The following is a 114204-nucleotide window of genomic DNA, read 5'->3' on the forward strand; positions in this document are numbered from 1 at the left end:
CCACGCAACAGCACACAAACGACCTGCGGTTCCCGAGCCCAGGCATCGAGGCGATCACGCAAGGCGTTGATCATCGGCAGTGACAGGGCGTTCAGGGATTTTTCGGCATCCAGGGTGGCGATGCCGATGCGGGCACCGTCGATGCCGGTGAGCTCTTCGAAGTGCAGATTCATCGTGACCTCGATCAGAAATTTGAATGTTCAGTATGACCGCTATGTAGGAAAGTGCCGGTTCTGCGTCAGATCAATTGACAAGCCCTGTAGGCTTTCCTAGGGTGCGCCCATTGTTTTTACCGGATGCAACCATGACTGCTGACGACCGTATCAAACTCGAACCGAGCTGGAAGCAGGCACTGCGTGCCGAGTTCGACCAGCCCTACATGGCGGAGTTGCGTGAGTTCCTACGCAGTGAATACGCCGCTGGCAAGGAGATCTATCCGCCGGCTTCGCTGATTTTCAACGCCCTCAATTCCACGCCGCTGGATAAGGTCAAGGTGGTGATTCTCGGCCAGGATCCTTACCACGGTCCAGGCCAGGCCCATGGCTTGTGCTTCTCGGTACAGCCGGGCGTGCCGACACCGCCGTCCCTGGTGAACATCTACAAGGAATTGAAGCGCGACCTGAACATCGACCTCCCCAGTCACGGCTACCTGCAAAGTTGGGCCGACCAGGGCGTGTTGCTGCTCAACACGACCCTGACCGTGGAGCGCGCCAATGCCAACGCCCACGCCAAAAAAGGTTGGCAGTACTTTACCGACAGGATCATTGAAGTCGTCAGTGAACACCAGCCGCACTTGGTGTTCCTGTTGTGGGGCGCCCATGCCCAGAGCAAGCAGAAGCTGATCGATGCGACCAAGCATTTGGTGCTGACTTCGGTCCACCCGTCACCGCTGTCGGCCCACCGAGGTTTCATCGGCTGCGGGCATTTCAGCCGGACCAACAAGTTTCTCCAGCAGCAGGGCGAGACGCCGATCGATTGGCGGTTGCCGCCGCTTTAAGTGGGCGGCAGTCAGGGCCCCATCGCGAGCAAGCTCGCTCCCACAGGGTTCAGGGCAACACAACCCCCTGTGGGAGCGAGCTTGCTCGCGATGAAGGCGCCGCGGACGATCAGGCCGAATTCGGCTGGCGCGTCCAATACCTGAACAACGGCTCCGCCAGAAACAGCACGAACAGCAACCTCATCACCTGCAACGCCGTCACCAATGGCACCGACAGTTGCAGCGTCTCCGCCGTCAGGCTCATTTCCGCGATGCCGCCGGGCATCATGCCCAGCGTCAACGAACGCAGATCCAGATGGGTCAAGGTGCTCAAGCCTAGGGCGGCAAGCGTGGCGATCAGCATCGTCAACACCGTGCCAACCAACGTGCGGCCCATGAACGACGGTGCCCGACGAAAGAACTGCCGGTTGAAATGGCAGCCCAGCCCACTGCCGATCAGCCACTGGCCGATCTGGCTGGCGCCGTTGGGCAGGCCGATGTGCAGGTCCCAACCGACGCTCACCGCCGCGCTCACCAGCAACGGCCCGAACAACCACGGGTTGGGTTGGCGCAAGCGTTCCCAAACCCAGGCGAGCAGGGCGCCCGCCGGAAACAGGAGCGCCAGCCACAGCCAGTCCACCGTCGTGGCGTGCTGCGCCGGGGTGCCTTCGCCCAGCAGGTACTTGAAGGCCGCCGGCACGCACAGCACCACCACCAGCACCCGCAGGCTCTGGCCCGCTGCGACACGGCTCAGGTCCGCGCCGTTGCGGGCACCGAGGTTGACCATTTCGCCGGAACCGCCGGGCATGCTCGAGAAAAACGCGGTAGCACGGTCCTCGCCGGTGCGACGCATCAGCCAGACACTTACCACGCTGGACACGCTGGTGATCAGCGCGCCAAAAAAAATCAAGCCGAAGTGGCTCAGGACTTGTTCCATCACCACGGGGGTGAAGTGCAGGCCGATGCCGATACCCACCACCCATTGGCCGCATTTACGGCCACCGGGGATTTCCATCAGTTGCCACGGCGTCAGGCAGCGCACCAGGATGATCGCCAGCAACGAGCCGACCATCCAGGGCAAAGGCCAGCCGATCAGGCTGGCCAGGTAACCGCCGGCCAGACCGACCAGCGGTGTTCCCCACCATTGTTTGAAAGTCGCTTCAGACATTGGCCAGGGCGCGACGTTGTGCGACGCGGCGACGCCAGATCCGTAGCAATGGCAACAACAGCATGACCGTCGTCAGCGCCCAGCAACCCAAGGTGATCGGGCTCGACCAGAGGATGTCCAGCGCACCGTTGGAAATCGACAGCGCACGACGCAGGTTCTGCTCCATCAGGCCGCCAAGGATGAAACCCAGCAGGATCGGCGACAACGGGAAGTCGAGCTTGCGCAGGATGTAGCCGAAGATGCCGATGCCGACCATCAGGAACAGGTCGAACGTGGTGGCGTGCACGGCGAAGACACCGATCCCGGTAATGATGGCGATGAAAGGCACCAGCGCCCAGTTCGGCACCGACAGGATGCGGGTGAAGATGCGGATCATCGGGATGTTGAGGATCACCAGCATGATGTTGGCGATGAACAACGAGGCGATCAGGCCCCAGACGATGTCCGGCTGTTGCTGGAACAGCAGCGGACCCGGGGTGATGTTGTACAGCGACAATGCGCCGATCATCACCGCCGTGGTGCCCGAGCCGGGAACCCCGAGCGTCAGCATCGGCACCAGCGCGCCGCAGGCTTCGCCACCGATGGCGGTTTCCGGGGCGGCAAGGCCGCGCTTGTCGCCCTGGCCGAACGTGCCACTGGCACCGGCAATGCGTTTTTCAGTCATGTAGGCCACGGCACTGGCCAGGGTCGCGCCGGCACCCGGCAACACGCCCATGAAGAACCCGAGCACGCCGCACCGCAGGTTGACGGCAAACACGGATGCCGCCTCCTTGAAGTTGAACATCATCCGCCCGGTGGCTTTCACCGCTTCCTGGCCGCGGTGGGTCTTCTCCAACAGCAACAGGATTTCGCTGACGGAAAACAGGCCCAGCACCAGTACGACGAATTGAATACCGTCAGCCAGATGGACGTTATCGCCAGTGAAACGGTACACACCACTGTTGGCGTCGATCCCGACGGCGGACAGGAACAATCCGATCAATGCCGCGATGAACGTCTTGAGCGGTCGATCGCCGGCCATGCCACCGAGGCAGACAATGGCGAACACCATCAGTCCGAAGTATTCCGCCGGCCCGAAGGCTACCGCCCATTTGGCTAGAATCGGGGCAAAAAGCACCATGCCACAGGTGGCGATGAACGCGCCGATGAACGAGCTCCATGCCGACAGCGACAGCGCCACCCCGGCCAGGCCCTGACGGGCCATGGGGTAACCGTCGAGGGCGGTCATCACTGTGGAGGCTTCGCCCGGAATATTGAGCAGGATCGAACTGATGCGTCCGCCGTATTCGCAACCCAGGTACACCGCCGCCAGCAGGATCAGTGCGGATTCCGGCGGCAAGCCCAGGGCGAACGCAATCGGGATCAGCAATGCGACTCCGTTGATTGGCCCCAGGCCCGGGAGCAGGCCAACGACGGTGCCAATCAAGGTGCCGCACAGTGCGGTGAACAGGTTGTAGGGGGTCAGTGCAACGCCGAAACCCTGGCTGAGGTAACTTAGGGTATCCATATCAATTCTCCAGGATGCCGAGCAGGCCCAGGGGCAGTGGCACGTCCATCACTTTGTCGAACAACAGATAAAGACCGATGGCCATCAGGGTGCTGACCACGATGCTGGGCACCCAGCGGCCGCCATACAGACGTGCCATCGGCACGCCGATCAGCGTGCCGGCGAGAATGAATCCCAGGGGCTCGAAGGTGCCGGCAAATACCAGCAACAGCCCCACGCAGATGGCGATTTTCTGCAGCGTTGCGCGGTCCAGTTGCGGCTCGTCGTCGCTGTGTACGATCGGCGTGGGACGCAGCAGCATGTACAGCAGCGCCAGGCCCATCAGTCCCAGGATCAGCAGGGGAAAGGCGCGCGGGCCGACTGGCTCGTAGGAAAAAGCTGCCTGATACGGCCAGGCCATCAGCGCGAGGCCGATGCAAACCAGCAGCAGCATCGCAGCAAAGATACGTTGGATGGTGAGCATGACTAACTCCTGGGCGGCGCCGGTGATGCCAGCGCCGCCACGCGAACAGAGACGGTTACTGGATCAGGCCGAACTCTTTGGCCAGCACCTTGTAATCAGCTACTTGTTTCTTCACGTAGGTGTCCAGCTCCGGGCCGGTCATGGCAAATGGGAACAGCTCGCGCTGGTCACGCAGTTTGGCGAACTCCTCCGAAGCCAGCAGCTTGTCGAACGCGTCTTTCCACCAGGCGTAGTCTTCATCGCTGACTTTTGGCCCGAGGTAGAAGCCGCGGACCACCGGCCAGACGATGTCATAGCCTTGCTCGCGGGCGGTGGGGATGTTTTTCATCTCTGGCTCGTCGATGCGCTTCTCGGCAAACACTGCCAGCAGGCGCATGTCGCCGCTCTGGATGTGGGGCATGGAGTCGGAAATGTCGGTACTGCCGACCTGGATGTGGCCGCCGAGCAGCGCCGTGGCGATCTCGCCGCCGCCTTCGAGGGCGACATAGCGCAGGTCGCGAGGGTTGATGCCGGCGGCCTTGGCGATCAGGGCGGTCTGCATCCAGTCCTGGCTGCCGACGGTGCCGCCGGAACCGATCACCACCGAACCCGGGTCTTTCTTCAGGGCCTGTACGAGATCGTCGAGGGTCTTGTAGGGCGAATCGCTTTTCACCGCGATGGCGCCATAGCTGGTACCAACGGCGGCCAGCCAGCGCACGGCACTTTCATCGAAACGACCGAACTTGCCTTGGGCCAGGTTCAGCAGTGAGCCGCTGGACCAGGCTACCAGCGTGCCGGCGTCGGCCGGGCGCTGGGCGACCACTGCGTTATAAGCCACCGCGCCGACACCACCTGGCATGTAGGTGACGCGCATCGGCTTGGTCAATAGCTTCTGGTTGACCAGCGCGCTTTGCGCTAGTTTGCACGTCAGGTCGAAACCGCCGCCGGGGGAGGCTGGGGCGATACATTCCGGGCGTTTCGGTTCGGCGAGCAACTGTCCGGCGAACATCAGGCATCCGGCGGCCAAGGCTACTTTACGCAGTGATAGGTTCATCATCGTCTCCACAGGAGTTGTTGTTGTGTGTGGTGCAAATTTGGTGTCGATGGGTTCCCGGCCTGGTCGTCGCTGATAGCGGACGCAGTTTGTTGCCAGGGAGTTCGGGATTGAAGGCGTAGGAAGACGCTGGACCGAGGAGCGGCGGCATCGGCCACGCGGGTCTGATTGAAGCGGGAAAGGCGGGCAGGCATTGGGGCCTGGAGCTGTAGGGACAGCATGTGATTACTCCGCTTTTATTGTTTTTATTCGGCGAAAACGCTTCGAGGCGTTTTTCGTTCGCGATGTGCGTCGCGACGGGCAGTCGAAACCGTCCGTTGGAGGACTCTAGCGGCCCAACCTTTCGCTAACCTTTCAAAAGCTTTCAACGTCTTTTTTGGCTTCACAGTGACGGACTCGGCTGTAAACTCCGCGCCAAAGAATGGCGTCGACCATCCCTGAATCGAGGAATAACCCATGCGTGTTCTGCTCGTCGAAGACCATCTGCAGCTCGCCGAAAGCGTTGCCCAGGCGCTCAAGAGCACCGGTTTGACCGTGGACGTGCTACACGACGGCGTCGCGGCCGACCTGGCCTTGAGCAGCGAGGAATATGCCGTGGCGGTGCTCGATGTCGGGCTGCCGCGCATGGACGGTTTCGAGGTGCTGGCGCGCCTGCGGGCTCGCGGCAAGACTTTGCCAGTGCTGATGTTGACCGCCCGCAGCGACGTCAAGGACCGCGTCCATGGCCTCAATCTCGGTGCCGACGACTACCTGGCCAAGCCATTCGAGCTCACTGAGCTGGAGGCCCGGGTCAAGGCCCTGTTGCGGCGCAGCGTACTGGGTGGCGAACGCCAGCAGCGCTGCGGCGGGCTGGTCTATGACCTGGACACCCGCCGTTTTACCCTCGACGATGAATTGCTGACCCTGACCTCCCGCGAGCAAGCCGTGCTCGAAGCGTTGATTGCCCGACCGGGGCGGGTGATGAGCAAGGAACAACTGGCGGCCCAGGTGTTCGGCCTGGACGAAGAAGCCAGCCCGGACGCCATCGAAATCTACGTCCATCGCCTGCGCAAGAAACTCGACGGCCATGCGGTCGCGATCGTGACGTTCCGCGGCTTGGGCTACCTGCTGGAAAACCGCAATGCATAAGCCCGACAGCCTACGCTGGCGGCTGCTCTGGAACCTGGCGTTGCTGCTGGTGGTGCTGATGCTCGCCAGCGGCCTGAGCGCCTACTGGAACGGCCGCGAAGCGGCGGACACCGCCTATGACCGGACCCTGCTGGCCTCGGCCCGGACCATCGCCGCGGGCCTGTCCCAGCGCGACGGCAGCCTCAGCGCGGATGTGCCCTACGTGGCCCTGGACACCTTTGCCTACGACAGTGCCGGGCGCATTTATTACCAGGTCAATGACATCGACAAGAAGTTGATTTCCGGCTATGAAAACCTTCCCGGCCCGCCGCCCGGGACGCCCCGCACGGACGATTATCCGGCCTTGGCGCGCTTCTATAACGCCCAATACCAGGGGCAGAGCGTGCGGGTGGTGAGCCTGCTCAAAGCGGTGAGCGAGCCGAACATGAATGGCATGGCGGAAATTCGCGTGGCCGAGACCGAAGAGGCGCGGGTCAGCATGGCCCGTGGCCTGATGGCCGACACCCTGTTGCGCCTGGGCATGCTGGCCGTGGGCGCGCTGCTGTTGGTGTGGTTTGCGGTCAGTGCGGCGTTGCGCCCGTTGGAGCGCTTGCGCACGGCGGTGGAGGAGCGCCAGCCGGACGATCTGCGGCCGTTGCCGCTGGTGGAGGTGCAGCACGAATTATGGCCGCTGGTGCGGGCCCTCAACCATTTCACCGAACGCCTGCGCGGGCAGTTCGAGCGACAGGCTCAGTTCATCGCTGATGCCGCCCATGAACTGCGTACGCCGCTGGCCGCGCTCAAGGCGCGCCTGGAGCTGGGTTTGCGCGCCAGCGAGCCGGCGACCTGGCGTGAAACCCTGGAAACCGCGGCTCAGGGGACCGATCGATTGACCCACCTGGCCAACCAGTTGCTGTCCCTGGCGCGGGTGGAAAATGGCGCCCGGGCCATTGCCGAAGGCGGTGCTCAGTTGCTCGATCTCAGCCAGTTGGCCCGTGAGCTGGGCATGGCCATGGCCCCGCTGGCCCATGCCCGAGGCGTGGCGCTGGCCCTGGAAGCCGACGAGCCGGTATGGCTGCGGGGCGAGCCGACCTTGTTGAACGAGCTGTTGAGCAACCTGGTGGACAACGCCCTGGCCCACACACCGTCGGGCGGCAACGTGATCCTGCGGGTCACCCCACCGGCGGTCCTGGAAGTCGAGGACGACGGGCCAGGCATTCCGCTGCATGAGCGGGACCGGGTGTTCGAGCGCTTCTATCGACGTAACCAGCAAGTGGCCGGTTCCGGGCTGGGGTTGGCGATCGTCGGCGAAATCTGCCGCGCACATCTGGCGCAGATCACCTTGCATGACGGGCAGGAGCGCGGGCTGAAGGTGCGGGTGAGCTTTATTCCTGGATCAGACTGAGCCAGAGCAGAACGCCGTTGTGGCGAGGGAGCTTGCTCCCGCTGGGTTGCGCGCGGCGCTAAAAGCCTTGCGCCTGCTGCGCAGTCGAGCGGGAGCAAGCTCCCTCGCCACAAAAGCATCTGCTGACCACAGCATGCTCGGAGACGTCTCTAATAAAACATCGACCGCGCTTCTTCGATATCCGCGCACCGGGCCTTGTTCTCCGGGTCGATGCCCAGTTTCTTGAAGGCTGGGACGCCGAATACATCAATCTTGCTCAGAGGATGGTCGGTGTCCTTGTAGCAATACAGCGCAGCGACCTGCACCAGGTCGACATAGTCGATTTGCTTGGAGTCGCGGTTGAAATCCAGATACAACCCCGGCAGCTTCACCAGCCGCTCCGGAAATTCCCAGACACTGAGTAACTTGTCCCCCAGCACCGGGTGAATCGTTTCGATGACATGGTTGAGGCTGACCGGATCCGACAGTAACTCATTATTGTCCTGTGCATACGTGAGGATCGGCAGCACGCCGATCTGATGCACCAGCCCACCCAACGCAGCCTGGTCGGGCTTGAGTTGGGTGTAGCCGCGACACAACGCATAGCTGACGCCGGCGATCTCCAGGCTTTTGCGCCAGACTTCGCGCATCTTCAGTTCCACCACCTCGGAGCGGGCATGGAAAATCTGCTCCATCACCAGGCCAATGGCCAAGTTGCTGCTGTAGTTGACCCCCAGTCGAGTGATGGCCGTGTGCAGGTCAGTGACTTCCTGGGTGGCGCGCAACAGCGGGCTGTTGACCACTTTTATCAGGCGTGCCGAAAGGGCCGTATCGCGGCCGATCACTTTGCTCAGGTTGCTGACGCTGATTTCCGGGTCTTCGGCGGCCCGGCGAATCTGCATGGCCACTTCCGGTAATGTTGGCAGAACCAGGTCATCGTTATCGATGGCCTGCACCAAATCCCGTTGGACCTTATCCGCCAAATCGCTCATTTTGGTTCTCTAGGGTATTGCGACACAAATGCTGCGATCAGCGCTGGATTTCGCGGTCGCGGTCCAGTTCGTAAGGCAGGTCCAACAATTGAAGGCGAGGGCCTTCCAAGGCACCGAGGTGCAGATTGTCATCTTCTGCAGCTTCGGCCTGTAATACCGCCAGCAGTTCAATGTTTCCTTCGCCACGGGCGGCAATCACCACTTCGCCGATGGAACTGCCGTGAGTGGGGGAGAACAGCGCCGTGCCGGGTTCCGGCAGTTCGCTGGCGTCCAGTTGCAGGCGATACAGGCGCCGCTTGAGCTTGCCCAGGTATTGCATGCGGGCGACGATTTCCTGGCCGGTGTAGCAGCCTTTCTTGAAGCTGACGCCGCCGACGGCTTGCAGGTTGAGCATCTGTGGAATGAACAGTTCGCGGGTGGTCGGCATGACCTGGCCGATCCCGGCACGGACCTGGCCCAGCAGCCAGGGATTCAGGTCCGCCTCGGCCAGTTCGGCGCCCAGGCGGCTTCGCAGTGCCTGTGCCTGTTCGGCGGGGGCCCACAGCTCGGCGCGGCCGGGAGAAACGCGGATGGCGATCAAGGCTTCATGGCGCGCCACGCTGTCGGTGTCGCTCGGCAGTTCGAGGCCCAGGCCAGCCAGGGCATCGTCGGCATTTTCCAGGCCGAAGCGAACCCAGGCGGCGCTTTCGTCGGTGAGCTTGGATTTGGAGAACACGGCGTATTTTTTCAGGTCCGCCAATTGCGGTTCGAGCAGTTCGGTGGCCATGGCCATCAACACACCGTCACCTTCGAGCAGGATGCGGAAGCTCGATTGCATCCGGCCTTTCTGCGTGCAGCGGGCGCCGAGGCTGGCCCGGCTGTCGCTCAGGTAGTCGAGGTTGCAGGTCAATTGGCCTTGCAGGAATTTGCTGGCATCCACGCCGCGGACCGCGAGGACGCCTTCGTGGGACAGGGTGCAGAAAAAAGCGAAATCAGCCATGGGTCATCGCAGGGTAAAAAGTCTGGTAGACATCATAAGGGGACGCCCTTGAAATGGGTAGTTCACAAAGGATCGGTGGTGCCAGACCAAAGCCGTCTGTTGCGCTGTGGCGAGGCCTGTATACTTGCGCTCTATTTGAGGAGCGCTCCATGGTCGAAGATGTTGAACTGAATCGCCTCTACTGGCACAGCCGCCGCGGCATGCTTGAGCTGGACGTGTTGCTGGTGCCGTTCGTGAAAGAGGTTTACCCCCATCTCAATGAAGTGGACCGTGCGTGCTACGTCCGCCTGCTCGAATGCGAGGATCAGGACATGTTCGGCTGGTTCATGGAGCGCAGCGAATCCGAAGACCCCGAGTTGCAGCGCATGGTCCGGATGATCCTGGACCGTGTCCAACCCAAGTAATCGCTTCGAATGCCGCTGGCAGGCCTCTGGGCAACTGCTGGCGGCCTATCTGCTGGCCCAGGTGTTCGCCCTGGGTTCGTTGTTGCTGTTGTCCATCGCGTCCTGGTGCGCCGCGCTTGGCATTATTGTGTGCCTGGCCCATGGCGCCTGGGTGATCCCCCGACATGTCGTGCTGACCCATCGCCGGGCCTTTTGCGGGTTGCGTCACAATGCCGCGGGCTGGCAGCTCTGGAGCCGGGCCGATGGCTGGCGGGCTGTGCAGTTGCGCCCCGATAGCCTGGCGCTGCCGCTGATCATCGTGCTGCGTTTCCGATTGCAGGGTGAGCGGCGGGTCCGATCGCTGTGCGTGCTCCGCGACGCGCTGGCGCCGGATGTCCATCGGCGCCTGCGGGTGCGGCTCAGGTTCAGTCGGCGTAGGTGGGCGGCACCAGGATAGTGTCCAGTGCCTCGGGCAGCAGGTTAGGGTAGTCGAGGGTGTAATGCAGCCCCCGGCTTTCCTTGCGTTCCATGGCCGAGCGAATCATCAGTTCCGCCACCTGGGCCAGGTTGCGCAGTTCGATCAGGTCGCGGCTGACTTTGTAGTTGCTGTAGAACTCGTCGATCTCATCCAGCAGCAAGCGCACCCGGTGCTGTGCCCGCTGCAGGCGCTTGTTGGTGCGCACGATGCCCACGTAGTCCCACATGAAGCGCCGCAGTTCATCCCAGTTGTGCGCAATGATCACGTCTTCGTCCGAGTCGGTGACCTGGCTGGCGTCCCACGAGGGCAGGGTGGCCGGAATGGCGATCTGCGGCAATTGCTCGAGGATGTCTGCCGCCGCCGAGCGGGCGTAGACGAAACATTCCAGCAGCGAATTGCTGGCCATGCGATTGGCGCCGTGCAGGCCGGTGAAGCTGGTTTCGCCAATGGCATACAGGCCAGGCACGTCGGTGCGGCCGTGTTGGTCGACCATCACGCCACCGCAGGTGTAGTGCGCCGCCGGCACCACCGGGATCGGTTGCTTGGTGATGTCGATGGAAAACTCCAGGCAGCGCTCGTACACCGTCGGGAAGTGGCTCTTGATGAAGGCTTCAGGCTTGTGGCTGATGTCCAGGTAGACGCAATCGATACCCAGGCGCTTCATTTCGTGGTCGATGGCCCGGGCGACGATGTCACGCGGCGCCAGTTCGGCGCGCGGATCGAAGCGTTGCATGAAGCGTTCGCCGTTGGGGAGCTTCAAATGGGCCCCTTCGCCACGCAGGGCCTCGGTCACCAGGAAGCTCTTGGCCAGCGGGTGATAGAGGCAGGTGGGGTGGAACTGGTTGAACTCCAGGTTCGCCACCCGGCAACCCGAACGCCAGGCCATGGCGATGCCGTCGCCGCAGGCGCCATCGGGGTTGCTGGTATACAGGTAGACTTTCGCCGCGCCACCGGAGGCCAGGACGACGAAGCGCGCGCCATAGGTGTCGACTTCGCCGGTGCCGCGATTGAGCACGTAGGCGCCGAGGCAGCGGTCACCGTCCAGGCCCAGGCGTTTTTCGGTGATCAGGTCGACCGCGACGCGCTGTTCCAGCAGTTCGATGTTCGGCCGTAATCGCGCCTGGGCGAGCAGGGTCTTGAAGATCGCCGCGCCCGTGGCGTCGGCCGCGTGGATGATGCGCCGATGGCTGTGGCCGCCTTCGCGGGTCAGATGGAACTCGAAACCGCCGTCTTCGGTGCCCGATTGTTCGTCACGGGTAAACGGCACGCCCTGGTCGATCAGCCACTGGATGGCTTCCCGGCTGTGCTCGACGGTGAAGCGCACCGCTTGCGGATCGCAAAGGCCACCGCCGGCGTTGAGGGTGTCGTCGACATGGGATTCAATGGTGTCGGTATCGTCCAGCACGGCGGCGACACCGCCCTGGGCCCAGAAGGTCGAACCGTTGGCCAGGTCGCCCTTGCTCAGCACTGCGATGCGCAAATGCGCAGGCAAGGTCAGCGCCAGGCTCAATCCGGCGGCTCCGCTGCCGATTACCAGAACATCGTGTTGAAACTGTTGGCTCATTCGAATGGTTTCCGCTCAAGGCGACCCGGGTCGGGGTTGGCGCCAGACACCGCTTCAACGGGTCGGGCAGCCACGCAGCCCACTAGTATATAGAGGGGGGGATCGGCACAATAGCCGGGCCTTCATGGCAATGTGAAACCAGCGTGACAGAAAAGCGACACGCTTCGTCGGATCATCCGTTTGGCTTTGAGTCGACAAAGGCGGCCGTTTCGAGGACAGATCGCTGTTTATCACGTCATGGTTGCCTGATATTCAGTTCATGGCGATGTAAATAGCGGGAACTTTTGCCAAGCGCCTACGTTCAATAGACGGTTGTCTGCAAAAGGGAGCAGCGTCGGGTTGGTGCAAGATTTCGATTGAAATCTCTGCCGACAGACCCGATGACAGATTATTCGCGCAGCCGGGGAATCTCCTGCTGCGTTTTTCGTGCGTGCCGAGATCAGAGCGCGCCGGAAACTTGCTTGGAAGGGGGAGAACTTTTGCGAAAAGCCCGAGTCTATGTTTGCAAGCCCGGTCAATTAGTAATGCAAGCCTCCTTCGAGCTTATCGAGGAGTGTTCATGCTAACCCAGGAAGAGGATCAGCAGCTGGTCGAGCGGGTCCAACGCGGCGACAAGCGAGCTTTCGATCTGCTGGTGCTGAAATACCAGCACAAAATTCTCGGGTTGATCGTGCGTTTTGTGCACGACACCCATGAAGCGCAGGATGTCGCTCAGGAGGCCTTCATCAAGGCCTACCGCGCACTTGGTAATTTTCGCGGGGACAGCGCGTTTTATACGTGGCTTTACCGCATCGCCATCAACACGGCGAAAAACTATCTGGTTTCACGCGGCCGCCGGCCGCCGGATAGCGATGTAAGTTCTGAAGATGCCGAGTTCTATGATGGCGATCATGGCCTCAAGGATCTCGAATCACCAGAACGTGCGTTGCTGCGGGATGAGATCGAAGGCACCGTCCATCGAACCATCCAGCAATTGCCTGAAGATTTGCGTACGGCTTTAACTTTACGTGAGTTCGACGGTCTGAGTTACGAAGACATTGCGAGCGTCATGCAATGTCCTGTGGGCACCGTGCGCTCCCGGATTTTCCGCGCTCGGGAGGCCATCGATAAAGCCCTGCAACCCTTGTTGCAGGAAAACTAGAGACAGCGGCGACAGCCAAGAGAGGAACGCCATGAGTCGTGAAGCCCTGCAGGAATCGCTGTCCGCAGTTATGGACAACGAAGCGGACGAACTTGAATTGCGTCGGGTACTTAATGCCTTCGACGATGTTGAAACACGTGAGACCTGGGCTCGTTACCAGATCGCCCGGGCTGTCATGCACAAGGATTTGCTGCTTCCACGCCTGGACATCGCCTCTGCCGTTTCTGCTGCATTGGCTGACGAAGCCGTACCGGCAAAAGCTTCACGCGGACCATGGCGTAGCCTGGGTCGTCTGGCGGTAGCCGCGTCGGTCACCGTTGCCGTATTGGCCGGTGTGCGCCTGTACAACCAGGATGAGATTGCCGGCGTGCAAATGGCGCAGCAGTCCAACCAGCCTGGCTTGGCCGCTCCACAGGTCAAGGGCCCAGCGGTATTGGCCGGTTACAGCGAAGGTTCGGAAGCCGCAGGCCCGATGGTCAACGGTGTTCTGCAGGGCCAGCCTGGCTGGCATGATCAGCGTCTGCCCAACTACCTGCGTCAGCATGCCCAGCAAGCTGCCCTGAAAGGTACCGAAAGCGCGCTGCCTTACGCCCGTGCCGCCAGCCTGGAAAACCGTTAAGTAAGGAAAACCATTGCGCGCCATACCTCTATTCACGCTTATGCTTGGTGGCTGGTGTGCGATTCCAGCCCATGCCGATGAGGCTCAGGACTGGTTGAGCCGCCTGAGTCAAGCCGAGCAACAGCAGAGCTTCCAGGGCACTTTCGTTTACGAGCGCAACGGTAGTTTTTCTACGCATAACATCTGGCATCGCGTCCAGGATGGCAAGGTCCGCGAGCGGTTACTCCAGCTCGACGGTTCGGCACAGGAAGTCCTGCGCATTGATGGGCATACTCAATGCGTCAGTGGCTCCTTGATCGCGGGGCTGGGCAATACGCCGGACGGCGCTTCACGTGCGCTCGATCCGCAAAAACTCAAGAATTGGTATGACCTTGCCGTCATAGGCAAGTCGCGCGTGGCCGGGCGTCAAGCGGTCATCGTGGCGTTGACGCCCAAGGACCAGCATCGTTATGGCTTTGAGCTGCACCTGGACAAAGAGACCGGCCTGCCGCTCAAGTCCTTGTTGCTCAATGACAAGGGCCAGTTGCTCGAACGTTTCCAGTTCACTCGCATGAACGTCGCCGCGCCCACGGACGGTGACCTGCAAGCCAGCGCCGAATGCAAGGCTGTCGCGCAGGATCCCGGCAAGGCCGTTGCGGTGAAAGCCGCCTGGCACTCGGACTGGGTGCCGCCCGGCTTTGAGCTGACCGGCAGTGCCGTGCGCAAGGATCCGGACACTCAGGTCCAGGTCAGCAGCTTGATGTACGACGATGGTTTGGCGCGCTTCTCGGTGTTCCTGGAGCCGTTGAACGGTGCCAACGCCACCGATACCCGTACTCAACTCGGCCCGACGGCTGCCGTCTCCCGCAGGCTCACAACGCCCCAGGGCGAAATGATGGTCACGGTGGTCGGTGAGATTCCTATCGGTACGGCGGAACGGATCGCGCTTTCCATGCGCTCCGACGTCACCGCGACTCAATAGTCGGCTGACAGCTTGGGTGGTTCGATTGCGCGAGAGGCTGATGACGCCAGGGCTTGATCGAAATGCCGAAACTTCCTGTCAGCATTTTCATTTGCAAAACCTCAGCTTTTTTTCTATAGGTCAGAGCCGCTCGGCTCTGGCCTTGTCTGTTCCCGGAACAAAAATACCGGCGTATCTTTCCCTGGTATTCCTTGCTCCATATCGCTTAACCATGCTCGTCGTAACGGGAGCCGTATGTCGATACCACGCTTGAAAACCTATCTCTCCATTTTTGCCACCGTGCTTGTGCTCGGCCAGGCCGTTCCTGCCGTGGCGGTCGAATTGCCTGACTTCACACAACTGGTCGAGCAGGCTTCACCCGCCGTGGTGAACATCAGTACGACCCAGAAGCTGCCGGATCGCCGTGTATCGGACCAGCAGATGCCGGACCTGGAAGGCCTGCCGCCGATGCTGCGGGAGTTCTTCGAGCGTGGCATGCCACAACAGCCCCGTTCTCCCGGCGGTGGCCGTCAGCGCGAAGCGCAATCCCTGGGGTCGGGCTTCATCATTTCACCTGATGGCTACATCCTGACCAACAACCATGTGATCGCCGATGCCGACGAAATCCTGGTACGCCTGGCCGACCGCAGCGAACTCAAGGCCAAGCTGATCGGCACCGACCCACGTTCCGACGTGGCGCTGTTGAAAATCGAGGGCAAGGACCTGCCAGTGCTTAAACTGGGCAAATCCCAGGACCTGAAAGCCGGCCAATGGGTCGTGGCTATCGGTTCGCCGTTCGGCTTCGACCACACCGTGACCCAGGGTATTGTCAGCGCCATCGGTCGCAGCCTGCCGAACGAAAACTATGTGCCGTTCATCCAGACCGACGTACCGATCAACCCGGGTAACTCCGGTGGCCCGCTGTTCAACCTTGCCGGTGAAGTGGTCGGCATCAACTCCCAGATCTACACCCGTTCGGGCGGCTTCATGGGCGTGTCCTTCGCGATTCCGATCGACGTTGCCATGGACGTGTCCAACCAGCTGAAAAGCGAAGGCAAGGTCAGCCGTGGCTGGTTGGGTGTGGTGATCCAGGAAGTGAACAAGGACCTGGCCGAGTCGTTCGGGCTGGATAAACCCGCCGGTGCGCTGGTGGCGCAGATCCAGGAAGGTGGCCCGGCTGCCAAGGGCGGTCTGCAAGTGGGGGACGTGATCCTGAGCATGAATGGTCAGCCGATCGTCATGTCCGCCGACCTGCCGCACCTGGTGGGGGCCCTCAAGGCTGGCGCCAAGGCCAATCTGGAAGTGATTCGCGAGGGTAAGCGCAAGAACGTCGAGTTGACCGTCGGGGCCATTCCTGAAGAGGGCAAGGAGCTGGATTCGCTGCCCAAGTCCGGCGTCGAGCGCAGCAGCAACCGCCTGGGCGTGGCGGTGGCCGAGCTGACCGAAGAGCAGAAACGCACCCTGGAGCTCCAGGGCGGAGTGGTGATCAAGGAAGTGCAGGACGGTCCTGCCGCGTTGATCGGTCTCCAGCCGGGCGACATCATCACGCACCTGAACAACCAGGCCATCGGTTCGGCCAAGGAATTCACCGACATTGCCAAGGCATTGCCGAAGAATCGTTCAGTGTCGATGCGAGTCCTGCGCCAGGGGCGTGCGAGCTTCATCACCTTCAAGCTGGCCGAATGATCGGTTAGCCGCTGAAAAAAAACCGCCTCGAAAGAGGCGGTTTTTTTATGCCTGGCGAATGCTCAGCCCATCATGTCCTTGACCATGCGTTCCTGCTCCATGAGTTCCCGCTGGCGGGCATCGATGCGCGACGACAGGGGGAAATTGGTGCCGGCGCGCCGTTTGGCGAAGTCCAGTTGCTGGATGGCCTGACGGTAGTCGCCCACCAGGGCGAAGTACTCTGCACGGGCCTGATGCAGGCCAATGATGTTGCCTGACAGCCCGCGGGTCTCGGCCACCATGTACCAGACGTCCGGATCGTCCGGGCGCGACTTGAGCAAGGTTTCCAGGGCTTTCTCGGCATCGGCGGGGCGGTTCTGCTTGAGCAGCAGGTCGACGCGTACCTGGTTCAGCGGATAGTTGCCCGGGTACTGGCTCAGCATCCGGTCGACGCGGGATTGAGCGTCGGCCAGTTTGTTGCTGGTGATGTCCAGGTCCACCTGGGCGAGGTTGTAGATGATCTCGTTGGGCGATTTGGCCAGCAGCGGCTTGAGATTCTCCCGTGCGTCATTCAACTGGCCGCCCTTGATCTGCGCGATCGCCAGGCCATAGCGAGCCACGTCGTTCTTCGGGTTCTCATCCAGCTGTGCCCGGAAGCGCTTGGCGCCCAGGCCCGGGGTTTCTTCGTAGGTCAGTTGGACCCGCGCGCGAATCAGTTGATAGCGCACACTGTCTTCGATGCCGCCCGGTTTGGCCTGTTCGGCGCGGTTGCGGGTGTCGGCGATCCGCGATTCGGTCACCGGGTGAGTCAGCAGGAATTCCGGCGGCTTGGCGTCGAACCGGTACTGGCGCATCAGGCGCTCGAACATGGTTGGCATGGACCGCGGGTCGTACCCGGCCTTCTCGAGGTTCTGGATGCCGATGCGGTCGGCTTCCTGTTCGTTCTGGCGCGAGAAGCGCCGTTGTTCCTGGATGGCGGCGGCCTGGGTTCCGGCGATGGCCGCGATCCCGGCGTCACCACCACCGGCGGCGGCAATCACGATGCCAGCCAGCAGCGCCGCCATCATCGGCACCTGCATGCGTTGCTGGGCTTCGACGCCGCGGGCGAAGTGGCGTTGTGACAAGTGCGCCAGTTCGTGGGCCATGACCGAAGCGTATTCGCCTTCGGTCTGTGCGTTGAGGAACAGGCCGCCGTTGACCCCGACGATACCGCCCGGTGCGGCGAAGGCGTTGAGCTGCGGGCTGTTGATCAAGATGAATTCCAGGCGCCGGTCGTTGACCTGGCTGGTTTCCACCAGCTTGTAGACGCTGGTTTCGACGTAGTCCTTGAGCTGTGGATCGTTGAGCTGTGAAACCTGGCTGCGCAGCAGGGCCAGCCAGGCGCGGCCCAGTTGGTGCTCCTGTTCTGGCGAGACGATGGCAGAACTGGCATCGCCAAGTGACGGCAAGTCGTCGGCGAAGCCCGGTGAGGCAAGCAGGCAAGCGAGCGTCAGCAGGGTGGGGCGCAGAAATGTCATGCACGAAGCCTTAGTTGACAAAGACCCTACTGTAGCCGGACACCGGGCCCGGGACCAGATATTCTAGGCCGCTCAACGACCTGCCGCGGAGCGAACCCATGACTGATGCTGTAGCCCACGATGCCGAACTGGACGCCAGCGGCCTGAATTGTCCGTTGCCGTTGCTCAAGGCCAAACTGGAGCTCAACCGCCTGGCCAGCGGCAGTGTGCTCAAGGTCATCGCCACGGATGCGGGCTCGCAACGTGACTTTCGCACCTTCGCCCGATTGGCCGGTCATACGCTGCTGCGTGAAGAAGACGAAAACGGCGTCTACCGTTACTGGCTGAAAAAGGCCTGAAAAAAACCGATAGCGTCTCTTAAGGATTTTTAATGTTCAAAGTGTTACGCGATTGGATTCAGCGCTACTTCTCCGATGAGGAGGCGGTGGTTCTGGCAGTGCTGCTATTCCTGGCGTTTACCGCCGTGCTTACCCTGGGCGGCATGCTGGCGCCGGTGCTGGCGGGAATGGTGCTGGCGTATCTCATGCAGGGGCTGGTCACGACGCTGGAGCGTTTGCGGCTGCCCGGCACTGCGGCAGTCGGGCTGGTATTTGCCTTGTTCATGGGCGTGCTGGTGGTGTTTATCGTGGTGATCGTGCCGTTGCTCTGGCACCAGTTGGTGACCTTGTTCAACGAGTTGCCGGGGATGCTCGCCAAGTGGCAATCCCTGCTATTGCTGCTGCCTGAGCGTTATCCGCACCTGGTGTCCGATGAGCAGGTGTTGCAGACCATCGAAGTGGTGCGCGGCGAGATTGGCAAGTTCGGCCAATGGGCGCTGACGTTCTCGCTGTCCAGCCTGCCGCTTCTGGTCAACATCATGATCTACCTGGTGCTGGTACCGATCCTGGTGTTCTTCTTCCTCAAGGACCGGGAAATGATCGGGCGTTGGGTGCGTGGCTACCTGCCTCGCGAGCGGGCGCTGATCACCCGAGTGGCCCAGGAGATGAATAGGCAGATCGCCAATTACATTCGCGGAAAAGTCATCGAGATTTTCATCTGCGGCGGCGTGACCTATATCGGTTTCGTGACCATGGGGCTCAATTACGCCGCCCTGCTGGCGCTGCTGGTGGGCATTTCAGTGGTGGTGCCTTACGTCGGCACCGTGGTGGTGACCGTGCCGGTGGCCTTGATTGCGCTGTTCCAGTGGGGCTGGAGCGATCAGTTCATCTACCTGATGGCGGTCTACGGGATCATCCAGACCCTGGACGGCAACGTGCTGGTCCCGCTGCTGTTCTCCGAGGCGGTGAACCTGCATCCGGTGGCGATCATCTGTGCGGTGTTGCTGTTTGGCGGGCTGTGGGGATTCTGGGGGGTGTTCTTTGCGATTCCCCTGGCGACGCTGTTCAAGGCGGTGCTGGATGCGTGGCCGAGCAAGGAGCCGGTTGTAGCGCCGTTGTTGTAGCTTTGACTGATGGGGTGAGGCGGATGGCCTCATCGCGAGCAAGCTCGCTCCCACACTGGATTGAGTAACACCACCGATCCCGTGTGGGAGCGAGCTTGCTCGCGATAGCGCCAGTAAAGGCAGCGAAAGTTTCAGCCCTTGTTGAGCGCCTGGGCCGCCGCCAACACCGCATCCACATGCCCCGGCACCTTCACGCCACGCCATTCCTGGCGCAGCACGCCGTTCTTGTCGATCAGGAAGGTGCTGCGGTCAACGCCCAGGTATTCCTTGCCGTAGAGCTTTTTCAGCTTGATCACGTCGAACAGCTGGCAGACCGCCTCGTCCTTGTCGCTGATCAGTTCGAACGGGAACTCCTGCTTGCATTTGAAGTTCTCGTGGGACTTGAGGCTGTCCCGGGAGACGCCGAACACTTCGGTGTTGGCAGCCTGGAATTGTGCGTACTGATCGCGAAAGCCCTGGCCTTCGGTGGTGCAACCGGGAGTGCTGTCCTTGGGGTAGAAATAGATCACCACCTGCTTGCCCTTGAGGGCGGCGAGGCTGATGGTCTGCCCGCTGGTGGCGGGCGCCTGGAAATCGGTAACCGGCTGGTCGACGGCAACGGCCATGAACGTTTCCTTACATTGGGTTTTGTGGGCGCCACGGTTCGATCAGCGCATCCAGGTTCATCGCATCGGCGAAGTCCAGGAACTGATCGCGCAGCCAACTGATCTGGGTGCCGGCGGGCAGGGTCACGGTGAACGTGGCGTTGAGCATGGTGCCGCCGGTCTGTGGGGCCTGATAGGTGTCGCAGGTCAGGTTCTCCAGCTCGACGTGGTGGTCCATGAAGAACTGGCACAGCTCGTTGATGATGTCCGGACGGTAGGCCGAGCTCACGTAGGCCACATAGGGCAGGGCCTGGGGACGGTTCTCCAGGGCGGCGCTGCGCACGACGTTGACGGTAAAGGCATGCTTCTTGGCCAGCACCGGCAGGCTGCCTTCCAGGCGCGCCAGGGCGTCCCAGCTGCCGGAGATCTCGAGCACGAGTGCACTGCATTCGCCATGACGGGTCAGGCGTGAGGTCACGACGGCGCAGCGATTTTCATGGCTGGCGCGGCACAGGACGTTAGTCAGCTCCATGGGGTTGGCGCCAAGGGCACTGATAACAAGGAATTGTTCGCGGACTGTGGGGGTGGACATGCAGCATTCCTAAAGCGATGAGCGGTCGGTACCTTTGCCGCTCGACACAGCGCCCGGCCCGGGAAAACGAACGGTTCAAGCCTTTTGTCCGGGGTTGCGCTGCATTCCGCGACAGCAGGAATGCACCAGGACAAACCCGGGATCGGGGCTTGTGGCGTCGAAAACGGAGGCTGGAAACCGGCGTATGAGCTTGTCGGTACCGATCAAAGCCTGAAGGGTAGCGAAAACCATCGCCCAGGGGAATGGTAGTTCGCTTGTACAAGCATCTTGGCGCCAGTACCATTACCGCTCTCTTTTTCCGGCAGGAGCGGTTTCATGATTGCGGGCAGTATGGTGGCACTGGTCACACCCATGGATGCACAAGGGCATCTTGACTGGGCCAGCCTCAGCAAACTCGTGGACTTCCACCTTGAGAACGGCACCCATGCCATTGTCGCCGTCGGTACCACCGGCGAGTCGGCAACCCTCGACGTCAATGAGCACATCGAAGTCATCCGTGCCGTGGTCAAGCAGGTCAACGGTCGCATCCCCGTCATCGCCGGTACTGGCGCCAACTCGACTCGCGAAGCCGTCGAGCTGACCCGCAACGCCAAGGAAGCCGGTGCCGACGCCTGCCTGCTGGTCGTCCCGTACTACAACAAGCCGACCCAGGAAGGCCTGTACCAGCACTTCAAGCACATCGCCGAAGCCGTCGACATCCCGCAGATTCTCTATAACGTTCCCGGCCGCACCTCCTGCGACATGCAGGCCGAGACCGTGATCCGCCTGTCCACCGTGCCGAACATCATCGGCATCAAGGAAGCCACCGGCGACATGAAGCGCGCCAAGGCCATCCTCGATGGCGTGAGCAAGGACTTCATCGTGCTGTCCGGGGATGATCCGACAGCGGTCGAGCTGATCCTGCTGGGTGGCAAGGGCAACATCTCCGTCACCGCCAACGTTGCCCCGCGCGAAATGGCCGACCTGTGCGAGGCCGCGCTCAAGGGCGACGCCGAGACCGCACGGGCCATCAACGAAAAACTGATGCCGTTGCACAAGGACCTGTTCATCGAGGCCAACCCGATTCCGGTGAAGTGGGCCTTGGTCGAAATGGGCCTGATGCACGAAGGCATCCGCTTGCCACTGACCTGGCTGAGCACCCCCTGTCACGAACCGCTGCGGCAGGCCCTGCGCCAGTCCGGCGTCCTGGTTTAATTGAGGAAGTACAACGCATGAAGCGAATGGCCGGACTTTCCGCACTTGCCTTGATTATCTCCAGCACCAGCGGCTGCGGATGGATCTGGGGGCCGGAAGGTTACTTCCGCGACCGTGGTAGCGATTACCTGCAAGCGCAACAGACTGCACCGATGCAACTGCCGCAAGACGTCAACATCGCCAAGCGCCTGGATCCGCTGCTGCCGATTCCGCGCAACGTCGCGGACGACAGCGTCAAGGGCGAATACATCGTTCCACGTCCGCAGCCGCTGTCGGCCGTGGCCGACGCCAGCGACTACACCCTGCAGAAGAGTGGCGATTCCAGCTGGGTCATGGGCCAGCATCCGCCGGCCGAAGTCTGGCCGGTGGCGATTCAGTTCTTCCAGGACAATGGTTTCCGCCTGGACGAACAGCGTCCGCAAACCGGCGAGTTCACCACCACCTGGCAGCGCTCCGATGAACTGTCCGCCGCCATGGCCAAGCGCCTGAGCGCCGCCGGTGTCGCGGCCGACAGCGAAACCCGCGTGCGGGTGCGTATCGAGCCGGGCGTGCAGCGCAACACCAGTGAAATCTACGTGGTCAGCGCCGAGCGTCCTGCCGGCAGCACCGCCGACGTGGCCTTCACCAACCGTTCGGTCAATACCGGCCTCGACGCTGCCCTGGTGGACGACATGCTTGCCAGCATGAGTCGTACCGCGGAGCAGGGCGGTTCGGTCTCGATGCTGGCGTCCAAGGAATTCGATGCGCCGAGCCGCGTCAGCCTGAGCGAAGACGGCAGCGGCAACCCGGTGCTCAACGTCGGCTCCGACCTGGACCGTGCCTGGTCGAGCGTTGGCCGTGCGCTGGAACAGGGTGAGTGGCGCGTTGAGGACATCAACCGCAGCCTGGGCCTGTACTACATCAACCTCGCTGAGAAGGCCGAGAAGAAAGACGACAAGCCTGGCTTCTTCAGCGGCCTGTTCGGCAGCAAGCCGGACAAGGAAGAGATCGAAGCCCGCGCCGAGCGTTACCAGGTTCGCCTGAGCAAGGTCGGCGAAAGTGTCCAGGTCACTGTCGAGAAGAACATCAACACCGTGGCGCCGGCCGATGTGGCCCGCAAGGTATTGAGCGTGATTCAGGATAACCTGGGCTGATCCGATGCGTTTCGCCGTTCTCGGCAGCGGTAGCCAGGGCAACGGCACGCTGGTCGCCAGTGCTGGCACGTACGTGTTGGTCGATTGTGGTTTCTCCCTGCGGGAAACCGAGAAACGCCTGTTGCGCCTGGGTGTGCACCCAGCGCAACTGAGCGCGATACTCGTGACCCACGAACATGCCGACCACGTGCATGGCGTGGGTTTGCTGTCTCGGCGCTACAATCTGCCGGTGTACCTGAGCCGTGGGACACTGGCAGGCCTGCGCAAACCCATCGAGCCAGCCGGTTTCGTGGCAGGTGGCGAGCAGTTGCGCATTGGCGCCCTGGATATCAGCGTGGTCAGCGTCGCCCATGATGCCCGGGAACCGACGCAATATGTGTTCAGCGATGGTGAACGACGTTTCGGGTTGTTGACCGACCTGGGGTCGTACTGCAACAGGGTGATGGACAGTTACCGGGACCTCGATGCGTTGATGATCGAGTCCAACCACTGCCGTGACATGCTGGCCCGTGGTTACTACCCCTACTTCCTCAAGCAGCGGGTCGGCGGGGAACACGGACATTTGAACAACCACCAGGCCGCGTTCCTGGTGGCCGAGTTGGGCTGGCAAGGCCTGCAACACCTGGTCCTGGCCCATCTGAGCAGCAAGAACAACCTGCCGCAGCTGGCCCGGCAATGTTTTGTCGACACCCTTGGGTGCGACCCGGACTGGCTGCAACTGGCCGATCAAGATTCAGGGCTCGACTGGCGACATATCGCCTAGCCCACTACTTAGCAAGCGGAGCCCATCATGGAAAAACGTGAAGAACTCTACCGCGGCAAAGCCAAGTCGGTTTACAAGACCGACGACGCTGACCGCTTGATCCTGCTGTTTCGCAACGACACCTCGGCGTTCGACGGCAAGCGCATCGAACAGCTGGACCGCAAGGGCATGGTGAACAACAAGTTCAACGCCTTCATCATGCAAAAACTCGAAGCCGCCGGCGTGCCGACCCAGTTCGACAAGCTGCTGGGCGACAACGAATGCCTGGTCAAGAAGCTGGACATGATCCCGGTCGAATGCGTCGTGCGTAACTACGCCGCCGGCAGCCTGGTCAAGCGCCTGGGCGTGGAAGAGGGCATGAAGCTCAACCCCTACACCTTCGAGCTGTTCCTGAAGGACGACGCCAAGGGCGACCCGTTCATCAACGAATCCCACGTCGTGGCATTCGGTTGGGGCACCACCGAGCAACTGGCCCGAATGAAGGAATTGTCCCTCAAGGTCAATGAAGTGCTGACCAAGCTGTTCGACGACGCCGGCCTGCTGCTGGTGGACTTCAAGCTTGAATTCGGCGTGTTCAGCGATGGTTCCATCGTCCTGGGCGACGAATTCAGCCCGGACGGCTGCCGCCTGTGGGACAAGGACACCAAGAAGAAGATGGACAAGGACCGCTTCCGCCAGGGCCTCGGTGACGTCATCGAAGCCTACGAAGAAGTCGCCCAGCGCCTGGGTGTACCGCTGTAATCGACGCAAGCATCTGATAGCACGGAAAAAATTTCGCTCGGGGGTTCGCTTCCGACGAATGTGCTGGTATGATGCGCGCCACTGGAGAGATGCCGGAGTGGCCGAACGGGACGGATTCGAAATCCGTTGTACTGGCGACAGTACCTAGGGTTCAAATCCCTATCTCTCCGCCATTATTGAATACGACTAAGCCCCTGAAATGGTTGAACATTTCAGGGGCTTTTTCGTTTTTGGCGTTTTGTCGCGTATGGCGAACGCGGCGACATGGATTGTGCGGCAGTACTGCGAGCGTGAACGTCGGGGCGCGGATCGCCTGACCTATGATTTGCGCCGCGATTTAAAGACTGGGACAGGCCACAGTTTTGAGTTCACTCATCATCAGATCGTGATCTGTTCCCATTTCTTCCCCCGCCCCCGGATTGAGAATACGGAGGGATGACCAGCATCAGTATCTTGACTTCTAGTATCCAACTGGATACGGTCCGCCGATTAATTATCTCATTCAGCAAACGCAGACGTTTACTGCTTGGCATTCATCGGTTCGTGATCTGCGAGCAAAAATCGCTATCGCCCCCCGCATTGATCGTGCCGCAGCGGGTCACCTGGGCGATGTGAAACCTGTCGGTGATGGTGTTTCAGAGTTGCGTGTGGATGTAGGCGCTGGCTACCGGGTCTATTTCACCCTGCGCGGTGGAGTGGTCATCGTGCTACTGGCTGGGGGCGACAAGTCTTCACAGAGTGCTGATATCCGGCGAGCGAAGAAATTGGCAAAGGAGATTTGAGCATGAGCCAACATCTGACGACATTTGACATGGCGGCACTACTCGATAGCGACGAAGCGATCAGTGAATACCTTTCCCAGGTGTTGGCTGATGGTGACAGCGAGGAGTTTCTCCGAGCGATCGGCTATGTAGCCAAGGCCCGAGGCATGGCGCAGATCGCTAAAGACTCCGGCATGGGACGAGAACGCTTGTACAAGGCGTTCGCCCCTGGATCAAAACCGAGATTCGATACCGTACTCAAGGTCATTCATGCGCTAGGCATCGATCTTCATGCGCAGCCTGGGCATGCGGCTAATCATTCACCTGTCTGAAGAGTGGATTAGAGCGGAGACTGGGAACAGGCCACGATTGTGAGTTCATCTGTAATCAGCCTGCCTCTAATCGTGGTCTGTCCCCGTTTCCCCCTGACTAAATGGGTCCCTGTGAAAGTCTAATGCCAGTCAATTAAGCCCCAAACCCGTGGGAGCAAAGCTTGCTCGCGATTGGGGTGAGCCAGTCGACAGCGCCATTGACTGGTCCGCCGCCATCGCGAGCAAGCTTTGCTCCCACAGGTTTTGTGTCGTTTGATCCTTAGACTGGCATTACCTGTGAGAGGCCGGCTCCGCATCCAAGCGCCGAGCTATGACATCGAGTACGTCGTAGCCATCCCTCAAAGGAATGCAGCACAGCTGTGCAAAATCCTGGAGGACCACTGAGTCACTCGGAATGTCCCCTCGCATTGCGAGGTTCTCTAAAAGCTGGGTGACCGCGCGAATTCTATAACCCGCCGTGTCGAGCAGGATGTGCAAAGGCGCAGAGGTATCGACGAAGAGGGGTTGATCGTCGGCATTGCTGGTAAGAGCCATGTATCTATTCATTTCAAACTCCGCTTGATTGAGGGCTTTCTTACCATTTGTCATTGAGTCGCCAAACCCAAGCCGCTCTTACGAACGACGCTTGGACTATAGAGCCCTTCCGGAGAAATCATCAATCAGATGATGAGTCAGAAAACTCCCTAAATTATGTGGGCGGGAAATGTCAGAAAACTCCCCGCAGCTATTGCCTCCCCCCACCTTTTTTTATCCCGCCCAACCCGCTCCGCAACCTGCATGATCACAGCCCAAGGCTTTGTAACAATTGGACTAATGGTCTATAGCTCAAGGCATGGCTGCCGATAGGTAAGTTAATTCCCATGAAAGGAGTGACACCCCATGCCACGGTTTTTCGCCGATCTGGGCTTTCGCTGGAAAATCACTCTGCCCATTGCGTTCCTGGCGCTGTTGTTGGTGCTGATGGGGTGGTCGGGCATGCGTGGCATCGACCAGGTGACTGAATCGAGCACGCAGTTGACCAAGCGCTATCTGCCGGCCATCAGCCTGTTGCTCAACGCTGACCGCGATCTCTACCAGGCCTTTGTGGCCGAGCGGAGTTTGCTTGGGGGCAATGCCGGCAGTCATGCCGAGGCGCTGCGTGCCAGTCATCGGGACAATATGAAGCAGGCTTATGACCGTGTGCAGAAATATGCCGCGATGCAACCCAGTGCCGAAGCATTGGCGCTGGTCAGTCAGTTCAACGATCGCTTTGCACAGTGGTCGCAGGTTTCGCGGCAGGTCGTCGAGCAGGCCGTGAGCAATCCGCAGGCGGCCAGTGCGCTGAGCTTTGGTGACGGCGAAAGTAAGTTCGACACCATGCGTGATGCCATCGACAAGCTGGGCGAGCTGGAAGACGAAGCGTCGCTGCGCGAGGGGCAAGCGGCGATTGACCATGGCCAAGCGGTTGGGATGCAGCAGGGCGGTATTCTGTTGGTCGGCCTGCTGGGGTGCATTCTGCTGATTGTTGTCTTGCCAATGGTCGTGCTGCGCCCCATGCGTCGCCTGTTGCATCGGGTCGAACAGATCGCCGAGGGCGGTGGCGATCTGAAAGGCCGTCTCGAAGTGCGTTCGGCTGATGAATTGGGGCAGCTTGGCAGTGCGTTCAACCGCTTCCTCGATAAACTGCAACCGCTGATTGCCGAAGTGGGCCGGGTGACCGGCGAGGTCGATGCCGCGGCGCGCGCCATGGCCACGATGGCGGCGACCAATGATCGGTTGATCAGCAGCGAACATGCAGCCCTCGACCAGGTCAGTACCGCTGCTACCCAGATGAGTGCGGCTGTGCATGAGGTGGCTCACAACGCCGTAAACGCGTCGGACGCCGCGCAGCAAGCCAGTAGCCAGTCTCGCGACGGCACTGAGGTCGTCAGTAACACCATCGAGTCGATCCGCCAGTTGGCCCAGGAAGTGGAGAGCGCTTCGGGCACGATCGAGGCACTGGCCCAGGAAACCTCCAGCATCGGCGCCGTGCTCGAAGTGATCCGGGGCATTGCCGAACAGACCAACCTGCTCGCGCTGAACGCGGCTATCGAGGCGGCACGGGCGGGTGAGCAAGGCCGTGGTTTCGCTGTCGTGGCCGACGAAGTCAGGGCCCTGGCGGCACGCACCCAGGACTCGACCAAAGACATTCAGGTGCGCATCGAGCGCTTGCAAAGCGGTGTCGCCAAGGCCGTGCAAGCCATGCAGGTCGGCAGCAGCAAGGCCCGGGACAGCGTCGAGCGCGCCGCGGGCGTCGATCAGGTGCTCAGCGGTACCAGTGGCTCTATCCAGCGGATCAACGACATGGCCGCGCAGATCGCCAACGCGTGTGAAGAGCAGAGCAGTGTCACCGAAGAGATTGCCCGCAACATCTCCGACATCCGCGACTTGTCCAACGAAGCGGCATCCAATTCCGCCCAGAGCATGCAGGCCAGTCAGCAACTTTCGAGCCTGTCGAGAAACCTGGCGGAACTGACCGGCCGCTTCCGTACCTGAAGCTGGTGGTGTGGTGCCTACTGGCGACCTCCTGCGAGCCCTGCATCAGCGGGGCTCTGTCCTGATGCCCGGTGTGTTGGATGCCGGGCAGATCGCCGACCTGTGTTGGCCGATCGATGCAGGTGTGTTGGGCGATCACCAGGAAGCTGAATACGATTGAGCCTGGCTCAGTCAGATCCAGACATCGTTGACCGCCGTTCGCTCATTGGTTTCTTCGCCGGTATTGATCACGCCGCGAGGCTCGATCAACAGCAGTTTCACTTCCTGGGCGGCGCTGGGCTTATGCTCCACACCTTTTTTGACCACGTACATCTCGCCCGGGCCAATCGTCACTGCGCCGTCGCGAAAGTCGATACGCAGCTCGCCCTCCAGCACGATGAAGGTTTCATCCGTATCGGCGTGGGCGTGCCAGATGAAGTCGCCTTCGAGCCGGGCGATCTTGAATTGGTAGTCGTTCATTTCGGCCACGACTTTCGGCGTCCACTGTTCCTGGAACAGGGTGTATTTCTGGGCGAAGTTGATGGGGGCGTAACGGGTCATCGAGGCATCTCCTTGGTGGGGTGGTGCGTCCTACTTTATGGTTCGAGCCAGCGTGCGTATTGGATGATCGTGCAACTTTTTGCGCCGGGCAGTCGCTGTCTTAGCGCAGCATGTTCAGCCAGCGTGCCGGTGAAATACCGAAGGCCTGGGTATGCAACCGGGTCATGTGGCTCTGATCGAAAAAGCCACAGGCCAGGGCCACTTCGCTCAATGGCGTGCCCTGGAAGGCCAGGCGCCGGGCTTCATTCAAGCGACGCTGGGTGATGTAGCGATAGGGGCTGGTGCCGTACAGCGCCCGGAAATCCCGGGACAGACTCCATCGGTCCCTGCCGCTTGCCTGCACCAGATCGTCCAGGGTGATCACCTGGTCGAGGGCATCGTGGATGAACAGGCGGGCACGCTCTGCCGCCGGGTAGTCGATCAGCCGCCGTCCACGCCTGTTGCCCGCCGCAACGTCGAGGGCCTGGGCCACATCATAGATGGCGTCCTCTTCCTCCAGCGGGTCGAGGGGATGATCCAGGCTGTTCAACAATCGACGGGTCGCGATATTGAGGCGAGGGTCGTTGGACAATCCACCTTCGATGAAAGGCAATGGCCTGCCCCCCAGAACGTGCTGGATCACCGACGGTTCTATGTAGAACATCCGGTAGCGAAAGCCATCGCGGGTTCCTGCTTCGCCATCGTGCACTTCGTCCGGGTGCAGGACGATGGTGCCGCCGGGCTGGCTGTGACGCTTGCTGTGGCGATAGTTGAAGCTCTGGACGCCGGAAAGCGTGATGCCGATGGCGTAGGTGTCATGGCGATGGGTGGTGTAGCCATGCCCACTGAAATAAGCCTCGATGCGTTCCATTTTCCTCGATTCGGGTGCCCGCACCAGCCAGTCGCGGTTGTGGGTGGATCGAGTCATTTGCACCAGCCTCCTGTCTTCGTCCGCATTACCCTACCTGCCTGGAAACCATCGTCACAGCAAAAAAGCCTAACCGGTGTAGGCGCTGTCGAGTGCAACGAGGCTGCGATCTTTCTCCAGACACTTGAATCTCAAGCGAAAGATCAAGATCAAAAGATCGCAGGCTTCGCCAGCTCCTACAGACCCCACTTGGCGGTGCTCAGATCTCTTTCACGGGCGTCTCGTCATGGACGTTCTTGATCAACCTGACGGCGTGAAGGCAGTCACTCTTGTTCACATAGGCTTCGCCACTGGCGATCGTTTCGTGGTTGCCGGCTCTCAAGCGCCAGCGCCATTGGCCTTTTCCGGTGCTCGGGGTACCTCGGGTCTGTCGATAGATTTCAAAATACATCGGTTCGCTCCCTGCGATTCATTCACTCAAGACATGCGTTGAACATGTGGCTGCAAGCCTAGCCAAGTGGTTGGTTTTGGCTATGGGAAATTCGTTTCCATTGGTTATCAAATATTGCTGGGTATGAGCGCTGGTTTGGAATTTGACCGTTGCATTGTTAAAAGTCATGTTGCGAACATGTGGTCGACTGAAGTTCTGGCTGGATCCTTGCGTTGCCCTGCCTGGTCCTGCTTAATACGGTTCGACGCCTAGGGCCGGAAGCCCGATGGGACTGAAAACACTATAAGAAAAAGAGCCATCAAGTGACTGAATATCCAGGAGCGGATCTGCAAGGTCGTCTAGCGCTTTCGCTTGTCATTCCGGTCTATAACGAAGCCCAGTCCATCGATTTGTTCATGGCCAGGATCGACCAGGTCTTTGCCCGTGAATCGCTGGTGAGCCTGGAGCTGGTGTTCGTCAACGACGGCAGCGTGGATGATACGTTGGCGCTGCTGCTGGACAGGCAGAAGGCCGACCCGCGTATCCGCATCGTCGACCTGAGTCGCAACTTCGGCAAGGAGGCAGCGTTGAGCGCCGGCCTGCAAGCCGCCCGTGGCCAGGCGGTGGTGCCGATAGACGTCGATTTGCAGGACCCTCCCGAAGTGATCCTGGAAATGATCGCCCATTGGCGCCACGGCGCCGAAGTGGTGCTGGGGCATCGGATCAATCGCGACTCCGACTCCTGGGCCAAACAGGTTTCCGCCAACGGGTTCTACCGGCTGCACAACAAAATCGCCGACCACAAGCTGCCGGAAAATGTCGGCGATTTTCGCTTGATGGATCGCTGTGTGGTCGATGCCCTTCTAACCCTGCCTGAATCGCGCCGCTTCATGAAAGGGCTGTTTGCCTGGGTGGGGTTCCGGACCACCCACGTGGACTACGTCAGGCCGGAGCGGTCCGCCGGTGAAAGCAAGTTCAATGGCTGGCGCCTGTGGAATTTTGCCCTGGAAGGCATCACCAGCTTCAGCACCGAACCGCTGCGTATCTGGACCTACCTGGGGCTTTGCGTCTCGCTGGTGTCCTTTGCGTTCGCCATGTTCATCGTATTGCGGACTCTGATTTCCGGGGTCGACCTGCCGGGCTATGCCTCGCTGATGGTTGCGGTCACCTTCCTGGGCGGACTGCAACTGATCGGCATCGGCGTGCTGGGGGAATACCTGGGCCGTACCTATATCGAATCCAAGCGTCGGCCGGTTTTCCTGGTGCGGCGCATCTATGACCCCAAGGACTGACCATGGATCTCAAGGAAACCGACATCCTCGGTCCCGATATCGAGCAGCATTGGTACTACCGATCGAAAGCGCGGGCCATGCTCCACATGCTCAAGGGCACCTCGGCCAGTACGTTGCTGGACGTGGGCGCCGGGTCGGGCTTTTTTTCCCATCACCTGCTGACCCATACCCCAACGGCCCAGGCCTGGTGCGTGGACATCAGCTATCCGGCCGACTCCGACGCCAGCACCGCCGGTAAACCGGTCCGCTACCGACGCGCCATCGACACGTTGGACGCCGACCTGGTATTGCTGATGGATGTGTTGGAGCACGTGGATGATGACGTGGGCCTGCTCAAGGCCTACGTCGACAAAGTGCCGTCCGGCAGCCGCTTCCTGATCACCGTGCCGGCGTTCCAGTTTCTCTGGAGCGGGCATGACGATTTCCTCGAGCACAAGCGCCGCTATACCCTCAAACAACTGGAAAGCGTCGTGGCGCAGGCCGGTTTGCAGGTCCAGCAAGGGGCGTATTACTTCGGCCTGGTATTTCCCATTGCCGCCGGCCTGCGCCTGTTGCAGCGCAAAGCCTCCGGGGCACCGTCCAAATCGCAGCTTGCGCGGCATCATCCGCTGGTCAATGGCGTGTTGAGGACATTGTGCAGCCTGGAGCGTCCATTCATGGGGGCCAATCGTATCGCCGGCCTGACGGTGTTCTGCCTGGCGCAGAAGCCGTGACCTGGACGCACTCGCCGCTGCTGCGACGTGCCTTGCGCTTTGCCATGACCGGCCTGCTCGTCACCGCGGTTCATGTGGTGGCTGCCGTGCTGTTTGTGCACTTGATCCTGGCCAACCCGCCACTGGCCAACGGTTTCGCCTTTGTCGTGGCGACCGTGGTGTCGTACCTGATCAACACCCTCTGGAGCTTTTCCAGCCACTTGCATGGCCGCACCCTTGGCCGTTTCGTCGTGGTATCGATCGGCGGGTTCTGGCTGGCGATGCTGGTGGCCTGGGTAGCTCAACGTGTCGGCCTGGATTACCTGGCGGGCATCGCGGCCGTGGCGCTGATCATCCCCGTGTTCACCTTCATCCTGCATAATTTCTGGACGTATCGATGACCGTTCGCGGCAAGCATTACCTGGTTTCCTTGTTGCCCATACTGCTGGGGACGCTGGCGTTCCTGCTGGTGATCGGCCCGCGGGTGCTGGACCCGACGAACATCGCCTGGTTGGGGGAGGGCGATGCGGCGACCCATTACATGGGCTGGGCATTTTTCCGCAGTTCGCCCTGGACCTTTCCGTTGGGCATGAACCCTTCCTATGGGTTGGAGTTGGGCAACGGCATCATTTTTTCCGACTCCAATCCGCTGCTGGCATTTGTGTTCAAACCCTTCAACGCCTGGCTTCCCGAGACGTTCCAGTATTTTGGCCTGTGGTTGCTGGCCTGTTTCATCCTGCAAGCCTGGTTCGGCTGGAAGCTGGTCGGCCTGCTGACACCGTCGCTGTGGATCAGGCTGTTGGGAACCGGGTTGCTTGTGTTTTCGCCGCCGATGTTTCTGCGCATGGGCGGGCATCTGTCGCTGTCCGGACATTTCCTGATCCTGGCGGCCTTGTACCTGGCGCTGATGCCCGGTTTGCAAAAACGCCGGCTGGCCTGGGGCGGGCTGTTGGCCGCCACAGCGCTGGTACACGCTTACCTGTTGGCCATGGTGGCGTTGATCTGGCTGGTGGACCTTGCCAGCCAGGCCAGCAAGGGCCGGGTGTCCCGGCGCGATGCCTGGATCGAGCTGGGTGGCTTGTTTTTGCTGGTTGCGTTCTGCTGCTGGCAGGCGGGTTATTTCAGCGTGGGTGGCGGGACCGTGGCGGGGGGTTATGGGCTGTATCGCCTGAACGTGATGTCGCTGGTCAACCCCAGCGGCTGGTCACACACCTTGCGCGACATGCCCCAGGGCCCCGGGGACTACGAAGGTTTCAATTACTTGGGATTGGGCGTCATCATGCTGGCGATCTGCGCTGGCGTGGCATTGCTGCAAGGCAACACCGGTTTGGCGAATGCCGTGCGCCACAGGCGACTGTTGCTGTTGGCATTGATCGGGTTGACACTGTTTTCGCTGACCAACCACCTCGGCATCGGCATGCTGAATATGCACTACTGGCTGCCCAAACCCCTTGAGCTCCTGGCAAACGTCTTTCGCGCGGCCGGCCGAATGTTCTGGCCCGTGTTCTACGCTATCGTATTTGTCGTCATCTTCGCGGTGATCCGCGGCAACAAGCCACGGGCAGCGGCGTGCCTGCTGGCCATCGCCCTGGTGGTGCAAATCCTGGATACCCGCGCGGGATGGGCCGGCCTGCGCCAGAGCCGGATGGTGCCGTCGGCCTCGAGTTGGCCCACGGCCATGAACGATCCGTTCTGGGCCAGCGCGGCCGGTCATTATTCGAAAGTCCGGACGCTGTTGCCGCAGAACCAGCCGGACAACTGGCTGCTGACCAGCCAATACGCCCTGGCGCATGGCCTGGAAACCGATGGCGTGTACCTGGGACGCATGAGCGACCGGGCGATCGAGCGAGCCCAGCGACACGCCGATCAGATGCTTGCCAGCGGCCAGTACTCAGCCGATTCGCTGTACATCCTCGACCCTCGCGCCGCGCTCCAGGCGGCGAAAACCGTCAACCGCCAAACCGATCTGTTGACCCGTATCGACGGCCTCGTGGTGTTGGCGCCGGGCTGGAAAACTTGCGCCCAATGCCCGCCGTTTGCCGACGAGACGCTGGACATGCAGGTCAAGCTCGGTGAGCGCCAGGTGTTCAGCCGAATCAACGCCATGTTGGCCGAGGGCTGGGGGCGCGTCGAGGAGTGGGGCACCTGGTCGGAAGGGCCTGAGGCTGAGGTTGTTTTGCGCATACCGCCAGAAGCGCGGGCCATTTCGATCGAAGTGGCGGCGTTCGTGCAGCCCTCGCATACGCGCCAGCGGGTGGAGGTCTTGATCAACGGTGTTGATGCGCTGTCGACGCAATTCACGCGCCTGCAGGACAACACCCTTGAACTGCCCCTGACACCGGCCATTCGTGAAACGATTAACGCGGATGGGCGGTTGCGCGTGCATTTCCATTTGCCTGATGCCATCAGTCCCAAGGCGCTGGGGTTGGGGAGCGACGAGCGAGTCATGGCGCTGGGACTGAAATCATTGACCGTGAAATAGGCTTTCCACTGTGGCGAGGGAGCTTGCTCCCGCTGGGCCGGTGCGACGCCTTGGGCGAAGTGACCTCAAGATTTTGCGGTTGCTGCGCAACCGAGCGGGAGCAAGTTCCCTCGCCACAAAAGCAGTGCCTCTTCCAAATTCTTTGGCGGTATTACACAGGCGCTTCGCCTTTTTGCGCATAGACGTGCAGCACCCGGCGTTTCTACACTGCATCCAGTCAAGGAATCGGGGGGGCGGGGATGAACCGCAACGAATTGCGCAAGGCCGACATCAACCTGATGGTAGTTTTCGAAACGTTGATGCTTGAGCGCAACGTGACGCGGGTGGCGGAAAAATTGTTCCTGGGCCAGCCGACCATCAGCTCGGCCCTCAATCGCTTGCGCAAGATGTTCAACGACCCGCTGTTCATTCGCGTCGGCCACCGCATGGAGCCGACGGCCCGGGCCGAGGAAATCATCCAGCATCTCTCGCCGGCGCTCGATTCGCTGTCGGTGGCTTTGAGCCTGACCCACGATTTCGATCCTGCCAACAGCACCATGACGTTTCGTATCGGCCTGTCGGACGACGTCGAGTTCGGCTTGTTGCCGCCGCTGTTGAGCAGCCTGCGGCAAGAGGCGCCGCAAATCGTGTTCGTGGTCCAGCATGTCGATTACTGGCGCATCCCCGATTTGCTGGCGTCAGGCGACATCACCGTGGGCATCAGCCAGACGCGCGGCCTGCCGGCCAACGCCAAGCGCAAACTGTTGCGACACATTCAACCCCGCGTGTTGCGTGCCGATGCATCGGACACGCCGCTGACCCTGGACGAGTACTGCTCGCGACCTCATGTGCTGGTGTCCCATACCGCCAACGTCGCCGGGTTCGCTGATGAATGGCTGGCCGAGATCGGACGCACGCGCCAGGTCGTGCTGTCGGTGCCGCAATACAGCGCATTGCCGGCGTTGCTGGCCGGCACCGACTTGATCGCCAGCCTGCCGGACTATACCGCCGCCGCCATGGCCGCCTCGGGGCAACTGTTCAACGAGCCCTTTCCCTTCAAGACCCCGACCCTGGATTTGTCCATGGTCTGGCTGAGCCATGTCGACAGTGACCCGGCCGAGCGCTGGTTGCGGTCGCGCCTGGAGGCGTTCATGGGCGAACGCGTGCCCCTGGCAGAGCCCTGACACCGGCCTGGAGCGAAACAAAACCTGCCTGAACGCATAAAGTCGAGGTAAGGTTGTGACGACTGAAACCCCCTCGTCATATTTTCGAAACGGAGTCGAACACATGCCTCACCTGCACATGGAATACACCGCCAACCTGCCCGAGCTGAAGGCCGAGGTCGCACTGCTGCGCCTGAACAATGCACTGGTGGCCTCCGGTCAATTTTCTGCCGAGCACGACATCAAGAGCCGGGCCGTCAAGCTCGAGACTTTTCGAGTGGGCACAGGAATAGGCGAGCGGGGTTTTGTGCACGTGAAGCTGGCCTTGCTCAGCGGACGCTCGCCGGAAATCAAGAAGCAATTGGCCGATAGCCTGCTGGCGGTGATCCAGGACCTGGGGCCATGGCCGGCCGAAGTCAGCGTGCAACTGTGCGTGGAAATCCTCGACATCGATCGGGAGCCGTATGCCAAGGCCTTGATCGGTCAATGACGATCAGGTGTCGCGTGGGGCGCAGGCCTTGATGATCTGTTCGCGTAGCCAGGCGTTGGCACTGTCCTGATCGAGGGCCAGGCTCCACTGCATGTTCAAGGTAAACCCTGGCAGCCCCCTGGGCGCTTCGTGGTGATTGAAAATCGCCTCGTTGGCCAGCAGTTTCTGGATGCGGCGGGGCAGGGTCAGGATGAAGTCGGTGCCGGTGATCATCTTCAGTGCGGCACTGTAGCTGTTGGCGCGAGCGGCGATTTGCCGGTGATGCGCCTGCTGCGACAGCCAGCCATCCACCATGTTGGTCGCTGACGTCCAGGGTGTCGGAAACACGTGTCGGCGCTGTACGAACGATTGAAGGCTCAGTTGCGTCTCAAGCGGCGTCGCCCGTTTATCCACGACGCAGACCAGGTCCTCCTGCAACAGCTGCCGGGATTTGAAATCGGTATGGTTGCTGTGGAAGTTCGGGCCGAAGCAGATCACCAGGTCCAGGCTGCCGTCCCGTAGCTCTTCGGCGGGAATGTCGGCTTCGAGCTTGTGCACGTTCACCACCACCGGCAGATTGGCGTAATCGAAGCCTTGCAGCAGTTGCGGCAGGATCAGGTGTTCGAAATATTCCGGTGCGCAGATATTGAAGGTAATGGCCTGCCGGGCCGGATCAAAGGTTGGCCTACCGGCATGGCACAGGTTGATGCTTTGCAAAATGCCGCGTACATGATCGTACATGCCCTCGGCTTTGTAGGTGGGGCGCATGCCAGTGCGGGTGTTGATAAACAGTTCGTCTTCGAAACAGGTTCGCAGTTTCTTGAGGCAATAACTGACGGTTGACTGGCTGACGCACAATGCCTCGGACACGCCGGTGACACTGCTTTGCTCGTACACGGCGCTAAACACCATGAGGTCCTGCATGTCGAGCTTTCTGAGGGAGTTACTGTTCAGCATCCGTTCTGTCTCTCGCTGTGCTCCTTGCGCGGATCTTGCGCAAACCAGGCTGACGATCCTAACGGAACGATGGTGCCAAGAGAATGCCGGGCAGGCGCTTTCATGGTCGGGAACGGGACAGATAATGTAGGGAACACGACGTGTCGATCAACGACCGATTCGTTTGCCTATGTTTAGTTTGCGCCGATCCAAGCTCCAGCAAATCCAGGTTTAACCGTCCAGGGGGCCGTGGGACGCTTGTTCGATGTGTTTCCTGTGATGCGCTCATGGACGGTTCGCCCCTGGCATTCCAATACCCTTCATACGCCGCAGTCGATCCGGTCGGCCGGTTCACGCCTGCCATGGCCCCAGCCCTGAGTGCGTTGCCTTCCGAGCTGGCCTTTTGGGCGCTCTGGCATTGCCGGCATGCGCGCCCTCCAGATACTCGTGTTTCCTGTTGATCACTCATCGTGCTCGCACAACGGCGAGCACGCATTGACGGCGCTTTGTCGCCCGTCCGACATGGAGATACGAGCCTTCCCATGAGCCTTGCGAAAATTTCTTTTGCACCCGTGCAAGACGCCCAGGCGTTCCTCGCGCAGAACCCCGATATCGAGCTGTTCGAGTTGTTCATTCTCGATAACAACGGCGTGCCTCGGGGCAAGTTGTTGCATCGGGACGAGTTGCTGGCGGTCTACGAAAGTGGCCGGCCACTGCCCAGTACGATTCTCGGGCTGACCATCAATGGCGACGATGTGGAAAACTCCGGGCTGGTGTGGGACGTCGGTGACATCGATTGCCGCGCCTATCCCATCAGTGGCAGCTTGCAACGCATGCCGTGGCGGTTGATTCCCACGGCCGCGGTGCAGGTCAGCATGCATCCCCAGGAAGGTGGACCGGCGACCATCGCCGATCCGCGTTATTTGCTCAGCCAGGTGATCGAGGCCTTGCAGGCCGACGGTTATTACCCGGTGATGGCGGCGGAACTGGAGTTCTATCTGCTGGATGCGCAACGCGACGACCAAGGCCGGCCGCAGCCAGCGCGGGACGCCGACGGTGGACGACCGCGTGCCACCCAGGTCTATGGTTTGCGCGAACTGGAGCAGATCGAGCCGTTCCTGGCCGACCTGTACGCCGCATGCAAACTGCAAGGCATTCCGGCCCGGACCGCCATTTCCGAATACGCACCCGGGCAAGTGGAGATCACCCTCGAACATCGCAGCGATGCCTTGCAAGCCATGGATGAAGCGGTGCGCTACAAACGACTGGTCAAGGGCGTGGCCCACAAGCACGGCATGCAGGCGTGTTTCATGGCCAAGCCGTTCGATCACTTGGCGGGCTCCGGCATGCACATGCATGTCAGTCTGGCGGACCGTGATGGCCACAACCTGTTTGCCAGTGAAGCCGGCGATGGCACGCCGTTGCTGCGCCATGCAGTGGGCGGGATGCTCGACACCCTGCTCGATTCGCTGCTGATGTTTTGCCCGAACGCCAACTCCTACCGGCGATTCCAAAGCAACAGCTACGCGCCGCTGGCGGCGACCTGGGGCGTGGACAACCGCACCGTGAGCCTGAGGGTGCCGGGTGGCCCGGCATTCTCGCGGCACATCGAGCATCGTATCTGCGGTGCCGATGCCAACCCTTACCTGGCCGCGGCGGCGATATTGGGCGGCATTCATCGTGGCATACGTGAACAGTGCGATCCCGGGAAACCTGTGGAAGGCAACGGCTATGCCCAGGTGATCGAACCGCTGCCCACCGACTGGCTCACCACCCTGCGTGCTCTCGAGGCTTCGGCCTGGGCGCGGCAGGCGTTTGGCGAGGCGTTTCTGGGTGTTTATCTCACGGTCAAGCGCGCCGAGTACCGTCAGTTCATGGGGGAAGTCGGCGAGCAGGATTGGCGCTGGTATCTGCATCAGGCCTGAAACAGGTGCCTGGCGGGATCCTTAAATAATTATTTAATAGCAACTTTTTCACGAAAAATTGATGGTGGGCTACCTAAAGTTTGTGTTGCCGTAGGAAACGATTTTTTCATGTTTACTGCGGCACTTCTTATTCAAAGAGCAACTTCAGGAAACCGTCAACCATCATGCTGACTATTAAAGCCGTGCGCCCCGAGTGGGTGACGCTGGCCGCCAGTGCCTTTTTGTTAGTGGGCTTCAACATCGTGCTCTGGCAACACTTGCTTGCTATCACCACGGCTGACGCGCGAGGCCTGCTGATGTGCGCGGCGTTTGGCGTGATGATTTTCTGCGCGTTCAACCTGGTGTTGACGCTCGTGGCCTTCCGTCCGCTGCTCAAGCCCGTGTTGATGCTGCTATTCCTGATCAGCGCTGGCGTGGCGTATTTCATGGCCCAATACGGCGTACTGATCGATGCCGGCATGTTGCGCAACTTCGCTGAAACCAATGCCACGGAAGTCCGTGATCTGTTGTCGCTGAAGTTGTTTGTCTATATCGGCTTATTGGGTGTCTTGCCATGTTGGTTGTTGTTCAAAACCCCAATCAACTACCGTAGTTGGCCCAAAGAATTATTAAGTAAGTTGCTGGTCGGCGTGGCCTCGGCCGCCGTGATCGGCCTGGTTGCCCTGGCCAACTACCAAGGCCTGTCTTCATTGTTTCGTAACCACCACGAATTGCGGTTGATGGTCGTGCCGAGCAACTACATCGGTGCTTCATTCGGGTACTTGCGTGAGCAGGTCGCGTCGGCCAAGCAGCCGTTCATCACCGTGGGCGAAGACGCGAGCCGCAACCCGGCCTGGCAAACCCACGGTCGCAAATCCCTGACTGTCCTGGTGGTGGGCGAGAGTGCCCGGGCCGAGAACTTCGGCATCCTCGGTTACAACCGCGACACCACGCCGACACTGGACAAAGAGGCGGGCCTGATCGCCTTCACCGACGTGCATTCCTGCGGCACCGAAACCGCCGTGTCGGTGCCCTGCATGTTTTCCAACATGGGACGCAAGAACTACGACGCCAGCAAGGCCAGGAATGAAGAGGGCTTGCTGGACGTGCTCAAGCGTGCCGGGCTGGAGGTGATCTGGCGAGACAACCAGTCCGGCTGCAAGGGCACCTGCGATCGGGTCACGCTGCAGGATGTCAGCAATCTCAAGGACCCGGCCCTGTGCGCCAACAGTGAGTGCCGCGACGAGATCCTGCTCCAGGGCCTGCAGCACTTCATCGACACGCTCGACAAGGACACGGTCCTGGTGCTGCACCAGATGGGCAGTCACGGGCCGGAGTACTTCAAGCGCTATCCCAAGGAGTACGAGCATTTCACCCCGGTGTGCGAAAGCAACGCGCTGAACAATTGCAGCCGCGAGAGCATCGTCAATGGCTACGACAACACGCTGGTGTACACCGATCACGTGCTGTCGACCCTGATCGACCTGCTGCGGGCCAACCAGGACAAGGTTGACACGGCCATGCTGTACCTGTCGGACCATGGCGAGTCCCTGGGCGAATACAACCTGTTTCTCCATGGCACGCCCTACATGCTTGCCCCGGAGCAACAGAAACACGTGGCGATGCTGGCCTGGTTCTCCGACAGCTACCAGAAGTCTTTTTCGGTCGACACCCATTGCCTGCAACTGAGCCGGGAAAAGCCCTTGAGCCAGGACAACCTGTTCCACTCGATGCTCGGGCTGCTGGAAGTCAACAGCCAGGTCTACAACCGGGACCTGGACCTGTTCGCCAACTGCCGCGGTGCGGTCATCGACGGCGTGCTCGCCCGGGAATGATCGCCTCCACCTTTTTTTCACGCCGGGTTGTTTAACCTGTCCCCATTCATTCCCCAAGAGCCGTTTGTATGTCCGGGCAGCCCCCTTCCACCGTCGAGCTTGAGTTCGCCAGGCAACACGACCGGGAACACGCACAAGTGTGCTGCCAGCCGGCGCCTCGGCGTTTGCGCCTGGCGTTCTGGCGCGACGAGCACATGGTGCGCAATGCCCTGAAGGTGGCGGGCGAGCCGGGGCTGGTGCTGGATGTGGCCTGTGGGGCGGGGCGGTTCTGGCCAGTACTGGCCGAGCATGCCAACCGAGTGATCCTGGCGGCGGACCCGTCGCCGGACATGCTCGAACATGCGCTCACCCACCATGGCGGCGCATTGCTCCAGCGGGTCAAGACCTTCCCGAGTTCGGCCTTCACCCTCGGGCTGTCGGCCAACGCGGTGGATTGTATTCTCTGTCTGCAACTGTTTCGCCACGTCAGTGCCAGCGAGCATCGCCTGGCGCTGTTGCGCGAGTTTCATCGGGTCAGTCGCGACACGGTGATCGTTTCGGTGCAAATCGAAGGACGCCTCAAGATCGGCCAGGCCCCGCGACGGACCCTGGCTGACAAGGCTGATGTGGAAGCCGAGTTCCGCCAGGCCGGTTTCAGCGTGCTTTGGTACCAGGATTTCCTGCCCGGTTTTGCCCTGACGCGGGTTTATGTGTTGCGTAAGACCGGTTAAGTCTTGATGTAGGACTATTCTTGCTTTTTCGCAGGCGATTTCTCTCAGGCGGCTGCTCTATGGATGCTCGCAATCGCCGGCGGCGATATATACTGCGCGCCATTCTTCAAGGGAGAGCCGTGTGGCCATCGATATTCACTGGATTCGCGACAACGATAGCCTCGGTCAGTTTTGCGCCGAGTGGCAGCAGTTGCCATTCGTCGCCCTCGACACCGAATTCATGCGGGTCGACACCTTTTATCCCATTGCCGGTTTGCTGCAGATCGGCGACGGCAAGCGTGCCTACCTGATCGACCCCTTGACCATCGACAATTGGCAGCCCCTGGCCGCCCTGCTGGAAAACCCGGCGGTGCTCAAGGTGCTGCACGCCTGTAGCGAAGACCTTGAAGTGCTGCTGCGCCTCACTGGCAGCCTGCCCGCGCCGCTGTTCGATACTCAACTGGCCGCCGCCTACCTGAACCTGGGTTTCTCCATGGGCTATTCGCGGCTGGTGCAGGAAGTGCTGGGCATCGAGTTGCCCAAGGGCGAGACCCGTTCCGACTGGTTGCAACGGCCCCTGTCCGAGACGCAGATCAGCTACGCGGCAGAGGATGCGGTGCATCTGGCAGAGGTTTTCGTACAACTTCGCCCGAAGCTTTCCGATGAAAAGTACCGCTGGGTCCTGGAGGATGGCGCCGAACTGGTGGCCAACCTGCGTCGCGAAGTCGACCCGTACGAGGTCTACCGCGAGGCCAAGCTGGCCTGGAAGCTGTCCCGGGCTCAATTAGCCGTGCTGCGCGAGTTGTGCGCCTGGCGCGAACGCGAGGCGCGGGCCCGAGACCTGCCGCGTAACCGCATCATCCGCGAGCATTCGCTGTGGCCCCTGGCCCGCACCCAGCCGGATAACCTCGGCGCACTGGCGAAGATCGAAGACATGCACCCGCGTACCGTACGCCAGGACGGCCAGTTTCTGCTGGACTTGATCCAGCGCGCCGCCAGCATTCCTCCCGAGCAATGGCCGCCGGCCGTGGCCGAGCCGTTGCCCATCGAGGCTTCCGCCCTGGTCAAGCGCCTGCGGGCGTTGGGGCAGGCTGAAGCCGAGCGCCTGGAGATTGCCCCGGAGCTGATGCTGCGCAAGAAAACCCTCGAAGCACTGATCAAGAGTGGCTTCCCCGAGGGCCCTTACCAATTGCCCGATTCGCTGCGTGGCTGGCGCCGCGAATTGATGGGCCAGGCGCTGCTCGACAGCCTGGCCACTGCCGGAGAACAGCCTTGAAACGTATCTGCTCCATCTACCGCAGCTCGAAGAAAAACGAGATGTACCTGTATGTGCTCAAGAGCGATGCCTTGAAGCGTGTGCCCGAGCCCCTGATGGCCGCCTTTGGCAAGGCGATCCATGCCTTCGACCTGGTGCTGAGCCCCGAGCGGGAGCTGTCCCGGGAAGACATCAACAAGGTGCTGGAAAATCTCGACACCCAGGGCTATCACTTGCAGATGCCGCCGGCCGAAGACGAGTACATCGAGCATTTGCCCGAAGAGTTGCTGCGCCGCAACGACCCGGTCTGACGGTAGTGGGGGCACCTGTCCTGGGTGCCTTTTGCAACACTGGAATGGTTTATTGACGACGATCGCAGGGATGGAGCGACACTCTGCCGGCGCTCGTCTGCACTGTTTTTGAAAGGTTTGATTCATGCGCGTTCTGATTGCCGAACACGATCACGCGGTGTATGCCCAGCTTCTGCGTCAGGCTGCACCCGATATTGAAGTCCTGACCAGCGGCGATTCCGCCGAACTGTCGCGATTGGCCGCCGATTGCCCGGTCTGGCTCGGCCAGCCTGATCTGCTGGCCACCCTGTTGCGTCAAGGCCACCAGCCCCGTTGGCTGCAATCGACCTGGGCGGGCATCACGCCGTTGCTGGCCGATGGCTTGAGTCGCGATTACCGCCTGACCCGTGCGGTGGGCATTTTTGGCCAGGTGATGGCCGAGTACGTGCTCACCTACATGCTCGGCCATGAGCGCGAGGTGCTGGCCCGGTTGGTCAGCCAGGTCGAGCGCAAGTGGGACAACCGCCAGGGGCAAGGCCTGGCCGGGCGCAAGGTGTTGATCGTCGGGACGGGGGACATTGGCCAGCGTGTGGCGCAGTTCCTGGTGCCGTTCGGTGTGCAGTTGTATGGCATCGCCAGCGAAGCCAGGACGTTGGCACCGTTTATCGAAGTCGGGGCGCTGAAGGACTTGCCTCGTCTGGTGGGCGACATGGATTACGTGATCAATTTGCTGCCCAATACGCCGGATACCCATGACATCTACGACGCGGCGCTGTTCAAGCAATTCAAGCCGAGCGGATTGTTCATCAACGTCGGTCGCGGCGTGGCGGTGGTGGATGCGGACCTGGTGCAAGCCCTGAAGGACGGGCACCTGGCCGGTGCGGTGATCGACGTTTGCCGCCAGGAGCCATTGCCACAGCGCCATCCGTTCTGGACTGCCTGGGGGCTGCTGCTGACCGGCCACAGCTCGGCACCGACCTCGCCACCGATGATGGTGCAATTGTTCCTGGAAAACCTGCGGGCCTACCAGGCGGGCGAAGCGCTGCGCGGGGAAGTGGATTTCAGCCGGGGTTACTGAAGCTCATTTTCAGTGCTCACAAAAAATGAGTTCGCCACAGATCAAAATGTGGGAGCGAGCTTGCTCGCGATGGCGGAGTGTCAGTCAACATCAAAGTGGCTGACTTGACGCCATCGCGAGCAAGCTCGCTCCCACAGTGGATCTTCATAGGGTTACAGGGTGAAGTCGCCTTCTGCCACCAGTTCGCTCAATGGCCGGCGCGGGCTTGGGACTTCGCGGGCCTGTAGGTATTCGGCCAGGGTCGACTTGTCCCCCAGCTTGCCAATCGCCACGGCGGCGTGCAGGGCGTAGCCTTCCGGGATCTTCAGTTCCTTGCGGGTCAGTTCCTGGTCGAAACCGGCCATGCCATGGGTGTGCCAGCCGCTGAGACTGGCTTGCAACGCCAGGTGGCCCCAGGCCGCGCCGGTGTCGAAGGTGTGGGTCTGCGCCGGGGTTTCCTCGGTGGCGCCGGGCACCGCGAAGGTGGTTTTCGAGACGACGATCACCAGCGCCGAGGCGTGTTGGGCCCAGCCGCGGTTGAACTCGTTGAGCAAACCCAGGAAACGCTGCCAATTCGGCGTGTCGCGCCGTGCGTACAGGAAGCGCCAGGGTTGTGAGTTGTAGGCCGAAGGGGCCCACCGAGCGGCTTCGAAGAAGCTCAGCAAGGTTTCTTCGGCAATGCTTTCACCGGTAAACGCGCGGGGCGACCAGCGTTCGATGAACTGAGGGTGGATCGCGTAATCGGCAATGCGGGAATTGGCGCTCATGGGCTCACCTGGCTCGAGTTTTGGAAAGACAATGCAGCAAGCTACGTCCCGCTGCCCGGCCTGACAAGCCCCTGCCTACCGACAGTCGCCAATGCTTGGCCTGAGGAGGTCCCGGCACTAGACTGTCGGCCTTTCACCACCTGATGTTGATGCTTGAGCCATGGCCGCCAAAGTCGAACCGTTCTGGATACGCAAAACCCTCGATCAGCTCGATACACAGGAGTGGGAATCGCTGTGCGACGGCTGTGGCCTGTGCTGCCTGCAAAAGCTCGAAGACGAAGACGACAACAGCGTCTACTACACACGCATCGCCTGCAAACTGCTGGACCTGAAAACCTGCCAGTGCACCGACTACCCTAATCGCCGTGAGTTCGTGCCCGATTGCATCCAGCTCACGCCGGGCAAGGCCGATGAGTTCAAATGGCTGCCGCCCACCTGCGGTTATCGGCTGGTCAGCGAAGGCAAGGACTTGCCGTTGTGGCACCACTTGGTCTGCGGTGATCGAGAGGCCGTGCACCACGAACGCATTTCCCAGTCCGGGCGCATGCTGGCCGAAGGCAGCGTGCCGGAAGACGATTGGGAAGATCATCTGATTTTCCGCGCCGGCTGAACCACCGGGCGGCGCACCACCAGGGAGAACCCATGGCTGCAGGATTGAAATGGATGCTGGCAGCCGGGCTGCTGGCGGTGTGCGGGCCGCTGTGGGCGGCGCAGAAAGTCGACCTGGATTATCACGTGCACCTGTTGCCACAGAGCGATCAGGCCGAGGTGCGCCTGACCCTGGCCCGGGGGGCGGCGGTGCGCAGCCTGGATTTCGACCTCGGCGACGGCAGCCGCTACAGCGATTTCAAGGCCGACGGCCAATGGCTGCTCACCCCCGGCAAGGCGGCGCGTGGCGTCTGGCGTCCGGCCACCGACAAGGCCAGCCTGAGCTACCGTGTGCGCATCAGCCATGCCCGCAAGAACACCACCTTCGAAACCCGCATGACCCCGACGTGGGCGTTGCTTCGCGGCGACGATCTGGTGCCGGCGGCCAAGCTCGACCAGCAGGATGGCGTCGAACTGGTGGCCCGTCTTGAGGTGGAATTGCCCGACGGCTGGAAAAGCATCGAGACCCCCTGGCCGCGTATCGGCAAACAACGTTTTCGCATCGACAATCCCTCGCGGCTGTTCGACCGCCCCACTGGCTGGATGCTCGCCGGCAAACTGGGCAGCCGCCGCACACGCCTGGGCGAAACCGAAGTGACGGTGGCCTCGCCCCAGGGCCAGGGCATGCGCCGGATGGATGTGCTGACACTGCTGACGTTCGTCTGGCCGCAGGTACAGGCGCTGGTGCCGCGTCATCCGGCCAAGTTGCTGATCGTCGGTGCCGGCGATCCGCTGTGGCGTGGTGCCCAGGCCGGCCATGACTCGATTTACCTGCACAGCCGTCCGCCGCTGGTCAGCGAGCGGGGCAGCAGCCCGTTGTTGCGGGAGCTGGTGCAGGCGCTGGCCCGGGTCAATGATCAGGATCGTAGCGACTGGATCAGTGAGGGGCTGACCGAGTACTACGCCATTGAACTGCTACGCCGCGCCGGCGGCCTGAGTGATGAGCGCTACCAGACCTTGAACGACCGGCTCGCCCGCGAGAGCAAGGGAGTCACCACCTTGCGCGGGGAGCAGATCGGCCCGGCGGCGGTGGCCAAGGCGGTGCTGCTGTTGCAGGAACTGGACCGCGAGATTCGCCTGAAAACCCGCAACAAGCGTTCGCTGGATGATGTGTTGCAGGGGGCGATGCGCTTGGAAACGGTCGATACCAAGGAGTTTGTGCAGCTCAGTGAGAGCGTTCTGGGTGGGGCCTCTACTGTGCTGGATACCCGGTTACTTCAGTGACACCGCTTTCGCGAGCAAGCTCGCTCCCACATTGGATTTTCGGCGTTCACAAAACCTGTGGGAGCGAGCTTGCTCGCGAAGGGGCCATCAGGGGCGCTGCAAAAATCAGAGCCCAACCTTCGGCGAAACCAGCGAATCATTCCCCGTCACCGTAGCCGTGCCAGTCGCCGCCTCGGCATTGGCCTTCAAACGACTCAGTTCTTCACCTGCCTCCTCGATACGGGTGCGGGCGCTGTGCAGATTCTGGCGATTCTTCTCCAGCAGGCTCTTGGCCGAGCAGTGCCCGGTGATGCCCCGGGCCAGCGCCAGGCCGCCGATCGCCAGTTGAGCCAGGCCGATCACCCCGCCACGACGCAAGCCCTTGCCCATCATCAGAACACCGCCGGCCAGTGAGCCAATGCGTTCCCAACCATGCACGTTTTGCGGTTGATGGGATTGGAAAGGGGTGCTTTCGATCGGCTCGAACGGATTGTTATCGCTCATGATCTGTCTCCGGTATGGGGTTGGTATAAAACTGACTGCCCGAGCGATTGCCTTGTTCAATCGAGTTTTGCACCGATCAGCGGAATTGCGGCCCCGAACGGGTGTTGTTGCCTTTGGCCATGCGGTCGTACAGCACGACGTTGACGGTGGCGGCCAGGTTCATGCAACCGGTGGTGGGGATGTACACCACGTCTTCGCACCAGTCGCGGATGTCCTTGTCCAGCGAGCCATCCTCCGGGCCGAAAATGTACAGCGCCCGGTCCGGGTGGGTGTATTCGGGCAGGGGGCGAGCGCCTTCCACCAATTCCACAGCCACTGGCACACAGCCCAAGGGCAGGATTTTCTTCAGGTCGTCGATACCGATCAGCGGGATGTCGTAGTGGACTTTCTTGGTGTCGGTGACGAAGTCAGCGGCGCGCTCATAGCGCTTGCCGGTGTAGAACACTGACGCCACGCCGTAGCAACCGGCGGCACGCATGACCGAACCGACGTTTTCCGGTGACTTGGGGTTGAACAGACCGATGCAGCTATAGCGTTTGTTGGCCACGGGCGGGGTGCCTTTGGGGAAAAGGCGCGATTATACGGGGAATGGGGGAGGGTGGTCAGGTTCGAGATGTGTGGTTCACACCATCCTGTGGGAGCAAAGCTTGCTCGCGAACCACGCGCCTCGGTTCCTGAAAGACCGCATCGCCTTCATCGCGGGCAAGCCTTGCTCCCACAAAACGGGGCTCGCCATAATGGCTGGATTACTCGTCTTTCTTCATCAACCCGGCCAGCGCGGCGAAGGGGTTGTGGGTCGCCTTGGCGATTTTCGGGGTGCTCAGGGAACCGTCGCCGAAGTATTGCTGGTCGGTGTAGCGCGAGTGCTCGTTATCGTGGCAGTACAGGCACAGCAGTTCCCAGTTGGAACCGTCCTGGGGGTTGTTGTCGTGGTTGTGGTCGCGGTGGTGAACGGTCAGTTCGCTCAGGCGCTTGCCGGAAAACTCACGGGCGCAGCGGCCACAGACATGGGGGTACATTTTCAGGGCTTTGTCGCGGTAGCCCATCTCCCGGTCGCGCTGAGCATCGGCGAGGATGCGGTCCAGCTTGGCGGTGTTGGACGGTGGCGTTGACGAACTCATGGGTTCACCTTTGTAGATAAAGACTGATGACGGTTGGGCACAGTTTAGCTTAGCCCTTGAGTTTCTCGGCAATCCAGATGGTGTGGCGGGTGCCTTTGTTGCCGTGGGCGAACACTTGCACTTCTTCGGCCTTGAAGCCGGCTTTCTTCAGCTTGTCGGAAAACTGCCGGTCAGCGCTGGCCGACCACACTGCCAATACGCCCTTGGGCCGCAAGGCCTTGGCGCAGGCGGCCAGGCCACCGGCCGAATACAGCCAGCTGTTGGCTTTCTGGGTCAGGCCTTCCGGGCCGTTGTCGACGTCCAGCATGATCGCGTCGAACCCCTGGGGTTCGGCTTGCAGCACCTTGGCCACGTCTTCCATGCGGATCACTGTGCGCGGGTCTGCCAGCGGTCGCCCGGCCTTTTCACCCAAGGGGCCACGGTTCCACTCCACCACCCCGGGCACCAGCTCGGCCACCACCACTTCGGCGGTCTTGCCCAGGTGCTTGAGGGCCGAGGCGAGGGTGAAGCCCATGCCGAGGCCGCCGATCAGCACGCGCGAGCCAGGACGACCGGCGACCTTGCGGCAAGGAATCTCTGCCAGGGCGTCTTCGGAACCGTGCATGCGGGTGTTCATCAACTGCCCGCCGTCGCCGCCCTGGATCTTGATGACGAAGTCTTCGCCGTACTCGAACAGGCACAGGGCACCGCCGTTATCAGGGATGGGTGTGGTGTCGAGCAGAACGAAACGTTTCATGGAAATCTCGTAGGAGGGCAAACCGCGCGGTAACGACTAGCCTTAAAGCAGACAATAGCCACGGAGCCATTGATGAAGTGCATCATTCTAACGGCCATTGCCCTGGCGGCGCTCTCAATAAGTTGCGCCCAGGCTCAACAACCGACGATTCCGGTCAACCCGCCCAGCATCCCCGGGTCGCCGGGCACCGCTACCCCCATGCCGTATCCGCCGGTCACGCCCAACGGGGTGCCCAAGGCGGGCACCGGAAGCGGTGGGCCGCCCTTGCTGCCGCCCATTGAAATGCCCAAGCCGCCCAAGGACCAGCCGATACCGGGCCTGGAGCCGAAGCCGGTGAAGGCCAAGTCGCCGGGGGGGTAAATCGACAAGACGACGCAATAACCTGTGGGAGCGAGCTTGCTCGCGATAGCGGTGTGTCAGTCGACTTCAATGCTGGCTGATCCGCCGCCATCGCGAGCAAGCTCGCTCCCACAGGTATTGTGGTCTGGCTGTCAGACCTGCTGCGACAACAACTGCCCGTCGGCCATGCGCAGGCGCTTGGACAGGGAGACGGCGAGGGCGCGGATGATCTTGGCGGCGATCTTGGGGGCGTCGTTGAGCATTTTTTCCAGGGAATCCTTGCCCAGGTTCAGCAACTGGCAATCACTGGCGGCGATGCAACTGGCCGAGCGCCGTTCGCCATCGAGCACGGCCATTTCACCGAAGGCCCGACCGCTGCGCAGCGTGGCGATGGTCACGGGTTGGCCGTCGGGACCGGTTTTCTGCACGGCCACCTGGCCGGTGTGGATGATGCACATGAAGCTGCCTGCATCGCCCTCGTGGAAAATCGCTTCGCCCTCGGCGATGGCGCTGATGCTGAAATAGCCCGACGCCGCGGCGAAGTCGACGGGCAGCAACTGGTCGAACAGACCGCAGTCCATCAGCCAGTCGCGGATTTCTTTGTTCAGTAAGGTCGGTTCTGACATGTTGGCACGGTCTTTTTCTTGTGTGTGTTGCAGGTTCAGTTTGGCCCCGGGTGTAAGAAGATTCCCGGGACAGGCGCGTGTGGGAGCAAGGCTTGCCCGCGATGGCATCAGCTTGATCTGACAGACGGAACTGAGTCGCCTGTATCGCGGGCAAGCCTTGCTCCCACAAAGCCTTGCCTACATTGGACTGGGTTTCATCCGAGCCCAGCGCATGGAGCTAAGACCCGGCCATCCCACAGAGTTCCTCAACCCAACCCCAAAACCTTCAAGACAAATGCATATTCGAGCGCTACGTCACGCAATCCCTGGTAGCGCCCGCTCATTCCGCCGTGGCCGGCGCCCAGTTCGGTCTTGAGCAGCAGGGGGTTGTCGTCGGTCTTGGTGGCGCGCAATTTCGCCACCCACTTGGCCGCTTCCCAGTACTGCACGCGACTGTCGTTGTAACCGGCGATCACCAGCAACGCCGGGTAGGCCTGGGCGCGGACGTTTTCGTACGGGGCGTAGGCCCGGATCCGATCATAAACGTCTGGCTCCTCAGGATTGCCCCATTCGTCGTATTCGGTGACGGTCAGCGGCAGGTCCGGGTCGAGCATGGTGTTGAGCACATCGACGAACGGCACCTCGGCAATCGCGACCTTGAACAGCTCCGGGCGTTGATTGAGCACTGCGCCGATCAGCAGGCCACCAGCGCTGCCGCCGCTGATCGCCAATTGTTCGGCGGTGGTGAAGCCGTTGGCGATCAAATGCTCGGCACAGGCGATGAAGTCGCCGAACGTGTTGTGCTTGTGTTCCTGTTTGCCGGCGCGATACCAGGCTTCCCCCAGCTCGCCGCCGCCCCGCACATGGGCGATGGCAAACGCCACGCCGCGGTCGAGCAGGCTCAGCCGCGCATGGGAAAACCATGGGTCGAGGCTTTCGCCGTAAGCGCCGTAGCCGTACAGGTACAGCGGCACCGGCCGGCCGAGGGCCTCGCGCTTGACCACCAGGCTGATGGGCACTTGTGTGCCGTCTGGCGCCGTCGCCCAGAGCCGCTGGCTGACGTAGGCATCGGCATCGAACGGGCCCAGCACCGGGGTCTGCTTGAGTACGACCTGTTCGCCGCTGGCCAGGTCCAACTGACGGATCTGTGCCGGACGGTTCAGGGCCTCGTAGCGCAGGCGAATGCGGTCGCTGACGAATTCCAGGCTGTTCTGCACATGCAGGCTGTAGGCCGCGTCCGGCAACTGCACCCGATACGCCGGCAAGTCCTGGGGATGCACCTCGATGATCGGCAGGCCGCCCTCACGCAGGCTCAAGGTCATGGCCCTGGCGTTCAGGCTCAGGCCGTCGATCATCACCGTATCGCTGTGGGGGATCAGGTTCTGCCAGTCGGCCTCGGTCGGCGCCACGCCAGTGTCGGCGGCCTGGTACAGGGCGAAGTTGATCCCGTCGCGGTTGCTGCGGATCAACCAGGTCCATTGGCCATCGAGCAGGCCGTGGTCGACGTCGTATTCGTGGTTTTCCAGGCGTGGCGCCAGGCAGGTGAAGGGCTGTTGCGGTTGTGCGGCGTCCAGTACCCAGACTTCGCTGGTGGTCTTGCTGCCCAGGGACAGGATCAGTTGCTTTTCCGAGCTCGAACGATAGCAATGCAGGAAGAAACGCCCGTCCGGCTCATGGAACACTTCTTCGGCGGCGGTGCCGTCCAGGCGATAGCGCCAGAGTTTGTGGGGGCGGTGGGTGTCGTCCAGTTCACCAAAAAACAGCGTCAGGCTGTCGTTGGCCCAGGTCATGCTGCCGTCGCAATTGTCGAAGGACAGTTCACTGATCTTGTCGTTGGACAACTCCTTCACGAACAGGGTGTAGATCTCGTCGCCCGTGGTATCCAGGCTGTAGGCCAGGCGCTGGTGGTCGGGGCTGATGCTGAAGGCGCCCAGGGCAAAGAATTCACCGCCGGCCAGCGCGTTCGGGTCCAGCAGCAGTTGTTCGTGGCTTTCGTCCACGCTCAGGCTGTCATCGGCCGGGCGTGGGCAGCGGTAGTGGCGCGGGTATTCGTCACCGGCCGTGGTGCGGGTGTAATACAGGTACGGGCCCCAGGGCGAGGGCAGTGACAGGTCGGTCTCGAGGATCCGGCCCTTGATTTCCTGGAACAGGGTTTCGCGCAGTTCGGCCTGATCGGCGAGTTGCGCCTCCTGATAGCTGTTTTCCGCCTTGAGGTAGTCGAGCACGGCGTCGGTGTCGCGCTCCTGCAGCCAGGCGTACGGGTCAACACCGGCGTCCCTGCGGGCAATCGGGGCGTTGGAAACGTGGGCAGATAGGGACATGAAAGGCTCTCGAACGTTGTACGAAAAGGGACACGCGGCCTGGACAGAACCCACCACACAGGCCATTCGCCAGACGCCGGGGCAGCCTGACGCGCGAAAAGCCGTTACTATAAGCGTCTCTTTGCCTGCCTTGCCATGGACACCATGACCGAGAATGACTATCTGATCGCCTGGGGCCTCTACGCCTTCGCTGCCCTGGGCTGCCTGCTGGTGTGGATGCGCATGACCCGCTGGATGTGGCGCTGGTTGCGCGAACCGCTGCGCTTGCTGATGGCGGTGTTGCTGTTCAGCCCCACCGTCGTCGACCCGGTGAAGGACAAAGTCGCCCCGGCCTTGGCCATTGTCGCCCTGGATATCCTGTTCAAGGTCGGCAACAACGTCTGGCGGGCGGCGTCCGATCTGCTCATGTACGGCATGATCGCCTTCGGCCTCTACCTGGTGATCGTGCTGATCCGCTTCCCCATCGAGCGCGCCGCCAACGCACGCAAGGAACGGGCGGCCGCCGCCAAAGCCGCCGCCGCGGCCGATGAGCCAGAGGACGAACCACCGTTCGGTGTGGCCGGTGATGACCGCTACGGTCGCCCGCCTGTGCCGAGCAACCCCCAGCGTTCGCGTATCGAACCGCGCCTGTAAGCAGGCCTGCCCCTTGAAGCGAGAGTTCGAGCATGTGTGAGTTACTGGGCATGAGCGCCAATGTGCCGACCGACATCGTGTTCAGCTTCACCGGGCTGATGCAGCGCGGTGGCAAGACCGGGCCGCACCGGGACGGGTGGGGCATCGCCTTCTATGAAGGTCGTGGCCTGCGCCTGTTCCAGGACCCGGCCGCCAGCAGCGAATCGGAGGTGGCGAATCTGGTGCAGCGCTATCCGATCAAGAGCGAAGTGGTGATCGGGCATATTCGCCAGGCCAACGTCGGCAAAGTCTGCCTGTCCAACACTCACCCGTTCGTGCGTGAGTTGTGGGGGCGCAACTGGTGTTTTGCCCACAACGGCCAGCTTGCCGATTTCCAACCGGGCGTGAGCTTCTACCGCCCAGTGGGCGACACTGACAGCGAAGCGGCCTTCTGCGATCTGCTCAATCGCGTGCGCCAGGCCTTTCCGGAGCCGGTGGAGGTAGAACAGCTGCTGCCGTCGTTGATCGAGGCCTGCACCGAATACCGCAGCAAAGGCGTGTTCAACTGCCTGCTCAGCGACGGCGACTGGCTGTTCTGCTATTGCTCGACCAAACTGGCCCAGATCACCCGTCGCGCGCCGTTCGGCCCGGCGCGGCTCAAGGACGTGGATGTGATTGTCGATTTCCAGGCGGAAACCACGCCCAACGACGTGGTCACGGTGATCGCCACCGAGCCCTTGACCGAAAACGAAACCTGGACCCGCTACGAACCGGGCCAATGGAGCCTGTGGCGACGCGGCGAATGCGTCAGCCACGGCCGGACCGAATAAGGACGTCACGCTATGTTGCTCAGTTATCTACGGCTGGTGTTGTTCGCGGTGGGCCTGTTGGTTGGGGTCCAGGTGCCGGGCTTCATCAATGATTACGCCAAGCGGGTCGAGGCTCACCTGATCGAGGCGCAGACCGGCCTGCAAGGTTTCCAGGGCACCGCCAACCAGTTCTTCAAGGGCGACATGCAGGCCCTGGTGGCCCATTACCGCGCCAGCGAGGACCCGATCTTTCGCAGCGATGCCGACAGCCTGAACACCTTGCTCGTGCGCCAACAGGCCCTCGACAAGCAATTCCAGGCCATGCAGGGCCCGTGGTACATCCGCCTGCTGCAAGTGGCCCTGGCCGCCGATCCGGACATTCGCAAGGAAACCTGGAACGGCTACAGCTACCAGATCCTGCTGACCCCCGAGGCCATGGTCTGGGGCATCAGCGGCGCGATGTTGCTGTCGTTCGGTTTGGAATGCCTGTTCCGCCTGATCGACTGGGTGGTGTTGGGCGGCAAGCGCCTGCGTCAGAGCCGGCCGATTGAAGAGCGGGACCTGCGGGGGCTGTAAAGCCGCAGCCGGCTTCTGTGGCGAGGGAGCTTGCTCCCGCTGGTCCCTGTAGGAGCTGGCGAAGCCTGCGATCTTTTGATCTTTCGCTTGAGACTCAAGTGTCTGGGGAAAGATCGCAGCCTCGCTTCGCTCGACAGCTCCTACAATGCGGCCCAGCGGGAGCAAGCTCCCTCGCCACAACGGTGTTCAGCCAGGCCCTGCGTCTTACCCAATCAAATTTTTCTTATGACCCAGCCAGGGTTTTATTCGTTGGACGGGATCGGCCGCGCGCTCAAGAATCGGGGCAACGGTCTCCACGTCAGCGTCGTCGAGACTCACAACAATAAAACCGTGGAGAACCACCATGAGTGCACCCGACACGCTCGGCGTCCCCCAACCCCAGGCCCGTTCTGGCCCGTTCGATTGGTATCGCAACATCAACCAGCAGGAACGTCGCACCTTCTGGAGCTGCAAGATCGGCTACGCCCTGGACGGCATGGACACCCAGATGCTCAGTTTCGTGGTACCGACCCTGATCGCGATGTGGGGCATCACCACCGGCCAGGCAGGCCTGATCCACACCAGTACCTTGATCGCCTCGGCCATTGGCGGCTGGGTGGCGGGCATTCTCTCCGACCGGATCGGTCGGGTGCGCACCCTGCAACTGACGGTGCTGTGGTTCGCGTTCTTCACTTTCCTGTGCGGCTTTGCCCAGAACTACGAACAACTGTTGATCGCTCGCACATTGATGGGTTTCGGCTTCGGCGGCGAATGGACCGCCGGTGCGGTGTTGATGGGCGAGGTGATCCGTGCCAAGGACCGCGGCAAGGCGGTGGGCATGGTGCAATCGGGCTGGGCGCTGGGCTGGGGCATGACGGCGATCCTGTATGCGCTGCTGTTCTCGGTGCTGCCGCCGGAAGACGCCTGGCGCGCACTGTTCATCCTCGGCATCGTACCGGCAGTGTTCGTGATTTTCGTCCGCCGACTGGTCAAGGATCCGGAAGTCTATAACCAGACCAAGGCCCGGCTGACGCCGGAAAACCCAGCGAAGTTCTACGAAATTTTTGCCCCCGGCATTCTCTTCACCACTCTTCGCGCCTCGCTGCTGACCACCGGTGCCCTGGGTGGTTACTACGCCATCACGTCCTGGCTGCCGACGTTCCTGAAAAATGAGCGCGGCCTGAGTGTCTTGAGCACCGGCGGCTACCTGGCGATGGTGATCGTCGGTTCCTACGTGGGCTATGTCATCAGTGCGTACCTGTCGGACATCCTGGGGCGCAAAAAGAACTTCGTCCTGTACGCCGTCGGCTCCTTCACCATCGTCCTGCTGTACACCCAGGTGCCGGTGAGCAATAACGTGATGCTCTGGCTGGGCTTCCCCTTGGGGTTCTTCGCGTCGGGCATGTTCAGCGGCATGGGCTCGTTCCTCACCGAACTGTTTCCTACGCGCATTCGTGGTTCGGGCCAAGGCTTCTGCTACAACATTGGCCGGGCGGTGGCGGCATTGTTCCCGCTGTTGATCGGTATTCTGAGCCAGAAGGTGCCGCTGAGCGTGGGTATCGGGGCGTTCGCAGCGGTGTCCTATGGCGTGGTGATCCTGGCGGCCCTGAGCCTGCCGGAAACCCAAGGCAAGCAGTTGGAAGCCGAGTAACTGATAACCTGTGGGGCACGTGCCCCACAGTTAAACAAAGAAAGAATCTACAGGAGCGTTCACCGTGAACCGCCTGCTATTGAACTGCGACATTGGCGAAAGCTTCGGCAGCTGGACCATGGGTCTGGACGCCGAGGTGATGCCCTTCATCGATTGCGCCAACATCGCCTGCGGCTTCCATGCTGGCGACCCGAGCATCATGCGCAAGACCGTCAGCCTGGCCCTGAGCCACAGCGTGCGGATCGGCGCGCACCCGGCCTATCAAGACCTGGCGGGCTTCGGCCGCCGTTCCATGGCCTATGGCGCCCAGGAATTGCAGGACTTGCTGCATTACCAGATCGGCGCCCTCGACGGCATCTGCCGGGCCCAGGGCGGGCAGGTCAGCTACGTCAAGCCCCACGGCGCGATGTACAACGACATGATGGCCAACCCGGTGCAACTGCGCGCGGTGATCCAGGCTGTCGCGGCCTATGATCGGCAACTGCCGCTGATGCTCATGGCGACCCGGGACAACAGCGCCGCCCAGGCCTTGGGCGACGAGTATGGCCTGACCCTGTGGTTCGAAGCCTTTGCCGATCGCGCCTACGACAGTGCCGGCCGCCTGGTTTCGCGGCAAGCGCCGGGCGCGGTGCACCACGATCCCGAGGTCATCATCGGGCAGGCCCTGACCATTGCCCGCGCCGATGCGTTGACCGCCAGTGATGGTAGCGCCTTGCACCTGAAGGCCAATACCTTGTGCGTGCACGGTGACAACGCCAGCTCCGTGGCGGCCGTGCAACGCATCCGCGAAGCCCTGGACCGGCAGCGTGCGCCATGAAACCACGCTTGGAAGTGGTGGCGGTGGACTGCTTGATGGTGCGCCTGTTCGACGAGATCGCCGAGGCCAACATGCCCTGGATGCTCGCTGCCAGCGAGCGCCTGCGAGCGGTGTTTGCCGAACACCTGATCGATCTGGTGCCGTCCTACACCACCTTGATGGTGCACTACGACTTGCTCGCCCTGGACCCGGCCCAGGCCCGCGAATTGATCGACGAGGCGCTGCATAACCTCTCCCCGGATGCCCGGTCCGCCGGCCAATGCCACGTGCTGCCGGTGTGGTACGACCTTCGCGTCGGGCCGGAACTGGCGCTGCTGGCGAGCCGCAGCGGCTTGACGGTCGCCCAGGTGATCCGTCGCCACAGCGAACGCGAGTACCAGGTGTTTGCCCTGGGCTTCGCGCCCGGCTTCGCCTTCATGGGGCTAGTGGACGAAGCATTGGCTGCACCGCGCCTCGACACGCCACGCAAGCGCGTGGCCGCGGGCAGTGTCGGCATCGCCGAGCGCCAGACCGCGGCGTATCCGGTGGTGTCGCCCGGCGGCTGGAACCTGATCGGTCGCACCCCGACCAAACTGTTTGATCGTGAGCGCGACGGCTACAGCCTGATGCAGCCGGGGGACACGGTGCGTTTTGCCCCCGTGGACCACGCCGAATTCATCGCGCTGGGTGGCGACGATACACCGCTGGAGGCCCAGGCATGAGCCGGTTGTTGATCGAGGCCAGCACACCGCTGTGCCTGTTGCAGGACGCCGGCCGCTTCGGCGTGAGGCACCTGGGCGTGACCCAGGGCGGGGCGGCGGACTGGCTGTCGATGGCCTGGGCCAATTGGATGCTCGGCAATGGCCTGGACGCGGCGGTGGTGGAGATTACCCTCGGCGGCTTTACCGTGGTGGCCGAAGAGGATTGCGTGCTGGCGCTGGCCGGGGCGGACCTGGGCGCGCGAATAGACGGCCAGGGCGTGGCATCGTGGCGCTTCTTCAGCCTGCGCAAGGGCCAGGTGCTGGCGCTCACCCAGCCCGTGCTCGGTGCCCGGGCCTACCTGGCAGCCCCTGGCGGTTTCAACGCGCCTGCGGTGCTGGGCAGCCGGGCGACGGTGGTGCGCGAGGAACTGGGTGGCCTGGATGGACGGGGGCGGGCGCTGAGTCGCGGCGCGCACTTGAGCTATTCAGGCACGGCGACGCCGCGGCCCATGCCGTACACGCGGATTCCGGATTTCCAGCAAGCGCAGCCGCTGGACCTGATCCTGGGGGCGCAGAATGGCGCGTTCAGCGGGCAGAGTCTGTTCGACGCGTTCAACACCCCGTGGACGCTGGACAGTCGCGCCGACCGCATGGGCATGCGGTTGCTGGGCACGGCGCTGGAGTATCAGGGGGCGGCGATGATTTCCGAAGGTATCCCCCTGGGCGCTGTGCAGGTGCCGCCGGACGGCCAGCCGATCGTGCTGCTCAATGACCGGCAAACCATCGGTGGTTATCCACGCCTGGGCGCCCTGACCCCATTGGCCCTGGCCCGGCTGGCGCAATGCCTGCCGGGGGCACAGGTGCGGTTGCGGCCGGTGGTGCAGGAGGTTGCGCATCGGCAGCAGGTGGAGTGTTTGCGTAGTTTTCTCGACCGCTAAAAGCATCGCGAGCAAGCTCGCTCCCACAGGGGTCTTATGTACGACGAAGATCCAGTGTGGGAGCGAGCTCGCTCGCGATGAGGCCTGAACAGGCAACCAAAATCTTACTTGGACAGAAACCGCATCCCTTCCTCCAACCCCCGCAAGGTCAGCGGATACATCCGGTCTTCCACCAACTCGCGCACGATGTTGGTCGAGGCGGTATAACCCCAGGTGTCCTTGGGGTACGGATTGATCCAGATGAGTTTCTTATACTTCTCCATGAAGCGCTGCATCCACACATAACCGGCTTCTTCGTTCCAGTGTTCGACGCTGCCGCCGGCCTGGGTGATTTCATAGGGGGCCATGGCGGCGTCGCCGATGAAGATCACTTTGTAGTCGGCACCGTACTTGTGCAGCAAATCCTGGGTCGAGGTGCGCTCGGAAGTGCGGCGCAGGTTGTTCTTCCACACCGATTCGTAGACGAAGTTGTGGAAGTAGAAGTACTCCAGGTGCTTGAACTCGGTCTTGCAGGCCGAGAACAGTTCTTCGCAGATTTTCACGTGGGCATCCATCGAACCACCGATGTCGAACAGCAGCAACAGCTTGACGGTGTTGCGTCGCTCCGGGCGCATCTGGATGTTCAGCAGGCCGGCGTCCCGGGCGGTGTGGTCGATGGTGCCGTCGATGTCCAGCTCTTCGGCCGCACCCTGGCGGGCGAACTTGCGCAGTCGGCGCAGAGCGATCTTGATGTTGCGGGTGCCCAGTTCCACCTGGTCGTCGAGGTTCTTGTACTCGCGCTGGTCCCAGACCTTCACGGCCTTGCCCTGGCGCTTGCCGGCGTCGCCGACCCGAATGCCCTCGGGATTGAAGCCGCCGGAGCCGAACGGGCTGGTGCCGCCGGTGCCGATCCACTTGTTGCCGCCGGCATGGCGTTCCTTCTGTTCCTCCAGGCGTTTCTTGAATTCTTCGATCAGCTTGTCCAGGCCGCCCAGGGACTGGATCTGTGCCCGTTCTTCATCGGTCAGCGAGCGCTCGAATTCCTTGCGCAGCCAGTCCTCGGGAATCAGCGCCTGGAGGTGATCGTCGAGTTTCTCCAGGCCGTTGAAGTAGGCGGCGAACGCCCGGTCGAACTTGTCGAAATGCCGTTCGTCCTTCACCAGGATCGCCCGGGACAGGTAATAGAACTCGTCCATGTCGGCGAAGATCACCCGCTGTTTCAGCGCGTTGATCAGGTCCAGCAATTCACGCACCGACACGGGCACCTTGGCGGCGCGCATCTCGTTGAACAGGTTAAGCAGCATGGCAATCGCCCTCGCTCTTGTGGGACGAAGAGGATCAGCGGGTGCCGCGACGGCTCATGAACGCCAGGCGCTCGAGCAGTTGCACGTCCTGCTCGTTCTTGACCAGGGCGCCGGCCAGCGGCGGGATGGCCTTGGTTGGATCACGCTCGCGCAGCACCGCTTCGCCGATGTTGTCGGCCATCAGCAGCTTGAGCCAGTCCACCAGTTCGGAAGTGGAGGGCTTTTTCTTCAGGCCCGGCACCTTGCGCACGTCGAAGAACACGTCCAGCGCTTCGCTGACCAGGTCCTTCTTGATGTCCGGGTAATGCACATCGACGATTTTCTGCAGGGTGACGCGGTCGGGGAAGGCGATGTAGTGGAAGAAGCAGCGACGCAGGAAGGCGTCCGGCAGCTCTTTTTCGTTGTTGGAGGTAATGATGATGATCGGCCGCTGCTTGGCCTTGATGGTTTCATCGGTCTCGTAAACGTAGAACTCCATCTTGTCGAGTTCTTGCAGCAGGTCGTTGGGGAACTCGATGTCGGCCTTGTCGATTTCGTCGATCAGCAGGATCACCCGCTCCTCGGACTCGAAGGCTTCCCAGAGCTTGCCCTTCTTCAGGTAGTTGCGCACGTCGTGGACCTTGTCCACACCCAGTTGCGAGTCTCGCAGGCGGCTGACCGCGTCGTACTCGTACAGGCCCTGGTGAGCCTTGGTGGTGGACTTGATGTGCCAGGTGATCAGGCGCGCGCCGAAGGACTCGGCCAGTTGCTCGGCGAGCATGGTCTTGCCGGTGCCCGGTTCGCCCTTGACCAGCAACGGCCGCTCCAGGGTGATGGCGGCGTTCACGGCCAGTTTCAGGTCATCGGTGGCCACGTAGGCGCTGGTGCCTTCGAACTTCATCTGCAATTCCTCGAACGGTGTCGCCGGCCTGGCGAGGCGGGGCGCGCGAAATAGATATCGTGCCCGACTATAACGCGAGGCCCCGCCGACTGTGAACGCAGACGCTGTATTCAGTCTCTGAATGGGGCGTCACATGTTGACTCAGTCTCGGCTGCTTGCCAGTGGGCAATTGGCTGGAATGCATCGGTGGTCATGATCCGCGCTTGGTGGCGAGAGATATCATGGGGCCAAGGCCACAGGCCTAGTCGGTCGAAGGCGGTGGCTGTTCATAACGGGCGTTGAAGGCCTGGACGAAACCGTTGCGCAGGATCTGCAGGAAGGCTTCGAAGGCGCTGATGTCCTGCTGGTGAACGTTGCCGCTGAGTTCCACCCGGGTGGCGAACTGGTTCTTGCGCTGGTTCTTGAGGGCCGTTTCGCCTGTGCCGACCAGCGCTTCCCAGACCGAGCGGAAGATGTTCTTGTTCTTGTTTTCCACGTCCTGCTGCCAATCGAACACATCGACATCACGCAACAGTGGTTTGATGTAGCCGCGGAGTCGGGCGTTGTCGGCTTCGGCCTCGACCACCAGGTCGCCGTGGCCGGCATTGAAATCGAACTTGCCATAGGCTGCGGCGAAGTCGTTCAGGCGCTTGAGTTCGATGTTCGTGGCCCGCAGGCGGAAATCGAAATCTTCGAAATTGCTCAGCGGGTCGAAAGTGGCCTGCATTTCCAGGGGCGCATGTTCGGCTACCAGGGCTTTACCTTCGAAGCGGGCGTCGCGCTTGCCTTCGGTGTCGACCACGTTGGTCAGGTTGTAGAAGCTGGCGTTGACGTCGGTGGCCCGCAGGTTGACCGGTGGCTTGGAGTTGAAATTGCGAAAGGTGACCTTGCCATCCCTGATGCGTACTTCGTTGAAGGTGATGGGCAAGAGTTTGCCCAGTTGCTCGCGCCAGTTGGTGCCCCGGCCGGTCTGGGAGTTCTGCCGGTTGGCTCCGCCGTCGACGAAGTTCACCTCGGGACGGGTGAATTCCACCTCGGCCACCACCGCGTGGTCGTACCACAGCGAGTGCCAGCTCACCGACAGGTCCACCAGCGGTGCGCTGACGAACGGTACCGGGACCTTGCCGTCGACCTTGACGATTTCCAGGCCGTTGATCCGATAGGCACCGCGCCACAGGGCCAGGTCCACATCGGTGATCTGGCCGCGATAATCGCCCATGTTGGCCAGTTTGTCGTTCAGGTAGTCGCGTACCAGGTACGGCAGGGCGAAATGCAAGGCCACCAGCACCGCGACGAGGGTGGCGAACACCCACAGTGGCCAGCGATATCGACGCTTCATGTCAGTCAGTCTCCAGCGTTTGTTGGGGGAGCGCCTCCTAATGCCATTGACTGTCGCAACAACGGGAACGTTCGGTGCAACTGGACGCCCATGGGCAACAGGCATACCTTTAAAGGCTTAAATTCTCGCCGCATCAAGGACCCAGCCATGAGCCGTATATTCGCTGACAACGCCCATTCCATCGGCAATACGCCACTGGTACAGATCAACCGCATTGCGCCGCGCGGTGTGACCATCCTGGCCAAGATCGAGGGGCGCAACCCAGGGTATTCGGTCAAGTGCCGGATCGGCGCGAACATGATCTGGGACGCTGAAAGCTCGGGCAAGCTCAAGCCGGGCATGACCATCGTCGAACCGACCTCGGGCAACACCGGGATCGGCCTGGCGTTCGTGGCCGCCGCCCGTGGCTACAAGCTGATGCTGACCATGCCGGCCTCCATGAGCATCGAGCGCCGCAAGGTGCTCAAGGCCCTGGGGGCGGAGCTGGTGCTCACCGAACCGGCCAAGGGCATGAAGGGGGCCATCGAGAAGGCCGCCGAGATCCTGGCCAGCGATCCGTCCAAATACTTCATGCCGCAGCAGTTCGATAACCCGGCGAACCCGGCGATCCACGAAAAAACCACCGGCCCGGAAATCTGGAACGACACCGACGGCGCGGTGGATGTGCTGGTGGCGGGCGTGGGCACCGGCGGAACCATTACCGGGGTATCGCGGTATATCAAGAACACCTGTGGCAAACCGATCTTGTCGGTGGCGGTCGAACCTGAGGTTTCGCCGGTGATTACCCAGGCGATGGCGGGCCATGAGATCAAGCCCAGCCCCCACAAGATCCAGGGAATCGGTGCCGGGTTCGTGCCGAAGAACCTCGACCTGTCGATCGTCGACCTGGTCGAGCGGGTCACTGACGACGAGTCCAAGGCCATGGCCCTGCGCTTGATGCAGGAGGAGGGCATCCTCTGCGGGATTTCCTGTGGTGCGGCGATGGCCGTGGCTGTGCGCCTGGCGGAAAAACCGGAAATGCAGGGCAAGACCATCGTCGTGATCCTGCCGGATTCGGGCGAGCGGTACTTGTCGAGCATGTTGTTCAGTGATTTGTTTACCGAGCAGGAGACTCAGCAGTAGCCGTGAATTCACAGGTGTAGCGAGACGCTTTTGTGGTGAGGGCGCGCGCTCCGCACGCCAGCGGGAGCAAGCGCCCTCGCCACAAAAGCCCTCGCCATTGTAGGTTGAATGATTGTTCGATGCGTCAGCCAAGGTTCAGGTGGCGCATGTTAGAAAGTATTTATTGCGTTTCACTCAACAGAGCATGTTGCGTCAGACGGTTTTTACCCGGGCCATTAGGGATTAACATGGCCCCCGGCTACGTCGGGCAGTAGGCGTTGCGTCAGTTGTTTTTGGACAAGGAGTTATAAAAATGACCGTTTCGTTTGTCGCCAAGGCCTCGGTGTTGCTGCTGTTTTTGGGCAGTACGCTTTATGTGCATTTGCGTGGCAAGGCACGCTTGCCGGTATTGCGCCAGTTCGTCAACCACTCGGCGCTGTTCGCCCCCTACAACGCCTTGATGTACCTGTTCTCCGGCGTGCCCTCGAAGCCTTACCTGGATCGCAGCAAATTCCCCGAGCTGGATGTGCTCAAGGACAACTGGCAAGTCATTCGCGACGAGGCCATGCACCTGTTCGACGAGGGTTACATTCGTGCCGCCGAGAAGAATAACGATGCCGGTTTCGGCTCGTTCTTCAAGAAAGGGTGGAAGCGTTTCTACCTCAAGTGGTACGACAAACCGCTGCCGTCGGCCGAGCTGCTCTGCCCCAGGACGGTCGAGCTGGTCAGCCGGATTCCCAACGTCCGGGGCGCGATGTTTGCCCTGTTGCCCGGTGGCAGCCATCTGAATCCGCATCGAGACCCCTTCGCCGGTTCGTTGCGTTATCACCTGGGGTTGTCCACACCCAATTCCGATGACTGCCGGATCTTCGTCGACGGTCAGATCTACGCCTGGCGCGACGGCGAAGACGTCATGTTCGATGAGACCTATGTGCACTGGGTCAAGAACGAGACCCCACAGACCCGCGTAATCCTGTTCTGCGATGTCGAGCGGCCCCTGAAAAGCCGGCTGATGACCCGCCTCAACCGCAGCATCAGCGCGTTCCTCGGCCGCGCCACCGCGCCGCAGAACCTGGAGGATGAACACGTCGGCGGCATCAACCGGGCCTATGCCTGGAGCAAGTCGTTCAGTGACGGCATCAGCGGCCAGGTCAAGCAGTTCAAACGCAAGCATCCCAAGGCCTACCGGGTGATGCGGCCGGTGTTGGCGGTGGCGGTGCTGACGGCGCTTGGCTATTGGTTGTTCGTTTAAACATTGCGTAGTCCATCGAGCGCTGGTTATAGTCAGCGCTCTTCGGGTTTTCGAACCCACCCTTCAAGAGATCGGCTCATGCCTGCATCCCCTGTCATCGCGGTCGTGGTTCCAGCGTTCAACGCTGGCGTCGTGCCGTGTGGGAATCAGCAGCCTGCGCAGATCGGTCAATACCCCCCACCTGTCAGTAGCTCATCGGTGTACGCCGTCGTATCACCGCCGGGTGTTGGCATTCAGGGCTGATCGGCAACGGTTGCCATCCCCTGTGCCCGCCTGAAAAAAACTACTGGACTTCAGCTTCGGCTGAGTTGGCTTTTTGCCTGACTACAGGTGGTATCCATGTTTTCCCTTTCCAAAAACGCCTTATTGGCGGCGGCTTCCACGAGCCTGTTCGTTTTGCTGTGGAGCAGCGGGGCGATCTTTTCCAAGCTGGGCCTGGCCCACGCTTCCCCCTTCGCTTTTTTGCTGATCCGTTTTGCCATCGCGCTGTTCGCGTTGGTGCTGTTGATCCCCATGCTCAAGTTCAAGCTGCCCAAGACCGGCAAACCGATGCTGTACGCGGCGACCACCGGGCTGGTGCTGCTGGGCGCCTATCAGATCTTCTACCTGCTGGCCCTGCAGATGAACGTCACCCCCGGAGTGATGGCGACGCTGATGGGCGTGCAGCCGATCCTTACCGTGGTGCTCGTGGAGCGTCAGCGATCCTGGCAGCGCCTGTTCGGCTTGGCGCTGGGGTTGGTGGGATTGGTCATGGTGGTGTACCAGGGCATCGGCCTGGCCGGCATGTCCCTGGCCGGGATGCTTTATGGTTTGCTGGCACTGGTGAGCATGACGGCTGGTTCCATCATGCAGAAGCGCATCACCGATAACCCACTGGGCACGCTGCCAGTGCAGTACCTGGCCGGGTTGGTGTTGTGTGCGGTGTTCGTGCCGTTCCAGCCGTTTCACTTCGAATACAGCACGGGGTTCTTCGTGCCGGTGTTGTGGATGGCGCTGGTGGTGTCGGTGCTGGCGACGTTGCTGCTGTACCGTTTGATTGCTCGGGGCAACCTGGTGAATGTCACCAGCCTGTTCTACCTGGTGCCGGCGGTGACGGCGATCATGGACTACCTGGTGTTCGGCAACCGGCTGGCGTTGTTGAGCTGGCTGGGGATGGCGCTGATCATCGTGGGGTTGGTGTTTGTGTTTCGTAAGAGCCGCTGACCTTTAGAGGCTCGCTGACTGAACAACCGCTATCGCGAGCAAGCTTTGCTCCCACAGGTCATATGTAGTCCTTGTGGGAGCAAGGCTTGCCCGCGATGGCCTATTCAGCCACACCGATGGATTACCGGACAGAGACTTCAGCCGGTTTCACCACCCCAGGTTTCAACACCAACCACAACGCCGCCGCAATCAACACCCCGCCATACAAATGCGCCATCCCCAACGGCTCATCCAGCAGCAACGCCCCCCACAACACGCCGAACGGCGGGATCAGGAACGTCACGGTCATGGATTTGACCGGGCCGATGGAACTGAGCAAGCGGAAGTAAAGAATGTACGCCAGTGCGGTGCACACCAGGCCCAGGCCAAGCAGGGACAACCAGACGCTCCAGCCACCCCAACTGGCCGGCGGCTGGCTGATGACGCTGTAACCAAACAGCGGCAGCAAGAACACCGTGGCACCGAACATGCTGCCCAGGGCCGAGAGGCGGCTGTCCAGGCCTCCTTGGTGATCGAGCCAGCGCCGGGTGAGGAAACCGGCAAAGCCGTAGCAGGTCGTGGCCAGCAGGCAGGCGAGGGCGCCCATCAACAGTTGCAGGTCGAAGGCCACCGGGCCGGCGCGGGTCAGGATGCCAACGCCGAGCAGCCCCAGGAAGACACCGCTGACCTTGGCCAGGGTCAGTTGTTCGCTGAAGAACAAGCCGCCGATCAATACCCCCATCAATGGCGTGGTGGCATTGAAAATCGCCGAATAGCCGGCCGGTAGCACCTGGGCCGCCAGCGAATAAAACGTGGCCGGAATGCCCGAGTTGATCAGGCCCAGCACCATCACAACTTTGAGCTTGCCGCGAAAATTCCAGTCGACGCGCATCAGGGCCAGGATCACCAGCAGCCCGACGAAGGCGATGGACACGCGAAAGAATGCAGTGGGGATGGTGCCAATGACAGGGGCGATGATGCGCATGAACAGGAAGCTGGCCCCCCAGATGGCGGCCAATGACAGTAAACGCAGGATATCGACGAGGTTCACGAGCCACTCCTTCCTTGATGGGGTGGCAAGTGTCGCCGCCCTGCATAGCGATGGCAATGGTTGCGTTGGCGCGTGATTGGCCTCTAAGCTCAGTCGCCAATAACAAGCATGACCCGCCGAGGTTTACCTATGCCGCAGCCATGGCCCGCCCTCGAAATCGCCCGTTCGATCCTCGACGGCTTCGACGATTATCGTGAGCATTTCCGGCAGATCACCGACGGCGCCCGCGCCCGGTTCGAGCAGGCCCTGTGGCTGGAGGCCCAAGCGGCGTCGGCGGCGCGGATCAATTTGTATGAAGAAAAAGTCTTCGAAACCGTCGCCAGGCTGCACAAGGCCTTCGATGACGAAACACTGATGGATGTGGGCTGCTGGCCGCTGGTCAAAAGCGCCTACATCAGCCTGATCGACCTGCGTTTCGACGATGAACTGTCGGAAACCTGGTACAACTCGATCTTCTGCGGGTTGTTCAGCCACGACCTGATCAGCGACGGCACCATGTTCATCCACACCACCCGCCCCAGCCTGCGCCGGGCCCGTGCCGCCCAGACCCGCACCTACAAGCCCCAGGGGCAGTTGGACCGGATGCTGGCGAGCGTGTTCGCCGACTACCGGTTCAGCGAGGACTACGGCGACTTGCCAGGCGACCTGCAGCGCCTCGAAGCGCAGTTGCGCGAGAACCTGCCGGACTGGGTCTGCAAGGACCCGGAACTGACGGTGGAGCTGTTTTCCTCGGTGCTCTACCGCAACAAGGGCGCCTACCTGGTGGGCCGGATCTTTACCCGCGACGACCAATGGCCGCTGGTGATCCCGCTGCTGCACCGCGAGGGCCGGGGTATCCAGATCGATGCGCTGATCACCGACGAGGCGCAGGTATCGATCATCTTCTCGTTCACCCGCTCGTACTTCATGGTGGACGTGCCGGTGCCGGCGGAATTCATCGGCTTTCTCAAGCGCATCCTGCCGGGCAAGCACATTGCCGAGTTGTACACCTCCATCGGTTTCTACAAGCACGGCAAGTCCGAGTTCTACCGGGCGCTGATCAACCACCTGGCGAACACCGACGACCAGTTCATCATGGCCCCTGGTGTGCGCGGGATGGTCATGAGCGTGTTCACCCTGCCGGGCTTCAATACTGTGTTCAAGATCATCAAGGACCGCTTCTCGCCGTCGAAAAACGTCGACCGGGCCACGGTGATCGAGAAGTACCGACTGGTGAAAAGCGTCGACCGGGTCGGGCGCATGGCCGATACCCAGGAGTTCGCCGATTTCCGCTTTCCCCTGAGCAAATTCGAGCCGGCCTGCCTGGAGGAACTGTTGGACGTGGCGCCGTCCACGGTGTCGGTGGAAGGCGAGACGGTGCTGATCCGGCACTGCTGGACCGAACGCCGGATGACGCCCCTGAACCTCTACCTGGAAAACGCCAACCCGGACCAGGTGCGCGAGGCGCTGGAGGACTATGGTCTGGCGATCAAGCAACTGGCGGCGGCCAATATCTTCCCCGGCGACATGCTGCTCAAGAACTTCGGCGTGACTCGCCACGGCCGTGTCGTGTTCTACGACTACGATGAAATCTGCTACCTGACCGAAGCCAACTTCCGCCACATTCCCCAGCCCCGTACCCCGGAAGACGAAATGGCCTCCGAGCCCTGGTATTCCATCGGTCCGCTGGATGTGTTCCCCGAAGAATTTCCCCCGTTCCTGTTCGCCGACGCGGGGCAGCGCAAGCTGTTCGACCAGTTGCATGGCGAGCTGTACAACGCCGATTACTGGAAGAGCCTGCAAGAGGCGATCCGGGCGGGGAAGGTGATCGATGTGTTCCCGTATCGGCGTAAAGACCTGAATAGTGAGGCATGACATAAAGTCTGCTCAGTGAAAAATGGCATTTATTTGACTGGTCTGTGACAATGGCTAACTAACCAGACGGCAGTTTATAAGTTTGAGGCATCTATGAAAATTGAATCGATCCGATTGAAAAACTTTAAAGTTTTTCGCGATATTCACTTAAAGGATATTCCATCTTTTTTAATCGTAGTAGGGGCAAATGGTGCGGGGAAAACGTCTCTTTTTGACGTGTTCGGGTTTTTGCATGATTGTTTGAAAGGAAATGTTAGGCAGGCGTTAGATAGCCGAGGTCGATTTCGCGAAGTTATCAGTAGGGATAGTGATGGTGACACTATCCTTATAGAGATTCAGTATCGTATGCCAATCGCTGGTGTGAACAGGCTGGTCACGTATTCTCTTGAGATAGGCGATAAAAATAATATTCCTTATGTGAAGCGAGAAATTCTCCGGTACAAGCGCGGTCGTTATGGTAGTCCTTATCGTTTTCTGGATTTCGAAAATGGGCAAGGGTTTGCAATTACGAATGAAGAGGAGTTTCAGCGCTCCGATGAAGATCTTGATCGTGAATATCAATCGGTCGCTTCTGATACGTTGGCAATTAAAGGGCTAGGGCAATTTGAGCGATTTAAAGCGGCGAATGCTTTTCGTCAGCTAATTGAACAATGGCATGTGTCGGATTTCCATATTAATTCTGCTCGGGGTCGAAAAGAACCGTCAGGAGACTCTGAACACCTATCTGAGTCTGGGGATAACTTGCCGTTGGTTGCTCGATATATGTTTGAGCAGCATCCGGCGCAATTCAAAAAAATTCTGAACACCATGTCTAAGAGGGTTCCCGGGGTAACGACCATTGAGCCACTGTTGACGGCTGATGGTTATCTGACTCTAAGATTTCAGGATGGGGCCTTTAAGACTCCATTTTTAGATCGGTATGTTTCTGACGGCACCATTAAAATGTTCGCTTATATGGTACTCCTGCATGATCCTGCACCCCATCCTTTATTGTGTGTTGAAGAACCGGAAAATCAACTCTATCCGACGTTAATGCAGGAGCTGGCTGAGGAGTTTCGTGGTTACGCTCTACGCGGTGGACAGGTTCTGGTCTCAACGCACTCCCCAGATTTTTTGAATGCGGCGGAGCTTGATGAAGTTTGCTGGCTGGTAAAAAAAGAAGGGGGGACCGAAGTTCGGCGAGCTAAGGATGATCCGCAAATTGTAGCGTATATGGCCGAAGGCGATCAGTTAGGCTACCTGTGGAAGCAGGGTTTTTTTGAGGGGGCTGATCCTCAATGAGAAAAGAGCTCGTTTTTTTGTTGGAGGAGCGTTCCGCTAAGGTGATGTTGGAAGGCTTGCTACCAAGAATTCTTGATGCGCAAATTGAATTTAAATTAATTGCATTTGAGGGGAAGCAGGATTTAGAGAAGCGCATGGTGATGCGTATGAGAGGGTATCTGAATGCTGATGCAAGATTTATTGTAATGCGAGATCAAGATAGCGATCCGAATTGTACGGCTCTAAAAAATAGGCTGGTTAAAAAGTGTCAAGAATCAGGTCGGGGTAAAGTTAGCTTGGTTCGCATAGCTTGTCGTGAGTTAGAAACTTTCTATCTTGCGGATCTTGAGGCCGTGGGAAAGGCTCTCGATATCAAAGGGCTGAGTGCCAAACAGCAGGTCGCGAAATTTCGAAAGCCCGATAATATAGTTTCACCTAGTCATGAGTTGAAGGTTCTAAGTAAATACCGATACGAGAAAATTAGCGGTTCTCGAGAAATAGGGTTCCATTTGGCAGTTGATAATATTCGTTCTGATAGCTTTCGCAATCTTATCCAAGGCATAAAACGACTGGAGGAAGAGCTTCTTGCATTGTAAACAGCTAAACTGCCTCGGTCTTTAACCTCATGCAATTATTTTTCGGCACTTATCACTTCTTATGACCTTGCGTACCTGATGACTGACCAAGCCCCCGCTATCGACAAGCTGCTGAAAAACCTCGACCACGCCATGCTCGCCGACCGTCACCGGTTGCGGCGCCAGTTGCTTGAGCTGCGCAAGACGCCCGACGAGGCCAAGCTGGCCCAGTGGGTGGCGCGCATGCAGGCGTCGTGCGACCAGGTGCTGGCGCGCAAGGCCAGCCTGCCGGTGATCCGCTATGACGACAATTTGCCGATCGCCGCCAAGCGCGACGAAATCAAGCAGGCATTGCTCAAGCATCAGGTGCTGATCATCGCCGGCGAGACTGGCTCGGGCAAAACCACGCAGTTGCCGAAGATCTGCCTGGAAATCGGTCGCGGCCAGCACGGCTTGATCGGCCACACCCAGCCGCGCCGGATCGCCGCCCGCAGCGTCGCAAGCCGTGTCGCCGAAGAACTGGCCACGCCGTTGGGCGCGCTGGTGGGTTATCAGGTGCGTTTCGAGGACCAGAGCGACGCCAACACCCTGATCAAGCTGATGACCGATGGCATCCTGCTGGCCGAGACCCAGAACGACCGCTACCTCGAGCGCTACGACACGATCATCGTCGACGAAGCCCATGAACGCAGCCTGAACATCGATTTCCTGCTCGGCTACCTCAAGACCCTGCTGCCGCGTCGTCCAGACCTTAAAGTGATCATCACCTCGGCGACCATCGACCTGGAGCGTTTCTCCAAGCACTTCGATGACGCGCCCATCGTGGAAGTCTCGGGCCGCACCTTCCCGGTGGACACCTGGTATCGCCCGCTGACCCTGGAGCAGGACGAGGAGGGCAACCGGGTCGAGGACGACTTGACCGTCGACCAGGCGATCCTCGCCACCCTCGATGAAATCGCCGCCTACGAGCGCAGCGAGCGCCGCAGTCCTGGGGATGTGCTGGTGTTCCTGCCGGGCGAGCGGGAGATTCGCGACGCCGCGGAGATGCTGCGCAAGGCCCAGCTCAAGCACACCGAGATCCTGCCGCTGTATGCGCGTTTATCGCCGGCCGAACAGCAGCGGATCTTCCAGTCCCACCCGGGCCGTCGCGTGGTGCTGGCGACCAACGTCGCCGAAACCTCGCTGACCGTGCCGGGTATCCGCTACGTGATCGACAGCGGTACCGCGCGCATCAGCCGCTACAGCTATCGGGCCAAGGTCCAGCGCTTGCCCATCGAGGCTATTTCCCAGGCCAGCGCCAACCAGCGCAAAGGCCGTTGCGGGCGGGTCGAGCCGGGGATTTGCGTGCGGTTGTACAGCGAGGAAGATTTTCTTGGGCGGCCGGAGTTCACCGATCCCGAGATCCTGCGCACCAACCTGGCGGCGGTGATTCTGCAGATGCTGCACCTGCGCCTCGGCGAAATCACCGACTTCCCGTTCATCGAGCCGCCGGACGGCAAGGCCATCAGCGACGGTTTCAACCTGCTGCAAGAGCTCTCGGCGGTGGACCGCAACAGTCAGCTGACCCCGCTCGGTCGGCAACTGGCCCGCCTGCCGGTGGACCCGCGCATGGGCCGCATGCTGCTGGAAGCGGCGAAGCTGGGCAGCTTGCAGGAAGTACTGATCGTCGCCAGTGCCATGTCGATCCAGGACCCGCGGGAACGTCCGCCGGAGCGTCAGCAGGCGGCCGACCAGGCCCACGCCCAGTGGAAGGATCCGGATTCGGACTTCGCCGGGCTGGTCAACCTGTGGCGCGGTTTTGAAGAACAGCGCCAGGCCCTGACCGCCAGCCCGCTGCGCAACTGGTGCCGCAAGAATTTCCTCAATTACCTGCGCCTGCGCGAATGGCGTGATTCCCATCGCCAGTTGAGCTTGATCTGCCGCGACATGCAGTTGAGCCTCAACAAGGACCCGGCCGACTACCCGAAGCTGCACAAAGCGGTGCTCTCGGGCTTGCTCAGTCAGATCGGCCAGAAAACCGAAGACGGTGATTACCTCGGTGCCCGTCAGCGGCGCTTCTGGATTCATCCGTCATCTGGCCTGGGCAAGAAGCGTCCGCAGTGGCTGATGACCGCCGAGCTGGTGGAAACCACCAAGTTGTACGCGCGCATGGTGGCCAAGATCGAGCCGGACTGGATTGAACCGCTGGCCGGGCACCTGATCAAGAAAAACCACTTCGAACCCCATTGGGAGAAGAAGCGCGGGCAAGTGGTGGCCTATGAGCAGATCACCCTGTTCGGGCTCATCGTCGTCGGTCGGCGGCCGGTGCACTACGGTCCGGTGGACCCGGTGGTGTCCCGTGAGCTGTTCATTCGCGAGGCGCTGGTACGTGGCGAGATCCAGTCCAAGGCCAAATGCCTGGGCGCCAATACCCGCTTGCTGGAGCAACTCGACGAACTGGAAGCCAAGGCCCGTCGCCGCGACATCCTGGCGGACGAGGAAACCCTGTTTGCGTTCTACGACGCCCGTTTGCCGGCTGAGATTCACCAGACCGCGACGTTCGACAGTTGGTACCGGATCAACAGCCAGAAAGACCCGCAATTACTGATCATGCGCGAGGAAGACGTGTTGGCCCGCGAGGCCAGCGAGGTCACCGCCACGCAGTACCCCGACACCTTGCGTGTCGGTGACCTGACCTTACCGCTGAGCTATCACTTCGAGCCCAACCATCCCCGCGACGGCGTGACTTTGCGTGTGCCGGCGCCGTTGTTGCCGATGCTGCCGCCGGAACGCCTGGAATGGCTGGTGCCGGGGATGATCGAGGCCAAGTGCATCGCCCTGGTGCGCAACCTGCCCAAGGCCCTGCGCAAGAACTTCGTGCCGGTACCGGATTTCGTCAAGGCGGCGCTGCAACGCATCACCTTCGCCGAGGGCTCGTTGCCGCAGTCCCTGGGCCGTGAGTTGCTGCGCATGACCGGGGCGCGGGTCAGCGACGAAGCCTGGGCCGAAGCGGCTCAGCAGGTGGAAAGCCACTTGCGCATGAATCTGGAAATCGTTGACGGCCAGGGCAAGTTCCTCGGCGAGGGCCGCAACCTGGCCGAGCTGACAGCACGCTTTGCCGAGGCCAGCCAGGCGGCCTTGGCCGTGCCGCAAACGGCAAAAAGCCAGGCACCGGTGGAGGCGAAGGTCTTCGCGCCGGTGGCCGAGAAAACCCAGCAGAAGATCGCCGGGCTGTCGATGACGGTCTATCCGGCGCTGGTGGAAGAGGGCGGCGTGGTCAAGGAAGGGCGTTTCCCGACCCCGGCCGAAGCCGAATTCCAGCATCGCCGCGCCTTGCAGCGTTTGCTCATGCAGCAATTGGCCGAATCGGCCAAGTTCCTGCGGGGCAAGCTGCCGGGGCTGACGGAACTGGGCCTGCTGTACCGCGACTTGGGCCGCATCGACGGCCTGGTGGAAGACATCCTGCTCGCCAGCCTCGACAGCTGTGTGCTCGAAGGTGAAGCGAGCCTGCCCCGCGACGGCGCCGCCTTGGCTGCCCTGGCCGAGCGCAAGCGCGGCGGCTGGACCGAACACGCCGAACGCCTGGCGAAGCTGGCCCTGGACATCCTCAAGCTCTGGCATGGCCTGCAAAAACGCTTCAAGGGCAAGATCGACCTGGCCCAGGCCGTGGCGCTGAACGACATCAAGCAGCAACTCAGTCACCTGGTGTACCCGGGCTTCGTGCGGGAAACCCCGCATCAGTGGCTCAAGGAGCTGCCGCGCTACCTCAAGGCCATCGAACAACGCTTCGAGAAGCTGGGCAGCCAGGTGCAGAAAGACCGGGTCTGGAGCGGCGAACTGTCGAACCTCTGGGCCCAATACCAGGCCCGCGCCAGCAAACACGCCCAGGAAGGCAAGCGCGACCCGCAACTGGAGTTGTACCGTTGGTGGCTGGAGGAATACCGGGTGTCACTGTTCGCCCAGCAACTGGGGACCAAGGTGCCGATTTCCGACAAGCGCCTGGGCAAGCAGTGGGGAGTGGTGGAGGGGTGATGGCCAAGGCCACCAAACCCTTGTGGGAGCGAGCTTGCTCGCGATTGCGGTGAATCAGTCAACATCAATGCAGGCTGAACCACCGCTATCGCGAGCAAGCTCGCTCCCACAGGTTTTGTGTCGTCAGTAAGGGAGAATGGGCCAAACCCCCGCGTTTATGGCAAACTTCGCGCCTATAAATGCCGGTTCCGTGGTTTTGAGCTTCAAGGCCACGGGCGGATCCGGAATAAAGCGATGCCAGGGCTGCTTCCCCGGATGGGAAAAGTCCCTTTGTGTATTGGTACGTCGGTGCCAATACTTTCTGCCTGAACAGATCAGAGACACGACCCATGCATAACGTCGTCATCAGCGGCACCGGCCTGTACACCCCGGCCAACAGCATCTCCAACGAAGAGCTGGTGCAATCTTTCAATACCTATGTCGCGCAATTCAACGCCGACAACGCCGATGCCATCGAGCGAGGTGAAGTCGAGGCATTGACCGAATCCAACGCCGCGTTCATCGAAAAGGCCTCGGGCATCAAGAGCCGCTTTGTCATGGACAAGGACGGCATTCTCGATCCGCAACGCATGACCCCACGCCTGCCCGAGCGCTCCAACGACGAGTGGTCGGTGCTCTGCGAAATGGCCATCGGCGCTGCGAAACAGGCCCTGGAGCGCGCCGGCCGCACGGTCGCCGACATCGACGGGGTCATCGTCGCCTGTTCCAACCTGCAGCGTGCCTACCCGGCCATCGCCATCGAAGTCCAGGAAGCCCTGGGCATCGAAGGTTTCGGTTTCGACATGAACGTGGCCTGTTCCTCGGCGACCTTCGGTATCCAGGCCGCGGCCAACAGTGTGCAACTGGGTCAGGCCCGGGCGATCCTGATGGTCAACCCGGAAGTGTGCACCGGCCACTTGAACTTCCGCGACCGCGATAGCCACTTCATCTTCGGCGACGCGGCCACTGCCGTGATCATCGAGCGGGCGGACCTGGCGACCTCGCCGTACCAGTTCGACGTGGTCAGCACCAAGCTGCTCACCAAGTTCTCCAACAACATCCGCAACAACTTCGGTTTCCTCAACCGCGCCGCGGAAGAGGGCATCGGCAGCCGCGACAAGCTGTTCGTCCAGGAAGGCCGCAAGGTATTCCGCGACGTCTGCCCGATGGTGGCCGAACTGATCGGTACCCACCTGGAAGAAAACCAACTGAACGTTGGCGACGTGAAACGTTTCTGGCTGCACCAGGCCAACTTGAGCATGAACCACCTGATCGTGCGCAAACTGCTGGGACGCGAAGCCACCGAAGCGGAAGCCCCCGTGATTCTCGACCGCTACGCCAACACCAGTTCGGCCGGTTCGGTGATTGCATTCCACAAATACCAGGATGACCTGCCCAGCGGCTCGGTCGCCGTCCTCAGCTCCTTCGGTGCCGGTTATTCGATTGGCAGCGTGATTTTGCGTAAGCATTGATCTGGTCTGGCTCAGCTTTGATCTGTGCCTTTTCAGTTCCTATCTGGGCTAGTTCAGCTTTTGTGGTGAGGGAGCTTGCTCCCGCTGGGCTGCGCAGCGGCCCCAGGATTTTGCGGTTGCTGCGCAACCGAGCGGGAGCAAGCTCCCTCGCCACAGAAAAATCATCAGTCCTTCCAGGCAATGGGGCGTTGAATGACGGCCACCGACGACACCCTCCTGCTCCAACGCCTCCTGGCCGGTGAGCAGCAGGCCTACAGGGAACTGGTCAGCGCCTACCAGAGCCCGATGCGTGCCGTGGCCTATGCCATTGTCGGCAGTCGCCATGTCGACGAAGTGGTGCAGGACGCCTGGCTGTCCGTGGTGCGCAATCTCAGTGGTTTCCAGGGACGTTCCAGCCTCAAGACCTGGCTGTTGACCATCACGGCGAACGCCGCCAAGGGTCGCTACAAGCAGAACCGCCGGGAAGTGCTGCTCGATGATCTCCCGGCCCCCACGGCACTCTCGGCGATGACCGTTTCGCCGCTGACGGCCATTGGCTGCTGGCGCCGTTCGCCTGGCACCAGGACACGCCCGAAGCGTTGCTCACGATGAGTGAATTGCGTGATTGCCTGGAGCACACGTTGCTCAGCCTGTCGGAACTGCAAGGCAGTGTACTGACCCTGCGGGAACAGCAGGATCTGGAGCTGGACGAAATCTGTAATCTGCTGGGTATTTCGCTCTCCAATGTACGTGTGCTGTTGCATCGTGCCCGACTGAAGGTCTTCGCGACTGTTGAACATTTCGAGGAAACCGGCGAATGCTGACCTGCAAGGAACAAGTGGCGCGCTCCAGCGATTATCTCGATGGCCAATTGAGCTTTCGTGAACGCCTGATGGTGCGTCATCACCTGATGTTCTGCCCCAATTGCCGACGTTTCATCCGTCAGATGCGCCTGATGCAGGCGACCCTCAAAAAACTGCCGCAACCCCCGATCCCCGACCTGGACCAGCTCGCCGAGAAACTCGCCGCTGAGCGTCGCAAAAACATCCGTTGACCCCGGAGAAACCACCCACCCTTGTGGGAGCGAGCTCGCTCGCGATGGCGGCGTATCAGGCAACAAGTCTTTCACTGACATACCGCTATCGCGAGCAAGCTCGCTCCCACAAGGGGCTTGCCGTTGTGCTGGTTATTCCCATTCGAAGTAAAAAGTTCCGCTGTCATAAAATCTTTATGTGATAGCAACTCGCCTGACACAACCGGTCGCCAACATCCCCTCCCAACACCAGCGGGCCCAGTTCCGCGTGTTTTCTAACGCATAGACTACCAACAGGGGAATTCTTCGATGATCCGTAAGCACTTCGCAGGTGTTGCCGCCAGCGCACTGGCAATGGCAGTAACCGCCCAGGCTTTCGCCGGCACCGTCACCACCGATGGCGCCGATATCGTGGTCAAAACCAAGGGCGGCCTTGAGGTCGCTACCACTGACAAAGAGTTCAGCTTCAAGCTCGGTGGTCGTTTGCAGGCTGACTACAGCCAGTTCGACGGTATCTACACCGACAACGGCAAATCGGCCGATGCCGCTTACATCCGTCGCGGCTTCCTGGAACTGTCCGGCGTGCTGTACACGGATTGGGCCTACACCATCAATTACGATTTCGCCCACAACAGTGGCGATTCCGACAACGGCTACTTTGACGAAGCGTCCCTGGCCTACAACGGCTTCAAGCCAGTGTCGATCAAGGTCGGTCGCTTCGACCCCGACTTCGGCCTGGAAAAAGCCACCAGCTCCAAGTGGGTGACCGCGCCTGAGCGTAACGCTGCCTACGACCTGATCGACTGGGCCAACAGCCATCAGAACGGCCTGGGCATCCAGGCCTCCAGCACCTTCGCCGATTCGTTCTATGCTTCGGCCGGCGTGTTCAGCAAGGACACCGACGACACCGACGGCGACAGCGTCAAGCAAGTCAACGGTCGCTTCGTCTTCGCTCCGATGCACGAAGCTGGCAACGTGCTGCACTTCGGTCTGAACGTAGCCTCCCGTGACGTTTCGGACACCGCGTTCGATGCACGTTATCGCTCCCGCCTGGGCATGCGTGGCGTTGAAACCCTGGGTGGCAACGATGCCGGTCCTAACGGCAACCGTCCGGTCCTGGGCGGCGCCAACAACTCGCCGGCCGGTTCGTACGACACTGACACCGCCTTCGGCCTGGAAGCCGCCTTCGCCATGGGGCCAGCGTCGATCCAGGGTGAATACATCTCCCGCAAGACCAAGGCTGACAGCGACGCCTTCGAAGACCTCAAAGGCCACGGCTTCTACGTCCAGGGTGCCTACACCATCACCGGTGAGTCCCGTGGCTATAAGGTCGGCAAGTTTGACGCGATCAAGCCTCAGAACAAATCCATTGGCGCCTGGGAAGTGTTCTACCGCTTCGACAGCATGACCGTCGAAGACGACAACATCACCACTGCCTCGGCGACCCGTGAAGTGGGCGATGCCGAAGCCAAGGTGCACAACCTGGGCGTGAACTGGTACGCCAACGAAGCGGTGAAAATCACCGGTGCCTACGTCAAGGCCAAGACCGACAAAGTCACCAACGCCAATGGCGATGACGATGGCGACGGTTTTGTTGTCCGTGCCCAGTACGTGTTCTGAATCGCGCTGACTTGATACAGAGCTTTTTCTTCATCCGTTAATGCTCCTTTTCAACCCCGCCTCTGGCGGGGTTTTTTTATGTGCGCTCGGTCAGGATCGGCGATACTCGCTCCATCCGTCGTCTGGCTCTCGAGGAATCGCATGCCGCTTCACGTCTTGGACAGCCTGTCCGCCATCGCGCCGCACGAGTGGGACGCGTTGGTGCCCGCCAACCAGCCTTTCCTGCGCCACGCCTTCCTCGGCACTCTGGAAGACAGCGCCAGCCTGGGTCCGCAATCCGGTTGGCAAGCCGAGCATTTGTTGCACATTGAAAACGGTCAGTTGTTGGCGGCCTTGCCCAGTTACCGCAAGTGGCATTCCTACGGTGAATACGTGTTCGACCACGGCTGGGCCGACGCTTGCGCCCGCGCCGGCATCGATTACTACCCCAAGCTGTTGACGGCGGTACCGTTCAGCCCGGTCAGTGGTCCGCGACTGTTGGCGGCGCGGGTGGAGGACGGTCTGGCGTTGCTGGGCAGCGTGCCCGGATACCTGGAAATCGAAGGGCTTTCCAGTGCCCACATCAACTTCACCGATGCCTTCACCGACGCGGCACTTGCCGGGCAAGAAGGCTGGCTGCAGCGGATCGGCTGCCAGTATCACTGGCAAAATCGCGGTTATCGCGACTTCCAGGATTTTCTCGATGCCCTCAGTTCCCGCAAGCGCAAGCAGATGCGCAAGGAGCGCGAACAAGTGGCGGGGCAGGGCATCGCGTTCGAATGGTTCGAAGGGCATCAGTTGGACGAGGCACAGTGGGATTTTGTCTACGCCTGTTACGCCAACACCTACGCGATACGACGGCAGGCGCCCTACTTGACCCGGACATTCTTCAGCCTGCTGGCCGAACGCATGCCCGAGGCCATTCGTGTGGTGCTGGCCAAGCAAGGTTCACGGCCGGTGGCGATGGCGTTCAGCCTGGTGGGCGGCGACAGTTTCTATGGACGGTACTGGGGCTGCCTGGCGGAGTTCGACCGGCTGCACTTCGAGACCTGCTTCTATCAAGGCATGGACTACGCGATTGCCCAGGGCTTGCAGCGCTTTGACGCCGGCGCCCAGGGTGAGCACAAGTTGATTCGCGGGTTCGAGCCGGTGATTACCCGCTCGTGGCATTACCTGCGTCATCCGGGGTTGAAAGCGGCGGTAGCGGATTTTCTCGTGCGCGAGCAGGAGGGGGTGCTGGCGTACGCCGAGGAGGCCAGGACGGCACTGCCGTATCGGCAGGGTTGATATCCCAAGGCTGATACCAAACCCCGTGGGAGCAAAGCTTGCTCGCGATGAGGTCGGCGCAATCCTTTATAGATCGAGTCGCCTGTTTCGCGAGCAAGCTTTGCTCCCACAGCCCAGTGCTGCGGACTGTTTGATCTATTCAGTCGATCCCCACGAACCCACCTGTCTGATGCTGCCACAGCCGCGCATATAACCCACCGTGGGCCAGCAACTCGGCATGGCTGCCGGTTTCGGCGATGCGGCCATTTTCCAGTACCACCAACCGGTCCATCCGGGCGATGGTGGAGAGGCGGTGGGCGATGGCGATCACCGTCTTGCCTTGCATCAGGGTCTCGAGGCTTTCCTGGATCGCCGCTTCGACTTCCGAGTCCAGCGCTGACGTCGCTTCGTCCATGATCAGAATCGGCGCGTCCTTGAGCAGCACGCGCGCGATAGCGATGCGCTGGCGCTGGCCGCCGGACAGTTTCACCCCGCGCTCACCCACATGGGCATCGAAGCCGGTGCGACCTTCGGCGTCCGACAGCAATGGGATGAATTCATCGGCCCGGGCCTTGTGCACGGCTTCCCAGAGTTGCGCATCGGTGGCGTCGGGTTTGCCGTAGAGCAGGTTGTCGCGAATCGAGCGATGCAGCAGCGAGGTGTCTTGGGTGATCATGCCGATGCGTTCGCGCAGGCTTTCCTGGCCGACTTCGGCGATGTCCTGGCCGTCGATGAGGATGTGCCCGCCTTGCACGTCATAGAGGCGCAGCAGCAGGTTCACCAAGGTGGATTTACCCGCGCCGGACGGGCCGATCAGGCCGATTTTCTCGCCAGGCTTGATGGTCAGGTTGAGGTCGCCGATGACCCCGCTTTTCTTGCCATAGTGGAAGTCCACATGCTCGAAACGCACTTCGCCCTGGGCCACCGCCAGGGGCTTGGCCTGGTCGCGGTCGGTGACGCTGACTGGCTGGGCGATGGTCTGCAGGCCGTCCTGGACCATGCCGATGTTTTCGAAGATGCCGTTGACCACCCACATGATCCAACCGGACATGTTGACGATGCGGATCACCAGTCCGGTCGCCAGGGCAATGGCGCCCACGCTGATCAGCGACTGGGTCCAGAGCCACAGGGCCAGCCCGGTGGTGCCGACGATCAGCAGCCCGTTCATGCTGGTGATGACCACGTCCATGCTGGTCACCACGCGGCCAGCCAACTGGGCTTTTTCGGTCTGCTCCTGGATGGCTTCGCGGGCGTATTGCTGTTCGAAATTGGTATGGGCGAACAGCTTCAGGGTGGTGATGTTGGTGTAGCCGTCGACGATCCGCCCCATGAGTTTGGAGCGGGCGTCGGACGACACCACCGAGCGCTCCTTGACCCGTGGCACGAAATAGCAGAGTGCGCCAATGTAGGCGGCAATCCACATCAGCAGCGGGATCATCAGGCGCCAGTCGGCTTCGGCGAACAGCACCAGGGAACTGACGGCGTAGATCAGCACGTGCCACAGGGCATCCACCGCCTGGACCGCCGAGTCGCGCAGGGAGTTGCCGGTCTGCATGATGCGCTGGGCGATGCGCCCGGCGAAATCGTTCTGGAAGAAATTCAGGCTCTGCTTGAGCACGTAGCTGTGGTTCTGCCAGCGGATCAGGCTGGTCATGCCGGGGCTCAGGGTCTGGTGCACCAGCAGGTCATGCAGGGCCACGAAGATCGGTCGGAAAACCAGCGCCACCACGGCCATCCAGGCCAGCTCCAGGCCATGGACCTTGAAGAAGTCCACATTGGGCGTGCCTTGGGTCAGGTCGATGATGCGGCTCAGGTAGCTGAACAGCGCCACTTCGATCAGCGCGCCGATCAGACCCACCACCAGCAGCACGACGAAGCTGGGCCAGACCTGTTTCAGATAATAGGTGTAGAAGGGCAGGACGCGGTTCGGCGGGGCCGAGCTCGGGGCGTCGCGGAAGATATCGATCAGTGTTTCGAAGCGGCGAAAAACCATCTGTAAATGCCCTGGCAGGGGCTCTCCTTTTTGCTAATGGGCGGTGCGGGATGACCGCGCCGCCCAGGCTTGCCGTGTGCCGCTTCAGTCGATGCGCTTGGCCGACTTGATGAGCACAGGGTCGATCGGCACGTTTTGCATGCCTTGCTTGGTGGTGGTCTGGGAGTTGACGATGATGTCCACCACGTCCATGCCCTTGACCACCTTGGCGAACACTGCGTAGCCGGCGTCACGGCCCGGATCGAGGAAGGCGTTGTCGGCCACGTTGATGAAGAACTGGCTGGTGGCCGAGTCCGGGTTGGACGTGCGCGCCATCGACAAGGTGCCGCGAACGTTGTGCAGGCCATTGCTGGCTTCGTTCTTGATCGGTGCCTTGGTGTCTTTCTGTTGCATCTGTGTGGTAAAGCCGCCGCCCTGGGCCATGAAGCCCGGGATCACGCGGTGGAAAATCGTGTTGTTGTAGAAACCACTGTCCACGTACTCAAGGAAGTTCTTGGTACTGATGGGGGCCTTGACCGGGTCCAGTTCGATTTCGATCTGGCCGTTGGTGGTCTCCAGCAATACATGGGGGGCCTTGGCGGGCGTGGCGGCCATCAGGTTGGCGGCAAACAATACGGTGCCGGCGGCGAGGGCGATTTTTTTCAGCATGGGGTCAGAGATCCTGAGTGGTGGAATCGGTTGCGGTCAAAAAGTCGAGCAGTGTTTGGTTGAAGCGTTCGGGTTGATCCAGCGGGGTAGCGTGCCGTGAATCGGCGATGACCACCAGACGTGCATTGGGCAGCCGCTTTACATAGGCTTCTTTCAGCGCCACCGGGGTGTAGTCGTGGTCGGCGCAGATGACGAGGGTTGGACAGGCGACCTGTGAAAGTCGTTCCTGCACACCCCACCCCACGATTGCATCGAAGCTGGCGAGATAAGCACGTTTGTCGTTCTTTGCCCAGCGCCGGGCCATTTCCAGGCGTAACTCGGTTTGCTCGGGTTTGGGAAACAGCTTGGCGCCCAGGGCCTTGCCGATGGTTTCCAGGCTGAGCAGGCGCATCAGGCTCCAGCGCTTGAACCATTGCCAGCAATCGTCGGGCGTGCGGACTTTGACTTCGGGAGCACTGTTGACGATGCACAGGCTCCTGACCCGTTCGGGCTCATCCACCGCCAATTGGAAACAGATCATGCCGCCCATGGACCAGCCCACCAAATGCACCGGGCCCAGGTCCAGGTGATCGATCAGGGCGCTCAGGTCGGCACTGAAACCTTTGATGCTGTAGCGCTCGCGGGGTTTGTCGGAGCGGCCATGACCGCGCACATCCATCACGATCAGGCGGTAGCGGGCGGACAATGCCGGGATCTGCTTTTCCCAGTCCCGGGTGCTGGAGCCCAGCCCATGGACCAGCACCAAAGGCGTGCCGTGGCCGTATTCCTCGTAGTGCAGGTCGCATCCTTCGTGTGCAAAATAGGCCATCGGCGAAATCCTTGTCAGGCTTGTTCAGGGGCGGCGAACGGCGCATCCAGCGGCGCGGTGTCGAAGGTGCGCAGCAATTCGATCAGGATTTGCGTGGCCGGGCCCAGGGGTTTTTCCTTGTTCGAGAAAAGATAGAAGGTCGAGTTGCGGCTGCCTCCCTGCTCCAAGGGTAGACGCTTGAGCACGCCTTCCTTGAGTTCCCGTTCGATCATGTGCCGGGGCAGCCAGGCGAAGCCCAGGCCGCTGCCGACAAAACTCGCGGCGGTGGCCAGGCTGCCCACGGTCCAGCGCTGTTCGGCGCCGAGCCAGCCGACGTCGCGAGGCTGCTGGCGGCCGGAGTCGCGGATGACCACTTGCAACTGGCTTTCCAGGTCCTGGAAGTTCAGCTCGCGATTGAGACGGTGCAGGGCATGCTCGGGATGGGCCACCGCGATGAACTCCACGTCGCTCAACTCCGCACCCAGGTAACCGGGAATGCTGAAGCCGCTGATGGCCAGGTCGGCCACGCCTTCGAGCAGCACTTCTTCGACACCCGACAATACTTCTTCGCGCAGCCGCACTCGGCAGCCACGGCTTTGCGGCATGAACGCGGTCAAGGCGCGAACGAGGCGGGCGTTGGGGTAGGCCGCGTCGACCACCAGCCGCACTTCCGCTTCCCAGCCTTGCTCCATGTGGTGGGCCAGGTCTTCCAGTTGGCTGGCCTGTTTCACCAGTTGCCGCGAGCGGCGCAGCAGCACCCCGCCGGCTTCGGTCAACACGGCCTTGCGTCCATCGATGCGCAGCAACGGCACACCGAGTTGGTCCTGCATGCGGGCCACGGTGTAGCTCACGGATGACTGGGAGCGATGCAGCACTTCGGCGGCCTGGGCGAAACCGCCGTGGTCGACCACCGCCTGCAAGGTGCGCCATTGATCCAGGGTCACGCGGGGCGCTTTCATATCGGGCTCCTCTTGTCCTAAGCTGGCGGTCCCTTGGTGGAGACTGCCGAATGAAGAAAATCTGTTGTGTGGTGCTGGCCTTGCTGCCACTGACTGCGTTTGCCTACCCGATCGATGTGGAGAAACACCTCAACGGCCTGAGCATCGACTACACCGCCTATGACACCGATGCCGACATCGGCTCTATCCAGGTCAACAACTACGGCAGTACCGACGCGGCCTGCACCGTGGTGTTCAACAACGGCCCCGAGGCGCCGCGCACCCGCAAGATCGAAGTCGCTGCCGGCAAGTTCAAGAACGCCACGGCCAAGTTCAACCGCAACATCATCAAGCTGCGCATCAAGCTGACCTGTCAGCCGAAATAGCCGGCAGCGGGGCAGGTGATCGTGCCTGCTCCGCTTATAAACGAAAATATCGATGCATTACAGCAGTTATTTGCGCTTTTTCATCGATATGCTCACGTTTAACCTTCACTCCATCGACTGACAACATTCTCAGATGGAGCCTACAAGCCATGTCCCGCGTTCTGATCATCGAAAGCAGTGCCCGCCAGCAAGACTCGGTTTCCCGTCAACTGACCCAGACCTTCATCAGCCAGTGGAAAGCTGCGCACCCGGCCGACGACATCAGCGTCCGCGACCTGGCCATCAACCCGGTGCCGCACCTGGATGCCAATCTGCTGGGCGGCTGGATGAAGCCTGTCGAGCAGCGCAACGACATTGAAAACGCCTCGCTGGAACGCTCGAACCAACTGACCGATGAGCTGCTGGCCGCCGACGTCCTGGTGATGGCTGCACCGATGTACAACTTCGCCATTCCCAGCACTTTGAAGGCGTGGCTCGACCATGTGCTGCGTGCCGGCGTGACGTTCAAATACACCCCCACCGGTCCCCAGGGCCTGCTGGCCGACAAGCGCGCCTTCGTGCTCACCGCCCGGGGCGGCATTCACGCCGGTGGCAGCACCGACCATCAGGAACCCTACCTGCGCCAAGTCATGGGCTTCATCGGCATCCACGACGTGACCTTCATCCATGCCGAGGGCATGAACCTGGGTGGCGACTTCCAGGAGAAGGGCCTGAATCAGGCCAACGCCAAATTGTCCCAGGTCGCCTGATCCGTTAATCCTCGGGTAATCGCCAGGTGGTCTATTGACCTGGCGCTTCCCTTCAAACCGTTTTGCGCATCGAACCTCCCTTTGCACTTATTGCTCCTGAGTGCATCAGCCCGATTGAACGCTTTAGCGAGATCGGGCTTTTTTTTGCCTGCGATTTACTGGCCGCTGAATGATCCTGTGGGAGCGAGCCTGCTCGCGATAGCGGAGTATCAGTCAGCCGCTATGTCTCTGATGCACCGCCATCGCGAGCAAGCTCAGCTCCCACAGGGTTTGGCGGTGACCGCGAGACTGTGCTCACCACACCGCCCCATGTGGGAGCGAGCGAACTCGCCCCCAAAGCTCAAAACCGCTATCTTCGCCGCCATCCGAAACGAGGGGCGTATGGGCTATCTACTTTTTGTAACGCTGATTCAGGCGTTTTCCTTCAGCTTGATCGGCGAATACCTGGCTGGGCATGTCGACAGTTACTTCGCGGTGCTGGTCAGGGTTGTGCTGGCCGGACTGGTGTTCATACCGCTGACCCGCTGGCGCCAGGTGGAGCCATCGTTCATGCGCGGCATGCTGTTGATCGGTGCCTTGCAGTTCGGCGTGACCTACGTCTGCCTGTACCTGAGCTTCCGAGTATTGACGGTGCCCGAGGTGCTGCTGTTCACCATCCTTACGCCTTTGCACGTGACCTTGATCGAGGACGCGCTGAACCGGCGCTTCAATCCCTGGGCGTTGATCGCGGCGCTGGTGGCCGTGGCCGGCGCGGCGGTGATTCGCTACGACCGGATCAACCCGGATTTCTTCATGGGCTTCTTGCTGCTGCAACTGGCCAACTTCACCTACGCAGCCGGGCAGGTGCTCTACAAACACCTGGTGGCCCGTCACCCGAGCGACCTGCCGCACTACCGGCGTTTCGGCTATTTCTATCTCGGTGCGTTGATGGTGGCGTTGCCGGCATTCCTGCTGTTTGGCAAGGCCAATTTCTGGCCAGAAGCGCCGTTGCAATGGGGCGTGCTGGTGTTCCTCGGCCTGGTTTCCACGGCGCTGGGGTTGTACTGGTGGAACAAAGGCGCCTGTCTGGTCAACGGCGGGACGCTGGCGGTGATGAACAACCTGCACGTGCCGGTGGGGCTGCTGGTGAACCTGCTGATCTGGAACCAGCACGAGGCGTTGGGGCGGCTGCTACTGGGTGGGTCGGTGATATTGGCGGCGGTATGGATCAGTCGGTTGGGGATCCGCCAACCTCAGCCTTCACACTAAACCCTTGTGGGAGCGAGCTTGCTCGCGATGGCGGAATGTCAGTCAGCATCTATGTTTCTGATACACCGTCATCGCGAGCAAGCTCGCTCCCACAGGGGATTTACCACAGGGGATCTGTGGTGGTTTCAGACCACCTGCTTCTGCGGTTCCGAAATTGAGCTCGCCCCCAACACCGCCGGCAACAACCCCGAGCGCAAGTCCATGCCGCTGGGCTGCTGGTACAGGTTCAATCCGAACTCCGGCATCACCGCCAGCAGGTAATCGAAAATATCCCCCTGGATGCGCTCGTAATCCGCCCACGCCGTGGTGCGGGTGAAGCAGTAGATTTCCAGCGGGATGCCCTGGGCGGTGGTCTGCATCTGCCGGACCATGCAGGTCATGTTCGGCTGGATCTCCGGGTGGCTCTTCAAATAGGCCAGGGCGTAGGCGCGGAAGGTGCCCAGGTTGGTCATCCGCCGACGGTTGGCCGACATGGCTGCGACATTGCCCTGGGCCTCGTTCCAGGCCTTGAGCTCGGCCTGCTTGCGGCCGATGTAGTCGGTCAGCAGGCGCACCTGGGTCAGGCGCTGTTCTTCCTCGTCATGCAGGAAGCGCACGCCGCTGGCGTCGATGAACAGACTGCGCTTGATCCGTCGTCCGCCGGACTGCTGCATGCCGCGCCAGTTCTTGAACGACTCGGACATCAGGCGCCAGGTCGGGATCGAGACGATGGTCTTGTCGAAGTTCTGCACCTTCACCGTGTGCAGCGTGATATCCACCACATCACCGTCGGCGCCAACCTGGGGCATCTCGATCCAGTCGCCGACCCGCAGCATGTCATTGCTGGTCAACTGCACGCTGGCGACGAATGACAGCAGGGTGTCCTTGTAGACCAACAGGATCACCGCCGACATCGCACCCAGGCCTGACAGCAGCAACAACGGCGAACGGTCGATCAGGGTGGCGACGATGATGATCGCGCCAAACACATACAGCACCATCTTCGTCAGTTGCACGTAGCCCTTGATCGAGCGGGTACGCGCATGTTCGGTGCGAGCGTACACGTCCAGCAGGGCGCTGAGCAGGGCACTGAGGCTCAGCACCATGAACAGGATGGTGAACGCCAGGGCGACGTTGCCCAGGAAAATCATGCTGGTCTTGCTCAGTTCCGGCACCAGGTGCAGGCCGAACTGGATGATCAGTGACGGCGTCATCTGCGCCAGGCGATGGAAGACCTTGTTCTGGCGCAGGTCGTTGACCCAGTGCAGGGCCGGTTGGCGCCCGAGCAGTTTGGCCGCGTGCAGGATCAGGTAGCGCGCCACCCGTCCCAGCACCAGGGCGATGACCAGCAGCAACATCAGGGCGAGGCTGGAGTGCAGGAGCGGGTGCTGGTCAAGGGCACCCCAGAGGTCTTGGATGTTGACCCAGAGTTGTTTGATGTCCATGGACGAAACGGTTCTTCTATAAAGACGCGACGGGGCGATTAGAGCATTTAAGCCCGTTCAAGTGACCGTTGATGACAAATCGGCTTATAAAAATGCACTGATTTACCGCCGTTTGTATAAAGAAACTCGGCCTTCGCGCTCGAAACCGTTACCCTATGCAGCTGTTTTTTTGCATTTCTTCGAGGTAGCACCCGTGTTTTCCCAATTCGCCCTGCACGAACGCCTGCTCAAAGCCGTGGCCGAGCTTAAATTTGTCGAGCCAACGCCGGTGCAGGCAGCGGCTATTCCGCTCGCGCTCCAGGGGCGTGACCTGCGGGTGACGGCGCAGACCGGCAGCGGCAAGACCGCCGCGTTCGTGCTGCCGATCCTCAACCGCCTGATCGGCCCGGCCAAGGTCCGCGTCAGCATCAAGACCCTGATTCTGCTGCCGACCCGCGAACTGGCCCAGCAGACCTTGAAGGAAGTGGAGCGTTTCTCGCAATTCACCTTCATCAAGTCCGGCCTGATCACCGGCGGCGAAGACTTCAAGGTCCAGGCCGCGATGCTGCGCAAGGTGCCGGACATCCTGATCGGCACGCCGGGGCGGATGATCGAGCAGTTGAACGCTGGCAACCTCGACCTCAAGGAAGTCGAAGTGCTGGTGCTGGACGAAGCCGATCGCATGCTCGACATGGGCTTTGCCGAAGACGTGCAGCGCCTGGTGGACGAATGCGTCAATCGCCAGCAGACCATGCTGTTCTCCGCCACCACCGGCGGTTCGGGCTTGCGCGAGATGATCGCCAAGGTGCTGAACAACCCCGAGCACTTGCAGCTCAACGCGGTCAGCCAGCTGAACTCCACCACCCGCCAGCAGATCATCACCGCCGACCACAACCAGCACAAAGAACAGATCGTCAACTGGTTGCTGGCCAACGAGACTTACGAAAAAGCCATCGTGTTCACCAACACCCGGGCCATGGCCGACCGCATCTACGGTCGCCTGGTGGCCCAGGAATACAAGGCGTTCGTGCTGCACGGCGAGAAAGACCAGAAGGACCGCAAGCTGGCCATCGACCGCCTCAAGCAGGGCGGCGTGAAAATCCTCGTCGCCACCGACGTCGCTGCCCGCGGCCTGGACGTGGATGGCCTGGACATGGTCATCAACTTCGACATGCCCCGCAGCGGCGACGAATACGTGCACCGCATCGGTCGCACCGGCCGCGCCGGTAACGATGGCCTGGCGATCTCGCTGATCTGCCACGGCGACTGGAACCTGATGTCGAGCATCGAGCGCTACCTCAAGCAGAGCTTCGAGCGCCGCACCATCAAGGAAGTCAAAGGCACCTACGGCGGACCGAAAAAGGTCAAGGCCTCGGGCAAGGCCGTTGGCGTGAAGAAGAAAAAGGTCGACGCCAAGGGCGACAAGAAGAAAACCGGCGCCAAGGCTCCGACCAAGCGCAAGACCGCCAACCGCCCGAAGACCGACGCCCCGTCGCTGGTCAGCAAGGACGGCATGGCCCCGCTCAAGCGCCGCAAGCCGGAAGCGCCTGCGGCTGAGTGAAGCCGCGGTAGTGCTTCATGAAAAACCGGACCTTGGGTCCGGTTTTTTTATGGGTGAAACTAAAATCCAAGCTTGGCGCAGACCCCTGTGGCGAGGGGGATTTGTGGGAGCAAAGCTTGCTCGCGACACAGACGCCTCGATTTCTGAAAGACCGCATCGCCTTCATCGCGGGCAAGCCTTGCTCCCACGAATGTACCCTCGCCACAAAAGCAGGCTGTGCTCGGCTGTGGCTAATCACCCAGCCTTCTTCTCTGCTTGCTTCAACTCTTGCAGACGCTTATCGATCAACTGGCACTTATCCGGCACATCCTTGCTGGCGGTCTCCAGGTCCATGGCCTGCAGCTCGTCATTCATTTCCTTGGCCTTGGTTGGGTTCTGTTCGGTGAGCTTGGTCACTTCCTGCGCCAGTTGTTCACGCTTGGCGGTCGCTTCCTCTGGCGTGCAAGTGGCCCAGGCGGGCAGGGCGCAGGTCAGGGCGGTGGCGAGGGTGAGTTTCAGGAAAGTCTTCATGGGGTGGGCCTCGTATTCCTTATTGGGCAGGTAATGGGTTGAGGCCGGCGTTGGTCGGAAAGTTCATTTGCTAGAGGCTGTGAGGGCCTGTGTGTTCGTTTCGTAGGAGATTTCCAGCCCTGTACCGGATCTTTCATACCGGCGCACGAGAGGGGGCTGATTTCAGACGAACGGATCCAATAGTAGCCTCAAAACTCAGGCAAATAGTTGACGTCAAAATGATGGCTAACTAATATCGCGCCGCTATTTTGATATCACTTTTACTCGAGGGATCGAACATGTCCTCACCCGTCTTTTGGGCGAGGTTGTGCGTGGCTTTGCTGTGCCTTTCTCCGCTGACCCTGGCTCACGCCGCACCCACTCCAGGCGACACGGACCTGATTCGCGAGCGACAGAACCGTTTGCTCGAAGAGCAGCGTCGTCGCCTGGAGGAACTCAAGGACCTGCCCGGCCAGGAGGCGAAGCCGGCCCAGCCGACCGCACCTGTCGATACCCGTTGCTTCCCCATCAAGACCATCGAACTCAAAGGCGCCAACAGTCTTTCCGCCAGCGAGCGAGAGCATCTGCTCAAGCCCTACATCGGCCAATGCCTGGGTGTGCCGCAGCTTAACGAACTGCTCAAAGTCATCACCGATCACTACATCGAAAAGGGGCTGGTCACCAGCCGTGCTTATCTGCCGCAGCAGGACCTGTCCGGTGGAAATCTGAGCGTGCTGGTGGTGGAAGGGCGACTCGAAGGCCTGAAGGGGGCCGAGAACAGCAAGCTATCGGAGCGTGAACTGGCGATGGCTTTTCCCGGCAAGGCCGGTGACCTGGTCAACCTGCGGGAGATCGAGCAGATGGTGGATCAGCTCAATCGCCTGCCGTCGAATCAGGCCAAGATGGAGCTGACCCCAGGCCAGGAAGTCGGTGGCAGTGAAGTAAATGTCACCAACGAGCCGAAAAAGCCCTGGCGCGCCGGTCTGTCGCGCAGCAACGACGGCCAGCGCAGCACCGGCGAGCAGCAGTGGGGCAGCAGTTTCGAGTGGGACAGCCCGCTGGGCCTAGCCGACCAGTTGATGTTGCGCGGCGGTCATGACGCCATGACCGACCACCAGCACACCTCCAACAACGCCATGCTTTATTACAACCTGCCTTGGGGCTGGTGGAACGTCAGCTACACCTACAGCCAGAGCGAATACCGCTCGCAAATCCCGGCCAACGGTTTCAACTTCAAGCAGACCGGCGACAGCCAGAACCATCAGTTGCGGGTCGAGCGGGTGATCCATCGCGATGCGCTGAGCAAGACTTCCCTCAACACCGGTCTTTCGTACCTGCGCACCAACAACTTCATCGAAGACAGCAAGCTTCGCGAGAGCAGCAATCGCATCAGCGAGGCGCAGTTCGGGATCAACCACGGACGGCGAGTCGGCAGTGCTTTCGTCAACCTCGACCTGGGCATGCAGGAGGGCATCGGTGCCTTGGACGCCCAGGGCGATCACGACCCGGGCCCTGGCGTACCGGATGCGCGCTATCGCAAGTACACCGCCACCGCCAGCTACCTGCAGCCTTTCAAGTTGTGGGACGAGTCCTTCAGCTTCAGCAGTCTGATGACCGGCCAGCGCAGCGAGGACGTGCTGTTCAGCCCGCAGCGCATGAGCCTGGGCGGGCAATCGTCGATCCGTGGCTACAAGGACCAATCACTGTCCGGCGACAGCGGCGGCTACTGGCGCAACGACCTGCGCTGGAGCCGCCCGGTAGCGCTGGAGTGGCTGCGCCCGGTGTTCGCCGAATACGGCACCAGCCTCGGCTATGACCAGGGCGTGATTCGCGGCGACCGCTACAACGGCGGCCAGCACGGGCGTATGTCGAGCAACTCGCTGGAGCTGTTCGCCCGTGGTGAGCACCTGAGCGCCAGCGTCACCTTCGCCCACTCCCTGGAACGCCCGGATGCCCTGACCGAGCGCGAAGCGCCGATCTACTTCCGCGTGGACGTACTCCTCTAAATTTTGCTGCAACGAGACCTGAACATGGACGACCGCCAACACGCCTTCCTGGCCCGCCAACCTTCCGCAGCCCTGCAAGCCCGTGACCGCTTCTGGGGCATGCCCAAGCGTGGCCTGGCGTTCCTGCTGGCCAACGTCATGTTCTGGCAACCGATGTGGGCCCAGGCCGAAGGCATTGTGGTCAGCGCACCGGGCACGGGCCTCAGCCAGGCAGGCAATGGTGTGCCTATCGTCAACATCGCCAAACCCAACGGCAGCGGTCTGTCCCACAACCAGTTCAGCGACTACAACGTCGGCAGCAACGGCGTGATCCTCAACAACGCCACCGCCCGCACCCAGTCCACGCAACTGGGCGGGATCATTATCGGCAACCCGAACCTCAACGGCACGGCCGCCACCACCATCCTCAATGAAGTCAACGGCGGCAACCCCAGCCAGTTGCGCGGCTACACCGAAGTGGCCGGGCAATCGGCCCGTGTGATCGTGGCCAACCCCTACGGCATTACCTGTAACGGCTGCGGTTTCATCAATACCCCAAAGGCGACCCTGACCACGGGCAAGCCGATCATCGAAAACGGCCAGGTGGGGCGCTATCAGGTCGATCAGGGCAGCGTCGCCATCGAAGGCGCGGGCCTCAACGCCAACAACGTCGACAGTTTCGAAATCATCACTCGCAGCGCCAAGATCAACGCTGAGATCCAGGCGAAAAACCTGACGATTGTTGCCGGCCGCAATGATGTCGACGCTGACACTTTGAGCGCTACAGCCCGCGCCAACGACGGCAGCGCCAAGCCGCAGTTGGCGATCGACTCCTCGGCTCTGGGCGGGATGTACGCCGGCGCGATCAGGCTGGTGGGCACCGAGGCCGGTGTCGGGGTGAAGCTGGACGGGCAGTTGATTGCCAGTGGCGGGGATATTCAGTTGGATGCCAACGGCCACCTGAGCCTGGCGCAGACCTCGGCCACCGGCGCGGTCAACGTCAAAGCCGCGAGCCTTGATGCCCAAGGACCGGTTTACGCCGGCACCACATTGAAGGCCCAGACCCAGGGCAACCTGAGCAACCAGCAGAGTCTTGCGGCGCGGGACAGCATCACCCTGAGCGCGGGTGGGCAACTGACCAACAACGGCATTATTGAGGCCGGGGTCAATGCGAATAACACCCGTAATGCGGCGGGGGATGTGAGCCTGGAGGCGCAGAGTCTGAGTAACAACGGTAAGAGCGTCGTTGCCAGCCGTAACCTCACAGTCGACGTTGCGCAGACGCTGAGCAACAAGGGTGGGACGCTGAGCGCCGGGCAGACCGCCACGGTCAACGCCGCGACCTTGGACAACCAAAGCAAAGGGCGGCTGCTGAGTAGCAATACGTTGAACGTCACCGCCGACACACTCCTCAATACCCAGGGTGCCGTCAGCAGCAACGGCAACCTGACGGCCAATGTCAGGCAGTTGAATAACAACGGTGGCGAATTCACCGGCTTGAGCGGCGTTACGTTGCGCGTTGCTTCGCTGGACAACGTAGCGGGTCTGGTCGCGGCAGGGCAGGGGTTGGATATCAACGCCAGACGCCAAGTGAACAACCGCAGCGGCCGGCTCACTTCAAGCAAGAGCGTGCAGCTCAGCGCTGCGTCGCTGGATAACACCGCAGGCCGTTTGCTCAGTGACGGTGCGCTCACCGCCCGCATTTCGGCGCAATTGCTGAATCAGGCGGGATTGCTGTCCTCGGCCGGACTGCTGACCCTCAACGCGGCGAGCCTGGACAACCGTCAGAGCGGCATCGTCACCACAAGCCAGGCTGCCAGCCTCACCGTAGGCACGTTGGATAACCGCGGCGGTGAGCTGTCGAGCCAGGGTGTCCTGGCGCTGACCGGCACCGAGCTGAGCAACGGCAACAGCGGCAAACTGATTGCCTACGGCGACTTGCGCCTGACCCTGGAGCGCCTGACCAACCAGAGCCAAGGGTTGATCTCCACCCGAGGCGCCCTGGCTGTCAATGCCGGGCAACTGGACAACCGCCAGGGCTCGCTTTATGCCCAGCAAGGGATGGACCTGGACCTGCGCGGGCAACTGCTCAATGCCCAGGGCAGCCTCAAAAGCGACGCCACCGCCAGTGTCAAAGCCGCCGGGATCACTAACGATGCGGGCCAACTGACCAGCATCGGTGCGTTGAGCATCGACAGCGCCGCGACCCTGAACAACCTGAGTGGCAGCCTGATCAGCGGTGACACGCTGTTGCTGAAGGCCGGTCAGGTGAACAACACCTCCGGTCGCATCGCCAGTGCCAAGGCCCTGAATGCCAGCGTCACCGGGCTGGAGCAACAGAATGGCCAATTGGTCAGCAACACCAGCCTTTCCCTCGACCTCAACCATGGGCAATTGAACAACCAGGGCGGGCTGATCAGCACCCCCGGCGCGCTGCTGTTGAACAACCTCGCCGCCGTGGACAACCGCGAGGGTGAGATCTCCAGCGACAAAGCCTTCAGCCTGAATGCAAACAGCCTGGACAACAGCGCTGGCAAGGTCGTCAGCAAGCAGGGCCTCAACCTGACCATCGCCCAGGCGTTGAACAACGCCCAAGGATTGGTCTCGGCCAATGGCCTTGCCGTGCGCGCCGCCAGCCTGGACAACAGCAGCGGCACCTTGAGCAGCGACGCCGACCTGAGCGTGAACGTCGACGCAACGTTGACCAACCTGGAAGGCGAAATTTCCAGCGCCGGCCTGACCCGGCTCAACGCGATGACCCTGAACAACCGCAACGGTCAGGTACTGGGCGATAACGCCTTGAACATCAGCCTTGGCGGCGCGCTGGACAACCGCGAGGGCGTGCTCGGTTCGGGCAAGGTCGTGGACTTCCAGGCCGCGAGCCTGAACAACGGCAACGCCGGTCAGGTGATCAGCGACGGCAGCCTGAGCGCACGCATCAGCGGCCTGCTGGACAACCAGAGCCAGGGCGAAGTGATCGCCAAGGGCGCACTTGATCTGCAAACCGGTAGCCTCGACAACCGCGGCGGTCGTCTCACCGGGGTCGACCTGCTGACCGTGCGCAGCGATTCCCTCGACAACCGTGGCGGCAACATCCGCGCCGACAAAGCGTTGCAACTGACGGTCGCGCAACTGGACAACCGTAACAACGGGATCATCACCGGCAAGGCCGGCGTCGGTGTCGAAGTCACGCGGCTGGACAACCGCGGTGGCCTGCTGAGCAGCGTCGGCCCGCTGAACTTGAAGGCCAATGAGGTGCAAAACGCCCTTGGCCGCATCTCCAGCCAAACCGACCTCACCGCGCTGATCGATACCTTGCAACAGCAGGGCGGCGCGCTGGTCTCACAAGGCAACCTGAGCCTGACCGGCAGCGTTCTGGATAACCGCAACGGTGGCTTGGTCGGCACCACAAAAGCGCTGGATTTGCAGGTTGGGCAGGTCGATAACCAGGCGGGCGAACTGTCCGCAGGGCTGGACGTCAAGGTTGGCGCTCAACGCCTGGACAACAGCGACGGCGGCAAACTGATTGCTGGCAGCGCGCTTGAATTGAAAGTTGCGCAACTGATCAACCAGACCAAGGGCCTGATCCACGCCCAAGGCCGCCTCACGCTCACGGGCAATACGCTGGACAACAGCGGTGGCGCACTCAGTAGCCTGAATGCTTTGGTGATCACACTCGACAACGCATTGTTGAATAACACAGGCCTGATCAGCAGCGAAGGTGAACTGACTGTCAACGCCGGCAGCCTCGATAACACCGCCGGCAGCCTCGGCAGTGCCGGCGCATTGTCGATTGTCAGCCAGGATGGGTTGATCAACCAGGGCGGCTCCATCAGCACCGACGCTGGCCTGAGCCTCAAAAGCGCCAGCCTGGACAATAGCCAGAAAGGCCTGGTCTCGGGCAGCGCCGCCACCCAAGTCAGCACCGGCGCTCTCAACAACAGCCAGGGCGGGCGCCTGACCTCGGGCAACACCCTCAAGCTCACCGCCGCTCAGGTGAACAACGCCGCCGGCCGTATCGCCAGCAGCCAGGCCTTGAGCGCATCGGTCACCGGGCTGGATCAACAGCAAGGAGAGTTGTTCAGCAACACCAGCGTCAGCCTGGACATGAACCAGGGCCAGTTGAACAACCAGGGCGGCCTGATCAACGCCCCGGGCCTGTTGCTGCTGAGTAATCTCAAGGACGTCAACAACCAGGGTGGTGAAATTTCCAGCCGGCTAGCATTCACCCTGGCGGCGCGGAATCTCGATAACAGCGGCGGCAAACTGCTCAGCAATCAAGGCCTGGTCCTGAGGACAGCCCAGGCCCTGAACAACGCCAAAGGGATCATCTCGGCCGCGTCCGTGGACAGCCACAGCGCCAGCCTGGATAACAGCGATGGCCTGATCAGCAGTCGCGATCAGCTCGATTTGAACGTAGATACGCTGCTCGACAACCAGCGCGGTTCGCTGATCGCCGACGGCGCGCTGACGTTGAACGCTGATCGCCTGGACAACCGTGCCGCCAACATCGCCGGCAAAGCCGGGCTCAACGCTACCGTCACCGCGCTGGACAACCGTCAAGGCACGTTGGTCAGCACCACGGACCTGACGTTGCAAGCGTCGAGCCTGGACAACCGCCAGGCCGGTTTGATCGGTGCTACAAAAGCGCTGGATATCAACGTTGACGACCTCGACAACCGCGGCGGCGAGCTGAGCGGTAGCACCGACGTCACACTGGTGAGCAAAAACCTCGATAACAGCGACAGTGGCCAGGTATTCGCTGGGCAGGCGCTGAAGCTCACCGTGGACAAGCTGCTCAACCGGACCAAAGGCTTGCTCAGTGCCAAGACGCAATTGAGCCTTGAGGGCAGTTCCCTGGACAACAGCGGCGGCTATCTGGTCAGCCAGCAGAACCAACGCATCGACCTCAGTGGCGACCTGATCAACACCCAGGGTCAAATCAGCAGCGAAGGCACTCTGGACGTCAGCGCCGCCAACCTGACCAACACCGACGGCAGCCTGTCCAGCGCCGCCAACCTCACCGTTAAAAGCCTGGGCCGCCTCGATAACCAAGGCGGCGAACTGGTGACCGACGGCGCGTTGCTGCTCACCAGCACGGCGCTGGACAACCGTCAGCAGGGCAGCATCAGCGGTAAAGGCGCGGTGAACGTCTCTACCGGCGCGTTCGACAACAGCCAGAACGGACGCCTCAACAGCGGCAGCACGCTGAACCTCAATGCGGCCCAGGTCACCAACCAGGACGGCGGCCGCATCGGCAGCCAGGGCGCACTGACTGCCTCGGTTTCCGGCCTGGATCAACAGGGCGGCCAGCTGTTCAGCAACACCTCGCTGAGCCTGGACATGAACAACGGCCAGCTCAACAACCAGAACGGCCTGATCAACGCCCCCGGTACGTTGCTGCTGAAAAACCTCAACGGCGTGAACAACCAGGGCGGTGAAATTTCCAGCGCTCAAGCCTTCACTCTGACGGCGCAAAACCTCAACAACGACGGTGGCCGGTTGCTCAGCAACCAAGGCCTGACCTTACGCGTCGTCCAGGCGCTCAACAACGTCAAAGGCCTGATCGGCGCGGCCAGCGTCGATACCGTTGCGCAAAGCCTGAACAACAACGGCGGCACCCTGACCAGTCGTGGCAAGCTCGACCTGACGGTTGGCCAACAATTAGACAACCAGGCCCAAGGCCTGATCAGCGCTGCGCAGTTGCTGACACTCAACAGCGGCAATTTGAACAACCAGGGTGGCAGCGTGCTGGCGGGCGGTGCATTGGTCCTCAACGCCATGGCCCTGAACAACAGCGCCAACGGCCTGATCAATGCCCAATCCAGACTCACCCTCGGCGCCGATTCGTTGGACTCCAGCGACGGCGGCGAAGTGTCGGCCAAAGGCGATCTGAACCTGACCCTGGCCGCGCTCAGCCAAAACGGTGGACGTCTATTGGGTGAACAAGCCGTGACGCTGAACCTCGGCGGTCATGACCTGAACAATCGCAACGGCCTGATCACCGCCAAAGGTTTGCTGACCGTCAACGGCCTGCGCAACCTTGATAACCAGGGTGGCGAAATCTCCAGTAGCCAGAGCTTCAACCTCAGCGGCCAGACGATCGATAACAGCGGCGGCAAGCTGATCAGCAGTCAGAACCTGAGCCTTGATGGCGATAGCCTGGTCAACCAGAACGGTTTGATTTCTGGATGGCAAGGGCTGCAGGTCAACAGCTCCAATCTCGACAACCGCAACAACGGCACGCTCTCCAGCCGCAATGGAGACGTCGGCGTCACCCTCAGCGGGGCACTGCTCAACAGCGCTGCCGGTGCTCTGGTCGGCCAGAAAAAACTCACTGTCAGCGCCACCAGCCTGGATAACCGGGGCGGGATTCTGTCCAGCGGCGGCGACCAGACCCTGACCGTCACTGGCGGTTTGCTGAACAACGCCCAAGGCGGCTTGATCGACAGCGGCGCCATTCTGGTCATGAACGCCATGACCCTGGGCAACGTCAGCGGCACCCTCAATGCACAACAAGCCCTGAGCTTCACCGGCACCAGCCTGGACAACAGCGGCGGCAACCTGATCGGCAACGCCGCCGTGACCCTGGATTTACTCGGCGCCCTGACCAACACCAATGGCAAGCTCGCCAGCGCCGGCCCGCTGCGGGTCGAGCGCGCCACGCAGATCAACAACCAGGGCGGCCAGATCGCCAGCCAAGGCCTGTTGACCTTGCTCACCAGTGGCTTGGACAACCGCAATCGCGGCACCGTCGCGGCCAATGATTTGTTGGTCCTGAATACCTCCGGCGCCGTCCAGAATGATGCCGATGGCTTGATCTACAGCCAGAACGGCGGCGTGGAAATCGACGCGGCCAGCCTTACCAACGGCAAGGGTGTGGTGCAAAGCCAAGGAGGGTTGAAACTCACTGTCGATACGGACATCGATAACCAGAGCGGTCGAATCCAAGCCAAGGCCGGCGATGTGAGCGCAACGGGTCGCCATTTCGATAACCGTGGCGGCGTCCTCGCCAGCCTGCAAGGAATGCTCACCACCCAACTGACCGGCGTGCTGAAAAACGGCTACGACCTGAACAACAACCGCCAGGGCGGCATCACCCAGGCCCAGCGCCTGAACCTGACCGCACGCGGCGGCCTCGACAACTACGGCGGGCGCATCTCCGCACAGACCGGCGATGCCACCGTCACCACCGGCAATTTCGACAACCGCAACGGCGGCCTCTATGCCAAAGGCAAGGTCAACGTCAGCGCCAACGATTTCGACAACAGTGGCGACAACGACGGCCAGATCGCCGGCAGCCAGATCGACCTGGACCTCACCGGCGCGTTGAACAACCGCCAGGGGATTATCGAGAGTGACAGCACCCTGGCGATCAAGGCCGCGAGCCTGGATAACCAGACCGGGCAGTTGCGTGCCTTGGGTGGGAGCGGTACGACCAACTTTCAGATTGGCGGCCTGTTCGATAACCGCAATGGCACGCTGGAAACCGCCAACAATGGCCTGATCCTCAACGCCGCCAACTTCCAGAACCTGGGCGGCAGTCTGTTGCATGTGGGCAGCGGCGACTTTGATATCTCCACCGCCAACCTGACCAACGCCGGCGGCAGCCTCGTCACCCGTGGCGGGTTGACGCTGACTGCCAAAAACTGGACCAACAGCAGCGTCATCCAGGCCGGGCGACTGACCGTCAATGTGGACAACCTGACACAGACCGGGACTGGGCAGTTGCTGGCTTCTACCAGCCTGGAGGGGGATGGGGAAAATTGGAGTAACGATGGGCTGATTGCCAGTGATGGTTCGATCAGTCTGGTGTTGGGAGGGAGTTATGGTGGCAACGGGCGCTACAGCAGCCTGGGCAACCTGGCCCTGAGCGCAGCCTCCATGAATCTGGGCAGCACGGGCAGCGTTGCCAGCGGGGCAGACGCCACGCTCAAGATCAATGGGCAACTCAACAACTACGGCCGCATGACTGCCGCCTCCGCCCTGACCGTCAATGCCGGCTCAATCAACAACTACGGGACGCTGGGCAGCGGCGGCAACCTGCGCCTGGTCGCGTCCAGCCTGCTCAACCAGAACGGCTTGATCTTCAGCGGCGCGGACATGGCGCTGCGCGTCAACGACTTCACCAACCGTTTTGCCGACGTCTATGGCACGGGCAATATCAGCATCAGTCGCGATGACAGCAACGCCTGGAGCGCTTCGATTGCCAATATCTCGGCATCGATTGAAAGCGGCGGCGACTTGAACCTGGCGGCGGATCGTATCGAGAACCGCAAGGATGTGTTCGAGGCTACGGGTGGGTTGGTGTCGGGCTACATCGGGATTAAGTGCTACGCCTGTGCAGAGTTCGCTCCGTACGTTGGTTACAAAGAAGACGGTTACATGGTCTGGGTGGAAAACTATACGTCTCAGATCGTTCAGGATTCTGCGTCAGCCAACATGACGGCCGGAAAAAATCTTCTGGCCAATGGGCGCGATTTTCTCAATCAGGCATCGACGGTTAGCGCCGGCGACAACTTGACCCTCAGCCTGCAGACATTCGCCAACAGCGGAGCGTCTGTAGGTGATTACAGCGTGCGACGCTCATTCAACTTACCCCACAACGCCGATGAGAGTATGGCCTTTTGGGAGTCGGTGCTGAACTACAACGCCGCCAATGATCCCTTTTACTATAACCAATACCAGCGTCCCAGCTTGCATGCTTGGAGCGCTACTGATGTCGAGTCCATGTTCACGGTAATTTCGAAGCCTGGAGGTCGCGGGGATAATCCCTACACTTCCTTTGGCATCGTTCATGTTGATGGCGGCCCTGACAATCTTGACCCGGCACACTACAACGACGGGGTGCGTACCGACGCCCCTGCTGCTGTCAAAAACGCCGCCTTCTTCGAAAACACCATCACCTACAACGGTCCCTCGAACTTCGCCAGTGCCGTGGTACAGGCCGGCGGAACGGTGCACATCAATGCAACTCAGAACCTCACCAACAGTGTCGTGCGTGAAGGCGTCACTCTAAATAGCGGTGCCTCCAAAGTAGGCTCGACCCAACTCAGCGGCCAGGTGACACCGGCGGTCATACAGATCAATGGACAACTCCCACCCAACCTCGCGCAACAACAGCTCAACCCGCTGACCCTGCCGGGCTTTAGCTTGCCTTCCGGGCAGAATGGTCTGTTTCGTCTGAGCGGTCAGGGTGGTTCGGCCCAACAGGCGACCCAGGCCAATAGCGCGCCGCAAAGCTGGAGCATGGCCAGCAATTCCATCAGCACCGCCCAGCGACAACAGGACCTGCCGGATACCCAGGCTCGCAGCGTGCAGATAGGTGAGGCTGCGCAACTGGTCACGGCTGACCGGCAGCTGACTCAAGTCACTCGCCAAGCCACCGACAGCGACGTGAATACCCGCACGCTTGATGCAAGTGCGCCTATCGAAAACGGCGGCCATTCCCTGCCAATGCCGAGTCGCAACAGCAGCACGGGCGTTGCGACCCAAGTGGAAAGGATCAATATCACGGGCGCCAGCCTGATCCCAACCGCCCAGGCCGTCCCGACGGTGGGCAATGCGGTTGCCACCCCAGCGTCCAGCCAGACAGTGGCGCGGGTCCAAGGTGTGCCGGATACCTCGTTCAAATCCAATCCACAGAAATACCTGATCGAAACCAACCCCGTGCTCACTGAACTCAAGTCGTTCATGAGCTCGGACTACTTGCTGGGCGAACTCAACTACGACCCCGACCAGAGCGCCAAGCGCCTGGGTGACGGCCTCTACGAACAACGCTTGATCCAGCAAGCGGTAGTCGCCCGCACCGGCCAACGCTTCATCGACGGCCAGACCAGCGATGAAGGGATGTTCAAGTACCTGATGGACAACGCCATCGCCAGCAAACAGGAGCTTGGTTTGTCGGTGGGCGTGACGCTGACTTCGGAACAAGTCGCGGCGCTGACCCATGACATTGTCTGGTTGGAAGAGCATGAGGTGAACGGCGAGAAAGTGCTGGTGCCGGTGTTGTACATGGCTCAGGTGAATAATCGTTTGGCGCCGAACGGGGCGTTGATTCAGGGGGCGGATGTCAAGCTGATTGCTGGTCAGGATCTGACGAATGCCGGTACGTTGCGTGCGACCAATAATCTCAGTGCCTCGGCGGGCAACGATCTGGTCAACAGTGGGTTGATTGAGGCGGGCGATCGGCTGGATCTGTTGGCGGGTAATAACATCGTTAACAAGGCAGGTGGTGTTATTGCTGGACGTGATGTGAGCATGGTCACCCTCTTGGGAGACGTGATCAATGAGCGTTCTGTTGGCGCCACCGGTGACAACACGCATCTGCATCGAGAGTTTGTCGACAGTGCCGCGCGTATCGAGGCGGCAAATGACCTGAGTATCAATACTGGGCGGGATTTCATCAGCAATGGTGGTGTGCTCGATAGTGGGCGAGACACACGCATCGATGCTGGTCGAGATGTGAATATCGTCACCGCTGAACAGCGCAACAGTGCAAACCTCGGAAAGCAGACCTCCAGTATCACTCAATACGGTTCTACGCTCGACGTCGGTCGGGACCTGATTGTCCGTGCGGGTCGAGACATTGCCGAAATTGGCAGTCAGATCGACGCCAAGCGTGACATCGGTATGACTGCCGTCGAAAACATTCTGCTGAGTTCCGCAGCGGATGAAACCCACTCCTATTCCAAGTCCAAGAAACTCACGACGCAAGAAGATCACGTCAAGCAGGTTGGTAGCAGTTTGACGGCGGGTGGCGACGTTACCCTCGACGCCGGCAAGGACATGACGCTGATTTCGACCCGCATCACTGCTGGCGACGAAGCCTACCTGGTAGCCGGTGACAAACTTGAACTGCTGGCTGCACAGGACAGTGATTATTCGCTGTATGACAAGAAGAAAAAAGGTAGTTGGGGCAGTAAGCAAACACAGCGCGACGAGGTGACCAAGGTCGTCAATGTCGGAAGCGAGATCACTACCGGGGGCGATCTGACCATCGAGAGTGGTGGTGACCAGCGATACCAAGTAGCCAAACTCAACAGCGGCAATGACCTTAACGTGTCCAGCGGAGGTGATATCACTTTCGAATCTGTGAAGGATTTGCATCAGGAAAGCCACGAGAAGAGCAAGTCCAGCGCTGCTTGGTTCAGCATGAAAGGTAAAGGTCACACTGACGAGACCGTTCGCCAGAGTGAATTGACCGCCCAGGGTGACCTGGTGATTTATGCGGTGGGCAAGATCCATGCGGATGTGCGGCAGGTCAACAAGCAGACAGTGACCGAGTCCATCGATGCGATGGTCAAGGCTGATCCAAAACTGGCGTGGCTCAAGGAGCTGGATGCGCAGGGCGGTGTCGACTGGCGGCAAGTGCAGGAAATACACACCAGCTTCAAGTACGCGAACTCCGGTCTTGGCCCGGCGGCTCAGATGATAATTGCCATTCTGATGACGGTCTTGCTCGGCCCCGCAGGTGCCGGTCTCGGCGGTTGGGCTTTGGCGGGAGCGTCCAGCCTGGCAACGACCGGTACAGTTGCGACCATCAACAACAATGGAGATATAGGCGCCGGTTATAAAGCTGTTCTTAGCAAGGATGGCCTCACCAACGCCGCAATTGCAGCCATCACAGCCGGTGTGGCCGAGAACTATCTGGGCGACATGACCATGACCAAGCAGGTCAATGGCAAGACGGTAATTGACTTAAGTTCGATCGAAGCCGTCAGCCATTTTGCGGGTCAGCAGTTGATCAACAATGCCTCCGCGGCAGCAATTGCCAAAGCGTTCGGCCGGGATGTGACGCTGGCGGGCATCCTCCAGTCGGCCGTCTACAACACCTTGGCGGCTTACTCCTTCGATCAGGCCGGTAACCTTGGCCTGAAGACCGGTAGCCCGGAGAAGATCGCCTTGCACGCGCTGGTAGGCGGGATGATCGCCGAAGCGTCAGGTAGTGACTTCGCTGTTGGTGCCATGGCAGCAGGTGTGAACGAGACGTTCGCTAACCAGTTGCGGCGGATGGCGGCTCAGATGAGTCCGGAGAACCGCGACCATCTGATGCTCATGTCTTCTCAGTTGTTAGGCGTTGTGGCCGCTGCGGCTGTCGCCGGCGATGACGCCAATGCCCTGCAGACAGGCACGTACGTGGCAGGCAATGCGACCCAGTACAACAACCTCAACCACCACGACATGAGTGATTTTGTCGGGGACATGAACGCCTGTGGTAGCAACGAGACTTGCCAGAAAAACACATGGGTGGGGGGGAAGTACGAACAGATCAGTAACGAAATCACCGATTGGTCGGAGAAGGCTGTCAGTGGTGCTTTTGCCAAATCCTTACTGACCTCGATTCAGGGCGGGCTGACCGCATTGAAGGACCTCAACTGCACGACGGCGACCTGCACGCAGTACAAGGATACATTGACCGAGCGTGCGTTGACCGACTTGACGAACTTGGCCAAGGTGACCGACCAGTGGGAAAACGCAGTCAGCTTGGCTTCGTTGGTCATACCTGGCTCTGGCGGCGCACGGGGGCCTGGCGCTGTTGAGGGAGGGCTTACGCCTCGGGTTCAGGCGGCTCTTGATAAGTTTTTGGAAGCCAGGGCTACCCGTACTGGGGTGTCTACAGGCAAAAATAGCAATCCTTGGAGCGCCGTAACCGACTCAGAGGCTGCGATAAGCGGCTTGCCTAAAATCGGTTCATTGAAGGGTGAGGCAGAAGTTCCCCCACCAAATGCTCCGCCAGATATGGTTCGTTCCATTCAGCGGCAGAATGAAGCTGCGAAAGAGTTTGCAAAAGCTGGGTATGACGTTGAACAATTACCCAACCAAGGGAGTAAAGGCGAAGCGCGTCCTGATCTTCGGATAAATGGAGAACTTGCAGATGTATATTCACCGACTACGACGAGCGCCATCTCGGTGTTGAAAACTGTTGCTTATAAAGTGCAAAAGCAAGCTGATAATATTGTTCTCAATCTTGCGGACTCACCGTTAAGTATCGAAGCGATAGAGCAGGCGTTGAAAGTGAATCCTGTTGATAAACTGAAGCGATTGTTTGTTATGAAGGGTGACAGCAAACGGGTTATTGAGGTCCAGCGATGACTATCACTATGTTCCTGGAAATTGAAACTGGCGCCACACTGGAGCCTATCCAGCATGTTGTGGAGAAAATTGCTAGTGCTGTAACGGTGGGGGAAAATTCGTTAGAAGGAAATTTTTCCGACTCAAATAGCTTCTTTTATTTCGAAATGGTTGATCCGCCCAGTGCCTTAGCTACTGATGGGTGGGTCGTGAATTGGCTGGTAGGGGTCATGGGGGTATTTCATTGCCCCCTGCATGAACTGGAGTCGAGTTGGAACGAGATAAAATATGTCATGGAGGAATTATCTTTGCGAACTTCGGAGCGCTTTATCCTTTCTTTTCAATTTGATAGCGTCTATGCGTTCAATGAGGGAGAGGGTGTTGTGTATAAAAAAAGTATGGTTGTTTAAAAGAGGATTAAAGGGTTATAGATTCATAAAAAAGGCAGATTTGAATGGCACTTACTTAACGGGAAAAGGGGACACCCATTAGCCGGCCAGTTCGGTCATCCCTTCGGCGCGTGCGACTATCTCCATCGCTTTGGCGAAATAGCTCGCATCGCCGGTCTTCAGGGCATCGCTTATGAACTCCGCAACGGCCTCGGAAGTACAGAGGTATTCTGCGGGGTCAAATTCTGTAAAAGTCTCAGTCAATTTGTACTCTCCATACATTTGAAACGGGCGACTCAAAGGTCGCCCGTTTTCATTACTCAGCAGCCTGCGCCCGCAACCGCCTCCCAATCACATCCATCACATCACACCCATCGCGCAACGCTATCGTCAGCATTTTGCAGAAGTCGGAAAGCACCACCGTATCGGAGCTGATATCCGAGCGGAACGCGATGTTCTCCAGCAGTTGGGTCACGGTGCGAATGCGGTAGTCGGCAGTTTCGAAGAGAACGTCGAGCGGTGCTTCGGCGTCGATGAGGAGGACGGTGGGGATGCAGTCGATGCCAGTGATGGGCATGTATCTAGTCATAGTCAGAGCCTCGAAAATTAATGAGCCTCTCTGTAAGTCGGGTCGCCAAACCCGGTCGCCTTTTAGGGCGACGAGGGACTATAGGCCGCCCCGTTCCCGAGCCACAAGACATCACTTTCCGAGCTTTGTGTAGGACCTTTGGCCTTGCCTCAGTCGGCTTTGGCACCGCGGCGGGTCAGGCGACGCAGGCGACTGCTGCGCAGTCGAGCGGGAGCAAGCTCCCTCGCCACGGAGCGATGCTCGGCCTAAGGATTGGGTTTTACCCGTATCAGCAGCCATGTGGCTTGGTCTCTTCATACTTCATTACGATGGCGGAGCAAGTCCCCCGTTTCCTTCACTACGACCTGCTGTAATTCTGTCCGTCTGTTTCGCAGGAGGTTTCCACGTCTGTGCAGGATCTTTCGTACTTTTTTACGGGATGCGTCTGATTTCAGAGGGACGGTTTCGACAGTAGTCTTCGGTAAAGAGGCGCCCTGCGTCGAACCATTGGCTTGATCAAAGCGATGATTGGCAGGGTCGTGTACACCGAGCTGCGGATCAATGTGTCCGCATCATCTCCTTCCGAAAAGCCACTAAACAGGAGGCCATACGTTATGTCGAAAGCGTCGAAAACTGACTGGGGACGCTTGGCCAAGTTGAATGATGCGGACATTGACGCCAGCGATATCCCCGAACTGGGTGAGAGTTTCTACCGTCGCGCCGAGCTGCGTGTGCCGGTAAAGCAGGCGGTTACTATTTGCCTCGGTGCCGATGTGCTGGAGTGCTTTAAGGGGCAGGGCGAGGGTTATCAGGCATGCATCAATCAGCTTCTTCGCCATTACATACAGGCCCGTCCTGGACTACGAGGATTACCCCTGATGTACATGCGCAATCCTCCCCACCCCGGGGAATTCATTACCAAGATTTATCTAGAGCCGAACGGCATCAGCGGTCGTGAGTTGGCAGAAAAACTCGATGTAGCGCCCTCGACACTGAGTCGTGTCTTGAAGGGCACCAGCCGCGTTTCGCCGGAAATGGCATTGCGGTTGTCTGTAGCGCTTGGCCGCTCGCCGGAGAGTTGGCTGGCGATGCAGGATGCTTATGATCTGTGGGTGGCTCGTTAGCATGTTGATTTGTTGCGGGTAAGAAAGCTCGCTTTCGCCTGAGTCGTCCCCAAACATCGCCGGAGTTGGGGATTTGAGACAGACCAATCGAGATCGGCTTGTCTTTTAAACCTAGTTTGGTCCGGTTCTCGTCTGGAAAACAGGCGCCCCTCAGTTGCCCATCCTTTCATTACTCCGTTATTTACGCTGGCAGGCGTAGAAGGCGACTGCTGCGCAGTCGAGCGGGAGCAAGCTCCCTCGCCACGGGGGCTGTGCTCGACTTGGGGGTGGGGTCAGCCATGGCAGCAGCTGTGTGGCTTGGCCTCGTCGTATTTATCGTGATGGCGCACCCAGTCCATGATTTCGTCTTCGTTGCGGCCCTTGGGCGTCAGGTCGAGGTAGTTGTAGGTGCCGACCAGAATGTCGAGGCCGCGGGCGTAGGTGGAGTAGGTGTGGAAGATGTCGCCGGCTTCGTTGCGATAGAAGACGCTCAGGCCGGGGAGTTCGCCTTCGGTGGTGTCGGTTTTTTCGTAGTTGTAGGTGGCTTTTCCACCGGCGGTGTCTTCGGTTTTGAAGCTGACGCCGAAGTCGTAGTTGAAGTCGCAGCCGTTGGATGAGACCCAGTCGAACGCCCAGCCCATGCGGCGTTTGAACGCCTGGAACTCGGCGAACGGGGCGCGGGAGACGGCGACCACGGCCACGTCATGGTGGGCCAGGTGTTGGTTGGCGCCGTCGATGTGGTCGGACAGGAACGAGCAGCCATCACAGCCTTCTGTCCAGCCAGGGCCGAACATGAAGTGGTAGACGATCAGTTGGCTGCGGCCGCCGAACAGGTCGGCCAGGTTCAGTTCGCCGTGGGGGCCTTGGAAGCGGTAGGGTTTGTCGATTTTTACCCAGGGCAGGGCGCGGCGTTCGGCGCTGAGTTTGTCCCGTTCGCGGGTGAAGGCTTTTTCGTGGGCCAGGTGTTGGCGGCGGGCGGCGAGCCATTCTTCCCGCGAGACGACCGGATGATTCTCTACGTTCATGGTGATTTCTCCTGCATGGCAGAGCTGCTGAGTGGGCGCTTCAGCAACTGGTCGTTTGGCCTTCGATGTATTCGACAGGCCGTTGGTCGGTTCAAGGCAGAGACCACCCGGAAACCCGGCTGAACGGCGGCGCGGCACCTCGGTCACAACCTAGGTAGGCATCTCACTCTTCAGAGGATGGACCAGGATGACGACTTATAACTGGGACTTGATCGAAAAGTTGTTGCACGAAGTGCAGAACGGCGCCGGCCACAGTTTTACCCCTCGGCCTTATGCGGAGGAATACGCGGCTCAGAAGGCGGCGGCGGGTGAGGAGATCGAGAACCTCGATCATCTGAAAGCGGTCGCCGGGGAGTATGAAAAATTACTGCTGGAGCGTGGCTATATCGAGCCGCGGCCGGAGGAAGAGGGCGGTAATGGCGAGAACTTCGTGCTGACGCCCCGTGGCTCGCGGTTGTTGAGCCTGATCGACAGCAGCATTCCGGGCAATGATCATCCGCGCCAGGTGCTGGATGAGCAGGAAGATGCGTTGGATGAGCTTACTTTTGATGATTTGGCGTCCAAGGCGCAGATTGCCTGAGAGGCCTGCGCTGAGCCCTGTGGGAGCGGCTTGTGTGGGAGCTGGGCTTGCCCGCGATAGCATCACCTCGGTTCACCTGATAGACCGAGTAGCCTGCATCGCGGGCAAGCCCCGCTCCCACACAAGCTCGCTCCCACATTGGATCTTCAGTGGTTTTAAGAGCGTGCTGCTTTCAGGCACTTCAAATCAGTGAAATCCTTCTTCACTCCGTCGATTTTCTTCAGCAGCCGTTCGCGCTGGGGCGGGGTGCTTTCGGCCATCAGGTCCACCAGCAGGCTGCGGGCCTGGGCTTCGGTTTTGCTGAAGGCTTCGCGGTAGGCGGGCGTCCAGAGGCTTTCGCGGTTGACCAGCAACTGCTCGATGCGTTTGGGAAAGTCAGGGTTGTGACGTTGGGCCACGGCTTCGCTGAACTGGTTTTGCCAGTGGGCGCGGTTGGCGATCCATTGCTGGTTCTGATCGCCCAGGGCAGTGGACCAGGCAACCACCCGCTGGCGCTGGGCGTCGTTGAGCGGGCCGAGCCAGTCGTTCAGGCGTTTGACCATGCGCTCGCTGCGCTCCTGGATCTGCTCCTGCAATGTCGGCTTGAGGTATTGCTGCTGGCGTTTGCGCTGGTCTTTGACGAAAGAGGCGTCCATGTCGTCGACTTGTTCGTCACTCAGGCCTTGCAGCAATTCGATGGCCGAGGGGGTGATGGCCCGGGCGGTTTCGGCGATGGCGGCCTTGGCTTCCTGGGTCCGTTGTTGCAGGGCTTCGTCGGTCACCTGATTGGTTTGCACCATGGTTTTCAAGCGATCCAGCCAGTCGACGTAGCCGGGCAATTGCGTCGTGCAGTGCCAGGTCAGGTGTTCCTTGAGGCGTTCGTTGAACCAGTCTTTTTGCTCGCCTTTGATCTCCAGGTAATCGTTGAGGGTCCAGGGGATGATCAGGTCGAGGTTGCGGTAGGCCAGGCCTACGCGGCTGCAGGCGGTCAGCGTCAGCAGCAGGGCAATGAACAGGGCGGTGCGGGTCAACCAGCGCGACATGAGCGAGTCCTTGCAAAAGCGTAGGTGCTTTGTTGGAGCATGGCAGGCACGCAGCAGTTCAGCCGATCGAATACGTAACGCTTAGTAAAAAGGATGGGCCATCTTGAGGGTCAGCAGGCTGTCGCATTCGCTGTTGTGGCCGGAATACGCCGAGCAACTGCTGCCGCTGAGGCTTGAGTCGCTGTAGATCAGGTCCAGGTCGAGGCCCTTCCACGGACGGGAAATTTTCAACGACCAGTCGCTGAAACTGCCTACATAACCGTTCTCGACCGAGACCGGCGTATTGAGCTGGTGGGTGGTGTATTTGGCGCTGATGCCAATGCCGAACGGCACGTTGCCGCCCAGGTCGGCGAACAGCGTGCTGTTCTGTTTGTCCGGATCGTTGCTCAGGGCCGCGCCGAAACGGCTGCCGAGCACGGTCAGGCCGCCGTAGAACTCCTGGCTGTCGAGGGTATCGACGGTGGGGTAGCTGTAGTGGATCAGGCCGACTTCGTAGCCCAGGGTCTGGTCGAAGGGTTGTTTAAAGCCTATGTAGGAATCCACCTCCAGATCAGCGGACACGCCGGCGCTGGGTGACCACTGGCCAACATACCAACCGCTGTCGTGGCTCAGGTCCAGGCCTCCATGGAACGAACCGGTGCTCGACGGCGTGACCAGGCCCTGGGCCATGCTGCGGCTGGGGGTGGTGCCGAGTTTGAGGTCGAAGTCGCCGAGTTCGCGTTGGAACACCTGCCCCTGGGCGAGGGAGCACGTCAGCAGGCTGATCGCCAGCGCAACAATAGGAATACGCATGCTTCACTCCATGAAATAGCGAGGAGCAGGAACTAAGCTGAAACGCTTGAGCTAGAGAGGTGCAAGGATACCGGCGAATGAGCGGCAGCGAAGGCCGTTCGTCGATTCATGGGAAATGGATAGGGCGGGGGAGGGTTCCAGTCCAAGCGCTTCGAAGCTCAAAGCGCTTTGGGACCAGGTGACGCGCAGGTTACTTCTTGCCCAGGCTGATCTGCTTGGACGGGCCGAATGTCTGGCCGCTGACGCCTTTGGCAATTTGCTGGATCTCGCCGCCGGACTTGAGGAACGCAGCGATCTGGTCGTTGATCGACTCGCTGGTTTCAACGGCTGGAGCTGGCTTTGCTTTGCTGTTGGATGCTTTTACGCGCATGACGGCCATTAACCTGTAGATAATTAATTGGGCCAGGCATCGTACAGGAAATACTTGACAATTGCTTGGTAAATATCCTTCTGAATTATCGCTGGCGTGACGGGAATAATCTGCCGTTATCCGGCAATAATTGCCCTAAGCCTCTGTTTTAAATAACAACCGTGTGAAGAATATTGTGCCGAGAAAGGACGGCATGCACCGTCTCCGGCCTGACGAATGGCTGTGCCTCGGACGAAAACCCAGGAAAATCAACGGTTGTGCCAGGCCTTCCAGGCAAACCTTGCCGGCGGCCACGAATCGCGCCGCAAAACCGGGTAGAATGCCGCCCACGCAATGAGGGTATTGGAAATGGCTTTAGTCGGGCGCTACAACAGTTTGCAAGTGGTTAAACACACTAACTTCGGTTTATATCTGGACGGCGGTGCGGACGGCGAAATCCTGCTGCCCAATCGATATATTCCCAAGGATATTCCCAGTGAAGATGAAGACTGGCTCAATGTTTTCATTTATCTGGACAGCGACGATAAATTGATCGCCACCACGGAAAAACCCAAGGTTCAGGTCGGTGAATTTGCCAGCCTGAAAGTGGTTGAGGTCAACAGCATCGGCGTGTTCCTGGACTGGGGCCTGCCCAAGGACCTGTTGCTGCCGTATTCCGAAGAAAAGCGCCAGATGACCGCCGGCGAATACTGCGTGGTGCACGTCTACCTCGACAAGCACACCCGCCGCATCACCGCCACGGCGCGCCTGGATCGTTATCTGGACAAGACCCCGGCCAACTACACGCCGGGCCAGGAAGTGGATTTGCTGGTCGCCGAAGCCACCGACATGGGGTTCAAGGCGATCATCAATAACAAGCACTGGGGCTTGATCCACAAGAACGAAATCTTCAAGTTCATGCGCGCCGGCATGCAGGAAAAAGGCTTCATCAAGGAGATTCGCCCGGACGGCAAGATCAGCCTGAGCCTGCAGCCGGTGGGCCAGGAAGCCGCCACCAGCCTGAACGCCAAGATCCTCGCCAAGTTGCGAGAGAACAACGGCACCCTGGCGGTCAGCGACAAGAGCGACCCGGCGCTGATCAGCAGCCTGTTTGGCGTGAGCAAGGGCAACTTCAAGAAGGCCATTGGTGCGCTGTACAAGAATGGGCAGATTGTCATTCATGCCGATCGCATTGAATTGAGCTAACTGCACACAATTCCTGTGGCGAGGGAGCTTGCTCCCGCTGGGCTGCGAAGCAGCCCCAAACCAGGTGCACTCAATCCAAGCTGACACACCGAGGTGGCATGTTCGAAGGGGCCGCTTCGCGCCCCAGCGGGAGCAAGCTCCCTCGCCACAGGTTGACCTTCGCTGTATACAAAATCCTGCACCTTTAGCATGCACCCGCGCCCTGTTCGTGGGCGTATGCCTGTTCCTGCGCGGCATTTCTCTGCGCTACACACCCCGGTTTGTCTCACATCCTGCGCCTATGGCACGCATTCTGCGTAGCAACGCGTATACAAACCATGCCGGCTCCCGTGCGCAGTATGGTGAGCAGGTCGATACGGGGGCACGGCGGTACTCAAAGGAGCCCCGCAATGTCCGAGCAATTGCCCAACGGCTACAGCCCCCGCCTCTATAACGAGGACCTGGGCCCACTGCCGCAGAAATGGAATTGGTACAACATCTTCGCGTTCTGGATGAGTGATGTGCACAGTGTGGGCGGTTATGTCTTCGCCGCCAGTCTGTTCGCCTTGGGCCTGGCGAGTTGGCAGGTGCTTATCGCCTTGCTCGGCGGGATCTGCATCGTGCAGTTGATCGCCAACCTGGTCGCCAAGCCGAGCCAACAGGCGGCGGTGCCGTACCCGGTGATCTGCCGGCTGGCGTTCGGGGTGTTCGGGGCGAATATTCCTGCGGTCATTCGCGGTTTGATCGCCGTGGCCTGGTACGGCATTCAGACGTACCTGGCGTCCAGCGCGCTGATCATCGTGGTGCTCCGGTTTTTTCCTTCGATGGAGGTTTACGCGACGCCGCATTTTGCCGGTTTGTCCTACCTGGGTTGGTTCGGTTTCCTCAGCCTGTGGTTTGTCCAGGCGCTGGTGTTCTGGACCGGAATGGAGTCGATCCGTCGTTTTATCGATTGGGCCGGGCCGGTGGTGTACGCCGTGATGTTCCTGTTGGCCGGCTGGATCGTGTGGAAGGCCGGTTGGAGCAACATCAGCTTCACCCTGGCAGAAAAGTCCTTGTCTGGCTGGCAGGCGTTCGGCCAAGTGATCGTGGCGACGGCCCTGGTGGTGTCGTACTTTTCCGGCCCGACCCTGAATTTCGGCGATTTCAGCCGTTACTGCCGGAGCATGTCTGACGTGCGCCGGGGTAATTTCTGGGGGCTGCCGGTGAATTTCCTGGCGTTCTCCCTGGTCACCGTGGTGATTGTTTCCGGGACCTTGCCAGTGTTCGGTGAAATGCTCCACGACCCGATTGCCACCGTGGCGCGCATCGACAACGACGTGGCGGTCTTGCTGGGGGCCTTTGCCTTCGTGACCGCCACCATCGGCATCAACATTGTCGCCAACTTCGTCTCGCCGGCCTTCGACTTCGCCAACGTCGCCCCCAGCAAGATCAGTTGGCGCGCCGGCGGCATGATCGCGGCGGTGGCTTCGATTTTCATCACGCCGTGGAACCTGTTCAACAACCCCGAAGTGATCCACTACACCCTGGACGTGCTGGCGGCGTTCATCGGCCCGCTGTTCGGGATCCTGCTGGTGGATTACTACCTGATCAAGAAGCAGCAGATCGACGTCGATGCGTTGTTCAATGACGGGCCCAGCGGGCGCTATTACTACAGTGGCGGCATCAACTGGACGGCGGTCAAGGCGTTGATTCCGGCGACGCTGATGGGTGTGGCGATTACCTTCACCCCCGTGCTGCAACCGATGGCCAACTTTGCCTGGTTCACCGGTTGCTTCCTCGGCGGTGTGTTGTATTTCGCCTTGGCGCGACGCGAGCCGGCCACGCAGTCGAGCAAGGCGTTCAGCCCGGCCGGCCAGGCCTGATCAACGCAGGGCGCTCTGGGCGCAAGGGCTCGCCGCGCCCCGGCTGGCGGGCCGCAGCAACAGGCCTCCGGCCAGCACCAGGCCGCTGCCGGCAATGATCAGCGCCGGTTGCAGGCTGCCGCTGAAATGGCTGCTCAGCGCTGCCAGCAGGGGGCCGCTGAGTTGGCCCACGGCAAAGCAGGCGGTCAACAGGCCCGCGTTGCGCTGGGTGGCGTGGGGCGCCAGTTCCCGGGAGCGCAGCATCACCAGTTGCATGCAGGCCAGGAACGGTGCGCCACACAGGATCACCCCCAGCGCCAGCCCCGGCCCGCTGCCCAGCAGGCAGGCAAATACCCCGGCGGCTTGCAGCCAGAGCGTACCGATCAACCAGCGGCCGGTGGTGTTCGGGTTCGGCCGCCGCCGGCTGACCAGCAATACGCCGCTGGCGGCGGCCAGGCCGAAGCAGGGCCAGAACAGATCGGCCAGCCATTGGCCGTGGAACTGCGCCGAGGCCATTTGCGACAGGAACGTCGCCGGAATGATGTAGCCCACGCCGTACAGGGCGTATACCACGCCCAGTCGAGCGATGCCGGCGTTCGGCGACGGGGCGGTCGGCCCTGCGACAGGTGTTGCGGCTGCCGGCTGCGGCAGGATCGGCAAGATCACCAACAACATCGCCAAGGCCACGCCGGCATACACCAGCCACAGGGTGGCGGAGGTCTGGCCCAGCAGGTTCGAACCCAGGGCGAGCAGGCCCGTCAGGAAAATCCCCAGGCCCGGGCCGGCAAACACCAGGGCACCGAGCCGTGGCCGTCCCACCGCCGCAGCCAAGGGTTGGCTCAGGGCGGTGATCA

101 protein-coding genes, 1 tRNA gene and 4 pseudogenes (2 of these 106 running past the window's edge) are annotated in these 114204 nt (G+C 60.7%); 66 read left to right on the forward strand and 40 right to left on the reverse strand.

Annotation, left to right across the window (positions count from 1 at the left end; all coding sequences use genetic code 11):
- A protein-coding gene (locus IB266_RS26145) for an enoyl-CoA hydratase/isomerase family protein (protein ID WP_192263359.1) crosses the window boundary here: on the reverse strand, positions 1-173 show its 5' end (the start). Its footprint begins 940 nt before the window's first position; only the first 173 of its 1113 coding nucleotides appear in the window; the start codon lies at positions 171-173; its stop codon lies beyond the left edge, outside the window.
- A 131-nt stretch (positions 174-304) separates the two neighbouring features.
- Between IB266_RS26145 and ung the strand changes: the two genes are divergently transcribed.
- Complete coding sequence (gene ung / locus IB266_RS26150; protein WP_192263361.1) at positions 305-997, forward strand: uracil-DNA glycosylase; 693 nt, start codon at positions 305-307, stop codon at positions 995-997.
- 109 nt (positions 998-1106) lie between these two features.
- Here the strand turns inward: ung and IB266_RS26155 are convergent, their stop codons facing one another.
- Genes IB266_RS26155 through IB266_RS26170 form a run of 4 tightly spaced genes read right to left on the reverse strand, consistent with a single transcriptional unit; the run spans position 1107 to position 5147 of the window.
- The gene (locus IB266_RS26155; protein WP_103309773.1) at positions 1107-2144 is read right to left on the reverse strand and encodes an AbrB family transcriptional regulator; all 1038 of its coding nucleotides are present in this window, start codon (positions 2142-2144) and stop codon (positions 1107-1109) included.
- Positions 2137-3651 carry a tripartite tricarboxylate transporter permease gene (locus IB266_RS26160; RefSeq protein WP_192263363.1) on the reverse strand — a complete coding sequence of 505 codons (1515 nt, stop codon included), beginning with the start codon at positions 3649-3651 and terminating at the stop codon, positions 2137-2139. Before IB266_RS26160 ends, IB266_RS26155 begins: the two co-directional genes overlap by 8 nt.
- Position 3652: 1 nt before the next feature.
- Positions 3653-4114, reverse strand: coding sequence for a tripartite tricarboxylate transporter TctB family protein (locus tag IB266_RS26165; protein ID WP_192263365.1), 462 nt, complete (start codon positions 4112-4114; stop codon positions 3653-3655).
- Positions 4115-4169: 55 nt separating this feature from the next.
- Positions 4170-5147 (reverse strand): Bug family tripartite tricarboxylate transporter substrate binding protein, encoded by a 978-nt coding sequence (locus IB266_RS26170; RefSeq protein ID WP_192263368.1) that lies wholly within the window; start codon positions 5145-5147, stop codon positions 4170-4172.
- 456 nt (positions 5148-5603) lie between these two features.
- On the opposite strand from IB266_RS26170, the gene IB266_RS26175 reads away from it, so the two are divergent.
- Together IB266_RS26175 and IB266_RS26180 are read left to right on the forward strand one after the other, a co-directional pair.
- On the forward strand, positions 5604-6275 hold the full coding sequence (locus tag IB266_RS26175; protein WP_003198779.1) for a response regulator: 672 nt from the start codon (positions 5604-5606) through the stop codon (positions 6273-6275).
- Positions 6268-7659, forward strand: a complete 1392-nt coding sequence (locus IB266_RS26180; protein WP_060738769.1) for a sensor histidine kinase — start codon at positions 6268-6270, stop codon at positions 7657-7659. The genes IB266_RS26175 and IB266_RS26180 overlap by 8 nt, the downstream gene beginning before the upstream one ends.
- Before the next feature lie 149 nt (positions 7660-7808).
- Here the strand turns inward: IB266_RS26180 and IB266_RS26185 are convergent, their stop codons facing one another.
- Both IB266_RS26185 and IB266_RS26190 read right to left on the reverse strand, forming a co-directional pair.
- Positions 7809-8630, reverse strand: coding sequence for an HDOD domain-containing protein (locus IB266_RS26185; protein WP_060738768.1), 822 nt, complete (start codon positions 8628-8630; stop codon positions 7809-7811).
- Positions 8631-8667: 37 nt separating this feature from the next.
- A complete protein-coding gene (locus IB266_RS26190) occupies positions 8668-9609 on the reverse strand; it encodes a YgfZ/GcvT domain-containing protein (RefSeq protein WP_192263370.1) in 942 nt (313 codons plus the stop codon).
- Between the two features lie 149 nt (positions 9610-9758).
- Between IB266_RS26190 and IB266_RS26195 the strand changes: the two genes are divergently transcribed.
- Positions 9759-10013: a succinate dehydrogenase assembly factor 2 gene (locus IB266_RS26195; protein WP_003184348.1), complete on the forward strand. Its 255-nt coding sequence runs from the start codon at positions 9759-9761 to the stop codon at positions 10011-10013.
- Positions 9997-10449, forward strand: coding sequence for a protein YgfX (locus tag IB266_RS26200; RefSeq protein WP_192263372.1), 453 nt, complete (start codon positions 9997-9999; stop codon positions 10447-10449). Before IB266_RS26195 ends, IB266_RS26200 begins: the two co-directional genes overlap by 17 nt.
- Here IB266_RS26200 and nadB read toward each other — a convergent pair.
- On the reverse strand, positions 10418-12034 hold the full coding sequence (nadB, locus tag IB266_RS26205; RefSeq protein WP_192263374.1) for an L-aspartate oxidase: 1617 nt from the start codon (positions 12032-12034) through the stop codon (positions 10418-10420). The genes IB266_RS26200 and nadB overlap by 32 nt on opposite strands.
- A 559-nt stretch (positions 12035-12593) precedes the next feature.
- On the opposite strand from nadB, the gene rpoE reads away from it, so the two are divergent.
- From rpoE to IB266_RS26225, 4 genes are all read left to right on the forward strand, one after another.
- Positions 12594-13175 carry an RNA polymerase sigma factor RpoE gene (gene rpoE / locus IB266_RS26210; RefSeq protein WP_003172477.1) on the forward strand — a complete coding sequence of 194 codons (582 nt, stop codon included), beginning with the start codon at positions 12594-12596 and terminating at the stop codon, positions 13173-13175.
- Positions 13176-13206: 31 nt separating this feature from the next.
- Entirely contained in the window at positions 13207-13794 is a 588-nt protein-coding gene (locus IB266_RS26215) for a sigma-E factor negative regulatory protein (RefSeq protein WP_192263377.1), read from the forward strand.
- Positions 13795-13807: 13 nt separating this feature from the next.
- The gene (locus IB266_RS26220; protein WP_192263378.1) at positions 13808-14755 is read left to right on the forward strand and encodes a MucB/RseB C-terminal domain-containing protein; all 948 of its coding nucleotides are present in this window, start codon (positions 13808-13810) and stop codon (positions 14753-14755) included.
- 234 nt (positions 14756-14989) lie between these two features.
- Positions 14990-16420, forward strand: coding sequence for a DegQ family serine endoprotease (locus IB266_RS26225; protein ID WP_192263380.1), 1431 nt, complete (start codon positions 14990-14992; stop codon positions 16418-16420).
- Positions 16421-16482: 62 nt separating this feature from the next.
- Here the strand turns inward: IB266_RS26225 and IB266_RS26230 are convergent, their stop codons facing one another.
- On the reverse strand, positions 16483-17916 hold the full coding sequence (locus tag IB266_RS26230; protein ID WP_192263382.1) for a M48 family metalloprotease: 1434 nt from the start codon (positions 17914-17916) through the stop codon (positions 16483-16485).
- Between the two features lie 98 nt (positions 17917-18014).
- On the opposite strand from IB266_RS26230, the gene IB266_RS26235 reads away from it, so the two are divergent.
- Entirely contained in the window at positions 18015-18254 is a 240-nt protein-coding gene (locus IB266_RS26235) for a sulfurtransferase TusA family protein (RefSeq protein WP_053120054.1), read from the forward strand.
- Between the two features lie 32 nt (positions 18255-18286).
- Complete coding sequence (locus IB266_RS26240; protein ID WP_060738761.1) at positions 18287-19357, forward strand: AI-2E family transporter; 1071 nt, start codon at positions 18287-18289, stop codon at positions 19355-19357.
- A 131-nt stretch (positions 19358-19488) separates the two neighbouring features.
- On the opposite strand, the gene IB266_RS26245 is transcribed toward IB266_RS26240, so the two are convergent.
- The gene (locus tag IB266_RS26245; protein ID WP_024616115.1) at positions 19489-19962 is read right to left on the reverse strand and encodes a peroxiredoxin; all 474 of its coding nucleotides are present in this window, start codon (positions 19960-19962) and stop codon (positions 19489-19491) included.
- A gap of 10 nt (positions 19963-19972) precedes the next feature.
- Positions 19973-20533 carry a glycine cleavage system protein R gene (locus IB266_RS26250; protein WP_003184325.1) on the reverse strand — a complete coding sequence of 187 codons (561 nt, stop codon included), beginning with the start codon at positions 20531-20533 and terminating at the stop codon, positions 19973-19975.
- A 315-nt stretch (positions 20534-20848) separates the two neighbouring features.
- Here IB266_RS26250 and dapA point away from each other — a divergent pair, with 315 nt between their 5' ends.
- From dapA to IB266_RS26285, 7 genes are all read left to right on the forward strand, one after another.
- Complete coding sequence (gene dapA / locus IB266_RS26255) at positions 20849-21727, forward strand: 4-hydroxy-tetrahydrodipicolinate synthase (RefSeq protein ID WP_060738759.1); 879 nt, start codon at positions 20849-20851, stop codon at positions 21725-21727.
- Between the two features lie 17 nt (positions 21728-21744).
- The gene (gene bamC, locus IB266_RS26260; RefSeq protein WP_060738758.1) at positions 21745-22860 is read left to right on the forward strand and encodes an outer membrane protein assembly factor BamC; all 1116 of its coding nucleotides are present in this window, start codon (positions 21745-21747) and stop codon (positions 22858-22860) included.
- Between the two features lie 4 nt (positions 22861-22864).
- Positions 22865-23623, forward strand: coding sequence for an MBL fold metallo-hydrolase (locus IB266_RS26265; RefSeq protein WP_192263384.1), 759 nt, complete (start codon positions 22865-22867; stop codon positions 23621-23623).
- Between the two features lie 27 nt (positions 23624-23650).
- On the forward strand, positions 23651-24364 hold the full coding sequence (purC, locus tag IB266_RS26270) for a phosphoribosylaminoimidazolesuccinocarboxamide synthase (RefSeq protein WP_057449754.1): 714 nt from the start codon (positions 23651-23653) through the stop codon (positions 24362-24364).
- Positions 24365-24447: 83 nt separating this feature from the next.
- Positions 24448-24537: transfer RNA gene (locus IB266_RS26275), tRNA-Ser, on the forward strand.
- 315 nt (positions 24538-24852) lie between these two features.
- The gene (locus tag IB266_RS26280; protein ID WP_192263467.1) at positions 24853-25146 is read left to right on the forward strand and encodes a type II toxin-antitoxin system RelE/ParE family toxin; all 294 of its coding nucleotides are present in this window, start codon (positions 24853-24855) and stop codon (positions 25144-25146) included.
- A gap of 2 nt (positions 25147-25148) precedes the next feature.
- On the forward strand, positions 25149-25457 hold the full coding sequence (locus IB266_RS26285; RefSeq protein WP_192263386.1) for an addiction module antidote protein: 309 nt from the start codon (positions 25149-25151) through the stop codon (positions 25455-25457).
- Between the two features lie 270 nt (positions 25458-25727).
- On the opposite strand, the gene IB266_RS30810 is transcribed toward IB266_RS26285, so the two are convergent.
- Positions 25728-26003 (reverse strand): short-chain dehydrogenase, encoded by a 276-nt coding sequence (locus tag IB266_RS30810; protein WP_225613664.1) that lies wholly within the window; start codon positions 26001-26003, stop codon positions 25728-25730.
- 333 nt (positions 26004-26336) lie between these two features.
- Between IB266_RS30810 and IB266_RS31295 the strand changes: the two are divergent.
- Both IB266_RS31295 and IB266_RS31300 read left to right on the forward strand, forming a co-directional pair.
- Positions 26337-27113: pseudogene (locus IB266_RS31295) on the forward strand (MCP four helix bundle domain-containing protein); the annotation flags it as partial.
- Positions 27114-27191: 78 nt separating this feature from the next.
- Positions 27192-27971, forward strand: a complete 780-nt coding sequence (locus IB266_RS31300) for a methyl-accepting chemotaxis protein (RefSeq protein ID WP_412548322.1) — start codon at positions 27192-27194, stop codon at positions 27969-27971.
- Between the two features lie 171 nt (positions 27972-28142).
- Here IB266_RS31300 and IB266_RS26300 read toward each other — a convergent pair whose 3' ends face one another.
- The 3 genes from IB266_RS26300 to IB266_RS26310 all read right to left on the reverse strand — a co-directional run bounded on the left by IB266_RS26300 (position 28143) and on the right by IB266_RS26310 (position 29809).
- Positions 28143-28511, reverse strand: a complete 369-nt coding sequence (locus tag IB266_RS26300) for a cupin domain-containing protein (RefSeq protein WP_060738754.1) — start codon at positions 28509-28511, stop codon at positions 28143-28145.
- Between the two features lie 100 nt (positions 28512-28611).
- The gene (locus IB266_RS26305; RefSeq protein WP_192263390.1) at positions 28612-29418 is read right to left on the reverse strand and encodes an AraC family transcriptional regulator; all 807 of its coding nucleotides are present in this window, start codon (positions 29416-29418) and stop codon (positions 28612-28614) included.
- Between the two features lie 199 nt (positions 29419-29617).
- Positions 29618-29809, reverse strand: coding sequence for a YegP family protein (locus tag IB266_RS26310; RefSeq protein WP_092204443.1), 192 nt, complete (start codon positions 29807-29809; stop codon positions 29618-29620).
- A gap of 302 nt (positions 29810-30111) precedes the next feature.
- Between IB266_RS26310 and IB266_RS26315 the strand changes: the two genes are divergently transcribed.
- From IB266_RS26315 to IB266_RS26340, 6 genes are all read left to right on the forward strand, one after another.
- Positions 30112-31080 carry a glycosyltransferase family 2 protein gene (locus IB266_RS26315; RefSeq protein WP_192263392.1) on the forward strand — a complete coding sequence of 323 codons (969 nt, stop codon included), beginning with the start codon at positions 30112-30114 and terminating at the stop codon, positions 31078-31080.
- A gap of 2 nt (positions 31081-31082) precedes the next feature.
- Positions 31083-31793 (forward strand): class I SAM-dependent methyltransferase, encoded by a 711-nt coding sequence (locus IB266_RS26320; protein ID WP_192263394.1) that lies wholly within the window; start codon positions 31083-31085, stop codon positions 31791-31793.
- 44 nt (positions 31794-31837) lie between these two features.
- Positions 31838-32173, forward strand: coding sequence for a GtrA family protein (locus IB266_RS26325; RefSeq protein WP_192263470.1), 336 nt, complete (start codon positions 31838-31840; stop codon positions 32171-32173).
- A complete protein-coding gene (locus IB266_RS26330) occupies positions 32170-34254 on the forward strand; it encodes a DUF6311 domain-containing protein (protein ID WP_192263396.1) in 2085 nt (694 codons plus the stop codon). Before IB266_RS26325 ends, IB266_RS26330 begins: the two co-directional genes overlap by 4 nt.
- A gap of 239 nt (positions 34255-34493) precedes the next feature.
- Entirely contained in the window at positions 34494-35417 is a 924-nt protein-coding gene (locus IB266_RS26335) for a LysR family transcriptional regulator (protein WP_103310561.1), read from the forward strand.
- Between the two features lie 103 nt (positions 35418-35520).
- A complete protein-coding gene (locus IB266_RS26340; RefSeq protein WP_060738747.1) occupies positions 35521-35886 on the forward strand; it encodes a 5-carboxymethyl-2-hydroxymuconate Delta-isomerase in 366 nt (121 codons plus the stop codon).
- Between the two features lie 3 nt (positions 35887-35889).
- Here IB266_RS26340 and IB266_RS26345 read toward each other — a convergent pair whose 3' ends face one another.
- The gene (locus IB266_RS26345) at positions 35890-36822 is read right to left on the reverse strand and encodes a LysR family transcriptional regulator (RefSeq protein ID WP_103310563.1); all 933 of its coding nucleotides are present in this window, start codon (positions 36820-36822) and stop codon (positions 35890-35892) included.
- Between the two features lie 536 nt (positions 36823-37358).
- On the opposite strand from IB266_RS26345, the gene IB266_RS26350 reads away from it, so the two are divergent.
- From IB266_RS26350 to IB266_RS26375, 6 genes are all read left to right on the forward strand, one after another.
- On the forward strand, positions 37359-38726 hold the full coding sequence (locus IB266_RS26350; RefSeq protein ID WP_192263472.1) for a glutamine synthetase family protein: 1368 nt from the start codon (positions 37359-37361) through the stop codon (positions 38724-38726).
- A 164-nt stretch (positions 38727-38890) separates the two neighbouring features.
- Positions 38891-40540, forward strand: coding sequence for a phosphoethanolamine transferase (locus tag IB266_RS26355; protein ID WP_192263398.1), 1650 nt, complete (start codon positions 38891-38893; stop codon positions 40538-40540).
- A 68-nt stretch (positions 40541-40608) separates the two neighbouring features.
- Positions 40609-41250 (forward strand): class I SAM-dependent methyltransferase, encoded by a 642-nt coding sequence (locus IB266_RS26360; protein ID WP_192263400.1) that lies wholly within the window; start codon positions 40609-40611, stop codon positions 41248-41250.
- 121 nt (positions 41251-41371) lie between these two features.
- On the forward strand, positions 41372-42505 hold the full coding sequence (rnd, locus tag IB266_RS26365; protein WP_060738742.1) for a ribonuclease D: 1134 nt from the start codon (positions 41372-41374) through the stop codon (positions 42503-42505).
- Positions 42502-42795, forward strand: coding sequence for a YcgL domain-containing protein (locus IB266_RS26370; RefSeq protein WP_053120094.1), 294 nt, complete (start codon positions 42502-42504; stop codon positions 42793-42795). The genes rnd and IB266_RS26370 overlap by 4 nt, the downstream gene beginning before the upstream one ends.
- Before the next feature lie 124 nt (positions 42796-42919).
- Positions 42920-43852 carry a D-2-hydroxyacid dehydrogenase gene (locus IB266_RS26375; RefSeq protein WP_192263402.1) on the forward strand — a complete coding sequence of 311 codons (933 nt, stop codon included), beginning with the start codon at positions 42920-42922 and terminating at the stop codon, positions 43850-43852.
- Between the two features lie 152 nt (positions 43853-44004).
- Here the strand turns inward: IB266_RS26375 and IB266_RS26380 are convergent, their stop codons facing one another.
- Positions 44005-44598 carry a nitroreductase family protein gene (locus IB266_RS26380; RefSeq protein WP_060738740.1) on the reverse strand — a complete coding sequence of 198 codons (594 nt, stop codon included), beginning with the start codon at positions 44596-44598 and terminating at the stop codon, positions 44005-44007.
- A gap of 160 nt (positions 44599-44758) precedes the next feature.
- Here IB266_RS26380 and IB266_RS26385 point away from each other — a divergent pair, with 160 nt between their 5' ends.
- On the forward strand, positions 44759-45208 hold the full coding sequence (locus tag IB266_RS26385; protein ID WP_060738739.1) for a YcgN family cysteine cluster protein: 450 nt from the start codon (positions 44759-44761) through the stop codon (positions 45206-45208).
- Between the two features lie 32 nt (positions 45209-45240).
- Positions 45241-46470, forward strand: coding sequence for a hypothetical protein (locus tag IB266_RS26390; protein WP_192263403.1), 1230 nt, complete (start codon positions 45241-45243; stop codon positions 46468-46470).
- 105 nt (positions 46471-46575) lie between these two features.
- Here IB266_RS26390 and IB266_RS26395 read toward each other — a convergent pair whose 3' ends face one another.
- The 4 genes from IB266_RS26395 to IB266_RS26410 all read right to left on the reverse strand — a co-directional run bounded on the left by IB266_RS26395 (position 46576) and on the right by IB266_RS26410 (position 48810).
- Positions 46576-46953 carry a DUF2892 domain-containing protein gene (locus tag IB266_RS26395; RefSeq protein WP_192263406.1) on the reverse strand — a complete coding sequence of 126 codons (378 nt, stop codon included), beginning with the start codon at positions 46951-46953 and terminating at the stop codon, positions 46576-46578.
- A 76-nt stretch (positions 46954-47029) separates the two neighbouring features.
- Complete coding sequence (locus IB266_RS26400) at positions 47030-47500, reverse strand: RNA methyltransferase (protein ID WP_003198862.1); 471 nt, start codon at positions 47498-47500, stop codon at positions 47030-47032.
- Positions 47501-47699: 199 nt separating this feature from the next.
- Positions 47700-48074, reverse strand: a complete 375-nt coding sequence (locus IB266_RS26405; protein WP_003184246.1) for a YajD family HNH nuclease — start codon at positions 48072-48074, stop codon at positions 47700-47702.
- A gap of 49 nt (positions 48075-48123) precedes the next feature.
- Positions 48124-48810: a spermidine synthase gene (locus IB266_RS26410; protein WP_018607541.1), complete on the reverse strand. Its 687-nt coding sequence runs from the start codon at positions 48808-48810 to the stop codon at positions 48124-48126.
- A 72-nt stretch (positions 48811-48882) separates the two neighbouring features.
- Here IB266_RS26410 and IB266_RS30815 point away from each other — a divergent pair, with 72 nt between their 5' ends.
- Positions 48883-49170 carry a hypothetical protein gene (locus tag IB266_RS30815; protein WP_092173112.1) on the forward strand — a complete coding sequence of 96 codons (288 nt, stop codon included), beginning with the start codon at positions 48883-48885 and terminating at the stop codon, positions 49168-49170.
- A 131-nt stretch (positions 49171-49301) separates the two neighbouring features.
- Here the strand turns inward: IB266_RS30815 and IB266_RS26420 are convergent, their stop codons facing one another.
- Positions 49302-49775, reverse strand: a complete 474-nt coding sequence (locus IB266_RS26420; protein ID WP_057449793.1) for a cyclic nucleotide-binding domain-containing protein — start codon at positions 49773-49775, stop codon at positions 49302-49304.
- Between the two features lie 245 nt (positions 49776-50020).
- Positions 50021-52075, reverse strand: coding sequence for a S9 family peptidase (locus IB266_RS26425; RefSeq protein ID WP_060738734.1), 2055 nt, complete (start codon positions 52073-52075; stop codon positions 50021-50023).
- A gap of 135 nt (positions 52076-52210) precedes the next feature.
- Between IB266_RS26425 and IB266_RS26430 the strand changes: the two genes are divergently transcribed.
- From IB266_RS26430 to IB266_RS26460, 7 genes are all read left to right on the forward strand, one after another.
- Positions 52211-52708, forward strand: coding sequence for a hypothetical protein (locus tag IB266_RS26430; protein ID WP_053120114.1), 498 nt, complete (start codon positions 52211-52213; stop codon positions 52706-52708).
- Between the two features lie 32 nt (positions 52709-52740).
- Positions 52741-53517 carry a class II glutamine amidotransferase gene (locus IB266_RS26435; protein ID WP_053120116.1) on the forward strand — a complete coding sequence of 259 codons (777 nt, stop codon included), beginning with the start codon at positions 52741-52743 and terminating at the stop codon, positions 53515-53517.
- Between the two features lie 12 nt (positions 53518-53529).
- Positions 53530-54072, forward strand: coding sequence for a DUF2937 family protein (locus IB266_RS26440; RefSeq protein ID WP_192263410.1), 543 nt, complete (start codon positions 53530-53532; stop codon positions 54070-54072).
- A 343-nt stretch (positions 54073-54415) separates the two neighbouring features.
- On the forward strand, positions 54416-55702 hold the full coding sequence (locus tag IB266_RS26445) for an MFS transporter (protein ID WP_060738732.1): 1287 nt from the start codon (positions 54416-54418) through the stop codon (positions 55700-55702).
- Positions 55703-55766: 64 nt separating this feature from the next.
- Positions 55767-56519, forward strand: coding sequence for a 5-oxoprolinase subunit PxpA (locus tag IB266_RS26450; protein ID WP_192263412.1), 753 nt, complete (start codon positions 55767-55769; stop codon positions 56517-56519).
- On the forward strand, positions 56516-57220 hold the full coding sequence (gene pxpB / locus IB266_RS26455) for a 5-oxoprolinase subunit PxpB (protein WP_192263414.1): 705 nt from the start codon (positions 56516-56518) through the stop codon (positions 57218-57220). Before IB266_RS26450 ends, pxpB begins: the two co-directional genes overlap by 4 nt.
- The gene (locus IB266_RS26460) at positions 57217-58137 is read left to right on the forward strand and encodes a biotin-dependent carboxyltransferase family protein (RefSeq protein ID WP_192263416.1); all 921 of its coding nucleotides are present in this window, start codon (positions 57217-57219) and stop codon (positions 58135-58137) included. Before pxpB ends, IB266_RS26460 begins: the two co-directional genes overlap by 4 nt.
- Before the next feature lie 104 nt (positions 58138-58241).
- On the opposite strand, the gene IB266_RS26465 is transcribed toward IB266_RS26460, so the two are convergent.
- The 3 genes from IB266_RS26465 to IB266_RS26475 form a co-directional block, all read right to left on the reverse strand.
- On the reverse strand, positions 58242-59420 hold the full coding sequence (locus IB266_RS26465) for a vWA domain-containing protein (RefSeq protein WP_003198888.1): 1179 nt from the start codon (positions 59418-59420) through the stop codon (positions 58242-58244).
- 34 nt (positions 59421-59454) lie between these two features.
- Positions 59455-60300, reverse strand: coding sequence for an AAA family ATPase (locus tag IB266_RS26470; protein ID WP_003184225.1), 846 nt, complete (start codon positions 60298-60300; stop codon positions 59455-59457).
- 241 nt (positions 60301-60541) lie between these two features.
- Positions 60542-61618: a DUF748 domain-containing protein gene (locus tag IB266_RS26475; protein ID WP_103310160.1), complete on the reverse strand. Its 1077-nt coding sequence runs from the start codon at positions 61616-61618 to the stop codon at positions 60542-60544.
- A gap of 147 nt (positions 61619-61765) precedes the next feature.
- On the opposite strand from IB266_RS26475, the gene cysK reads away from it, so the two are divergent.
- The 3 genes from cysK to IB266_RS26490 all read left to right on the forward strand — a co-directional run bounded on the left by cysK (position 61766) and on the right by IB266_RS26490 (position 65174).
- Positions 61766-62740: a cysteine synthase A gene (gene cysK / locus IB266_RS26480; protein ID WP_053120124.1), complete on the forward strand. Its 975-nt coding sequence runs from the start codon at positions 61766-61768 to the stop codon at positions 62738-62740.
- A 292-nt stretch (positions 62741-63032) separates the two neighbouring features.
- Positions 63033-63971, forward strand: coding sequence for an aspartyl/asparaginyl beta-hydroxylase domain-containing protein (locus IB266_RS26485; RefSeq protein WP_103310159.1), 939 nt, complete (start codon positions 63033-63035; stop codon positions 63969-63971).
- 339 nt (positions 63972-64310) lie between these two features.
- Positions 64311-65174: a DMT family transporter gene (locus IB266_RS26490; RefSeq protein WP_103310157.1), complete on the forward strand. Its 864-nt coding sequence runs from the start codon at positions 64311-64313 to the stop codon at positions 65172-65174.
- 121 nt (positions 65175-65295) lie between these two features.
- On the opposite strand, the gene IB266_RS26495 is transcribed toward IB266_RS26490, so the two are convergent.
- Complete coding sequence (locus IB266_RS26495; RefSeq protein WP_192263418.1) at positions 65296-66204, reverse strand: DMT family transporter; 909 nt, start codon at positions 66202-66204, stop codon at positions 65296-65298.
- A 129-nt stretch (positions 66205-66333) separates the two neighbouring features.
- On the opposite strand from IB266_RS26495, the gene aceK reads away from it, so the two are divergent.
- From aceK to IB266_RS26540, 9 genes and pseudogenes are all read left to right on the forward strand, one after another.
- On the forward strand, positions 66334-68058 hold the full coding sequence (aceK, locus tag IB266_RS26500) for a bifunctional isocitrate dehydrogenase kinase/phosphatase (RefSeq protein WP_192263420.1): 1725 nt from the start codon (positions 66334-66336) through the stop codon (positions 68056-68058).
- A gap of 93 nt (positions 68059-68151) precedes the next feature.
- Positions 68152-69339 (forward strand): AAA family ATPase, encoded by a 1188-nt coding sequence (locus IB266_RS26505; protein WP_192263422.1) that lies wholly within the window; start codon positions 68152-68154, stop codon positions 69337-69339.
- A complete protein-coding gene (locus IB266_RS26510) occupies positions 69336-69914 on the forward strand; it encodes a DUF4276 family protein (RefSeq protein WP_192263424.1) in 579 nt (192 codons plus the stop codon). The genes IB266_RS26505 and IB266_RS26510 overlap by 4 nt, the downstream gene beginning before the upstream one ends.
- 78 nt (positions 69915-69992) lie before the next feature.
- Positions 69993-73904 (forward strand): ATP-dependent RNA helicase HrpA, encoded by a 3912-nt coding sequence (hrpA, locus tag IB266_RS26515; protein ID WP_192263425.1) that lies wholly within the window; start codon positions 69993-69995, stop codon positions 73902-73904.
- A 329-nt stretch (positions 73905-74233) separates the two neighbouring features.
- Positions 74234-75355 carry a beta-ketoacyl-ACP synthase III gene (locus IB266_RS26520; protein ID WP_192263426.1) on the forward strand — a complete coding sequence of 374 codons (1122 nt, stop codon included), beginning with the start codon at positions 74234-74236 and terminating at the stop codon, positions 75353-75355.
- A 192-nt stretch (positions 75356-75547) separates the two neighbouring features.
- Positions 75548-76158, forward strand: a pseudogene (locus IB266_RS26525) (RNA polymerase sigma factor).
- Entirely contained in the window at positions 76152-76388 is a 237-nt protein-coding gene (locus IB266_RS26530; RefSeq protein ID WP_103310148.1) for an anti-sigma factor family protein, read from the forward strand. The pseudogene IB266_RS26525 and the gene IB266_RS26530 overlap by 7 nt, the downstream one beginning before the upstream one ends.
- A 288-nt stretch (positions 76389-76676) precedes the next feature.
- On the forward strand, positions 76677-77987 hold the full coding sequence (locus IB266_RS26535; protein WP_192263427.1) for an OprO/OprP family phosphate-selective porin: 1311 nt from the start codon (positions 76677-76679) through the stop codon (positions 77985-77987).
- Positions 77988-78128: 141 nt separating this feature from the next.
- Positions 78129-79253, forward strand: coding sequence for a GNAT family N-acetyltransferase (locus tag IB266_RS26540; RefSeq protein WP_192263428.1), 1125 nt, complete (start codon positions 78129-78131; stop codon positions 79251-79253).
- Between the two features lie 139 nt (positions 79254-79392).
- Here the strand turns inward: IB266_RS26540 and IB266_RS26545 are convergent, their stop codons facing one another.
- The 4 genes from IB266_RS26545 to IB266_RS26560 form a co-directional block, all read right to left on the reverse strand.
- A complete protein-coding gene (locus tag IB266_RS26545; RefSeq protein ID WP_192263429.1) occupies positions 79393-81225 on the reverse strand; it encodes an ABC transporter ATP-binding protein in 1833 nt (610 codons plus the stop codon).
- Positions 81226-81309: 84 nt separating this feature from the next.
- Positions 81310-81873 carry a peptidylprolyl isomerase gene (locus tag IB266_RS26550; protein WP_192263430.1) on the reverse strand — a complete coding sequence of 188 codons (564 nt, stop codon included), beginning with the start codon at positions 81871-81873 and terminating at the stop codon, positions 81310-81312.
- A 4-nt stretch (positions 81874-81877) separates the two neighbouring features.
- Positions 81878-82681, reverse strand: coding sequence for an alpha/beta fold hydrolase (locus tag IB266_RS26555; RefSeq protein ID WP_192263431.1), 804 nt, complete (start codon positions 82679-82681; stop codon positions 81878-81880).
- A 14-nt stretch (positions 82682-82695) separates the two neighbouring features.
- The gene (locus IB266_RS26560) at positions 82696-83619 is read right to left on the reverse strand and encodes a LysR family transcriptional regulator (protein WP_060738713.1); all 924 of its coding nucleotides are present in this window, start codon (positions 83617-83619) and stop codon (positions 82696-82698) included.
- Positions 83620-83669: 50 nt separating this feature from the next.
- Between IB266_RS26560 and IB266_RS26565 the strand changes: the two genes are divergently transcribed.
- The 3 genes from IB266_RS26565 (at position 83670) to IB266_RS26575 (ending at position 85981) form a co-directional block, all read left to right on the forward strand.
- Positions 83670-83984: a hypothetical protein gene (locus IB266_RS26565; protein ID WP_060738712.1), complete on the forward strand. Its 315-nt coding sequence runs from the start codon at positions 83670-83672 to the stop codon at positions 83982-83984.
- A gap of 149 nt (positions 83985-84133) precedes the next feature.
- Entirely contained in the window at positions 84134-84733 is a 600-nt protein-coding gene (locus tag IB266_RS26570; protein ID WP_192263432.1) for an FMN-dependent NADH-azoreductase, read from the forward strand.
- Between the two features lie 381 nt (positions 84734-85114).
- Positions 85115-85981 (forward strand): carboxylate/amino acid/amine transporter, encoded by an 867-nt coding sequence (locus IB266_RS26575; RefSeq protein ID WP_192263433.1) that lies wholly within the window; start codon positions 85115-85117, stop codon positions 85979-85981.
- 125 nt (positions 85982-86106) lie between these two features.
- Here the strand turns inward: IB266_RS26575 and IB266_RS26580 are convergent, their stop codons facing one another.
- The gene (locus IB266_RS26580; protein ID WP_192263434.1) at positions 86107-87405 is read right to left on the reverse strand and encodes a mechanosensitive ion channel family protein; all 1299 of its coding nucleotides are present in this window, start codon (positions 87403-87405) and stop codon (positions 86107-86109) included.
- A 193-nt stretch (positions 87406-87598) separates the two neighbouring features.
- Between IB266_RS26580 and IB266_RS26585 the strand changes: the two genes are divergently transcribed.
- The gene (locus tag IB266_RS26585; protein WP_060738709.1) at positions 87599-88945 is read left to right on the forward strand and encodes a DEAD/DEAH box helicase; all 1347 of its coding nucleotides are present in this window, start codon (positions 87599-87601) and stop codon (positions 88943-88945) included.
- A 234-nt stretch (positions 88946-89179) separates the two neighbouring features.
- Here IB266_RS26585 and IB266_RS26590 read toward each other — a convergent pair whose 3' ends face one another.
- A complete protein-coding gene (locus IB266_RS26590; RefSeq protein WP_192263435.1) occupies positions 89180-89455 on the reverse strand; it encodes a hypothetical protein in 276 nt (91 codons plus the stop codon).
- A gap of 278 nt (positions 89456-89733) precedes the next feature.
- On the opposite strand from IB266_RS26590, the gene IB266_RS26595 reads away from it, so the two are divergent.
- The 3 genes from IB266_RS26595 to IB266_RS26605 are packed head-to-tail and all read left to right on the forward strand — an operon-like array spanning position 89734 to position 104903.
- Positions 89734-91440 (forward strand): ShlB/FhaC/HecB family hemolysin secretion/activation protein, encoded by a 1707-nt coding sequence (locus IB266_RS26595; RefSeq protein ID WP_192263437.1) that lies wholly within the window; start codon positions 89734-89736, stop codon positions 91438-91440.
- A gap of 24 nt (positions 91441-91464) precedes the next feature.
- The gene (locus tag IB266_RS26600; protein WP_192263439.1) at positions 91465-104514 is read left to right on the forward strand and encodes a filamentous hemagglutinin N-terminal domain-containing protein; all 13050 of its coding nucleotides are present in this window, start codon (positions 91465-91467) and stop codon (positions 104512-104514) included.
- Positions 104511-104903 carry a hypothetical protein gene (locus IB266_RS26605; RefSeq protein WP_192263441.1) on the forward strand — a complete coding sequence of 131 codons (393 nt, stop codon included), beginning with the start codon at positions 104511-104513 and terminating at the stop codon, positions 104901-104903. The genes IB266_RS26600 and IB266_RS26605 overlap by 4 nt, the downstream gene beginning before the upstream one ends.
- Positions 104904-104987: 84 nt before the next feature.
- Here the strand turns inward: IB266_RS26605 and IB266_RS26610 are convergent.
- Both IB266_RS26610 and IB266_RS26615 read right to left on the reverse strand, forming a co-directional pair.
- Positions 104988-105146: pseudogene (locus tag IB266_RS26610) on the reverse strand (transcriptional regulator); the annotation flags it as partial.
- A 52-nt stretch (positions 105147-105198) separates the two neighbouring features.
- Positions 105199-105471 (reverse strand): hypothetical protein, encoded by a 273-nt coding sequence (locus IB266_RS26615; protein WP_192263443.1) that lies wholly within the window; start codon positions 105469-105471, stop codon positions 105199-105201.
- Positions 105472-106064: 593 nt separating this feature from the next.
- On the opposite strand from IB266_RS26615, the pseudogene IB266_RS26620 reads away from it, so the two are divergent.
- Together IB266_RS26620 and IB266_RS26625 are read left to right on the forward strand one after the other, a co-directional pair.
- Positions 106065-106304, forward strand: a pseudogene (locus IB266_RS26620) (BrnA antitoxin family protein); the annotation flags it as partial.
- Between the two features lie 24 nt (positions 106305-106328).
- Complete coding sequence (locus tag IB266_RS26625; protein WP_192263474.1) at positions 106329-106574, forward strand: HigA family addiction module antitoxin; 246 nt, start codon at positions 106329-106331, stop codon at positions 106572-106574.
- 272 nt (positions 106575-106846) lie between these two features.
- Here IB266_RS26625 and IB266_RS26630 read toward each other — a convergent pair whose 3' ends face one another.
- Positions 106847-107578: a DUF899 domain-containing protein gene (locus IB266_RS26630; protein WP_192263445.1), complete on the reverse strand. Its 732-nt coding sequence runs from the start codon at positions 107576-107578 to the stop codon at positions 106847-106849.
- 187 nt (positions 107579-107765) lie between these two features.
- Here IB266_RS26630 and IB266_RS26635 point away from each other — a divergent pair, with 187 nt between their 5' ends.
- Positions 107766-108158, forward strand: a complete 393-nt coding sequence (locus IB266_RS26635; RefSeq protein ID WP_192263447.1) for a transcriptional regulator — start codon at positions 107766-107768, stop codon at positions 108156-108158.
- A gap of 155 nt (positions 108159-108313) precedes the next feature.
- Here IB266_RS26635 and IB266_RS26640 read toward each other — a convergent pair whose 3' ends face one another.
- From IB266_RS26640 to IB266_RS26650, 3 genes are all read right to left on the reverse strand, one after another.
- Positions 108314-109180: a DUF6279 family lipoprotein gene (locus IB266_RS26640; RefSeq protein ID WP_192263449.1), complete on the reverse strand. Its 867-nt coding sequence runs from the start codon at positions 109178-109180 to the stop codon at positions 108314-108316.
- Positions 109181-109261: 81 nt separating this feature from the next.
- On the reverse strand, positions 109262-109972 hold the full coding sequence (locus IB266_RS26645) for a TorF family putative porin (protein WP_060738696.1): 711 nt from the start codon (positions 109970-109972) through the stop codon (positions 109262-109264).
- A gap of 190 nt (positions 109973-110162) precedes the next feature.
- Positions 110163-110351 (reverse strand): hypothetical protein, encoded by a 189-nt coding sequence (locus tag IB266_RS26650; protein ID WP_018607615.1) that lies wholly within the window; start codon positions 110349-110351, stop codon positions 110163-110165.
- A 339-nt stretch (positions 110352-110690) separates the two neighbouring features.
- Between IB266_RS26650 and IB266_RS26655 the strand changes: the two genes are divergently transcribed.
- Positions 110691-111527, forward strand: a complete 837-nt coding sequence (locus IB266_RS26655; protein ID WP_060738695.1) for a S1 RNA-binding domain-containing protein — start codon at positions 110691-110693, stop codon at positions 111525-111527.
- Positions 111528-111916: 389 nt separating this feature from the next.
- Positions 111917-113371 (forward strand): NCS1 family nucleobase:cation symporter-1, encoded by a 1455-nt coding sequence (locus IB266_RS26660; protein ID WP_060738694.1) that lies wholly within the window; start codon positions 111917-111919, stop codon positions 113369-113371.
- Here the strand turns inward: IB266_RS26660 and IB266_RS26665 are convergent, their stop codons facing one another.
- Positions 113372-114204 carry the 3' portion of an MFS transporter gene (locus IB266_RS26665; protein WP_192263451.1) on the reverse strand. It continues 340 nt past the right edge of the window, so only the last 833 of its 1173 coding nucleotides appear in the window; its start codon lies beyond the right edge, outside the window; its stop codon occupies positions 113372-113374.

Source organism: Pseudomonas sp. Pdm06, assembly GCF_014851795.1.
Lineage (GTDB): Bacteria > Pseudomonadota > Gammaproteobacteria > Pseudomonadales > Pseudomonadaceae > Aquipseudomonas > Aquipseudomonas fluorescens_AA.

What these genes read in the sequence shown, in the direction of transcription:
- IB266_RS26650 (WP_018607615.1), bottom strand. Translation starts at nt 110,351, where the DNA reads ATGGCCGTCATGCGCGTAAAAGCATCCAACAGCAAAGCAAAGCCAGCT.
- IB266_RS26605 (WP_192263441.1), top strand. Translation starts at nt 104,511, where the DNA reads ATGACTATCACTATGTTCCTGGAAATTGAAACTGGCGCCACACTGGAG.
- IB266_RS26570 (WP_192263432.1), top strand. Translation starts at nt 84,134, where the DNA reads ATGTCCCGCGTTCTGATCATCGAAAGCAGTGCCCGCCAGCAAGACTCG.
- IB266_RS26185 (WP_060738768.1), bottom strand. Translation starts at nt 8,630, where the DNA reads ATGAGCGATTTGGCGGATAAGGTCCAACGGGATTTGGTGCAGGCCATC.
- dapA (WP_060738759.1), top strand. Translation starts at nt 20,849, where the DNA reads ATGATTGCGGGCAGTATGGTGGCACTGGTCACACCCATGGATGCACAA.
- purC (WP_057449754.1), top strand. Translation starts at nt 23,651, where the DNA reads ATGGAAAAACGTGAAGAACTCTACCGCGGCAAAGCCAAGTCGGTTTAC.
- IB266_RS26385 (WP_060738739.1), top strand. Translation starts at nt 44,759, where the DNA reads ATGGCCGCCAAAGTCGAACCGTTCTGGATACGCAAAACCCTCGATCAG.
- cysK (WP_053120124.1), top strand. Translation starts at nt 61,766, where the DNA reads ATGAGCCGTATATTCGCTGACAACGCCCATTCCATCGGCAATACGCCA.
- IB266_RS26660 (WP_060738694.1), top strand. Translation starts at nt 111,917, where the DNA reads ATGTCCGAGCAATTGCCCAACGGCTACAGCCCCCGCCTCTATAACGAG.
- IB266_RS26560 (WP_060738713.1), bottom strand. Translation starts at nt 83,619, where the DNA reads ATGAAAGCGCCCCGCGTGACCCTGGATCAATGGCGCACCTTGCAGGCG.
- IB266_RS26360 (WP_192263400.1), top strand. Translation starts at nt 40,609, where the DNA reads ATGTCCGGGCAGCCCCCTTCCACCGTCGAGCTTGAGTTCGCCAGGCAA.
- IB266_RS26535 (WP_192263427.1), top strand. Translation starts at nt 76,677, where the DNA reads ATGATCCGTAAGCACTTCGCAGGTGTTGCCGCCAGCGCACTGGCAATG.
- IB266_RS26420 (WP_057449793.1), bottom strand. Translation starts at nt 49,775, where the DNA reads ATGTCAGAACCGACCTTACTGAACAAAGAAATCCGCGACTGGCTGATG.
- IB266_RS26225 (WP_192263380.1), top strand. Translation starts at nt 14,990, where the DNA reads ATGTCGATACCACGCTTGAAAACCTATCTCTCCATTTTTGCCACCGTG.
- IB266_RS26475 (WP_103310160.1), bottom strand. Translation starts at nt 61,618, where the DNA reads ATGAAGCGTCGATATCGCTGGCCACTGTGGGTGTTCGCCACCCTCGTC.
- IB266_RS26430 (WP_053120114.1), top strand. Translation starts at nt 52,211, where the DNA reads ATGGACACCATGACCGAGAATGACTATCTGATCGCCTGGGGCCTCTAC.
- IB266_RS26170 (WP_192263368.1), bottom strand. Translation starts at nt 5,147, where the DNA reads ATGAACCTATCACTGCGTAAAGTAGCCTTGGCCGCCGGATGCCTGATG.
- IB266_RS26230 (WP_192263382.1), bottom strand. Translation starts at nt 17,916, where the DNA reads ATGACATTTCTGCGCCCCACCCTGCTGACGCTCGCTTGCCTGCTTGCC.
- IB266_RS26465 (WP_003198888.1), bottom strand. Translation starts at nt 59,420, where the DNA reads ATGCTGCTTAACCTGTTCAACGAGATGCGCGCCGCCAAGGTGCCCGTG.
- IB266_RS30810 (WP_225613664.1), bottom strand. Translation starts at nt 26,003, where the DNA reads ATGAATAGATACATGGCTCTTACCAGCAATGCCGACGATCAACCCCTC.
- IB266_RS26195 (WP_003184348.1), top strand. Translation starts at nt 9,759, where the DNA reads ATGGTCGAAGATGTTGAACTGAATCGCCTCTACTGGCACAGCCGCCGC.
- IB266_RS26190 (WP_192263370.1), bottom strand. Translation starts at nt 9,609, where the DNA reads ATGGCTGATTTCGCTTTTTTCTGCACCCTGTCCCACGAAGGCGTCCTC.
- IB266_RS26440 (WP_192263410.1), top strand. Translation starts at nt 53,530, where the DNA reads ATGTTGCTCAGTTATCTACGGCTGGTGTTGTTCGCGGTGGGCCTGTTG.
- IB266_RS26180 (WP_060738769.1), top strand. Translation starts at nt 6,268, where the DNA reads ATGCATAAGCCCGACAGCCTACGCTGGCGGCTGCTCTGGAACCTGGCG.
- IB266_RS26640 (WP_192263449.1), bottom strand. Translation starts at nt 109,180, where the DNA reads ATGTCGCGCTGGTTGACCCGCACCGCCCTGTTCATTGCCCTGCTGCTG.
- IB266_RS26355 (WP_192263398.1), top strand. Translation starts at nt 38,891, where the DNA reads ATGCTGACTATTAAAGCCGTGCGCCCCGAGTGGGTGACGCTGGCCGCC.
- IB266_RS26375 (WP_192263402.1), top strand. Translation starts at nt 42,920, where the DNA reads ATGCGCGTTCTGATTGCCGAACACGATCACGCGGTGTATGCCCAGCTT.
- rpoE (WP_003172477.1), top strand. Translation starts at nt 12,594, where the DNA reads ATGCTAACCCAGGAAGAGGATCAGCAGCTGGTCGAGCGGGTCCAACGC.
- IB266_RS26565 (WP_060738712.1), top strand. Translation starts at nt 83,670, where the DNA reads ATGAAGAAAATCTGTTGTGTGGTGCTGGCCTTGCTGCCACTGACTGCG.
- IB266_RS26160 (WP_192263363.1), bottom strand. Translation starts at nt 3,651, where the DNA reads ATGGATACCCTAAGTTACCTCAGCCAGGGTTTCGGCGTTGCACTGACC.
- IB266_RS26300 (WP_060738754.1), bottom strand. Translation starts at nt 28,511, where the DNA reads ATGACCCGTTACGCCCCCATCAACTTCGCCCAGAAATACACCCTGTTC.
- IB266_RS26625 (WP_192263474.1), top strand. Translation starts at nt 106,329, where the DNA reads ATGTACATGCGCAATCCTCCCCACCCCGGGGAATTCATTACCAAGATT.
- IB266_RS30815 (WP_092173112.1), top strand. Translation starts at nt 48,883, where the DNA reads ATGAAGTGCATCATTCTAACGGCCATTGCCCTGGCGGCGCTCTCAATA.
- IB266_RS26460 (WP_192263416.1), top strand. Translation starts at nt 57,217, where the DNA reads ATGAGCCGGTTGTTGATCGAGGCCAGCACACCGCTGTGCCTGTTGCAG.
- IB266_RS26485 (WP_103310159.1), top strand. Translation starts at nt 63,033, where the DNA reads ATGACCGTTTCGTTTGTCGCCAAGGCCTCGGTGTTGCTGCTGTTTTTG.
- nadB (WP_192263374.1), bottom strand. Translation starts at nt 12,034, where the DNA reads ATGAGCCAACAGTTTCAACACGATGTTCTGGTAATCGGCAGCGGAGCC.
- IB266_RS26470 (WP_003184225.1), bottom strand. Translation starts at nt 60,300, where the DNA reads ATGAAGTTCGAAGGCACCAGCGCCTACGTGGCCACCGATGACCTGAAA.
- IB266_RS26645 (WP_060738696.1), bottom strand. Translation starts at nt 109,972, where the DNA reads ATGCGTATTCCTATTGTTGCGCTGGCGATCAGCCTGCTGACGTGCTCC.
- aceK (WP_192263420.1), top strand. Translation starts at nt 66,334, where the DNA reads ATGCCGCAGCCATGGCCCGCCCTCGAAATCGCCCGTTCGATCCTCGAC.
- IB266_RS26175 (WP_003198779.1), top strand. Translation starts at nt 5,604, where the DNA reads ATGCGTGTTCTGCTCGTCGAAGACCATCTGCAGCTCGCCGAAAGCGTT.
- IB266_RS26505 (WP_192263422.1), top strand. Translation starts at nt 68,152, where the DNA reads ATGAAAATTGAATCGATCCGATTGAAAAACTTTAAAGTTTTTCGCGAT.
- IB266_RS31300 (WP_412548322.1), top strand. Translation starts at nt 27,192, where the DNA reads ATGGCGGCGACCAATGATCGGTTGATCAGCAGCGAACATGCAGCCCTC.
- ung (WP_192263361.1), top strand. Translation starts at nt 305, where the DNA reads ATGACTGCTGACGACCGTATCAAACTCGAACCGAGCTGGAAGCAGGCA.
- IB266_RS26310 (WP_092204443.1), bottom strand. Translation starts at nt 29,809, where the DNA reads ATGTATTTTGAAATCTATCGACAGACCCGAGGTACCCCGAGCACCGGA.
- IB266_RS26165 (WP_192263365.1), bottom strand. Translation starts at nt 4,114, where the DNA reads ATGCTCACCATCCAACGTATCTTTGCTGCGATGCTGCTGCTGGTTTGC.
- IB266_RS26550 (WP_192263430.1), bottom strand. Translation starts at nt 81,873, where the DNA reads ATGCTGAAAAAAATCGCCCTCGCCGCCGGCACCGTATTGTTTGCCGCC.
- IB266_RS26530 (WP_103310148.1), top strand. Translation starts at nt 76,152, where the DNA reads ATGCTGACCTGCAAGGAACAAGTGGCGCGCTCCAGCGATTATCTCGAT.
- IB266_RS26490 (WP_103310157.1), top strand. Translation starts at nt 64,311, where the DNA reads ATGTTTTCCCTTTCCAAAAACGCCTTATTGGCGGCGGCTTCCACGAGC.
- IB266_RS26250 (WP_003184325.1), bottom strand. Translation starts at nt 20,533, where the DNA reads ATGTCCACCCCCACAGTCCGCGAACAATTCCTTGTTATCAGTGCCCTT.
- IB266_RS26540 (WP_192263428.1), top strand. Translation starts at nt 78,129, where the DNA reads ATGCCGCTTCACGTCTTGGACAGCCTGTCCGCCATCGCGCCGCACGAG.
- IB266_RS26655 (WP_060738695.1), top strand. Translation starts at nt 110,691, where the DNA reads ATGGCTTTAGTCGGGCGCTACAACAGTTTGCAAGTGGTTAAACACACT.
- IB266_RS26615 (WP_192263443.1), bottom strand. Translation starts at nt 105,471, where the DNA reads ATGACTAGATACATGCCCATCACTGGCATCGACTGCATCCCCACCGTC.
- IB266_RS26305 (WP_192263390.1), bottom strand. Translation starts at nt 29,418, where the DNA reads ATGACTCGATCCACCCACAACCGCGACTGGCTGGTGCGGGCACCCGAA.
- IB266_RS26405 (WP_003184246.1), bottom strand. Translation starts at nt 48,074, where the DNA reads ATGAGTTCGTCAACGCCACCGTCCAACACCGCCAAGCTGGACCGCATC.
- IB266_RS26265 (WP_192263384.1), top strand. Translation starts at nt 22,865, where the DNA reads ATGCGTTTCGCCGTTCTCGGCAGCGGTAGCCAGGGCAACGGCACGCTG.
- IB266_RS26520 (WP_192263426.1), top strand. Translation starts at nt 74,234, where the DNA reads ATGCATAACGTCGTCATCAGCGGCACCGGCCTGTACACCCCGGCCAAC.
- IB266_RS26345 (WP_103310563.1), bottom strand. Translation starts at nt 36,822, where the DNA reads ATGCTGAACAGTAACTCCCTCAGAAAGCTCGACATGCAGGACCTCATG.
- IB266_RS26510 (WP_192263424.1), top strand. Translation starts at nt 69,336, where the DNA reads ATGAGAAAAGAGCTCGTTTTTTTGTTGGAGGAGCGTTCCGCTAAGGTG.
- IB266_RS26410 (WP_018607541.1), bottom strand. Translation starts at nt 48,810, where the DNA reads ATGAAACGTTTCGTTCTGCTCGACACCACACCCATCCCTGATAACGGC.
- IB266_RS26425 (WP_060738734.1), bottom strand. Translation starts at nt 52,075, where the DNA reads ATGTCCCTATCTGCCCACGTTTCCAACGCCCCGATTGCCCGCAGGGAC.
- IB266_RS26285 (WP_192263386.1), top strand. Translation starts at nt 25,149, where the DNA reads ATGAGCCAACATCTGACGACATTTGACATGGCGGCACTACTCGATAGC.
- bamC (WP_060738758.1), top strand. Translation starts at nt 21,745, where the DNA reads ATGAAGCGAATGGCCGGACTTTCCGCACTTGCCTTGATTATCTCCAGC.
- IB266_RS26580 (WP_192263434.1), bottom strand. Translation starts at nt 87,405, where the DNA reads ATGGACATCAAACAACTCTGGGTCAACATCCAAGACCTCTGGGGTGCC.
- IB266_RS26600 (WP_192263439.1), top strand. Translation starts at nt 91,465, where the DNA reads ATGGACGACCGCCAACACGCCTTCCTGGCCCGCCAACCTTCCGCAGCC.
- IB266_RS26155 (WP_103309773.1), bottom strand. Translation starts at nt 2,144, where the DNA reads ATGTCTGAAGCGACTTTCAAACAATGGTGGGGAACACCGCTGGTCGGT.
- IB266_RS26235 (WP_053120054.1), top strand. Translation starts at nt 18,015, where the DNA reads ATGACTGATGCTGTAGCCCACGATGCCGAACTGGACGCCAGCGGCCTG.
- IB266_RS26240 (WP_060738761.1), top strand. Translation starts at nt 18,287, where the DNA reads ATGTTCAAAGTGTTACGCGATTGGATTCAGCGCTACTTCTCCGATGAG.
- IB266_RS26395 (WP_192263406.1), bottom strand. Translation starts at nt 46,953, where the DNA reads ATGAGCGATAACAATCCGTTCGAGCCGATCGAAAGCACCCCTTTCCAA.
- hrpA (WP_192263425.1), top strand. Translation starts at nt 69,993, where the DNA reads ATGACTGACCAAGCCCCCGCTATCGACAAGCTGCTGAAAAACCTCGAC.
- IB266_RS26335 (WP_103310561.1), top strand. Translation starts at nt 34,494, where the DNA reads ATGAACCGCAACGAATTGCGCAAGGCCGACATCAACCTGATGGTAGTT.
- IB266_RS26435 (WP_053120116.1), top strand. Translation starts at nt 52,741, where the DNA reads ATGTGTGAGTTACTGGGCATGAGCGCCAATGTGCCGACCGACATCGTG.
- IB266_RS26390 (WP_192263403.1), top strand. Translation starts at nt 45,241, where the DNA reads ATGGCTGCAGGATTGAAATGGATGCTGGCAGCCGGGCTGCTGGCGGTG.
- pxpB (WP_192263414.1), top strand. Translation starts at nt 56,516, where the DNA reads ATGAAACCACGCTTGGAAGTGGTGGCGGTGGACTGCTTGATGGTGCGC.
- IB266_RS26545 (WP_192263429.1), bottom strand. Translation starts at nt 81,225, where the DNA reads ATGGTTTTTCGCCGCTTCGAAACACTGATCGATATCTTCCGCGACGCC.
- IB266_RS26340 (WP_060738747.1), top strand. Translation starts at nt 35,521, where the DNA reads ATGCCTCACCTGCACATGGAATACACCGCCAACCTGCCCGAGCTGAAG.
- IB266_RS26635 (WP_192263447.1), top strand. Translation starts at nt 107,766, where the DNA reads ATGACGACTTATAACTGGGACTTGATCGAAAAGTTGTTGCACGAAGTG.
- IB266_RS26330 (WP_192263396.1), top strand. Translation starts at nt 32,170, where the DNA reads ATGACCGTTCGCGGCAAGCATTACCTGGTTTCCTTGTTGCCCATACTG.
- IB266_RS26575 (WP_192263433.1), top strand. Translation starts at nt 85,115, where the DNA reads ATGGGCTATCTACTTTTTGTAACGCTGATTCAGGCGTTTTCCTTCAGC.
- IB266_RS26325 (WP_192263470.1), top strand. Translation starts at nt 31,838, where the DNA reads ATGACCGGCCTGCTCGTCACCGCGGTTCATGTGGTGGCTGCCGTGCTG.
- IB266_RS26320 (WP_192263394.1), top strand. Translation starts at nt 31,083, where the DNA reads ATGGATCTCAAGGAAACCGACATCCTCGGTCCCGATATCGAGCAGCAT.
- IB266_RS26445 (WP_060738732.1), top strand. Translation starts at nt 54,416, where the DNA reads ATGAGTGCACCCGACACGCTCGGCGTCCCCCAACCCCAGGCCCGTTCT.
- IB266_RS26215 (WP_192263377.1), top strand. Translation starts at nt 13,207, where the DNA reads ATGAGTCGTGAAGCCCTGCAGGAATCGCTGTCCGCAGTTATGGACAAC.
- IB266_RS26380 (WP_060738740.1), bottom strand. Translation starts at nt 44,598, where the DNA reads ATGAGCGCCAATTCCCGCATTGCCGATTACGCGATCCACCCTCAGTTC.
- IB266_RS26555 (WP_192263431.1), bottom strand. Translation starts at nt 82,681, where the DNA reads ATGGCCTATTTTGCACACGAAGGATGCGACCTGCACTACGAGGAATAC.
- IB266_RS26630 (WP_192263445.1), bottom strand. Translation starts at nt 107,578, where the DNA reads ATGAACGTAGAGAATCATCCGGTCGTCTCGCGGGAAGAATGGCTCGCC.
- IB266_RS26590 (WP_192263435.1), bottom strand. Translation starts at nt 89,455, where the DNA reads ATGAAGACTTTCCTGAAACTCACCCTCGCCACCGCCCTGACCTGCGCC.
- IB266_RS26595 (WP_192263437.1), top strand. Translation starts at nt 89,734, where the DNA reads ATGTCCTCACCCGTCTTTTGGGCGAGGTTGTGCGTGGCTTTGCTGTGC.
- IB266_RS26245 (WP_024616115.1), bottom strand. Translation starts at nt 19,962, where the DNA reads ATGGCCGTTGCCGTCGACCAGCCGGTTACCGATTTCCAGGCGCCCGCC.